The 115343-nt window shown below is 46.1% G+C and carries 89 protein-coding genes, 3 tRNA genes and 1 pseudogene (2 of these 93 cut by a window edge); 63 read left to right on the forward strand and 30 right to left on the reverse strand.

What is annotated here, in order from left to right:
- The 18 genes from DWW90_RS02715 to DWW90_RS02800 form a co-directional block, all read left to right on the forward strand.
- On the forward strand, positions 1-418 hold the end of the coding sequence (locus DWW90_RS02715) for a hypothetical protein (RefSeq protein WP_122343904.1). The gene continues 833 nt to the left of window position 1, outside the view; only the last 418 of its 1251 coding nucleotides appear in the window; its start codon lies off the left edge, out of view; it ends in the stop codon at positions 416-418.
- A 159-nt stretch (positions 419-577) separates the two neighbouring features.
- A complete protein-coding gene (locus DWW90_RS02720; protein WP_122332445.1) occupies positions 578-1177 on the forward strand; it encodes an RNA polymerase sigma-70 factor in 600 nt (199 codons plus the stop codon).
- Between the two features lie 76 nt (positions 1178-1253).
- Positions 1254-1808 (forward strand): FecR domain-containing protein, encoded by a 555-nt coding sequence (locus DWW90_RS02725; protein ID WP_122343905.1) that lies wholly within the window; start codon positions 1254-1256, stop codon positions 1806-1808.
- On the forward strand, positions 1754-2278 hold the full coding sequence (locus DWW90_RS20925; RefSeq protein ID WP_255418834.1) for a FecR family protein: 525 nt from the start codon (positions 1754-1756) through the stop codon (positions 2276-2278). The genes DWW90_RS02725 and DWW90_RS20925 overlap by 55 nt, the downstream gene beginning before the upstream one ends.
- A 143-nt stretch (positions 2279-2421) precedes the next feature.
- Positions 2422-5766, forward strand: coding sequence for a TonB-dependent receptor (locus DWW90_RS02735; RefSeq protein WP_122343906.1), 3345 nt, complete (start codon positions 2422-2424; stop codon positions 5764-5766).
- 11 nt (positions 5767-5777) lie between these two features.
- Positions 5778-7472 (forward strand): RagB/SusD family nutrient uptake outer membrane protein, encoded by a 1695-nt coding sequence (locus DWW90_RS02740; protein ID WP_122343907.1) that lies wholly within the window; start codon positions 5778-5780, stop codon positions 7470-7472.
- 23 nt (positions 7473-7495) lie between these two features.
- Positions 7496-8671 carry an FN3 domain-containing metallophosphoesterase family protein gene (locus DWW90_RS02745; RefSeq protein ID WP_122343908.1) on the forward strand — a complete coding sequence of 392 codons (1176 nt, stop codon included), beginning with the start codon at positions 7496-7498 and terminating at the stop codon, positions 8669-8671.
- Positions 8672-9482: 811 nt separating this feature from the next.
- A complete protein-coding gene (locus DWW90_RS21000) occupies positions 9483-9692 on the forward strand; it encodes a 6-bladed beta-propeller (RefSeq protein ID WP_122343909.1) in 210 nt (69 codons plus the stop codon).
- Positions 9682-10557 (forward strand): 6-bladed beta-propeller, encoded by an 876-nt coding sequence (locus DWW90_RS02755; RefSeq protein WP_255418837.1) that lies wholly within the window; start codon positions 9682-9684, stop codon positions 10555-10557. The genes DWW90_RS21000 and DWW90_RS02755 overlap by 11 nt, the downstream gene beginning before the upstream one ends.
- 204 nt (positions 10558-10761) lie before the next feature.
- A complete protein-coding gene (locus tag DWW90_RS20370) occupies positions 10762-11076 on the forward strand; it encodes a hypothetical protein (protein ID WP_147382393.1) in 315 nt (104 codons plus the stop codon).
- 13 nt (positions 11077-11089) lie between these two features.
- Positions 11090-12250 carry a 6-bladed beta-propeller gene (locus DWW90_RS02765; RefSeq protein ID WP_158582804.1) on the forward strand — a complete coding sequence of 387 codons (1161 nt, stop codon included), beginning with the start codon at positions 11090-11092 and terminating at the stop codon, positions 12248-12250.
- Positions 12251-12317: 67 nt separating this feature from the next.
- A complete protein-coding gene (locus DWW90_RS02770) occupies positions 12318-13283 on the forward strand; it encodes a FecR family protein (RefSeq protein WP_122344018.1) in 966 nt (321 codons plus the stop codon).
- A 110-nt stretch (positions 13284-13393) separates the two neighbouring features.
- On the forward strand, positions 13394-16921 hold the full coding sequence (locus DWW90_RS02775) for a TonB-dependent receptor (protein ID WP_199662163.1): 3528 nt from the start codon (positions 13394-13396) through the stop codon (positions 16919-16921).
- 18 nt (positions 16922-16939) lie between these two features.
- Positions 16940-18733 carry a RagB/SusD family nutrient uptake outer membrane protein gene (locus DWW90_RS02780; RefSeq protein ID WP_115499148.1) on the forward strand — a complete coding sequence of 598 codons (1794 nt, stop codon included), beginning with the start codon at positions 16940-16942 and terminating at the stop codon, positions 18731-18733.
- 107 nt (positions 18734-18840) lie between these two features.
- A complete protein-coding gene (locus DWW90_RS02785; protein WP_122343913.1) occupies positions 18841-19731 on the forward strand; it encodes a sugar phosphate isomerase/epimerase in 891 nt (296 codons plus the stop codon).
- A 68-nt stretch (positions 19732-19799) separates the two neighbouring features.
- Complete coding sequence (locus DWW90_RS02790; RefSeq protein ID WP_115499146.1) at positions 19800-21056, forward strand: Gfo/Idh/MocA family oxidoreductase; 1257 nt, start codon at positions 19800-19802, stop codon at positions 21054-21056.
- A gap of 22 nt (positions 21057-21078) precedes the next feature.
- Positions 21079-24579 (forward strand): DUF1080 domain-containing protein, encoded by a 3501-nt coding sequence (locus tag DWW90_RS02795; protein WP_122343914.1) that lies wholly within the window; start codon positions 21079-21081, stop codon positions 24577-24579.
- 140 nt (positions 24580-24719) lie between these two features.
- The gene (locus tag DWW90_RS02800; RefSeq protein ID WP_233547636.1) at positions 24720-27116 is read left to right on the forward strand and encodes an ATP-binding protein; all 2397 of its coding nucleotides are present in this window, start codon (positions 24720-24722) and stop codon (positions 27114-27116) included.
- A gap of 9 nt (positions 27117-27125) precedes the next feature.
- Here DWW90_RS02800 and upp read toward each other — a convergent pair whose 3' ends face one another.
- Together upp and DWW90_RS02810 are read right to left on the reverse strand one after the other, a co-directional pair.
- The gene (upp, locus tag DWW90_RS02805) at positions 27126-27779 is read right to left on the reverse strand and encodes a uracil phosphoribosyltransferase (protein ID WP_115499144.1); all 654 of its coding nucleotides are present in this window, start codon (positions 27777-27779) and stop codon (positions 27126-27128) included.
- 109 nt (positions 27780-27888) lie between these two features.
- A complete protein-coding gene (locus DWW90_RS02810; RefSeq protein ID WP_115499143.1) occupies positions 27889-28179 on the reverse strand; it encodes an HU family DNA-binding protein in 291 nt (96 codons plus the stop codon).
- Between the two features lie 229 nt (positions 28180-28408).
- Between DWW90_RS02810 and murB the strand changes: the two genes are divergently transcribed.
- Positions 28409-29446 (forward strand): UDP-N-acetylmuramate dehydrogenase, encoded by a 1038-nt coding sequence (murB, locus tag DWW90_RS02815; protein ID WP_255418835.1) that lies wholly within the window; start codon positions 28409-28411, stop codon positions 29444-29446.
- Positions 29447-30202 (forward strand): MBL fold metallo-hydrolase, encoded by a 756-nt coding sequence (locus DWW90_RS02820; protein ID WP_122343916.1) that lies wholly within the window; start codon positions 29447-29449, stop codon positions 30200-30202.
- 158 nt (positions 30203-30360) lie between these two features.
- On the opposite strand, the gene DWW90_RS02825 is transcribed toward DWW90_RS02820, so the two are convergent.
- Positions 30361-32097: an SGNH/GDSL hydrolase family protein gene (locus tag DWW90_RS02825; protein WP_122343917.1), complete on the reverse strand. Its 1737-nt coding sequence runs from the start codon at positions 32095-32097 to the stop codon at positions 30361-30363.
- 120 nt (positions 32098-32217) lie between these two features.
- Between DWW90_RS02825 and DWW90_RS02830 the strand changes: the two genes are divergently transcribed.
- The 3 genes from DWW90_RS02830 to DWW90_RS02840 are packed head-to-tail and all read left to right on the forward strand — an operon-like array spanning position 32218 to position 34863.
- Positions 32218-34206 carry a glycoside hydrolase family 97 protein gene (locus DWW90_RS02830; RefSeq protein ID WP_122343918.1) on the forward strand — a complete coding sequence of 663 codons (1989 nt, stop codon included), beginning with the start codon at positions 32218-32220 and terminating at the stop codon, positions 34204-34206.
- Positions 34207-34247: 41 nt separating this feature from the next.
- Complete coding sequence (locus DWW90_RS02835) at positions 34248-34589, forward strand: type II toxin-antitoxin system RelE/ParE family toxin (RefSeq protein ID WP_122332427.1); 342 nt, start codon at positions 34248-34250, stop codon at positions 34587-34589.
- The gene (locus tag DWW90_RS02840) at positions 34561-34863 is read left to right on the forward strand and encodes a helix-turn-helix domain-containing protein (protein WP_122332426.1); all 303 of its coding nucleotides are present in this window, start codon (positions 34561-34563) and stop codon (positions 34861-34863) included. Before DWW90_RS02835 ends, DWW90_RS02840 begins: the two co-directional genes overlap by 29 nt.
- 116 nt (positions 34864-34979) lie before the next feature.
- Here DWW90_RS02840 and DWW90_RS02845 read toward each other — a convergent pair.
- Positions 34980-35051, reverse strand: a tRNA-Cys gene (locus DWW90_RS02845).
- A 25-nt stretch (positions 35052-35076) separates the two neighbouring features.
- A tRNA-Cys gene (locus DWW90_RS02850) sits at positions 35077-35148 on the reverse strand.
- A 159-nt stretch (positions 35149-35307) separates the two neighbouring features.
- Here DWW90_RS02850 and rfbC point away from each other — a divergent pair.
- Entirely contained in the window at positions 35308-35865 is a 558-nt protein-coding gene (gene rfbC / locus DWW90_RS02855; protein WP_122332459.1) for a dTDP-4-dehydrorhamnose 3,5-epimerase, read from the forward strand.
- 22 nt (positions 35866-35887) lie between these two features.
- On the forward strand, positions 35888-37027 hold the full coding sequence (gene rfbB / locus DWW90_RS02860; protein WP_122344021.1) for a dTDP-glucose 4,6-dehydratase: 1140 nt from the start codon (positions 35888-35890) through the stop codon (positions 37025-37027).
- A gap of 4 nt (positions 37028-37031) precedes the next feature.
- Here rfbB and DWW90_RS02865 read toward each other — a convergent pair whose 3' ends face one another.
- Positions 37032-40358 carry an AsmA-like C-terminal region-containing protein gene (locus DWW90_RS02865; RefSeq protein WP_122343919.1) on the reverse strand — a complete coding sequence of 1109 codons (3327 nt, stop codon included), beginning with the start codon at positions 40356-40358 and terminating at the stop codon, positions 37032-37034.
- A gap of 793 nt (positions 40359-41151) precedes the next feature.
- Here DWW90_RS02865 and DWW90_RS02875 point away from each other — a divergent pair.
- The 10 genes from DWW90_RS02875 to DWW90_RS02920 all read left to right on the forward strand — a co-directional run bounded on the left by DWW90_RS02875 (position 41152) and on the right by DWW90_RS02920 (position 57087).
- The gene (locus tag DWW90_RS02875) at positions 41152-42699 is read left to right on the forward strand and encodes an ATP-binding protein (RefSeq protein WP_122343921.1); all 1548 of its coding nucleotides are present in this window, start codon (positions 41152-41154) and stop codon (positions 42697-42699) included.
- A gap of 51 nt (positions 42700-42750) precedes the next feature.
- Positions 42751-44301, forward strand: coding sequence for an ATP-binding protein (locus DWW90_RS02880; RefSeq protein WP_122343922.1), 1551 nt, complete (start codon positions 42751-42753; stop codon positions 44299-44301).
- A gap of 67 nt (positions 44302-44368) precedes the next feature.
- Complete coding sequence (locus DWW90_RS02885; RefSeq protein WP_115499126.1) at positions 44369-45253, forward strand: LysR family transcriptional regulator; 885 nt, start codon at positions 44369-44371, stop codon at positions 45251-45253.
- A gap of 106 nt (positions 45254-45359) precedes the next feature.
- On the forward strand, positions 45360-46400 hold the full coding sequence (locus DWW90_RS02890) for a YeiH family protein (protein ID WP_122344022.1): 1041 nt from the start codon (positions 45360-45362) through the stop codon (positions 46398-46400).
- Between the two features lie 152 nt (positions 46401-46552).
- Positions 46553-48898: a transglycosylase domain-containing protein gene (locus DWW90_RS02895; protein ID WP_122332417.1), complete on the forward strand. Its 2346-nt coding sequence runs from the start codon at positions 46553-46555 to the stop codon at positions 48896-48898.
- Positions 48899-49080: 182 nt separating this feature from the next.
- Positions 49081-50643, forward strand: a complete 1563-nt coding sequence (locus tag DWW90_RS02900; protein ID WP_122344023.1) for a glycerol-3-phosphate dehydrogenase/oxidase — start codon at positions 49081-49083, stop codon at positions 50641-50643.
- A gap of 21 nt (positions 50644-50664) precedes the next feature.
- Positions 50665-52164 (forward strand): glycerol kinase GlpK, encoded by a 1500-nt coding sequence (gene glpK / locus DWW90_RS02905; protein WP_122343923.1) that lies wholly within the window; start codon positions 50665-50667, stop codon positions 52162-52164.
- 18 nt (positions 52165-52182) lie between these two features.
- A complete protein-coding gene (locus DWW90_RS02910) occupies positions 52183-52920 on the forward strand; it encodes an MIP/aquaporin family protein (RefSeq protein ID WP_115499122.1) in 738 nt (245 codons plus the stop codon).
- A gap of 9 nt (positions 52921-52929) precedes the next feature.
- The gene (locus tag DWW90_RS02915) at positions 52930-55701 is read left to right on the forward strand and encodes a polysaccharide lyase family 8 super-sandwich domain-containing protein (RefSeq protein ID WP_122343924.1); all 2772 of its coding nucleotides are present in this window, start codon (positions 52930-52932) and stop codon (positions 55699-55701) included.
- A gap of 42 nt (positions 55702-55743) precedes the next feature.
- Positions 55744-57087, forward strand: a complete 1344-nt coding sequence (locus tag DWW90_RS02920; RefSeq protein WP_122343925.1) for a dihydroorotase — start codon at positions 55744-55746, stop codon at positions 57085-57087.
- Here the strand turns inward: DWW90_RS02920 and DWW90_RS02925 are convergent.
- The 6 genes from DWW90_RS02925 to DWW90_RS02950 form a co-directional block, all read right to left on the reverse strand.
- The gene (locus tag DWW90_RS02925) at positions 57080-57622 is read right to left on the reverse strand and encodes a radical SAM protein (RefSeq protein ID WP_122343926.1); all 543 of its coding nucleotides are present in this window, start codon (positions 57620-57622) and stop codon (positions 57080-57082) included. The two genes, DWW90_RS02920 and DWW90_RS02925, sit on opposite strands and share 8 nt — an antisense overlap.
- Positions 57609-57863, reverse strand: coding sequence for a 6-carboxytetrahydropterin synthase (locus DWW90_RS02930; RefSeq protein WP_233547639.1), 255 nt, complete (start codon positions 57861-57863; stop codon positions 57609-57611). The genes DWW90_RS02925 and DWW90_RS02930 overlap by 14 nt, the downstream gene beginning before the upstream one ends.
- 567 nt (positions 57864-58430) lie before the next feature.
- Positions 58431-59996, reverse strand: coding sequence for an STN and carboxypeptidase regulatory-like domain-containing protein (locus DWW90_RS02935; RefSeq protein WP_122343927.1), 1566 nt, complete (start codon positions 59994-59996; stop codon positions 58431-58433).
- A 28-nt stretch (positions 59997-60024) separates the two neighbouring features.
- Complete coding sequence (locus DWW90_RS02940; RefSeq protein ID WP_122343928.1) at positions 60025-60870, reverse strand: FecR family protein; 846 nt, start codon at positions 60868-60870, stop codon at positions 60025-60027.
- A complete protein-coding gene (locus DWW90_RS02945) occupies positions 60863-61417 on the reverse strand; it encodes an RNA polymerase sigma-70 factor (RefSeq protein ID WP_167451650.1) in 555 nt (184 codons plus the stop codon). The genes DWW90_RS02940 and DWW90_RS02945 overlap by 8 nt, the downstream gene beginning before the upstream one ends.
- Positions 61418-61542: 125 nt before the next feature.
- Positions 61543-62811 (reverse strand): carboxypeptidase-like regulatory domain-containing protein, encoded by a 1269-nt coding sequence (locus DWW90_RS02950; protein ID WP_122343929.1) that lies wholly within the window; start codon positions 62809-62811, stop codon positions 61543-61545.
- 153 nt (positions 62812-62964) lie between these two features.
- On the opposite strand from DWW90_RS02950, the gene DWW90_RS02955 reads away from it, so the two are divergent.
- The 10 genes from DWW90_RS02955 to glmM all read left to right on the forward strand — a co-directional run bounded on the left by DWW90_RS02955 (position 62965) and on the right by glmM (position 75222).
- Positions 62965-63528, forward strand: coding sequence for an RNA polymerase sigma-70 factor (locus DWW90_RS02955; protein ID WP_122343930.1), 564 nt, complete (start codon positions 62965-62967; stop codon positions 63526-63528).
- 30 nt (positions 63529-63558) lie between these two features.
- On the forward strand, positions 63559-64122 hold the full coding sequence (locus DWW90_RS02960; protein WP_122343931.1) for a Crp/Fnr family transcriptional regulator: 564 nt from the start codon (positions 63559-63561) through the stop codon (positions 64120-64122).
- Between the two features lie 1660 nt (positions 64123-65782).
- Positions 65783-67171, forward strand: coding sequence for a hypothetical protein (locus DWW90_RS02970; RefSeq protein ID WP_122344024.1), 1389 nt, complete (start codon positions 65783-65785; stop codon positions 67169-67171).
- A gap of 82 nt (positions 67172-67253) precedes the next feature.
- A complete protein-coding gene (locus DWW90_RS02975; protein ID WP_122333718.1) occupies positions 67254-68930 on the forward strand; it encodes an OmpP1/FadL family transporter in 1677 nt (558 codons plus the stop codon).
- Between the two features lie 214 nt (positions 68931-69144).
- Entirely contained in the window at positions 69145-69738 is a 594-nt protein-coding gene (locus DWW90_RS02980) for an RNA polymerase sigma factor (RefSeq protein ID WP_115501225.1), read from the forward strand.
- Positions 69739-70092: 354 nt separating this feature from the next.
- Positions 70093-70743 (forward strand): ribulose-phosphate 3-epimerase, encoded by a 651-nt coding sequence (gene rpe, locus DWW90_RS02985; protein ID WP_122344025.1) that lies wholly within the window; start codon positions 70093-70095, stop codon positions 70741-70743.
- Positions 70744-70816: 73 nt separating this feature from the next.
- On the forward strand, positions 70817-72097 hold the full coding sequence (locus DWW90_RS02990; protein ID WP_122343933.1) for a ComEC/Rec2 family competence protein: 1281 nt from the start codon (positions 70817-70819) through the stop codon (positions 72095-72097).
- A 40-nt stretch (positions 72098-72137) separates the two neighbouring features.
- Positions 72138-73187: a bifunctional oligoribonuclease/PAP phosphatase NrnA gene (locus DWW90_RS02995; RefSeq protein ID WP_122333719.1), complete on the forward strand. Its 1050-nt coding sequence runs from the start codon at positions 72138-72140 to the stop codon at positions 73185-73187.
- Positions 73188-73241: 54 nt separating this feature from the next.
- A complete protein-coding gene (locus tag DWW90_RS03000) occupies positions 73242-73823 on the forward strand; it encodes a DUF4827 family protein (protein WP_122333720.1) in 582 nt (193 codons plus the stop codon).
- A 10-nt stretch (positions 73824-73833) separates the two neighbouring features.
- Positions 73834-75222 (forward strand): phosphoglucosamine mutase, encoded by a 1389-nt coding sequence (gene glmM, locus DWW90_RS03005; protein ID WP_122343934.1) that lies wholly within the window; start codon positions 73834-73836, stop codon positions 75220-75222.
- A gap of 64 nt (positions 75223-75286) precedes the next feature.
- On the opposite strand, the gene DWW90_RS03010 is transcribed toward glmM, so the two are convergent.
- Both DWW90_RS03010 and DWW90_RS03015 read right to left on the reverse strand, forming a co-directional pair.
- Positions 75287-76468 (reverse strand): phosphoribosylaminoimidazolecarboxamide formyltransferase, encoded by a 1182-nt coding sequence (locus DWW90_RS03010; RefSeq protein WP_255418838.1) that lies wholly within the window; start codon positions 76466-76468, stop codon positions 75287-75289.
- 20 nt (positions 76469-76488) lie between these two features.
- On the reverse strand, positions 76489-76980 hold the full coding sequence (locus DWW90_RS03015; RefSeq protein ID WP_122343936.1) for an NUDIX domain-containing protein: 492 nt from the start codon (positions 76978-76980) through the stop codon (positions 76489-76491).
- Between the two features lie 64 nt (positions 76981-77044).
- Here DWW90_RS03015 and DWW90_RS20490 point away from each other — a divergent pair, with 64 nt between their 5' ends.
- The gene (locus tag DWW90_RS20490) at positions 77045-77218 is read left to right on the forward strand and encodes a hypothetical protein (protein WP_158582806.1); all 174 of its coding nucleotides are present in this window, start codon (positions 77045-77047) and stop codon (positions 77216-77218) included.
- A gap of 10 nt (positions 77219-77228) precedes the next feature.
- On the opposite strand, the gene DWW90_RS03025 is transcribed toward DWW90_RS20490, so the two are convergent.
- On the reverse strand, positions 77229-79307 hold the full coding sequence (locus DWW90_RS03025) for a DNA topoisomerase 3 (RefSeq protein ID WP_122343938.1): 2079 nt from the start codon (positions 79305-79307) through the stop codon (positions 77229-77231).
- Between the two features lie 144 nt (positions 79308-79451).
- Here DWW90_RS03025 and DWW90_RS03030 point away from each other — a divergent pair, with 144 nt between their 5' ends.
- From DWW90_RS03030 to DWW90_RS03050, 4 genes are all read left to right on the forward strand, one after another.
- Positions 79452-80861: a sulfatase gene (locus tag DWW90_RS03030; RefSeq protein ID WP_122344026.1), complete on the forward strand. Its 1410-nt coding sequence runs from the start codon at positions 79452-79454 to the stop codon at positions 80859-80861.
- A 305-nt stretch (positions 80862-81166) separates the two neighbouring features.
- Positions 81167-81559, forward strand: coding sequence for a hypothetical protein (locus DWW90_RS03035; protein WP_115501215.1), 393 nt, complete (start codon positions 81167-81169; stop codon positions 81557-81559).
- A 727-nt stretch (positions 81560-82286) separates the two neighbouring features.
- Positions 82287-83279, forward strand: a complete 993-nt coding sequence (gene mgrA, locus DWW90_RS03045; RefSeq protein WP_122343941.1) for an L-glyceraldehyde 3-phosphate reductase — start codon at positions 82287-82289, stop codon at positions 83277-83279.
- An 11-nt stretch (positions 83280-83290) separates the two neighbouring features.
- Positions 83291-86218, forward strand: a complete 2928-nt coding sequence (locus tag DWW90_RS03050) for a PD-(D/E)XK nuclease family protein (RefSeq protein ID WP_122343942.1) — start codon at positions 83291-83293, stop codon at positions 86216-86218.
- A 7-nt stretch (positions 86219-86225) separates the two neighbouring features.
- Here DWW90_RS03050 and DWW90_RS03055 read toward each other — a convergent pair whose 3' ends face one another.
- The 3 genes from DWW90_RS03055 to DWW90_RS03065 all read right to left on the reverse strand — a co-directional run bounded on the left by DWW90_RS03055 (position 86226) and on the right by DWW90_RS03065 (position 89135).
- Positions 86226-87086 (reverse strand): esterase family protein, encoded by an 861-nt coding sequence (locus DWW90_RS03055; RefSeq protein ID WP_122343943.1) that lies wholly within the window; start codon positions 87084-87086, stop codon positions 86226-86228.
- 203 nt (positions 87087-87289) lie between these two features.
- Positions 87290-88228 carry a ketopantoate reductase family protein gene (locus DWW90_RS03060; RefSeq protein ID WP_122343944.1) on the reverse strand — a complete coding sequence of 313 codons (939 nt, stop codon included), beginning with the start codon at positions 88226-88228 and terminating at the stop codon, positions 87290-87292.
- A 46-nt stretch (positions 88229-88274) separates the two neighbouring features.
- Positions 88275-89135 (reverse strand): pyridoxamine kinase, encoded by an 861-nt coding sequence (locus DWW90_RS03065; protein ID WP_122343945.1) that lies wholly within the window; start codon positions 89133-89135, stop codon positions 88275-88277.
- 153 nt (positions 89136-89288) lie between these two features.
- On the opposite strand from DWW90_RS03065, the pseudogene msrA reads away from it, so the two are divergent.
- Positions 89289-89801 (forward strand): annotated as a pseudogene (gene msrA, locus DWW90_RS03070) (peptide-methionine (S)-S-oxide reductase MsrA); the annotation flags it as partial.
- 225 nt (positions 89802-90026) lie between these two features.
- Here msrA and DWW90_RS03075 read toward each other — a convergent pair.
- Entirely contained in the window at positions 90027-93953 is a 3927-nt protein-coding gene (locus DWW90_RS03075; protein ID WP_122343947.1) for a TIM-barrel domain-containing protein, read from the reverse strand.
- Between the two features lie 228 nt (positions 93954-94181).
- Here DWW90_RS03075 and DWW90_RS03080 point away from each other — a divergent pair, with 228 nt between their 5' ends.
- The 8 genes from DWW90_RS03080 (at position 94182) to DWW90_RS03115 (ending at position 102444) form a co-directional block, all read left to right on the forward strand.
- Complete coding sequence (locus DWW90_RS03080; RefSeq protein WP_122343948.1) at positions 94182-94418, forward strand: hypothetical protein; 237 nt, start codon at positions 94182-94184, stop codon at positions 94416-94418.
- A gap of 402 nt (positions 94419-94820) precedes the next feature.
- Positions 94821-95918, forward strand: a complete 1098-nt coding sequence (locus DWW90_RS03085) for a tyrosine-protein phosphatase (RefSeq protein WP_122343949.1) — start codon at positions 94821-94823, stop codon at positions 95916-95918.
- 149 nt (positions 95919-96067) lie between these two features.
- Positions 96068-97612, forward strand: a complete 1545-nt coding sequence (locus DWW90_RS03090) for an acyl-CoA carboxylase subunit beta (protein WP_122333061.1) — start codon at positions 96068-96070, stop codon at positions 97610-97612.
- A gap of 13 nt (positions 97613-97625) precedes the next feature.
- Entirely contained in the window at positions 97626-99137 is a 1512-nt protein-coding gene (accC, locus tag DWW90_RS03095; RefSeq protein WP_115500492.1) for an acetyl-CoA carboxylase biotin carboxylase subunit, read from the forward strand.
- A 12-nt stretch (positions 99138-99149) separates the two neighbouring features.
- Positions 99150-99677, forward strand: a complete 528-nt coding sequence (locus tag DWW90_RS03100; protein ID WP_122343950.1) for an acetyl-CoA carboxylase biotin carboxyl carrier protein subunit — start codon at positions 99150-99152, stop codon at positions 99675-99677.
- Between the two features lie 270 nt (positions 99678-99947).
- Positions 99948-101615, forward strand: a complete 1668-nt coding sequence (locus tag DWW90_RS03105; protein ID WP_122343951.1) for a T9SS type A sorting domain-containing protein — start codon at positions 99948-99950, stop codon at positions 101613-101615.
- 171 nt (positions 101616-101786) lie between these two features.
- Positions 101787-102080, forward strand: a complete 294-nt coding sequence (locus DWW90_RS03110; protein ID WP_115500495.1) for a nucleotidyltransferase family protein — start codon at positions 101787-101789, stop codon at positions 102078-102080.
- Complete coding sequence (locus DWW90_RS03115; RefSeq protein WP_122343952.1) at positions 102064-102444, forward strand: DUF86 domain-containing protein; 381 nt, start codon at positions 102064-102066, stop codon at positions 102442-102444. The genes DWW90_RS03110 and DWW90_RS03115 overlap by 17 nt, the downstream gene beginning before the upstream one ends.
- Before the next feature lie 40 nt (positions 102445-102484).
- Here the strand turns inward: DWW90_RS03115 and DWW90_RS03120 are convergent, their stop codons facing one another.
- From DWW90_RS03120 to DWW90_RS03140, 5 genes are all read right to left on the reverse strand, one after another.
- A complete protein-coding gene (locus tag DWW90_RS03120; protein WP_122343953.1) occupies positions 102485-103570 on the reverse strand; it encodes an LptF/LptG family permease in 1086 nt (361 codons plus the stop codon).
- 12 nt (positions 103571-103582) lie between these two features.
- Positions 103583-104713: a tRNA guanosine(34) transglycosylase Tgt gene (tgt, locus tag DWW90_RS03125; RefSeq protein ID WP_122333056.1), complete on the reverse strand. Its 1131-nt coding sequence runs from the start codon at positions 104711-104713 to the stop codon at positions 103583-103585.
- Between the two features lie 59 nt (positions 104714-104772).
- Positions 104773-105624 (reverse strand): hypothetical protein, encoded by an 852-nt coding sequence (locus DWW90_RS03130; protein ID WP_147382394.1) that lies wholly within the window; start codon positions 105622-105624, stop codon positions 104773-104775.
- A gap of 111 nt (positions 105625-105735) precedes the next feature.
- Entirely contained in the window at positions 105736-107331 is a 1596-nt protein-coding gene (locus DWW90_RS03135) for a 4Fe-4S dicluster domain-containing protein (RefSeq protein WP_122343955.1), read from the reverse strand.
- A complete protein-coding gene (locus DWW90_RS03140; RefSeq protein ID WP_115500501.1) occupies positions 107331-108263 on the reverse strand; it encodes a DUF362 domain-containing protein in 933 nt (310 codons plus the stop codon). The genes DWW90_RS03135 and DWW90_RS03140 overlap by 1 nt, the downstream gene beginning before the upstream one ends.
- 98 nt (positions 108264-108361) lie before the next feature.
- On the opposite strand from DWW90_RS03140, the gene DWW90_RS03145 reads away from it, so the two are divergent.
- The gene (locus DWW90_RS03145) at positions 108362-109156 is read left to right on the forward strand and encodes a hypothetical protein (RefSeq protein WP_115500502.1); all 795 of its coding nucleotides are present in this window, start codon (positions 108362-108364) and stop codon (positions 109154-109156) included.
- A 3-nt stretch (positions 109157-109159) separates the two neighbouring features.
- On the opposite strand, the gene DWW90_RS03150 is transcribed toward DWW90_RS03145, so the two are convergent.
- Positions 109160-109384: a (4Fe-4S)-binding protein gene (locus DWW90_RS03150; RefSeq protein ID WP_115500503.1), complete on the reverse strand. Its 225-nt coding sequence runs from the start codon at positions 109382-109384 to the stop codon at positions 109160-109162.
- A gap of 13 nt (positions 109385-109397) precedes the next feature.
- On the reverse strand, positions 109398-109700 hold the full coding sequence (locus tag DWW90_RS03155; protein ID WP_167451700.1) for a GNAT family N-acetyltransferase: 303 nt from the start codon (positions 109698-109700) through the stop codon (positions 109398-109400).
- A 230-nt stretch (positions 109701-109930) separates the two neighbouring features.
- Between DWW90_RS03155 and DWW90_RS03160 the strand changes: the two genes are divergently transcribed.
- Positions 109931-110155, forward strand: coding sequence for a winged helix-turn-helix domain-containing protein (locus DWW90_RS03160; RefSeq protein WP_115500505.1), 225 nt, complete (start codon positions 109931-109933; stop codon positions 110153-110155).
- Positions 110156-110243: 88 nt separating this feature from the next.
- On the opposite strand, the gene DWW90_RS03165 is transcribed toward DWW90_RS03160, so the two are convergent.
- Positions 110244-110328, reverse strand: a tRNA-Ser gene (locus tag DWW90_RS03165).
- Between the two features lie 196 nt (positions 110329-110524).
- On the opposite strand from DWW90_RS03165, the gene trxA reads away from it, so the two are divergent.
- Positions 110525-110995: a thioredoxin gene (gene trxA, locus DWW90_RS03170; RefSeq protein WP_115500514.1), complete on the forward strand. Its 471-nt coding sequence runs from the start codon at positions 110525-110527 to the stop codon at positions 110993-110995.
- 142 nt (positions 110996-111137) lie between these two features.
- On the opposite strand, the gene DWW90_RS03175 is transcribed toward trxA, so the two are convergent.
- A complete protein-coding gene (locus DWW90_RS03175; protein ID WP_115500515.1) occupies positions 111138-111689 on the reverse strand; it encodes a 30S ribosomal protein S16 in 552 nt (183 codons plus the stop codon).
- A 151-nt stretch (positions 111690-111840) separates the two neighbouring features.
- Here DWW90_RS03175 and DWW90_RS03180 point away from each other — a divergent pair, with 151 nt between their 5' ends.
- A complete protein-coding gene (locus DWW90_RS03180; protein WP_122343956.1) occupies positions 111841-112782 on the forward strand; it encodes a glycoside hydrolase family 43 protein in 942 nt (313 codons plus the stop codon).
- A 9-nt stretch (positions 112783-112791) separates the two neighbouring features.
- Here the strand turns inward: DWW90_RS03180 and DWW90_RS03185 are convergent, their stop codons facing one another.
- Together DWW90_RS03185 and DWW90_RS03190 are read right to left on the reverse strand one after the other, a co-directional pair.
- Entirely contained in the window at positions 112792-114051 is a 1260-nt protein-coding gene (locus tag DWW90_RS03185; RefSeq protein WP_122343957.1) for a serine hydrolase, read from the reverse strand.
- 848 nt (positions 114052-114899) lie between these two features.
- Positions 114900-115343, reverse strand: the final stretch of a protein-coding gene (locus tag DWW90_RS03190) for a RagB/SusD family nutrient uptake outer membrane protein (protein ID WP_122343958.1). The gene runs 1545 nt beyond the window's last position; only the last 444 of its 1989 coding nucleotides appear in the window; the start codon falls outside the window, past its right edge; it ends in the stop codon at positions 114900-114902.

Here is a 115343-nt window from a genome sequence, read left to right on the forward strand (position 1 = left end):
AAATTTAGAATTGGATGCGACCGGTTATTATCAGCAGGCGGGTAAACTGTGGCCTTTCGATAACGGTTATGGCGTCTATGCGCGTGCCTCGGCTGATATATATGACTTCCGTGTAAAGACTTCCTATTGGAAATGCCACAAATTCATATCCATGTTCGGCAGTCCGTTCTATGGTGCGGTTTCGACTTCTGATGAGGGTTTGACCTTTGATAATCCTTCCATGCTCTACTTTGGGGCGGAGTATTCGCGCGTCTTGGCAAAAGGCTTTTCGCTCGGTATAGATTTGGATATTTATGCCCATTTGCCTGCAACGTTGAGAGGTACGGAACAAGATGGATATAAGACATTTACAAAAACAAGTTTCTCTGCCGGTATCTACTTACGTGTAAACCCATCTTTCCTGATAAAGAAATTCTGAACATTGTTTTTGGCTGGGAACTGTTGTTTAATATTCTCCGGAACGTTAACAACTATTAGATACAAAGCGAATATATAGAGCTAAATGGTTAGTAATTGTAAATGTTTTATTATTTTTGTAGGCGAGATGACGATTGGGAGGTCTTAAAATCGCTATAGTATGTTCGACGTTTCTTTACTATATGAATTGAAAAAAGGGAATCGGGAAGCCTTTAACGGCGTCTTTCGATATTATTATCCCCGGGTGATGGCTTACGTGGCTTCTATGGTTGAAGAGAAAGTGGCGGAAGATATTGTCCAGGATATCTTTTTATATGTATGGGAGAATCGCGCGAAGTTGTATGTCAGCGATGGTTTCCATTCGTATCTTTTCCAATCCGCTTACACTCGTTGCCTGGATTATTTCAAGAAAAATCTCTCCGTAGAAAAATACCACTCCCACACATATGAGAAATATCTGGAAGATTATCAAAACCTGTTGGAAGGAGACAATCCCGTCATCGAAGAACTTAGCATGAAAGATTTTTACCGGCGTTTGTATGAATTGCTGGAATTGCTGCCCGAACAGCGTCGTGAGGTCTTTGTTCTTGCTTATATAAAAGGCTTGACAGCCAAAGAGGTTTCCGAACAGATTCAGATGCCGCAGCGTACGGTGGAAAGCCATCTTTATTTAGCTCTCAAATTCCTGAAGAAACACATGTCTAAGAATGACTACTACCTACTTTGTTTTTTTCTTCTTTCACGCGGGATATATGCTTGACGCAAATAAAAAAGTTTAGTCTTTGCTCAGTAGTTTTTAGTTGTTGATCGTTTAGCTTATATATTAAAGAGAGAAAATGGAGTTTGATTACGCACTTTTAGCAAAATACTTGATTAATGAACTTTCTCAGGAAGAACTGGAAGAGGTCATGAAATGGCGTAGTTTGTCGGATGAGAATGAATCTGTTTTTTCTGAAGTGTTCCGGTTGCGCCTTTCATGGAATGCTGCAAAATATGCAGATAATGAACGGATCGATATCGCTTTGAAAAAGATAAATGCGCGGATTAATCAAACAAAACGTTTTCATGTTTTGGGTCCGTTGCTAAAGTATGCGGCTGTTCTTTTGTTGCTTGTTTCGCTATCATATTCCGGATGGGAGTATTTTAAACCGGAAACTTATGTGACTATCGCATTAAGAAACAAGGAAGAGGTGAAGAAAATTGCATTGGAAGATGGTTCTACAGTTTGGCTAAGAGGAAATTCTGCTTTAAAAATACCGGAGTCGTTCAGTGCGGCTAACCGAACGGTCTCCTTGCAAGGAGAAGCATTCTTTGACATCGCAAAGAATGCTTCTCCTTGCAAGGAGAAGCATTCTTTGACATCGCAAAGAATGCTCAATCACTATTTATAGTTTCTACGGATTATGTAAAGATAGAAGTACATGGGACTTCTTTCAGTGTCAATGTTAACGCCAAAAGTAAATCTGTTGAAACAGTTTTAGTAAGAGGCAGTATCGATTTACAAAACCTGAAGGGTAAGAGAATTTTGGAAATGAATCCAGGGGAGAAAGTGACTTATGCCTGGAACGACAATACCTATATTACGGACCGCGTAGATGTGAATGTTTGTGCTGCGTGGCGTTTTAACCAATTGATTTTTGATAATATAACTCTTCGTGAAATTGCCAATCAATTATCAGCTAAATATAACGTAAGTGTGAACATTGAGTCTTTAAAACTGGCCCAACGCAAATTTCGTTGTGTGATTAATGAAGATGAACATTTGTCGGATGTTCTGGAACAACTATGCTATTTGGCGCCGATTACTTACCGAATAGAAAATTCTGAGATCTATATATTTGAAAAACAAACAAAAAAATGAATGTCTATGGGAAATTAAAATGTAATTGAATGTAAATACTCCTTTAATATAAGGGATATTCCTTTGCAGCGGTTAATAAAAATGCTGCTTGGTAAAACAAGTTAACTAATTTTTATAGTACTAACAAAAATGAATCACATGATATGAATAAAAAAGTATCTATTGCTACATTATCAATGCTTTTAGTCGCAGCATCGCCGATCATGGCGGTGAATGACGCAAATACTTTGTATGTGAATTTGGAATTGTCTTTAAACAAGACAACAGTAGGCACGGTCATACAAAGTATCAGTCAACAAACAGGTTATGAATTTTCTTATGATGAGTCGATCTTGAGTAAGGAAATATCCAATGTCTCTGTTCGTGTAAAAAATGAACGTATTGAATCGGTATTAAAGAAAGTTTTTAAAAACACGGGGATTTCTTTCCGGATTGTTGATAATCGGATATTTCTGCAAGATAATGTAGAGACAAAGAACAGCCTTTTTGAAAACAGGTCTTTAGCGGTTGTCCAACAAGAAAAGAAGACAATCAAAGGTACGGTTATAGATAATACCGGTTTTCCCGTTATCGGGGCGAATGTTGTTATTAAAGGGAGTGCCGGAGTCGGTACGGTGACGAATGTCGATGGCGATTTTACACTGGATGGTGTTGAAGACGGCGCCATATTATTGATTTCTTATATCGGCTATGTAGACCAGGAGGTGGCTGTAACGAAAGGAAATAACGATTACAAAATTACAATTCATGAAGATACGCAGAATCTGGATGAAGTCGTTGTTGTCGGCTATGGTACACAAACCAAAGTAAATCTGACAGGGGCGGTGAGTACGATTGGCAAAGACGAATTGATCGACCGTCCGGTGACGAATGTCTCTTCCGCTCTTCAGGGATTGACTCCGGGTGTTACGGTAACGTCCGGCACGGGAAGGCCGGGGGATGACGGTTCGACTATCCGTGTTCGTGGAGTTGGTACGCTGAATAATGCTAATCCTTATATTCTGGTAGATGGGATCGAAACCGGGACTTTTGATTCGATTGACCCTAATGATATCGAGTCTATTTCGGTTCTAAAGGATGCGGCTTCGGCTGCCATTTATGGTTCTAAAGCTGCCAATGGTGTAATCTTGGTTACGACCAAGCGGGGGAAAACCGGTAAAGCAACAGTCTCTTATAATGGTAATGTCAGTTTTTCGAATGTGTCGACTTTGATTGACCGTCTGAGTTCTTACGATTATGCCCGTTTATATAACCAGTTGTTGACGCAAGATGGAGCCTCTCCTCGTTTTACAGACGACGATCTTCGTCTATTCAAGGATGGGACGGATCCTTACGCTCACCCGAATACAGTTTGGACAGATTATATTTTCCGGACAGGCTTTATGCATAAACACAATCTCAATGTCAGCGGGGGATCCGATGATGTGAAGTATATGGCATCTGCCGGGTTTTTAGGTCAGGAGGGAACAATGAAAAACTCCGATCGTCAGCAGTTTAATCTACGTACGAACCTGGATATTAAGTTGTCCGATAAGTTTACGATGCGGACTAATATGGCTTTTATCCATAATCAATATTCCGAGCCGAATGCTTCCTATGGAGGTGGTTCGAACCAACTTATATGGCAGGCTAATCGTATCGCTCCTTGGGTTCCCTATAAAAAAGAAGACGGTTCTTACGGTTCGATATCGGATGGTAATCCGGCAGCTTGGATAGACATCAATAGCCGGAAGAATCATTTGCAGCAAAATTTCTCCGGATTGTTAGCGTTTGATTATCATATTATGGACGGGTTGACATTTACGCTGCAGGGCGCTTATGTGACGAATATAAAAGAAACAAAGGATTACCGTAAAGAATGCTGGTATGACGACGTTAATTACCACGGGCCGGACCAGTTGACGGAAACGATTTCGAGATGGAGCCGTTATACATTGGATGCGTTGTTGAATTATGACAAGACTTTTAACCAGGACCATCATATCAAAGCGCTGGCAGGTTATAAGATCGAGAAGTATGATTATCGGGAGCTGGTTGCTTTCCGGAAAAGTTTTCCGAACAGCGAAGTAACTGATTTGAACGGTGGCGATTCATCCACACAGACAAACAGTGGCTATTCCCGTGAACTGGCATTGTTGTCCTATTTCGGACGTATCAATTACGACTACAAAGGCAAATATTTACTGGAAGCTAATTTCCGTGCTGATGCTTCTTCCCGTTTTGCAAAAGGGTATCGTTGGGGATATTTCCCCTCTTTCTCCGCCGGATGGCGTATTTCGGAAGAAGATTTTATGGAAAACACAAGAGGTTGGTTACAGTCTCTGAAGTTCAGAGGATCTTGGGGGTTGCTTGGAAACCAGGATGCGGTGAAGGACGAGTATTATCCTTATTTGCCGACTTTGTATATCGGTAAAAACTTCCCGTTTGCGGGAACGGTTCACCAAGGTATCACAGTTGTGAGCCATAAGGTTACAACTATTTCGTGGGAAAACTCGACGAACTGGGGCTTTGGGTTTGATGCTAATTTCTTGAATGAGTTTATGCTGAGTGCCGAATATTATAACCGCAAGACATCCGATATTATTATGGATATTCCTGTTTCCGATACATTTGGTATATCAGGAACCTATCAGGACAACAAAGGTTCATTGCGTAACAGCGGTGTGGAAGCGAGTCTTGCCTGGAATCATTCCTTTAATAAAGATTGGCGAATGGGAGTAAATGCAAACTTCTCCTATAACAAGAATAAACTGATTGATTTGGCTGGTGTTAATGAGATCATCGATGATTATAGCATCAACCGTGTGGGTGAGGCTTACCAGTCGTTCTATGTTTATGAGGTAGATGGTTTGTTCAAGAGTGACGAAGAAGCTGCCGCTTATGAAAAGCAATACGGCAATCCTTGGTCTGCTCCTTTCAAGGGTGGTGATTTCCGTATTAAAGATGTGGACGGAGATGGGAAACTGACGTCGAAAGACCGCGTGGTGAAAGGTTCGCAACAGCCGAAAACAACTTATGGCGTCACACTGAGTGGCGGATGGAAAAATTTTGATCTTTCTGTCTTTTTCCAGGGTGTGACAGGTACAAGCCGTTATTTCGCACGTGATGTGGTCGGTTCGTTCATTGGTGATACATCTCACCCCAGTAGCAACTGGCTGGATGCCTGGACTCCCGAGAATCCGAATGCTGAATGGCCGCGTCTTTTCCTCGAAGAAAGCTCAGTCAGTGCCCCTAACAAATGTCGTTCTTCTTTCTGGTGTATGAATACCAACTATCTGCGTATTAAGAATATCAATTTCGGATATACACTACCGAAGTCGATTACGAATAAATTGGGTATAGCCAATGTGAAGGTTTACTACACGGGTGAGAATCTCTTCACGTTTGATAGTCTGCCCTTTAACGCAGATCCGGAGTCTGCTTCCGGAAACTTGGATATTTATCCGATCAATAAAAGCCATTCTTTCGGTATTAACGTAACATTTTAAATGATTGAAATATGAAACTGAAACAAATATTAAGTCTTGTTCTCTGTCTTACCGGAGCAGGAGCCTTTACTTCGTGTGATGATTTCTTTGATCTGAATCCGAAAGATCAGTTGACAACAAACACATTTTGGAATACTTCCAATGATGTCGATGCGGCTGTAACTGCAGCATACAATTGGTGGGTTAATAATTATGTCGGATCGAAGTTTATTTTTTATGAAGACAGCTATTCGGATATCGGCTTCAATTATACGAATGCCTCTAATATGAGGAATATGGGGAGAGGCAGCGTTTCTCCTACGTCAGCTCCGAATTATTGGAGACAGTATGAGACGATACGCCGTTGTAATTTTGTCATCGAAAATATAGATTTGGTGCCGGCTTCGGCAATGACGGAAACGCAAAAGAATGATTTCCTGGCACAAGTACGTGCAATTCGAGGTTATAGCCATGCTTATCTGGCAACTTGGTATGGGGATGCTGTTATTATGGATTTTGTTCCCGCGACGGCAGATGATGCCAAACTGCCGCGTGAGCCGGAAGCGAAAGTGAAAGAACATGCTATGAATGATCTGGTGTGGAGTGCCGAACATATCGCGGAGAAACCGGCAGAGAAAGGACGTATTGCCAAAGGTACGGTTCTTTCGATGATTGCCCGTTTCAATTTGCTGTGGGGCAATTATTCGGAGGCATTGGATGCGGCTAATCAAGTGATTGCGCTGAACCAATATGAACTGGATCCGGATTTCCTGAATATGTTTTCCATGGCCGGGCAAAACTCTAAGGAAATTATTTGTACGTATGAGCATGTCCAAACTACTTATGCCTATAGTGATGTAATCCGTTTCTATAATAATTCGGATGGTGGTTGGGCTTCATTTGTCCCGACTCAAAACATGGTCGATATGTTTGAAATGGCGGACGGCAAGATGATTGACGAAGCAGGCTCCGGGTATGATCCTGTCCATCCGTTTTATAATCGTGATCCTCGATTGAAAAATACGGTTATCTATTCCGGATTGGATTGGGTGGGACGTAATAATGTGCCGCGCATATTCAATACTCTTGATAAGACTTTGCCGAACGGTTCTTCGAATAAAGATTATTATACTGCGGCTGACAATGCCTCCCATACCGGTATGTTGTGGGCTAAATATTTGTATCCAAACCAGGGGCAATATTCCACTTCCATGAATGACGATGCCTTGTGCCCGATTATCTTCCGGTATGCGGAAATACTGCTGACAAAAGCCGAATGTTTGGTCGAGTTGAATCAGGATTTGCAAGAAGCAATGAATATTGTTGACCGGTTGCGTGTACGCGGAGGACATATTGCTGTCGATCGTTCCAAATACAACACGCAAGCAAAAGTGCGGGAACTGGTAAGAAGGGAACGTACGATAGAGCTGGCAGGCGAAGGGTTCCGCTATGAAGATATTGTTCGCTGGGACGAATATGACAAAAGCGGGGCCAAGACCGGAAGAAAAGTGGCGGAAGCTGTTATGCCAGGTGACTTGTATCGTTTGTGCGGTACTGTCAACTATGACGAACCGGATCCGGATCGTCGTGCCGTGATCGATGTGAACGCTACTCCTGAAGACCGCTTGATTGAAGTCCGTTATTTCGACAAGAAGCAATTTCATTTGCCGATATTACAAGCCGAGATGGATGCGAACCCTCAATTAGTTCAGAATGATGGCTATTAATAGATCAATCAATTTTATTTACAATGAAGTACATTAGAAATTTAGTATATGCACTTTTACTCACAGTTGCCACTCAGGTGGCAACTGCGCAGATAAAAATCCTTTACGGACCTTATTTGCAGAATGTAAAAGAGAATGAAGCAACCATTGTCTGGGAGGCAGATAAGCCTTCTGTCGGTTGGGTAGAGTTGGCTCCTGATGATGGGACTCACTATTACGGTGAGGAAAGACCCAAATATTTCGATACGACTAACGGGGTAAAGAACACCTCTTTACTTCATACTGTAAAAGTCAAAGGATTGGCTCCCGGTACGACATACCGGTATCGCATCTATGCACAGGAAGTATTGTCGCACGAAGGTATTTCTGTTATATACGGACGCGTAGCTGCTTCAGATGTCTACAAAAAGAAAGCATTGACATTTACGACTTGTGATTCGCAGAAGAAAGAGACAAGTTTTGCGATGATCAACGATATTCATGGGCGTGAAGGTATTATTACAAAACTACTGAATGCTGCCGGCTACAAAGATAAGGACTTGATTATTTTCAATGGTGATATGGTTTCCGTATTTCAGGATCGGGAAACAATCTTCAACGGGTTTATGAAGGAAAGCATCGACTTGTTTGCATCTGAAAAACCGATGTATTATGCACGTGGAAACCATGAAACTCGCGGCGAATTTGCTACGTCTTTCCAGAAATATTTTTCACCGGAAGAACCTTTCCTGTATTATATTTTCAGACAGGGGCCTGTTTGTTTTATCATGTTGGATACAGGAGAAGATAAGCCGGATTCCGATATCGAGTATAGTGGTATTACCGACTATGACGGCTATCGGACGGACCAGATGGAATGGATGAAAGGACTTTATAAAAATGAGGATTTCAAACAAGCTAAATTTAAAGTGGTGATTGCGCATATGCCTCCTTCTGCTGACCTCAATATCTGGCATGGTCAGAAAGATGTGTTGAAGAAATTTGTCCCTATTCTGAATGATCTCGGAGTTGACCTGATGTTATGCGGACATCTGCATAGAAATAAATATGAAGAGCCGAGTACTGGGATCAAATTCCCTGTGTTGGTAAATTCCAATAACAGTGTGGTTTCTGTGTCTACTGATGGCAATCAGATGAATCTGGTCGTACTTGATTTGGATGGTAAAGTCGTTACCAAAAAATCATATATGGCTAAATAATATCGAATGGTTTATTTTTTTATTCTCGATTTTCAAAGGGGGCTTATTGTATAAAACGCTTTTTTTAGGCTTGGAAGATATCCGAGAGTGAACAAATGTTAATCCTCTTTTCTGACGTCAAAAAGAGGTTTTTCCGCCTTTTTTGAGCGTTTCCGGCCATTACGACCGTCCTCTTTTCCATTACGACCGTTCTAATAGGTAGTGCACTCGGCACCTCGCGAAGATTAGGACGGTCGTAATGGCAATTAGAACGGTCGTAATTGGAAAGAGGACCGTTTTCATGGCAAAAAAGCCCCTAAATTTCCTTGGGATATTTGGAACGCCGTCCGTTTTATTTTCAAATATTCGATTCTCCAGGAGTTAAGGTTTATCACTTTGCCGGCGTTTCCGGCTTTCGGCAATCAAATTGCATACTTTTCGGGACGGTCTCGGCTCCTCATTTCGTCTGTTGTCAGAAAAGAAGGCTTAAACCGCAAAAAGAGTCAATCCAAAATGAATCAACTTTTCGGTCGAAATAGAAAAATAGTCGAAAAGGGGGTTATTGTATTATTTGAACATATATCCTCTGGTGTGGTGGATTGGTATTGGACACTTTAAAATCAAGCAGAACAAACTAAAAAAACTATGATATTAGCTCCGTATTTTTTCCAATCTATTCGTTTTGCTTATATGGGGGCAGAAAACAGGACAAAGATATGTTTGTTATCAGCCTGGTTAAAAAGTTCATGTACCCCACATGCTTGTAAATAGTTTGTAATACAGAGAGTACGCTCAATGCACTCTCTTGTTTAATATTAAATAATGTTAGAATATGAAATATTGTATACTTATAGCTGTATTTCTTTTTTGTTCTTGTTCTGATTTCAATGAATGTAATGTTTGTGAAATTGAGATATCAACTAATCGTAAACAAGAAGAACTATTGCTTTCTTCTTTTATTAAGAATTATATAGTTATACCATTGGAAACAAAGGACGAATGCTTAATAGCTCAGATTGATAAAATAAAAAATATCAAATAATGAAGTTTATATATTAGATAATATGAATAATGCAATATATGTATATGGTATGGATGGAATACATCATCGTACTTTATTTAAGGTAGGAAATGGACCAGGAGAATATTTGCAATTAATGGATTTTGATATACGGAATAATATCTTGTTTGTATTAGATTTTGGAGGACGTCGTATTTTGAAATATGATTGTGAACTAAATTATTTAGGCCAAATTCAGTATGAAACTTACTCTACTCAAATTTCAGCATATAAAGATCTGATATATTTATATAATTTGAAATCAAAGAAAGGAAATGATTATAAATGTTCGGTTTTTAATGAAAAAGGAGAGAAAATTATAGATAAATTGATAAGGCCGGAAAATGAAAATCTATTTAATTATAATGAATCTAATGTCTTTTCTTTAAATGGTGATGATCTGTATATATCTCCTGTATATGACAATTATATCTATAAGGGAGAAGATTTACAACCTGTGTATCATATAAGATTTAAAAGGAAAGGGTTTCCGGATGACATAAATATCGAAGAGCAAGATGTTAATAGTCCAGATTTTCAATTTATAGTTAAGAATAATTATTATGTATCAGATCACTTCTTGATATTTGATTATTTTGTTGAAGGTGAACGTGCTTTTTGTGTTTTTGACAAATTGAATAATAAGAAAGAAATAGGATTTGTAAGTAATGATCTAATACCGGATTTTCGTTTTTTTCCACGTTGGGGAGATGGCAGATATTTAATAGAAGAAATAAATGCAGGAATATTATATGAGTATTTTCCATCTTTATTGAAACATTCAAGATTACGGAATTTATCTCTGGAAGATAATCCAGTAATAATTTTATATGAGATAAAGAAATAAAGTTGGATTTATACAAAAAAATAGTTTCTGGACATGAATATATTGGCCATATCAGATACCGTTTGTATAATGAAAGACCGATTTTGATAAGTCTGTTAAAACTTATTACTGTATGTGTAATCTCAAAGATGAAAAGGTTTATGTTGATACAACTCCTTTTATCAATTTTGGTATATAGCTTGGTTACAATAAAAATAGAATGGAATGAAAAAGCTTGTATTAATATCGGGTTTGACGATGTTACTTTTGGGCATGGGATTAAATCTTCAGTATGCATTGGACGATTATGGTTGGGCTGATAATTTGGTTATACAGATATTGGCTACGACTGGTGACATCAATACTTCGTGGCCGGATCCAAATAAACCGGTGGAACCGGGAACGATTGCGGTGACAAAAAGTTGTATGTATATTTATCCCGATGGTTCCTTCACGGGAAGCGTACAACGTGTATGTGAAAAGCAATATGTTTGTCCGACATGTAATTGTACTCCTGTACCGTGTGGTGGTGAATTTTAGTAAATGGAAGATTATGGTTCGATATTTTTTTAGTTTGCTGATAATTTTTAGTTTGTTTGCTTGTCATCCAAAACAACAGGTTGCAATTTCGGATGATATGTCTGTTGTTGATACTGTGAGCCCTCGGGTTATTCCCATTTCTATTTCGGATACTACTTACCGGCATGTTGATCAAACATTCGAGCAAGTCTCTTATGTGATTTTGTCAGATGATGTTTTGATAGGAGAAATAGTTCGTACCCTTGTTGTTGATGACCGTATTTTTATATTGGACAACCAAAATAAAATTTTCTGTTATAATATGGAGGGTGGAGTCGAATATGTGATAGACGACTATGGTTCGGGACCGGGTGAATATGGGCGTATATTGGATTTTGCGCTAAATCCTCCATTGAAGGTTTTATGGATGTACGATTCTTCAAGAAGACAGTTGTTGTGTTATGATATGTTTACTGGTAAACGTTGTCAATCCATCTCTGCTGCATATATGGCACCTGAACGTATGGCAATTTGGAACGGATCCTTTTTCTTTTTTATGGGGAACCATTATAACTATCCGGATAATTCGAATATGCATTATTCTTTATTTTATTCCATATCCGGTGCCAAAATAGACAAGTCTTTTTTCCCTCATGACCAAATGTCAGAGTTCCTGTTTTCTTATGGTTGGGAACATCCGTTCTATTATAATGATGATAAGCTTTATTTTATAAATAATTATGGGACTGTTGTCTATCAGTTGACGTCGGAATCCATTCGGCCATTGTACAAAGTAGAGTTGCCTGATTCTTTACCGTCGGATGTATTGATGGAAGTAACGCCATCGTTGAAATTGATGCAAACCCGCTACTCTTGGCTGTTGAGTAATGCCTATGAAACGGATGGTATTTTAAACTTATGGTTTCAAAAACAAGGTTATTATTATGCTGTATACTATGATTTATCGAATAATAAAATCATATATGCCGGCAAACAGGTTAATAACATTCCGGTTAAGGATTTATTATTTATTTCACAAATCAATGGAGTGTATAAGAATACATTCTTTTCGGTGGTTCCTTCTTTTATAATCAAATACAAAATTGATGAAAACCCGGATATTTTTCCGGAGGATTTAAAGAGTTTGACGGAAGAAAGTAATCCGGTTATCGCTTTTTATAAAGTAAAAAGGTGAAAAAATACTTTTTTTGCTCCGTATTTTTCCCGAGTTGTTCGTTTTGCTATAGATGAAAGGAAATAAAATGGATTTTGATTATAGACTTTTAGTAAAATATTTGGTCGGCACACTTTCTCCGGAAGAAATGGAGGCGGTGAAGGAGTGGCGCGCACGGTCGATTGAGAATGAAGATATTTATTCCAAATTGATAAACCTTCGTGTTTCATGGAAGTTTATGCGATATAATACACCAGGGCATATTGAAAGCGCTTTGAATGAAGTGAATGGCAAGATAAATCGTAGAAGGCGGTTTGACATTGTCCGCTCTGTAATGAAATATGCGGCTGTGATCTTGTTGCTTGTCTCTTTTTCTTATGTGGGATGGGAATATCTGAAACCTGAAAATTATGTGACGATTACGGTTAAGCAAGGGGAAGATGTGAAAAAAATTATGCTTGCAGATGGGTCGACTGTCTGGTTGAAGGAAGGGGCTTCCTTGAAGATGCCCGAAACTTTTGCCAAAAACAATCGTCAACTCTCCTTGCAAGGAGAAGCATTCTTTGACGTTGCAAAGAATGCGCAATTTCCACTATATGTTTCAACGAATTATGTAAATATCAAAGTTCTCGGAACGGCTTTCAATGTAAAAACAGACGAGAAGCATAAAAATGTAGAAACCGTTTTAGCAAGGGGTAAAGTAGCTCTGCTCGATAAGCAGGGAAATGCCGTTTTAGACATGTCGCCGGGAGAAAAGGTGACATATAATAGCTATAAGAACGAATATTCCACAGAGATTGTGGATGTAAATATAAGTACAGCGTGGCGGCTGAACCAGTTTGTCTTTGAAAATGTCACGCTTAGGGAAATCGTCAATCAACTCTCCGTAAAATTTAATGTGAACATAAATCTGGAATCATCGAAGCTTGCCCAGCGTAAGTTCCGGTGTGTGATCAATGAGGATGAGAGCTTGCCTGACATTCTGAACCTCTTGAAGTATTTAGCCCCGATCCGGTATAGGATAGAGGGGAAAGAAATATTTATATATGAATAATAAAAATGGAATGCCTATGAAGAAATAACAGACAGGAAAAAGAAAACACACACAACAAAAGAAAACTGTAACTTAAAAAAACTTAGTACTAACATTATTGAATCACATGTATGATTAAAAAAGCATCAATTGCGACATTAGCAATGTTTTTGACAGCTGCATCGCCCGCAATGGCGGAAGGGGATGCACATTCTTTGTATGTGAATCTGGAACTGGCGTTGAATAGTACAACTGTCGGTGCAGTGATACAAAGTATTAGTGAACAAACCGGATACGAATTTTCTTACGACGAAGCCTTGTTGAATAAGAAAATATCCAGAGTTTCCGTTAGCCTTAAAAATGAACGTATTGAAAAAGTTCTGAAAGAGGTCTTTAAGAATACCGGTATCTCTTACAAGATTGTTCATAACCGCGTATTTCTGAAAGATAATAGTGTAAAACAATATGTCCAACCCGAGCCGGTTGTGGCTATGGCCCAGCAACAGAAAAAAGCGATATCCGGTGTCGTTATCGACGATACGGGATTGCCGGTTATCGGGGCGAATATTATCCTTAAAGGCGGTGCCGGTGTCGGAACGGTGACGGATGCCGACGGTAAATTTACATTGGATGGAATTCCTGACGGAGCGACTTTACTTGTTTCTTATATCGGATATTTGGATCAAACGATACAGGTGACAGGTGATAAAAGCTCGTTTCAGATTACCTTACATGAAGATACCCAGAAACTGGACGAAGTTGTCGTTGTCGGATACGGTGTGCAAAAGAAGGTCAATATGACAGGTTCTATTTCGAATGTAAAAGCAGAAGAACTTTCGGTTATTCCGAACACTAACTTGTCGAACTCTTTGGCCGGACGTGCTCCCGGTGCAACTATTACAGGTAATTCCGGTTTGATGGGAGCTTCTTCCGAAATCCGTATGCGTGGTGGTTTTGGCGATCCGTTGTTCGTTATAGACGGTGTTATCCGCGATAAAGAAGCGTTTGATAACCTGGAACCGTACGAAATCGACCAGATGAGTTTCCTGAAAGATGCCGCATCGGCCTCTATCTATGGATCAGCTGCCGGTAATGGTGTCGTGTTGGTGACGACCAAAGGGGGTGTCAAGAACCAAAAACCTGTGTTTAACTACCAGGGTTCCTATGCTTTCAGCAAGTCTACCCAGGAATTGTTCGCAGACAGATGGACAGCTATCGATGATTTGGATTATCAAAATGCGGTTGCACGTTTCCAAGGGACGAAAGAACCTAACGGTGAAGCTGAATATGCTTATTTCCGCGATAATAATATTAACTATAATGTAAACGATTACATTTGGCAGAATCCTTGGAATACGAAACATTCTCTGAGTGTGACAGGCGGTAGTGAAAAGGTTCAATATTATGTAATGGGATCTTTCCTGGCGGAAGAGGGTTCTTATGTCTCTTTGGAAAATAAGAAATTTTCTTTGCGTTCGAACCTGACGATGGAATTGAGCAAATATATCAAGATGAATGTAAACCTGGATGCAAACCAATCGAACGACAAACGTTTCTATTGGCCGTTCTCGGATGATGATGACCAGGCTGTTTACGACTTGTATCGTTGTACGTTCAATGCGATGAAGACAACGCCTTTTTATTCTAACCTGGATGGAACTCCATCTGCTACTATTACGGATTATCCGATCTATCAGGACTATGGTTCATGGCAGGGATGGAACCCGGTAGACCAAGTTGTGGGTGACCGTTATTTGAAGACTCGCCGTCGTAATATGAATGGTATTGTTTCATTTGATTTCAATCTTGACTTTATCACGAAAGGTTTGAGTACGAAGATTATGGGAAGTTATATCGGCCATGACTATTCTCGTAAGAGATTCATGACTTTTCAAAAAAATTACAAATTCCAACAGGCTGATCCGGAAGGAAACCGTTTTTTGCCGGCTCCGTTGAATTTGAATGAATATAATACATTCAACTTTTCCCAGAATTATGAAAACCTGGATTATCGTGCCAAGCAGTTATGGACAGAGCAGTTCAACTGGTTCGTAAACTATGCAAATACGTTCGGCAAACATGACGTCGGCGGTATGATCGTTTTTGAACAGGCTGCCAACGGTGGTGAATGGGTACAGGCTAAGGGTGAACAACCGCTTGCCAATATCGATCAGATGTTTAATTATTCAAAAGATGCGGAACGCCGTTGGGGAGATGCGGAAGAATATACCGGTGGACGTCTTTCCTGGATAGGCCGTTTCAATTATACGTTCGATCAGAAGTATATTGCCGAGTTCTCTTTCCGTTATGATGGCAATACCTTGTTCCCGGACGGACACCGTTGGGGATTCTTCCCGTCTGTATCTGCTGCATGGCGTATCAGTCAGGAGCCGTTTATGGAAAAGACATCCGATTGGTTGAGCAATTTGAAATTGCGTGCATCTTATGGAACGACCGGTAATGACTTGGATTTGAGTAAGGACCCGATCGATAAGATTACAGCATTTTCTTATTTGCAGAAATATAATACGGGTGGCACATATATATTCGGCAGTAATTTAGCCAATACAATTACAGCTGGTGCGACTCCTAACCCGACATTGACTTGGGCCACTTCCACGACTTATAATGGTGGTTTGGATTTCGGTTTCTTTAATAATCGTTTGTCCGGTACGTTCGATGCTTTCTATCGTAAGGAGGTCGATATTTTGGGCCCACGTACAGTGACGCTCCCGAATACGTATGGCCAAAGCTTGGCTCCGGAAAACTATGCTGAGCGTTCATGGAGAGGTGGTGAACTGTCTTTAACCTGGATGGATAAGGCTGCTAACGGGGCAATCGATTATTCTGCCTATGTGAATTTGGGTTTTGCCCGTGACAAATGGGACGTATTGGATGTTTCTGCTACTTATCAGGAAGGTGGAAATCTTCATGCCCTATCACCTGTAGGGAAAGCCGATGGTATCTTGATCGGTTTGATTGCCGATCACTTGCTGACAGACCAGGCTGAAGTCGACGCTTTGAAAGCGAAAGGTTTCAAACAATATGGACGTGATCCGTATTTGGGCGGTATCTTGTATAAAGATACACGCGGTGACGGATATACGGAAGGACCTGATGGCCGTATCGATGGCAATGACGCATATAACTTGTTGAGTGAAAACGGAACGCCACGTATTAACTACGGTTTTGGTGGTAATATTAAGTGGAAAGGTATTACTCTGGATGTCCACTTCCAAGGTGTCGGCAAGTATGATCGTTTTGTCGGTGGTGTCGATGGTGGTTTCTACCAGCATGGTGGTGCTGTCCGTCCTTATTTCCCGATTTGGACAAGCGACAAAGTATATGATCCGGAGCGTAACCCGAATGGTGTTTATCCGCGTATCGTAGGTTCTGGTTGGTATGAGTCCGGAGCCGGAAACACCAGTTACTGGATGCGTAACGGCGCTTATCTTCGTTTGAAGAACTTGAACATCGGCTATGATTTGCCAATGGGCATTCTTCGTCCGTTAGGTATTTCGCGTGCTCAGGTGTTTGCCAATGCGACCAATTTGTTCTGTATTTCAGCAGTAACAGAGTTCTTGGATCCTGAACAGAAATATTATGATTCATATCCATTGATGAAAACTTTTTCCTTTGGCCTTAATTTCTCGTTCTAATTTTAAATCAGAAAGAATATGAAAATGAAAAAAATTAAATATGCAATAATAAGTGCCGTTCTCGTTTTAGGCGGAATGACAACCGGTTGTGATACGCTGGATATCGATAACTTGAATAGTTATGATGAATCTATGGTCTGGGACGATGCCAGCTTGGCAACCGCTTATGTGAATAATCTTTATTCGGAGTGTTTTGGCAACTGGAATGCCGGAGCGGATAATAATTCGGAACAAGTGACCGGTATGCCCTGGTATTTAGGCACTATTACTGAAACAGGCGGTGCCTATAAAAAATGGGATTACACGACGATCCGTCATATCAATGAAGCCATCAAGCGCTTGGAAGAGGGATTATTGGATAGCAAAACGGCTAATGGGTTGTTAGGCCAGGCCTATTTTATGCGTGCTTATACCTATTATTGGATGGTTATACATCATGGTGGTGTCCCTTATATTAAAATTCCTCAGGATAAAGATAAGGATGATTTGTATGTGAAACGTAATTCCACACCGGAATGTTTCCAGTTCATGGTGGAAGATTTGGATCATGCCATATCATTACTGCCTGAAAAGATTGCAAGCAGTTCTGCAGATTATGGTCGTATCGACCAATGTTTTGCGAAAGCCTGGAAAGCAAAGACTTTGTTGTTGAAGGCATCTCCTCAGTTCAATCCGAGTAACTCCTATGGTAATCCTTATTGGGAAGAGGCTTATACGGCAGCAAAAGAGGCTTATGATTTTTGCGTGGCTAAAGGTATTTCATTAACTCCTGAATACGCAAATATTTGGATACAGGAGCAGGGACCGGAAGTGGTGTTCCCCGTAGTAAATTCTAATCCGAACAAAATTTCATCTTGGGAATATACGACTCGTCCGGCATCGGTCAGTCGTGATAAGTCTTATAGTAATCCGACTTGGGAATTTGTGAAAAGTTTCCCGATGATGGATGGCAAGCGCTATGATGATCCGACAAGTAAATATTATGTGGGTGATGAACAGGCTTTGCTGAAATCTTTCTGGGTGAATAGGGATCCCCGTTTTAATAATGTGTGCTTATATAATGGTCGTGAATATCCGGTGGCAGGAAAACCTTCTGATTACCGGCAATATAACGCACTGGGTGTGAGTAGCCCGGACGACCAGTATGGCGTGAATCCTGCTGCGCATACCAATGCTGTGAATAACGATATTTTTTCAGGTTTCTATATTTACAAAGCTGCGGATTTGACGTTGACTCAAGATAAGGTAATGACATATGATATCGATTACATCTTGATGCGCTTTGCAGAAGTAATGTTTATTTATGCTGAGGCAGCCAATGAAACCGGACATTCGGATGTGGCAGTCGAAATGTTGAAACAAATTCGTAAACGTGCCGGAATTGAAGCAGGAAGCGATGGCCTTTACGGTCTGAATGTCGGCAACCGCGAAGAAATCCGCCAGGCTATTCTGGATGAACGTAATATCGAGTTGTGTTTTGAAGGTCATCGTTTTTGGGATTTGCGCCGTACGCGTAACATGATGAAGCTGGCCGGTTGGACTAAACACGGTCTTGAGGCGATTGCTATCAATCCGGATGGAACTGATATGAGTTTGAATACGGCAAGAACAAAGATAAACAACAACGAATTGACCACAGGCGATTTTCGCTATGTGATTCATCAGGTTCCTTATACGGAAGCTGCAGAAAGAGAATTTGTGATTGAAGAATCTTTCTATTTCTTCCCGATTCAAAAGAGTAATATCGATCAGAATCCGAATCTCGAACAAAATAATAATTGGGGCGGAACTTTCAATCCGACAATGGAATAAATTATTACTTTTGTTTTTCATACTCAAAGGAGGGAGACCAAAAGACTTACAACCCTTTGGTTGTCCCTCTTTTTCATTTTATTTATAAACTTAATCTGTATCAGGCGATGAAAACTAAACTTTCTTTATTGATTTTTGCTTTGTTATTTGTGTTCTCCGGAACAAAGGCTCAGAATAATATCACGATCGGTGTTATTCAGTATGATTTGAGCAATATAGATAAAAGCTTTAAGGATTTGCATGACCAGGGATTCGGATCTTGCGAACTGAGTTACCGGAACAATACACTGACCAAAGAGTTTGCTGAAAAAGTGAAGGCGGCGTCGAAGAAACATAATATTAAGGTCACTACAGTTGTCGGTGTGCCGGGAAGCCGTAGTGTCTGGAATTTCCGTCAGGGACCGGCAACGATAGGCCTGGTGCCGAAAGAAGAGCGGGCTGAAAAAATCAAGGTGTATCATGAAATGATCGATTTCTGCGCAATGGCTGAAGTGCCGGCCATGCATTCTCATTTCGGTTTTATTCCGGAAGATCCCTCTTCCGAACAATATAAGGATTTTATCCGGGTTATGCAGGATTTGGCCAATTATGCGAAAGAGCGGAATGTCATGATCTATTTTGAAACAGGGCAGGAAACCCCGACAACTTTGATCCGTGCAATTAAAGATATAGGTACGGGTAATGTGTTTATTAATTGCGATTTGGCTAATTTACTGATGTATGGAAAGGCCAATTCTCTGGATGCCGTGAAACAGTTCGGAAATCTGATTAAGGAATTTCATGCAAAAGACGGTAAATATCCGGATCCTAATAATCCGTATGAATTAGGCGCAGAAGTGCCGATCCCAACAGGAGAAGTCGATTTTCCCGCTGTTATAGCAGAACTGAAGAAACAAGGTTTCCAGGGAGCACTGACCATTGAATGTGAATTGAACGGTGCACGGCATGATTATGTTATTAAAACTCGTGAATATCTGCAGGGACTATTGGATAATTAGTATCTTTGTCTGATATTGTTTATATTTTTAAAGAAATAGTTGCTAATCTATATAAATTATTTTCTACTATGAGAACAAGCAGAAGAGGTTTTCTGAAAACCCTTGGAGGTGTAGCTCTTTTCTCAATTGTGCCGCGTAACGTATTGGGAAACGGGTATATAGCTCCGAGTGATCAATTGACTAAAGGTATCATTGGTACCGGAGGTATGGGAAGAGGCCATGTGAATTACGGCGGTACGCGTTTGGTTGCCGTTTGTGATGTAGACAAGAAACACCTGGAGTTAGGGAAAAACCTGGTGAAGGATAAAATAGCCGCTTATCATGATTTCCGCGATTTGATTCTGGATCCGAATGTCGATATCGTCCATATCGCGACGCCTCCCCACTGGCATGGAATTATGTCGGTCGAGGCTGCTAAAGCCGGTAAGGATATCTGGTGCGAAAAACCGATGACACGTACGATCGGAGAGGGCAAGCGGGTGATGGAAGCAATGAAGCAATACGGGCGTATGTTCCGTTTGAACACCTGGTTCCGCTTTACCGACCAGTTCTATGGGTTGGGTACGCCGGTCAAGCCGTTGAAGAAATTGGTGCAGAGCGGTATGCTGGGCTGGCCGTTGAAGGTGACGATCAGTAAACATACCGGTTTCGACTGGAAATTCTATTGGGTAGGCAAAGAGTATCTCGAACCGCAATCCGTTCCGTCGGAACTGGATTATGACATGTGGCTCGGCCCGGCTCCTTACAAGCCTTATAATCCGCACCGTGTACACCAGACTTTCCGTGGCTACTGGGATTATGATGGTGGTGGACTGGGCGATATGGGACAACACTATATCGACCCTGTGCAATATATATTGGGCAAAGACGAAACCAGCCCGGTAAAGGTGGAAGTAGATGCCCCGCAACAGCACCCGGATGCTGTCGGTACATGGCGCTCGATCACATATACCTATGACGATGGTTGCCAGATCGTGCTTTGGGGAGGCGATTTCGGAGATCCGAATACGCCGTATATTGCCGGTCCGAAAGGTAATGTTTATAAGAATTTTGTATGCGATATTCCTGATTGGGAGAAGAAACTTGCCGATTATCCCGAACCGGAACCACAGGTTACGGATTTTATCGAATGTGTGAAAACCCGTCAGCCGTTTGCTCTGAACGAACGCAACGGATTCCGTTCGGCTACAATTGTCAATATGGGTGCAACGGCGCTCCGCTTGAACCGGACATTGAATTTCGATCCTGTGAAACTTGAATTTATTGATGATGAGGCTGCGAATCGTTTGTTGGATCAGCCGATGAGAGCTCCCTGGAATATTTAATTCATTCAAAATTCAAAAACATATGAGAAAAGCATATATATCAATAGCTGCCTTATTGCTATGCGGAAGCATGCTGATGGCGCAGACACCGGCCAACCGTACGGCCAAAACGACCGCTGCCGATGTGTTGGCTCAAATGCCTGCGGCACAGCAAGCGGAGTATAATAAACTGATAAGTGATCTGAGTTCTACCGGCGAAGAAGGTGTCTTGATGCTGGTTAATATGATCAATGCACCGGGCAAAGGCAGCAATGCGAATGTGGATTACGCCTTGAGCGGCCTGACGCATTATGTCATGGCGAAAGGGGAGGAAAGTGCCCGCCTGACAACAGCTAATGCTTATCTGAAAGCATTGGAAATGGTGAATGAGCGCGAAACAAAAGCGTTTATCATCCGTCAACTACAGATTTTAGGACAAGATGAATGTGTGGACGCACTGGCATCCTGTCTGAATGATGAATCGTTAAGCGGACCTGCTGCACGTGCCTTGGCTGCTATCGGTAGTGAAAAGTCCGGACAGGCTTTAGTGGCTGCATTGAAGAGCCGTTCCGGTTCTCCGAAAACGCAGAAAGACGTGATCCGTGCGATTGCAGATGCACAGGTGAAAGAAGCCGAGACGGTCTTGAAAGCTTTGCTGGGTGCTTCCGATCCGAATATGCAGAAGGCTGTACTCTATGCACTGAGCCGTGCCGGAAGCCGCGAATCGCTGGATGCATTGGCGGATGTAGCTGCAAATGCCGGGTACACGATGGAAAAAACCGGTGCGAACGAAGCTTATATAGCCTTGATCAAGCGAGTGATTGCACAGGGAAATTATACGGATGCTCTAAAGGCTGCAAAGAAGTTGCAGAAAGATGCCGCTAAAGCTGGGCAGGAGCAGACACGTGAAGCTGCTTTGCAAGCTATGATTTCGGCAGAGTTGGCAATCGGACAGCAAAAAGAACAAGCAAAAGGGAAAGATGCCGATAAAACTGGAGCTTCCAAAATCGTAGTGGCGGCCATGAAGGACCCGAGCAAGAATTACCGGAATGCCGCATTGGATTATGCTTCTTGTTTTGCGGATAAGGATTTGTATATCGAACTGGTGAAGATGCTGCCGAAGGCTAAACCGGAACTGAAAGTCGATATCCTGAACTGGATCGGACGTGAGGCTAAAAAGCCCGCCAAGCATGATATTATCCGGGATCTGGAAATCCGTTTTGATCTTCCTGCCAGACAAGTGTTGCTGGAACAACTTCGCGATGCCGACTTTAATGTGAAGCAGGCTGCTACTTGGACATTGGTTAAGATTGGCGATAAGGCCTATATCCCTTCGCTGGCCGAATTGCTGAAGAATGACGACAAGCAGATCGTATTGCTGGGCCAGGATGCTTTGGCAGCCTTCCCGGGGGATATCGACGGAGCTGTGGCAAAAGCGGTTTCTTCTGCCGCCAATGCCGGTAAGATTGCCGGGTTGGAGTTGTTAGCTATGCGTAAGGCGACTGCTAATATTAATACAGTATTAGAACAGATACAGTCCGGTTCTCCGGAGGTAAAAGCTGCGGCATATGTGGCGCTGAAAGATGTGGTGGGCGAACGTGATATCACAAATATGTGCGGTATGCTGGAAACGGCTGATGCTTTGGCTGTTCCTCCTATGCAGCGTGCGGTGATTTCAGCCTTATCATCATTGTCACCCGCTGGGCAGGTGGAAACGGTAACACGTCGTATGTTGCAGGCCGGTGATAAAGGATATTTGTATTATTTTGTCTTGGCTTCGACTGGTGAGCAGAGTGCGCTTGACTTAATCATCGAAGGATGTGAAAAGGGGAATGGTGCAGTAAAAGACGCTGCAGTAGGTGCCTTGTTAATATGGAAAGACTTGCGTGCTGCCGACTATCTGTATGAAATTGCCAAATTGGGCGATTCACAAATTAGAACGGCTGCATTGAATCGTTTTGTCGAATTGGTATCTTCTCCGGAACGGACCGGTGAAAACCGCTTGTTGAGCCTGCGTAAGGCAATGGAAATTGCACAGACAGATGCACAGAAGATCGCAATCTTGCGGCAGGTTGAAAAGACCGGCACATTCCTCGGCTTGTTATACGCCGGTGAATTTCTGGATCAGAAGCCTGTACAGCAAGCTGCTGCCAATGCCGTCATGAACATTGCTTTGGGCAACAAGGAGTATATGGGCACCAATGTCCGTGCTTTGTTGAATAAGGTAATGGAAGTGCTCGATAACCCGGACGCTGGCTATCAGAAGGAAGCCATCAAGAAGCATCTGGCTGAAATGCCGCAGGGAGAAGGGTTCGTCTCTCTCTTCAATGGCAAGGACCTGACTGGCTGGAAAGGGCTTGTCGAGAACCCGATCGCCCGTGCGAAGATGAAACCGGCCCAATTGGCGAAAGCACAGGAAAAGGCGGATGAGAACATGCGCAGGGACTGGAAAGTCGAAGATGGTTTGTTGGTATTCGAAGGCTCCGGTTATGATAACTTGTGTACGGAGAAGCAATATGGTGATTTCGAAATGTATGTAGACTGGATGCTTGATCCGGCTGGTCCCGAAGCGGATGCCGGTATTTACCTGCGTGGCACTCCACAGGTTCAGATCTGGGATACTTCCCGTGTGAATGTAGGCGCACAGGTCGGTTCCGGTGGTTTGTATAACAACCAGGTGAACGAAAGCAAGCCGTCGAAAGTGGCGGACAATAAATTAGGCGAATGGAACAGTTTCTATATTAAAATGGTGGGTGACCGCGTAACGGTTGTCCTGAACGGAGAAAAAGTGGTGGACGATGTGATCCTTGAAAACTACTGGGATCGTAAGCTTCCGATCTTCCCCGTTGAACAGATCGAATTGCAGGCTCACGGCAGTAAAGTCTATTACCGTAATATTTACGTAAAGGAATTGGAACGCAAGGAACCGTTCAAACTTTCCGCCGAAGAGGAGAAAGAAGGTTTCAAGATTTTGTTTGACGGAACGAATATGCATGAATGGACAGGCAATACGGTCGACTATACATTGGAAGACGGTACCATCTCCATGATTCCGAGCAAGAGCTACGGTGGCAACTTATATACGAAGAATGAATACGGCAACTTTATTTACCGTTTCGAATTCCAGTTGACTCCGGGTGCCAATAACGGTGTCGGAATCCGTACTCCGATGGAAGGAGATGCCGCTTATGTCGGAATGGAAATCCAGATTCTGGATTGCGAACATCCGATCTACAAAGATATAACTCCTTTGCAGCATCATGGCTCCGTATATGGTATTATCCCGGCTAAAGCGGATCATCATAGCGCCTTCAAACCTGTGGGCGAATGGAATTATGAGGAGATTGTTGCCGATGGCGATAATATCCGTGTGACGGTAAACGGTGTTGTCATCCTGGATGGTAATATCCGTGAGGCGACCAAGAACGGAACACCCGACCATAAGGAGCATCCGGGACTTTTCAATAAGAAGGGACATATCGGCTTCTTAGGACATGGCTCTCCGGTTAAATTCCGTAACATCCGTATTAAAGAACTGAAGTAAGAGTTCTGTATCACATTGTTAAATTGCAGTATAAGCATTTATTTGTTTATACTGCAATTTTTTTTGCGGGCTGTTTGTCTGAAAAGCCTTGAATATTAACATGAATAAATTTGTAGATCTGGTTTATAATGACGAATTTTGTGTCATATTTAACTAATGAAGTGCTCATGGAAACAGACCAGTATCGATTATTATTAGATAATGCCCAGGTTGGTTGGTGGGAAGCTGATTTTGAACGCGGATGTTATATCTGCTCGGACTTTTTGATTAGTCTGTTAGAATTGGATGGTCCACAACTGCCTATTCGTGATTTCCTTGCTTTAATCCGTGAAGATTACCGAGACCGTATTGCCAATGAATTTGCTTTCTTTAAAGAAATAGGTATATATGAACAAATATTTCCGCTTAAGACCTGTTTTGGAGTCAAGTTTGTCCGTACTAAGATCTGTAAGCGTGAAAAAGATGTAAACGGAAAAATAACGGTATTGGGGATTTTGCAGCTGATTCCGTTTAGTGAAGTCGAAGAAAACAAACCGATTGTAAACAGCCAGATCGATGGTATTCTCCGGCATTTGGGAAGTCTTTCGCGCGCCTTGCACTCCTTCATACAGACAAATGATTTGCATAAATCGATTCATCTGGCTTTGACGGAGATTCTGTTTTCGATAGACACGAGAGGGCGTGTTTATATTATGGAATATGACGACGAACAGAGTATTAGTTGCACATATGAGGTTTGTAGCGAAGGGGTTACGCCTGTCCGTCTTTCCCTGCAAAAGATTCCGATTTCCACATTACCCTGGTCCACACGGAAAATACAGAGCTTATATCCGGTTCTGATTAATAATTTAGATGAACTGCCGGCCGAAGCATCGGAGGAAAAGCGTTATCTGGAGAAGCGATGTGTTCGTTCATCGATTTTGATTCCCTTGATAATCAAGGGTGAACCTTGGGGGTATATGGGAGTCGATATTGTAGATAAACACCGATTGTGGAGCTTGGAAGATTATCAATGGCTCTCGTCCCTTTCCAATATAATCAGTATCATCACAAAGATGGCACGAATCAACGAAGCGTTGGATCATAGTGAAAAACTGCTCCGTAATATCTATACAAATATCCCTGTCGGTATCGAATTGTATGATAAAGACGGCTATCTGGTGGATATGAATAATCTGAATGCCGAGATATTCGGTATTCCTGCCAAAGAGGTGGCTTTTGGGGTTAATATTTTTGACAATCCGATGATCCCTGTTGAGATACGGGAAAAGCTGCATTCCCGTGAACCTGTTTCCTTCCGCCAATCTTATTCTTTTAATGAAATCCGGAAAGACGATTATTACCCGACAGAGAAAAGTGGAACGATCGACCTTTTTACAAAGGTCAGCATGCTTTATGATGCGCATGGCAGTCTTATAAATTACCTGTTCATCAATCTTGATAACACCGATAAGGCGGTGGCTTATAGCCGTATCGAAGAGTTCGAGCATTTTTTCAGCTTAGTCAGCCGTTTTGCAAAAGTCGGATATGCGAAGTTCGATTTGCTTTCGCGTGACGGTTATGCCATTAATCAATGGTATCAGAACCTGGGAGAAAAAGAGGGAACGCCTTTGTCGAAGATAATCGGCGTTTATAATCATGTTCATCCGGAAGACCGGAAAGTGATGCTTAATTTCTTTGAGCGTGTAAAACAGGGAAAGGTAAACAGCCTCCGGAAGGAATTGAGAATCAAAAATGGCGATGGATGGAAATGGACCCGTGTGAATGTTATGCGTAATATGCAGTCCGTCGATGCGAATAAGCTGGAAATGATTTGTGTGAACTACGACATCACCGAACTGAAAGAAACACAAAAACAACGCGAAAAGGCAGAGGAACTGGATCGCCTGAAATCAGCTTTTCTTGCTAATATGAGCCATGAGATCCGGACGCCCCTTAACGCCATTGTCGGTTTTTCTACTTTGCTGGTGGATACGGATGATGCGGAAGAAAAGAAACAGTTCGTGGATATCATCCAAAAAAATAACGAACTGTTGCTGCAACTCATTTCTGATGTGTTGGACCTGGCCAAGATCGAATCCGGCACAATCGAATTGAAGGCAACCGATATTGATTTGCAGGAACTGTATAACGAATTGGTTGTGTCGATGAAGATTAAGGTGCCGGTAGGTGTTACGCTTTGCGCGGCTCCGGATCTGCCTCCTTATGTCTACCATTGCGACAAAGTGCGGTTGACACAGGTCTTGTCTAATTTTGTTAATAATGCGATCAAACATACCGATGCGGGAGTGATTACGCTTGATTACCGTTTACGCCAGAATTGCGTGGAATTTTCTGTGACGGATACGGGAGAAGGGATGCCGCTCGAGATACAGCAACACGTGTTTGACCGTTTTTATAAAGGAAACAGCTTTAAGCAGGGCACCGGTCTGGGACTGTCCATCTGCAAAAGTTTCGTAGAGCAGATGGGAGGACATATCGGAGTAAAGTCCGAAGAAGGCAAGGGCTCTTGCTTCTGGTTTACTTTACCCCGCTAAGACAATCTCTTATTCTTTTTCACCATAGGCAAGGTCTCCGGCGTCGCCTAATCCGGGAACGATATAGGAATGGTCGTCCAGCTTGTCGTCGACGGCTGCGACCCATATGGTTGTGATATCGTCCGGCATTTTGCGTTGGATGTATTCGATGGCCTGCTTACTGGCGATGATGGAAGCGACATGGATATGGGCCGGATGTCCCTTTGTACGCAAGGCTTCGTAAGCTAATTCCATCGAACTGCCGGTTGCCAGCATCGGGTCTGTTATGATCAGGGTTTTGTCTGTTAACCGGGGGGAGGCGATATATTCGATGTGGATGTCGAAATTCAAGCGGTCTTTGTATTTGCGGTAGGCGGAAACAAAAGCATTTTCCGCATTGTCCAGATAGCTGAGGAATCCCTGGTGATAGGGGAGTCCGGCACGCAGGATGGTACTGATAACGACTCGGTCGTCCGGTGTGTTCATCGGGGCTATTCCTAAAGGTGACTGAATGCCTTTTAAGCTGTAAGTAAAATCTTTACTGATCTCATAAGCCATAATTTCGCCGATCCGTTCGACGTTCCGGCGGAAACGCATACTGTCTTTCTGTATATTCACATCGCGCAGTTCGGCGACAAACCGGTTTAAAACCGAGTTCGATTCTCCAAGATTAACTATTTTCATTATTAAATTGTTATTTTCCGGTGCCGAATTTAGTTATAATTTGCACAGATCGCAAAAAAGAAGGCAACCTTTTTTAGGCTGCCTTCTTTGATAGTGCAAAAAGTCTTTTTTACTTCTTTTCTCCGGGTTTGTTGATTGCATCCAACAAATATTTTCCCGGTTTAAATTTCACGGTTGTTCTGGCCGGAATCATAACTGGAGTACCAGTTTTTGGGTTACGGGCCAGACGGCTGGTCTGCGGACGCGGTATCAATGTACCGAAACCAATTAATACAATCTCTTCGTCGTGAGACATCGCTTCTGTAACAATCTCAATGTAAGCGTCCAACATTTTTTTTGCTTTCTGCTTCTGTAATCCCGATCTCTGGGCCAGGGCCTCGATCAATTCTGCTTTGTTCATGAATGTTTCTATTTAATTATGATTTTCAAGGCAAATGTACGCTTTTTGTCTATATGTTGTGTTGCTTTTTGCATATAAAGAAAACGTCGTTCATTTCTTATTTAACAACGCTTGCGTGCGTTTGTTACGTTTTGCGAAACAAAAAATGTTAATGGTCTCTCGGTTTCGATATTTGAAAGGCTTTTTAGTGGATGTACTGATGAATTTGATATTTATAGTTATTTTTGTCATGAAAAATAATACAGAACGTAAAATGAGAATAGAAGAGAATTATTCGTTGGAAAAACATAATACTTTCCATCTCCCGGTAAAGACCCGCTGGTTCATGGAATATGCAAGTGAAGAAGAGTTGGGACGTATCCTCCGGGATGAATATTTCCAGGAATGCCTGTCGCTTCATATCGGTGGCGGGAGCAATTTGCTGTTCATAAACGATTTCAACGGGATTATCCTGCATTCGCAGATAAAAGGCATTTCCGTGGCGGAGGAGACAGACGATTCCGTCCTGCTTCGTATCGGTGCCGCCGAAAAATGGGATGACGTGGTGGCTTATGCCGTATCCAGAGGTTGGGGCGGCATTGAAAACCTCTCGCTTATTCCCGGAGAAGCCGGTGCTGCCGCTATCCAGAACATCGGGGCATACGGGGCGGAGATCAAAGATGTGATCGAGGCGGTGGAGGCTTATAACCAGCTTTCGTTCGAAAAGCGTACGTTTACAAACGAAGAATGTCTCTATGGTTACCGAAGCAGTTACTTTAAAAATGAGCATAATGATCCGTATATTGTTACATATATATATATACGTCTCAGCAAAAAGCCTCAATTCTCTGTCGGTTATGGCAATTTGAAGGAAGAACTGGCAAAATACCCGGAGGTGACATTGCAGGCAGTGCGCGACGCCGTGATCTCGATCCGCCGTCAGAAATTGCCCGATCCGGATGAGTTGGGAAATGCAGGCAGTTTCTTCATGAATCCAGTCGTCCCGGCTGCGCAGTATGAGAAGCTGAAAGAACAGTATCCGGAGATGCCGTCTTATCCGGCAGGCGAGGGGAAGGTGAAAGTCCCGGCCGGCTGGCTGATCGAGCAATGCGGCTTCAAAGGCAAATCGCACGGCCCGGTCGGAGTCTATGAGAAGCAGGCGTTGATATTGGTTAATTTAGGAGATGCAAGAGGGCATGAAATCGCACTGGTCGCCGAAAGCATCCGTACGGCAGTCAATGACCGGTTCGGTATCGAGATCATGCCAGAAGTTAAATATGTCGGTTAAATGGAAATTACGTTTTTAGGGACGGGGACTTCTACGGGTGTCCCCGAGATTGGTTGCCAGTGCGAGGTGTGTACAAGCACGGATAAGCGCGACTGGCGTTTGCGTACGTCGGTATTGGTTGAAACCGACGGGAAACGGATTCTGCTGGACTGTGGTCCGGACTTCCGTTGGCAGGTGATTAAGAACCGGACCTATCAGCTGGATGCGGTCCTGATTTCGCACGAACATTATGACCATGTCGGCGGACTGGACGATCTTCGTCCTTTTTGCCGGGAAAAAGGGGTCGATATCTTTGCCGAAGACTATGTGGCGGAAGCGATCGAAACGCGTATGCCTTATGCCTTTCGTGCCCACCGCTATCCCGGCGTTCCGAACCTGGAGCTGCACCGGATAACAGACCAGCCCTTTATGGCAGCCGGCTTGCCGGTTACGCCTATCCGGGTGATGCACGGCAAACTGCCTATCTTCGGCTATCGTATCGGCAATATGGCTTATATCACGGACGTAAAATATCTGCCGGAAGATGAATATGCCAAATTGGAAGGTTTGGACCTGCTGATCCTGACCGCTCTTCGGAAAGGCGCTCACCCGACGCATGAATCCCTGGAAGAAGCACTCGCCAATATCGAGCGCATCCGTCCGAAAGAATCCTATCTGATCCACATGAGCCACCGCATCGGCCTCCATGCCGAGGTCGAGAAGGAACTGCCGCCGCATGTCCATTTGGCTTATGATGGGTTGCATGTGACTGTATGAAAAAAAGTTTCACGCTGCTTGTATAGTTGAAACTAAAGTTTCAGAAGTTTTGTGATGTTGAAACTAAAGTTTCGCCGTCATGAAACTTTAGTTTCATCGAGACGGAACAAAAGTTTCTTCGGGAGAAACTTTTTCTCTTACTTCTGCTGCGTTTGGTTTCAGTCAGCAATCCTTCCGGCAATTCTCCTGTATCCCTCCTCGTTCGGGTGCAACCCGTCGCCGATAAACAAGCTTTCGTTTATTTTGCCATCTTGTTGCAGCAGGGCTGTTCCCGGGTTGGCAAATTCGAAACCTTCCGTTTCCACCATTTCTTTGATATCGATGTTGATGTTTTTCACCCATTGCTCCTGATTGCGGCGGGGAAGGATTCCGATGACTTTGATGGAGGCGTTCGGCTGACGTTGGCGGATGGCGGAGAGCAGGAAGCGGAGGCCTTCGACGACCTCATTGTCGCTGTTCAGTCCGCAGTTGTTCGTGCCGATCATCAGGACTACTTTGCCGGCGTCATAGTCATCCAATTCGCCGTGGTACACGCGCCAAAGCACATTCTCTATCCGGTCCCAGCCATAGCCCAGGTTTTGGAAGCCGGCGGGGCGCATCACCTTCTCCCATGTCTCCCGTCCGTTCTTGTTCCGGTGTTCCGGTTCGCCTCCCCAATAATGGGTGATCGAGTTGCCTATGATGACGGCTTTGGGCGGATGGTTGCGTACCTGCTCCAGGATAGCGCGGTGGCGGGCGTGCCATTCGTACATATGCGGTTCGCGGCGTTGGGTGACGGGGATGGTCGTTGCGAAAGAACCGAGAGGGATATGCAGGATTTCGCGTATCTTCTTTTCTACAACCGTAGCCTGCTGCTGTGCGCCCAAGTCGGACGGATGCACGCTGTCTACCCAGCCGTCGGCAGGGATGTTCAGCTCTTCGCGGGTGAGATAGAAGACGCCCGGAATCCCTTCGGTCTGTATCTGCTCGTAGGCTTTACGGGAAGCCCGGTTCACTTTCATAAGCCGTTTGTATTCGGTGGAGTCAGTCTGCATATTGCTGTATCCGGCATGTTCGATCAGCAGGATGGGAGCCGAATGCTTCTCCCGGATCTGCTTGACGGCGGCGATAGCAAGGGCTGTCACCTCTTCTTCCTCCTGGTTGGGCAGATTGGGCATACAGTCCAGAATGTACAGACGCGCGTCCATCTCATTGATAAATTGCAACACCTCTTTTGCCAGCCTGCCGTTGCCGGAGAATCCCAGGTTTATCAACGGGTAGTCGAGTGAGCGTTGCAGGATCGTGCTCCACGCCATCGCCGGACGGGAGGCGCAAGCTCCCTGCGCAATGGAAGTCCCGTAGAGGACAATCGGCTTTTCGGGAGAAAGCGGGATAAATTCCAGATGGCTGTCTTCGGGCGTACCGATCTCCAGCCATTTCACCCCGTTGTACAGCGGGAGATAGAGCCGGTATTCAAACCCTTGTTTATGATAGCGGTCTTTACCTATATTATTATATGTATAGGTAATCGTATCTTGAAACGAATAGCCGCCGAAACAGAAGTGCCATTTTCCGTCGCTGTCGATGCTGTAGAGGTCGACGCCGGAAACGCCGGTCGAGGGCATATGTGGCATGTTCAGGCTGCCTGTTACGGTATAGCGGACTTTAATCTGTGGCGCATCGCTGTAGAAATGGATGGCAAGTCCGGCCGAATGGCGCGACAGGTTCCAGACCGGTTCGCTCACCACACCATTGGCACGTTCCGGCAAGCGGGTGTAAGTGTTTCCGATTTCCTTTGTGAATCCCTGGTTTTGGATAACCGGAAAACCGGCTTCCATCGGATTATGCCATTTCCATTGGGCGGCAGCCGGAAGGAAAAGAAGGCTGCAAAACAGTAAACAAATAAGCTTTTTCATACAAATAGTCCCTTTTATAGCTGTATTATGATACAATATCAACAAAGATAAGACAATTTTGCAAAAGCTTTTCCTGTTTATTCCCGTATATTTGCCGTCAGTTAATTAAATTTGAAAACCATGAAACTAAAAGCTCTTATTATGCTCTTCCTGATGGGGAGCGTATCGTTGATGGCTCAGAAAAGCTATCAGTTGCAATCGCCGGACAAAAAACTGCAAGTAGTCGTTACTGTGGGTGATGATATCCGTTTTTCCCTGACACATGACGGGACAGAGGTTCTGGCGGCTTCGCCAATTTCCATGACACTGCAGGATGGCTCCGTCTTGGGTGTCAATTCGAAAGTATCGAAGGTCTTGAAGGCGGCAGTGGATAAAACCATTCCTTCTCCTTTCTATAAAAAGACGGAAATAGAGGATACGTATAACGAGATGACATTCGCGTTCCGCGGTAATTACGGTCTTGTTTTCCGTCTGTATAATGATGGAATGGCTTATCGCTTTACCACAAAGATGAAAAATGATATCATCGTGGTGAACGAAGAAGCCGGCTATAATTTCTCTTCCGACCATAAGACGTTCGCTCCTTATGTGAACAGCCAAAAGGCGACTTTTGAGGAACAGTTCATGAACTCTTTCGAGCAGCCTTATGTACACGAGCCGATCACGAAACTGGATAGCAAACGGCTGATGATTCTTCCGCTTCTGGTCGAACTGGACGGCGGTAAGAAACTCTGCATCACGGAAGCCGACCTGGAAGATTATCCGGGTATGTTCCTGAATAACTCGACCGATAAACCGGCCTTGAAGCCTGTTTTTGCCCCTTATCCTAAGGTGAAGAAACAGGGCGGCCATAACAACCTCCAGATGTTGGTCGAAGAACGTGAAGGCTACATCGCCAAGACGAAGGGGACGCGTGCTTTCCCGTGGCGTGTGTTTGTCGTGTCGGAAGATGATAAGCAATTGGCCGATTGCGATATGGTCTATCGTTTGGCTTCTCCCTGCCGCGTGCAGGATTTCTCCTGGATCAAGCCGGGTAAGGTTGCCTGGGATTGGTGGAATGACTGGAATATTTACGGGGTGGATTTCCGCGCAGGCATCAATAACGAGACTTATAAATATTATATCGATTTTGCCTCCGAACATGGCATCGAATATGTAATCCTGGATGAAGGCTGGTCTGTCAACCTGGCTGCCGACTTGATGCAGGTGATTCCGGAAATCAATATTCCGGAGCTGGTCAACTATGGCAAATCCAAGAATGTCGGCATTATCCTTTGGGCCGGTTATCATGCTTTCGACCGCGATATGGAGAAAGTTGTGAAACATTATTCGGATATGGGTGTGAAAGGTTTCAAGGTCGACTTTATGGACCGTGACGACCAGGAGATCATCGACTTCCTTTACCGGGGCGCTGAAACCTGTGCCCGATATAAGATGATGGTGGATTATCATGGCATATGCAAACCGACAGGCCTGCAACGCACGTATCCGAACGTAATCAATTATGAAGGCGTGCATGGTCTGGAAAATATGAAATGGGCGGCTAATACATATGATATGCCGTTGTACGACGTGACGATCCCGTTTGTCCGTATGGTGGCCGGCCCGATGGATTATACGCAGGGTGCCATGCGCAATGCGATTCGTAAAAACTACGCCCCGATCAATACCGAGCCGATGAGCCAGGGTACACGTTGCCATCAATTGGCCACTTATGTGATCTTTGAATCTCCGCTGAACATGCTGTGCGATAATCCTTCCAACTACAGACGCGAGGCCGAATGTACGGAATTTATCGCCGATATCCCGACCGTATGGGACAAGACGGTTGCATTGGACGGTAAGATAGGAGAGTATGTTGCCATTGCCCGCCATCATGGCGATAACTGGTATGTCGGTGCATTGACAAACTGGGATGCCCGCGAAGTGGAGCTCGACCTCTCTTTCCTGGGCGACGGCAACTATAAGATGGAATTGTTCCGCGACGGTATCAATGCCGATCGTGCCGCCCGTGACTATAAGAAGGAAATCATCCCGGTTCCTGCCGACCGCAAAGTGAAAGTCAAGATGGCCCCGGGTGGCGGCTGGGCTGCGAAGATTTACAGATAGGAATTGTTGCATAATTGTGTAACTTTTCATATATTTGCCGTATGAAACGCAAGATTACCACCTACGGAGGATACTTTGAAAGGTTTTTAGCGACCCTCTCAAGTAAAGAGGTGATCAAGTTGAACTATATCATCTCGTTACTTGAAACAGAAGAACGAATGCCGGTCAAGTTCATAAAATTCATCCGTGACGGTCTGTATGAGCTTCGTATGGAATATAACGGCAATATTTACCGTGTCTTCTTTATTTTCGATGATGGCCAGATTGTGGTTCTATTTAATGGGTTTCAGAAGAAAACACAGAAAACACCATCAGGTGAAGTAGAGAAGGCACTAAAAATAAAGGAGGCATATTATGGAGACAAACAATCACAAAATAGTTGATTATAGCGCAGTTCTGAATGTACAATACGGCGCACCGGGCACACCGGAAAGAGCAAAGTTTGATGAGGAGGCTTACGCTTTCTATACAAGTCAAATATTACTTGATGCACGTAAGAATGCCCGTTTAACACAAGAAGAACTCGCTAAGAGGATCGGGGCCAACAAATCCTATATCTCCCGGATTGAAAAAGGACTTACTGTTCCGAGTGTAGCCACCTTTTACAGGATCGTTAATGCTTTGGGGTTGACAGTTGAGTTAACTCCAGCCATATAGGATAGAGTGTACCGCAAGGTGAAAGTCAAGATGGCTCGGGTGGCGGTTGGGCTGCGAAGATTTACAGATAGGAGTAATAAAAAAGCTTGTAGTCTAATGATTACAAGCTTTTTTTGAGGTTCCTGGCGGATTCGAACCGCCGTACACGGTTTTGCAGACCGCTGACTAAGCCACTCATCCAAGGAACCAAAATAAAACGGTAAAGTTACCAAGAGGTTCCTGGCGGATTCGAACCGCCGTGGACGGTTTTGCAGACCGCTGACTAAGCCACTCATCCAAGGAACCAATATGTTTTCAAAAGAACCATTCCGGTTTTGCGAGTGCAAAGAAATAGAATATATTTGGAATATGCAAATCTTTTCTTCCCTTTTTGTTTTCCTGGAGGCTTGGAGAACTAAGGAAAAAGAAGTTACTTTGCCTTCTGTTAGCATAAACAATAAGATAATGACATATATTGAAACAGAAATCCCCGGCGTGTGGATCATTGAACCGAAAGTGTTTAAGGATGCGCGTGGCTATTTTATGGAAGCCTGGAAAAAGGCGGAGTTTGAAGAACATATCGGTAAAGTGGAATTTGTGCAGGATAACGAATCCTGTTCCTCGAAAGGCGTATTGAGAGGCTTGCATTACCAGCTGGCGCCCTATTCACAGGCCAAGCTGGTGCGTGTGATTAAAGGATGCGTGCTGGATGTGGCTGTCGATTTGCGTAAAGGTTCTCCTACGTTCGGGAAATATGTGGCTGTCGAATTGTCCGGCGAAAACAAACGCCAGTTCTTTGTCCCGCAGGGGTTCGCCCATGGTTTCCATGTGTTGAGCGAGGAAGCGGTCTTCACTTATAAAGTCGATAATCCTTATATGCCGACGCATGAACGCGGTTTGCGTTTTGACGATCCTGCGGTTGCGGTGGAATGGAGGATTACGGACCCTTCCATCCTTAATTTATCGGATAAGGACCGGAATGCTCCTTTATTGGGGGAAGCGGAGATTAATTTTGAATTATGAATTTATAATTACACATACAGATATGAAGACTTACCTGGTTACCGGAGCGGCCGGTTTTATCGGCGCCAATTTCGTTAAGTATATGTTGGCAAAGTATCCTGAAATAAAGATCGTTGTCCTGGACCTGCTGACCTATGCCGGCAATCTCGGAACGATTGCCGGAGATATCGACGGAGATCGTTGCGAGTTTGTGAAAGGGGATATCTGCGATCGTGCCCTGACGGACGAGTTGTTTGCGAAATATCAGTTCGATTATGTCGTTAACTTTGCAGCCGAAAGCCATGTTGACCGCAGCATCGAGAATCCGCAGCTTTTCCTGGTTACGAATATATTGGGTACGCAGAACCTGCTCGATTCCGCCCGCAAGGCTTGGGTGACAGGCAAGGCGGAGACCGGCTATCCCCAGTGGCGCGAAGGAGTCCGTTTCCATCAGGTATCGACGGATGAAGTGTATGGCAGCCTGGGCGCCGAGGGTTATTTCCATGAAACGACCCCGTTGGACCCGCGCAGCCCGTACAGTGCATCCAAAACGAGCGCCGACCTGTTTGTGCAGGCATATTCCGAAACGTATAAAATGCCGGTCAGCATCACCCGTTGTTCCAATAACTACGGTCCGTATCATTTCCCGGAAAAGCTGATTCCGCTGATTATCAAAAATATCCTTGAAGGCAAGTCACTCCCTGTTTATGGTGACGGTACGAATGTGCGCGACTGGTTGTATGTCGAAGACCATTGCAAGGCTATCGATATGGTGATCCATGAGGGACGGGCAGGAGAGGTCTACAATGTTGGCGGTCATAACGAAAAGCAGAATATCGAAATCGTGAAATTAACAATCAGCACGATCCGCAACCTGATGACCGAACAACCGGAATACCGCCAAATCCTGAAGAAAAAGGAAATTGGCGCCGACGGACAGATTTCCATCGACTGGATTAACGAAAGCTTGATAACCTTTGTCAAAGACCGCCTCGGGCATGACCAGCGGTACGCGATCGATCCGACGAAGATCACAAACGAATTAGGCTGGACGCCCGAAACTTCTTTTGAGGTCGGAATCGTCAAGACCATCCGCTGGTATCTGGATAACCAGAAATGGGTGGAAGATATTACCGGTGGTGACTATATGAAGTACTACGAAGAAATGTACGGGAACAGGTAATCACCTAATTCCCTTCTTGGAAGGAGGCCGGGGATTCTTGAATTTCTCCTGCCTCCTTTTTTGTTTCCGTTCTTGCCATTGCCAGATTCTTCCCTAACTCCGGTGCCGCTTCTTCGATCTGTTTGCGGATGGCGTCGCGGATATCTTTCCGGATATTCTTGCGTGTGCTGTCGAGTTCCGCCTGTTTGGCCGGTTTGAAGATGTCTTTGTATTTACATTTCGTGATCTTGTATTTGAAGTCGTCCAGATTGCCGGTAATATCGATTCCTAACTTGAAGGGAACAGGTGATTTCAGTACGGACACATGGTAATTGAACGTCATGTCCAGATTATGCGTCCCCCCGACAGCTACCCGGTAACGGTCCATCTCTACCAGGAAAGGAAAGACTTCGATCTTATTATCTTTGATCGCAAGGTCAACCGCAATGCTGTCGATCACATTCCGTTTCTTGTTCTTAAACATCAGCGTTTTGGATATTTCGGCAAAAGTCTCGCCATCCAGCAATACCATATTATTCCCGTGCAGATAGCAGGATGAATTGATCGATGGCATGACGAGCGACATAGTCGAGTCAATCTTGCAGGTAGCCGTGACCTCGCAGCCCAGCACGCCTTCAAACGAACGGAGCATCGGGACCAGTGTGTCGATGGACGGGAAGAGTGCGATCAGCCTTTCTACCTGTACGTTTTCCATATCGAGGTCGAATCCGGCAGTCGCTTCCTCTTCGTTCCTTGCCGTGTAGACCATCGTCAGGTTTCCGTGTCCCATATTGGACTCCATATTGAGTTTGCTCAAATTTATACTCTGGTCGCGCAGGACAATTTCTCCTGTCACGTTTTCCAGTTCCAGATCTTTGAAATCGATTCGTTTCGCATCGGTATGGAGCGCCATGTCGAGGAAAGCAGGAAGGACGAACAGTTGCCCGGTAGTGTCGATCTCTGCTTGCGAGATGCTGTCCTGCATCGTTGTTGCGTCGAGCCCCGCTATGCTTTCGTCACTGAGGAGCGCCAGGTCTGAATTACCTGCGGCATATTGCATACCGCTGTTGATCGCCTGCATTAACTGGTTGCAGTCGATATAATCCGAACTCAGTTTAAAGTTTCCTTTTAGTTTGCCGCCTCGGAGCATTGCCCGCCGGATCTGGCTGACCTCTCCGTTGAGGGTAAGATCGCTCTTTCCTAAGTGCAAGCGGGCATCCGTCAATGTGATGTCGTTGGTGTTAAACTTCATCGTCGTCTGCTCCATCCACATGGGAAGAGGGAACAGGCGGCTGAAACCGCGCATTTGTTTAAACGAGATACTGCCTCGTGCCTCCCATTTGCGGAGAAGCTGGTCGCTGATATCCGTGCTGTCGTTTGCAGTTTTTCTATCGGTTAAGTCTCTCCTTCTTACTGTCTGTTGTCCGCGCTGCCTGCCGGTTGGAATGCGCTGTTGCCGGTTTGCCATTTGCTGGCGCCGTGCGTCCCGGTAGGGGAGCGCTTCGATTGTAAACCTGCTCTCTGTCAGCGCAAGGCCTGTACGAAGCGGGACACTGATATATTTCAGTGTGTCGACCGAGATAACAGCTGCTGCCGTCGGTATTTGTTTGTCGGAAGCCGACGATTTGATGCCGCCCTTCAGCTCGGTACGCCCTGCCACCATCCAGACGGAATCGGGCATACGTGTCCGGAGGTGCTCGAACGCCAAGCGTCCCGTCATCGGTATGACTGCGGTCGTGTCGATCACAGGCGATGTCTGTGCCAGCATTTCCAGTTTGCTGATATTCGTACTGATTTCATCCTTGTATTTGATGTTCAGGCTGTCGATGCCCATCGTCATTCGCATCAGCTCCTGTGCTTCCAGGTAGCGGCTTTTCTGGTGTGTCGTATCGATTGCCAGATAAGCGTCAGAGATGAAAATATCCATGCCGAGCGGCTGGCTGAATGCTTTCAGTTTATCAATACTCAGTTTGCCGGAACCGTGTATTTTCCCGAAACGGCTCTCCAGGAGGTCGTCTACGGTGAATGTAGCCGAGAAGTCGGCATCCATAACTCCTTCCACCAGCAAAGTGTCCGGGTTCAGGAATTCCTGTCCCATCTTGGTGAAATCCACCTGTCCTTTCATCTTGGCATTGACGGCCGGATTGCGGAACAGGTTGGTCACATTTGCCTGTATGTCCAGCGCGGTATTAAGCCCTTTCATGTTAAGTTGTTCGAGCGAGATGAAAGAAGAATCCGGATAAGGCCCGTTCAAGTGGATATCCAGATCCATCGCCAACGTGTCTATACCCTGTTTCACGCCTTTAACATGATAAGAACCGTTTTCTATCTTGCAACAAAGGTTTATGTTCGGTATGATACTGTCAGCTAAGAAACCGTGAATGTTCCCTTCCAGAATAACCGAGCCTTCTGCCAATATCTTGTCACGGTCCTGGAAATAAGCATCAGGAATGAATTTCAGCAGGTCATTCATGTCAGATATCTTCAGTCCCATATCCATGTCGATGCGTGTACGCCGGTCTTCCGGGAAGTTGCGGATAGCCCCGTCCGCCGTAAAAGGCAGGTTGTTCACCATCAGTTCGGCGTCTTTCAGCATAATCGAATTGTAATGGTCGGCAAGCACCAGGCGGCTTTTGAGCCGGAGCGCCAGGTCATTCTTTAATGTATAAGCCGGATTGCTGAACAATATGGAAGAACAGCCCGTTTCAAAATCCAACGTATTGGCCCCTCCGGCAAGCGAACCGTCGAGACGCATGAAGAAACCGTTTACTTCGGCGAAGAGGTCTGCCTGGCGATCGTCGTACGTGAAATGCCCTCCGCGTATGCGTACCCGCTGCAGGTCGATGGGTGGGAGCGGCTTTTTATCTGCATCCGTTTCCGCCGAATCGGCTTCACTCTGGTAGATATCCCAGTTTGCCCGTCCATCCTTATTGACAAAACCGTAGAAACGCGGGTGGTCGAGCGAGAAATTCTTGATGGTGATCTTGCCCCCGAACAGATAGTCGAGCGGTTGCAGGGAGACAGTCGCACGGTTGAACGACAGCAATGAGTCGGAAGAGACCGCCAACTCTTCCTCATGGGCGGTCGAGTCTTCGGCGGCATGCGAAATCAGGTGCCCGTTAGTCAGCTTTACCCCCAGATAGGGATATGTCTCGAAAAAAGTCAGTTCCACCCGTTCGCAATCCAGATGCGCATCGAGAAACTTGTTGGTTTGCTCGACAACCAGCGGTGTCAGCTTCTCTGGCGGCAGCACGCCCCAGTTCAATATGCTGAATCCGATAGCCGGAAGTATGAATATCAGTGTAACTGCAATTATGGCGATAATTGTCAGTATTTTCTTTTTTCTTTTCATTGTTGTCTCTCGTGTAAGTAAAAAAATAAATCCTTGTACAAAAGTAGGAAAAAAGTAGATTCTTCATCTGTTTTTTTATGCGATAAACCATTCTAATCTGAAGGTCTGTACTTAAGAGCACTCTTCTAACTTTCGATTTTTAACTCTCAACTTTCAACTTCCTTGGGGACCTTATTGTATAAAACGTATTTTTCAGGTTTAGAAGAGACCTGAAAGCGAATAAATGTTAATCCGCTTTTTTGACCTCAAAAAGGCACTTTTTTCTCTTTTTTGAGCGTTTTCCGCTATTACGACCGTCCTCTTTGCCACCGTGACCGTGCTAATGTGTAGTGCACTCGGCACCTCGCGAAGATTAGAACGGTCGTAATGGCGATTAGGACGGTCATAATTGGAAAGAGGACCGTCTAAAGGGCAAAAAAGGCCCTAAATTTCCCTGGGATATTTGGGACGCCGCCCGTTTTGTTTTGCTACAGGCGATTCTCCGGGAGTTAAGCTTTATCACTTTGCCGGTGTTTCCGTCTTTCGGTAATCAAATTGCACGCTTTCCGGAACGACCTCGGCACCTCATTTCATCCGGTGTCAAACAAAAAGGCTTAAACCGTGAAAAGAGTCAATCCAAAATGGACCAAGATTTCGGACGAAATAGAAAAATGGCGAAAAATGGGGTTATTGTAAATTTTCGAGAATAAAACATTTAAACTGTTGAGGTGTAAAAAACATCCTTGTGAGTGTGCTGCTGTAAAAACAATTTGTACTTTTGTATAGATCATCATTCGGCAAAAACAAAAGCATTATGAGCAACAAGATTTACCCCATCGGCATACAGAACTTTGAGAGCCTTCGCAAAGACGGTTATTTCTATATAGATAAAACAGCGTTGATCTATCAGCTCGTGAAAACCGGACGTTACTATTTCCTAAGCCGTCCGCGCCGTTTCGGCAAAAGCCTCTTGCTTTCTACTCTTGAGGCTTACTTCCAGGGAAAGAAGGAACTGTTCGAAGGATTGGCAATGGAGAAGCTGGAAAAAGATTGGATAAAGTATCCTATCTTGCATCTGGACCTGAATATCGGCAAGTATGATGCTCCCGACAGCCTCGACAAAATACTGAACGAAGCGCTGCTGGGTTGGGAAGCTCTTTATGGTTCCCGAGAAGGAGAATCAACTCTTGCCCTGCGTTTCAAAGGGGTTGTAGACCGTGCCTGCAAGTTGACTGGCCAGCGTGTCGTCATCCTTGTAGACGAATATGACAAGCCGTTGCTGCAAGCTATCGGCAATGAGGCTTTGCAGACCGAATACCGTAACACGTTGAAACCTTTTTACGGTGTGCTCAAGACGATGGACGGCAGTATCAAGTTCGGTATGTTGACTGGTGTCACGAAGTTTGGCAAGGTAAGTGTATTCAGTGACCTGAATAATCTGGACGATATCTCAATGCGTGAACCTTATGTCGGTATCTGTGGCATGACTGAAAAGGAGATACATGATAATCTTGATCTTGAATTGCACGAACTCGCTGCAGCCCGGAAGATAACCTATGAAGAGGTATGTGCAAAATTGAAAGAATATTATGATGGTTATCACTTCGTAGAAAACACGGAAGGTATTTATAATCCTTTCAGCCTGTTGAATACTTTCAAATACAATAAATTCGGTAGTTACTGGTTTGAAACAGGTACCCCTACTTACCTGGTCGAACTCTTGAAGCGTAATCATTACGATTTGGAACGTATGGCGCATGAAGAAACGGATGCTGACGTCTTGAATAGTATTTATGGAGATGATCAGCCTATTCCTGTTATTTTCCAGAGCGGTTATCTGACGATAAAAGGGTATGATGAACGTTTCGGCCTTTATCGCTTAGGCTATCCTAACCGTGAAGTGGAGGAAGGTTTTATTAAGTTCCTGATGCCATTTTATACCCGTTTCAATAAACAAGAATCAGCTTTTGAGATACAGAAGTTTGTCCGTGAAATAGAAATCGGAGAGGTCGACGCCTTTTTCCGTCGCCTGCAAAGTTTCTTTGCCGATACGCCTTACGAGCTGATAAAAGATCTTGAGTTGCATTATCAGAATGTGCTCTTTATCGTCTTTAAGCTGGTGGGTTTCTATGTGAAAGCGGAATATCATACGAGCGAAGGTCGTGTAGACCTGGTTCTGCAAACGGATAAGTTTATTTATGTGATGGAGTTCAAACTGGATGGTACGGCGGAAGAGGCCTTACAGCAGATAGACGAAAGACATTATGCACGGCCTTTCCTCTCAGACATCCGTAAACTGTTTAAGATAGGAGTGAACTTCAGCGCCAAAACCCGTAATATCGAACGGTGGATTGTGCAATAAAAATAATTTGTACTTTTGTATAGATCATCATTCGGCAAAAACAAAAGCATTATGAGCAACAAGATTTACCCCATCGGCATACAGAACTTTGAGAAGATTCGCAAAGACGGCTATTTTTATATAGATAAAACAGCTTTGATCTATCAGCTCGTGAAAACCGGGAGTTACTATTTTCTGAGCCGTCCGCGCCGTTTCGGTAAAAGCTTGATGCTTTCTACTCTTGAAGCCTATTTTCAGGGAAAGAAGGAACTGTTCGAAGGATTGGCAATGGAGAAGCTGGAAAAAGACTGGATAAAACATCCTATCTTGCATCTGGACCTGAATATCGGCAAGTATGATGCTCCCGACAGCCTCGACAAAATACTGAACGAAGCGCTGCTGGGTTGGGAAGCTCTTTATGGTTCCCGAGAAGGAGAATCAACTCTTGCCCTGCGTTTCAAAGGGGTTGTAGACCGTGCCTGCAAGCTGACTGGCCAGCGTGTCGTTATCCTTGTAGACGAATACGACAAGCCGTTGCTGCAAGCTATCGGCAATGAGGCTTTGCAGACCGAATACCGTAACACGTTGAAACCTTTTTACGGCGTGCTCAAGACGATGGACGGCTGTATCAGATTTGCTATGCTGACAGGTGTCACGAAGTTTGGCAAGGTAAGCGTATTCAGTGACCTGAACAACTTGGACGATATTTCGATGCGGAAAGAATATGTTGAAATCTGTGGCGTTAGTGATAAAGAAATCCATGGCAATCTGGAGATTGAGCTTCACGAATTTGCAGAAGCCCAGGGTTTGACGTATGAGGAACTCTGTGTAGAACTGAAAAAGTATTATGATGGTTATCATTTTACTCACAATACCATTGGCATGTATAACCCGTTCAGTTTGCTTAATGCTTTTAAATATCGGGAGATCGATAATTATTGGTTCGAAACCGGTACCCCTACGTATCTGGTGGAATTGTTGAAAAAACATCATTACAATCTCGAACGGATCGCTTATGAGGAAACGAATGCAGCGGTGCTGAATAGCATAGATGCATCTTCCACCAATCCGATTCCTGTTATTTACCAGAGTGGATATCTTACTATTAAAGGCTATAACAAAGAATTTGGTATTTATCGTCTGGGATTCCCAAACCGGGAAGTGGAAGAGGGCTTTATCCAGTTCCTTCTGCCTTATTATGCCAATACGGATAAGGTTGAATCTCCCTTTGAGATACAGAAGTTTGTCTATGAGATACGTGCCGGAGAGGTCGACGCCTTTTTCCGTCGCCTGCAAAGTTTCTTTGCCGATACGCCTTACGAGTTGGTGAAAGACCTTGAGTTGCATTATCAGAATGTGCTCTTTATCGTCTTTAAGCTGGTGGGGTTCTATGTGAAAGCGGAATATCATACAAGTGAAGGCCGCGTAGACCTGGTTCTGCAAACGGATAAGTTTATTTATGTGATGGAGTTCAAACTGGATGGTACGGCGGAAGAGGCCTTACAGCAGATAGACGAAAGACATTATGCACAGCCTTTCCTTTCAGATGCCCGCAAGCTGTTTAAGATAGGAGTGAACTTCGGCGCTAAAACCCGTAATATCGAACGGTGGATTGTGATATAAAACTGCTTTTTTATTCCTTGTATATCCCCCGCCTAAACCGTATCTTTGCCTGAAAATTATACCATCTATGGATTTTCGTCTGAAAGTATTTCATAGCGTAGCCACGAATCTAAGCTTTACGAAGGCTTCAAAAGAGCTGTTTATCAGTCAACCGGCTATCAGTAAACATATCCACGAATTGGAGGTGCAATATAAAACGCCGTTGTTCGATCGGGTGGGCAGCCGTATCGCACTCACTCATGCCGGCGAACTGCTACTGTCGCATACGAAGCTGTTGCTTTCTGCTTACCGGCAGATGGATTTCGAGATGAACCTGCTGACGGATAATTTTAGCGGTGAGCTGCGGTTAGGGGCCAGTACGACCATCTCGCAATATGTGCTCCCGCCTGTCCTTTCCTCCTTTATCCAGAAATTTCCGGAGATTAAAATTTCTTTGCAGAACGGGAACAGCCGTGACATTGAACAAGCCTTGCGGGAAGGAAGGATCACACTCGGGCTGGTGGAAGGGACGGCACATCAGAGTACGCTTCATTATACACCTTTTATGAAAGACGAGCTGGTCGTCGTAGCACACACCGGCAGTTCGTTGGCTGTTTACGACGAGATTACGATTGAGCAGCTTTGCACCTTGCCGCTTGTCTTGCGCGAGAACGGTTCGGGTACGCTCGATGTGGTGGAGGCGGCTCTGGCAGAGCACCAAGTTAAGTTGTCGCAGTTGAACGTATTGTTACAGATGGGAAGTACGGAAAGTATTAAGTTGTTTTTGGAGAACTCTGACGCGTTGGGAATTGTTTCTATTCGTGCCGTGACCCGTGAACTGATGTCCGGACGGCTGAAGGTGATTGAAGTGGACGGTTTCCGGGCCGAGCGGATGTTTGCCTTTGCCGAACCGCAAGGACAGAACGGGGGAGTGGAAGAAAGCTTTATCCGCTATGCTTGCCAATGCTGGTAATAACCTTGCGTTATGCCCTATAAAAACATATTAGGAAAGGATACCGGGAAAAAGCCTTACTTTTGCCGCCGGTTATAAAAGTAATGGATTTTAAACTTAATTGATTATGTTTAGCGAAAAAAGGAGTAACGTACTTCATGGTATTCTGTTGATAGCTCTCTTCTCTTGTTCTGCATTCTATATAGCAGAATTTCCCTTTGTCAAGAATCTTTCTTTCAGCCCGCTGATTGTCGGTATCATATTGGGTATGATATATGCGAACAGCTTGCGCAACCATTTGCCGGAGACATGGGTGCCGGGAATCCTGTTCTGTACGAAACAGGTGTTGCGTGCCGGTATCGTGTTGTATGGTTTCCGGTTGACATTCCAGAGTGTGGTCGCAATCGGGCTTCCTGCCATCCTGATCGATACGATAATCGTGACGGCTACGATTTTTATCGGCCTGTTTGTCGGACGGCTGATGAAGATGGACCGGGATTTGGCTTTGCTGACCTCTACGGGTAGTGCCATTTGCGGTGCGGCAGCCGTATTGGGAGCTGAACCGGTGGTAAAAAGCGAACCACATAAAACTGCTGTTGCCGTCTCGACTGTCGTTATCTTCGGGACTTTGTCCATGTTTATCTATCCGGCGATGTACCGTTCCGGCATTCTGGATCTGACACCTGAACAGATGGGACTTTATACCGGGTCGACCCTGCATGAAGTGGCGCATGTAGTAGGTGCCGGCAATGCAATGGGAAAAGAGATTTCGGATACAGCCATTATCGTGAAGATGATCCGTGTCATGATGTTAGCTCCCGTATTGGTGATCATGAGTTTGGCTTTGGCACGTACCGCTGTGAAAGCTGTTTCCAATGGAGTGAAAGGAGCTGACGTTGCGAAACGTGGCAAGATAACGATTCCCTGGTTTGCATTCGGGTTCCTGGCCGTGATCGGCTTTAACTCTTTTGATTTGCTTCCCCATGCGGTTGTAGACGGGATTAATAATGTGGATACATTTATGTTAACGATGGCTATGACGGCGTTAGGTGCGGAAACCAGCATCGAGAAGTTTAAAAAGGCCGGTGCGAAACCTTTCATCCTGGCTGCGGTGTTGTATATCTGGTTGCTTGGAGGCGGTTATTTGTTGGCTAAATATTTGGTTTAATATACACTCGGAAAGGGCACTTTGAAAGGTTTGTTAATTGGGAATTGAAAATTATCCGTTTGTGTTCTATAAATTATTACCTTTGTGGCTCAATGCAATTTATTGAGAGTCGGATACTGTTATTCAATTCTCAATTTTTCAATTAACAAGAAATGGCTTCAAAGGTAACAAAAGGTATCATAATTTCATTTTGGGTGCTGTTTGCTGCAGCAGTAGGTGTCGTAGTTTTGCTGTTCTCGGCAATCGCCAATGGTTCGATAGGCTATATGCCTCCGGTCGAACAGCTTGAGAATCCGATTGATAAATATGCTTCACAGGTAATCTCTGCCGATGGAAAGACACTCAGCACCTATGCCCACAGTCAGGATAACCGTATTTTCGTCAACTATAACGATTTATCGCCTGATCTGGTGAAGGCGTTGATTGCCACCGAAGATGTTCGCTTTGCCGAACACAGCGGTATCGACGCGCAGGGATTGTTTCGCGCAGTCGTCAAACGCGGTCTTTTGATGCAGAAGAGTGGCGGTGGCGGTAGTACCATCACACAGCAGTTGGCGAAACAGTTGTTCTCGCCAAGTGCCGACAACGTGATGGAACGCTTGTTCCAGAAACCGATCGAGTGGGTGATCGCTGTCCAGCTGGAACGTTTCTATACGAAGGAAGAGATTATCAATATGTATCTGAATAAGTTCGACTTCCTTTATAATGCCGTCGGTATCCAGTCGGCCGCCCGTGTCTATTTCGGCAAGACTCCCAAAGATTTAAAGACGGAAGAGGCGGCAACGCTTGTCGGGATGTGTAAGAACCCGTCCTATTTTAATCCGAAGCGCCACAGTGAGCGGACGCGCGGACGTCGGAACACGGTGTTGGACCAGATGTTGAAAGCCGGCTATCTCTCGCAGGCCGAGTGCGATTCGTTGAAAGCCTTGCCGTTGACACTTCATTTCAGCCGTATGGACCATAAAGATGGCCTGGCTCCCTATTTCCGCGAATACCTGCGCCTGACGTTGACGGCAAAAAAGCCCGAACGCAAGAACTACCGGGGCTGGCAGATGCAGCAGTTCAGGGAAGATTCGCTTGCCTGGGAAACGAATCCTGCATATGGCTGGTGTAACAAGAACAAGAGACCGGACGGAGAGTTCTACAACCTGTACACCGACGGTCTGAAGATATATACAACTATCGATTCACGCATGCAGCAGTATGCCGAGGAGGCTGTCCGTGAACATATCGGAGGCTATTTGCAAGATGCTTTCTTCAAAGAGAAAAAAGGAAAGAACTACGCTCCGTTCTCCCGCGATTTGCGTCAGGGCGAGGTCGATACGATTTTTATGCGTGCCATGCACCAGACCGACCGTTACCGGTCGATGAAAAGTGCGGGAGCGAGCGAGAAAGAGATAAAGGCCGCTTTCAATGAGCCTGCCGAAATGCGCGTGTTCAGTTGGGGTGGCGAGATCGATACGGTCATGTCGCCGTTGGATTCGATCCGCTATTATAAAAGTTTCCTGCGTACCGGCTTTATGTCGATGGACCCGCGTACCGGCTATGTGAAAGCCTATGTCGGGGGAATCGATTATAACGATTTCCAGTATGATATGGTCAACGGCGGACGCCGCCAGATCGGTTCGACTATCAAACCCTTCCTCTATTCGCTGGCGATGATCGAAGGGATCAGCCCCTGCGACGAGATGCTGCACGTACAGCAACGTCTGACGGACGAGAACGGACGGCTTTGGGAACCGCGTAATGCGAATAAGAAACGTGTCGGCGAGATGGTTTCCGTACAGTGGGGGTTGCAGAACTCCGACAACTGGGTGACGGCCTGGCTGATGGGGCAGTTGTCTCCTTATACGTTTGTCCGCTTGTTGCATTCGTTCGGCTTGAAGAACGAGATGGACCCTGTGATCTCGATCTGTCTGGGTACGCCGGATGTGTCGGTTGGCGAGATGGTGAGCGCTTATACGACATTTGCCAATAAAGGTATCCGCGTCGAACCGCTGTATATCACTCGCATAGAAGATTCCTATGGAAATACGATTGCGAACTTCAACCCGCAGATGAGCGAAGTGTTGACGGAAGATGCTTCCTATAAGATGCTCCATATGTTGAAAAACGTAATAGACGGCGGTACCGGTAGCCGTGTCCGTTTCCGTTATGGCATTAAGGCGCCGATGGGAGGAAAGACCGGTACGACGCAGAACAACTCCGACGGTTGGTTTATGGGCTTCACACCGAGCTTGGTATCCGGAGTCTGGGTAGGCGGTGAGGACCGTTCCATCCACTTCGACCGTATGTCCGAAGGCCAGGGCGCCAGCATGGCGTTACCGATTTACGGACTTTATATGCAGAAAGTCTATGCCGACAAGACATTGGGCTACTCGCAGGAAGAAGACTTTGAAATCCCCGAACAATATCAGAATCCCTGCAAGATGACCACCGAAGAAGAGCGCAAACAAACGCCGACGGATGTCGGGGGCATAGATAAGATGTTCGAGTAAATTTTAATACTTGTCTGAGAAAAAATGGCTCCTGTCTGAAAAAAAACGGCTCCTGTCCGATATTTTTTCAGACAGGAGCCATTTTTTATAATCCCTTACTGTGTTAATTTAGTTTCTTATCCTGTCCGTTTCTGGAAAATATTTGTTAGATTTGTGAGTGTTAACTTCTAATGACGCGGGATATGAAACGTGAGACTATTATTTCTCAATTAAATGACAAGGACAATATCTTTGATTTTGTCGTGATTGGCGGCGGTGCTACCGGTCTGGGTGTGGCACTGGATGCTGCCACCCGCGGATACAGTGTCGCTTTGTTTGAACGCTCGGACTTCACGAAGGGAACTTCCAGCCGGAGTACGAAACTGGTGCATGGAGGTGTCCGTTATCTGGCACAAGGCGATGTCGCTTTGGTTCGTGAAGCGTTGCGCGAGCGGGGTTTGCTCCGCCGGAATGCTCCCCACCTGGTGAAAGACCAGCTCTTTCTGATCCCTTGCTACCGTTGGTGGGAAGGGCCTTTTTATACAATCGGACTGGTGCTCTATGATTTGATGGCGCGTGGCCTGAGCTTAGGACGCTCTGTCTGCATCGGGCCTAAGAGGGCTATCCGCACGATACCGATGCTTCGCCGTAAGGGGATGACAGCCGGGGTGCTCTATCATGACGGACAGTTCGATGATTCGCGGTTGGCGATCAACCTGGTTCGTACGGCTGTCGACACCGGAGCCTGTGTTTTGAATTATATGAATGTGATCTCCTTGCTGAAAGAAGAAGGGAAGATATCGGGTGTGCAGGTGCGCGATGAGGAAACCGGAACGGTCTATTCTGTTCAGGCCCGTTCCGTTATTAATGCGACAGGTGTGTTTGCCGATGAGATCCTGCAAATGGATAAACCGGGCAAGCGTCCGACCGTCCGCCCCAGCCAGGGAGTACACCTGATACTCGACGCTTCTTTCCTGGATAGCGATTGTGCGGTGATGATCCCCAAGACATCCGACGGACGCGTGCTCTTTGCTGTCCCCTGGCATAATAAGGTGGTGGTCGGAACGACCGATACGCTGATGGACCATGCCGAAACAGAGCCGGTCGCGCTCGAACAGGAAATACAATTTATACTCGATACCGCTGGAAAATACCTGACACGAGCTCCCCAGCGGAGTGATGTCCTGTCAGTGTTTGCCGGACTCCGTCCCCTTGCCGCTCCCCGCAACGAAGGTAAGAAAACGAAAGAGATTTCCCGGAGCCATAAACTTATCCGGGAGAAATCCGGTTTAATCACCATTATCGGAGGGAAATGGACTACCTACAGAAAGATGGCACAAGACACGTTGGATTATGCGATCCGTTATATGCATGTGCCGACAAAGGACTGTGTGACGGAACGTTACCCTGTGCACGGCTCGCGTCCGAACCCCGATTTCTCCGATCCTCTGTATGTCTACGGAACGGATGCCGATGAAATCCGGACGTTGGTCGCTTCTTCGCCGGAAATGGGGGAGAAGCTCCATCCCGCATATGCCTTTACCAGAGGGGAAGTGGTCTGGATTGTCCGCAATGAAATGGTGCGGACGCTGGAAGATGTGCTGGCCCGTCGCCTGCGTATTCTCTTTATGGATGCGCGTGCCGCGATGGAGATGGCCCCTGCCGTTGTGGCTATCCTGGCAAAAGAACGGGGAAAAGATGAAGTTTGGCAGGCAGCCCAGTTGGACGATTTCAACCGGGTGGCTTCCCATTATATATTGAATTGATAATCAAAAGAAACGGATGATATGAATTTCAGAAATAAATATGTGCTGGCTATCGACCAGGGAACAACCTCTTCAAGGGCGATCCTTTTCAACCACCAGGGGGCTATCATCACACTGGCGCAGAAAGCGTTTCAGCAGTATTTCCCTAAACCCGGCTGGGTGGAGCATGATCCGAACGAGATCTGGTACACGCAGTCGTCCGCCATCAAGGAAGCGATGGCAAAAGCGGATGTGACGGATACCCATATTGCTTGTATCGGTATTGCCAATCAACGTGAAACGACGATCATATGGGATCGCGAAACCGGTTTCCCGGTCTATAACGCCATCGTCTGGCAAGACCGGCGTACGGCCGATTATTGCGAGCAGTTGAAGGCACAGGGATATGCTTCGATGATCCAGCAAAAGACAGGCTTGGTGATCGATGCCTATTTTTCCGCAACCAAGATACGCTGGATTCTGGATCATGTGAAAGGTGTCCGCGAGCGGGCTGAACGTGGAGAGCTCTGTTTCGGAACGGTCGATTCCTGGCTGGTCTGGAAGCTGACGCGCGGGACGGAATTTATTACGGACATCACGAATGCTTCCCGCACAATGCTGTTCAATATTCATACGCAGGAGTGGGACAATGAACTGCTCGAGCTTTTCCATATTCCGGCCTCGATGATGCCCGAAGTGAAAAGCAGCAGCGAAGTCTATTGCGAGACTTCTACGCCTATTTTCAAGACCGGTATTCCGGTGTCCGGTATGGCGGGCGACCAGCAGGCCGCCTTGTTCGGACAGCTTTGTACGGATATCGGCATGATCAAGACAACTTACGGGACAGGCTGTTTCATGATCCTGAATACGGGAAGCCGCCCGGTTCTGTCGCAGAACAACCTGTTGACGACGATTGCCTGGAAGCTGGACGGCAAGGTGACGTATGCCCTGGAAGGCAGTGTCTTTGTCGGCGGAGCTGTCGTACAATGGTTGCGTGATGAGTTGGGTGTGATACAGAGTGCTGCCATAACAGAGCAATTGGCCAATTCCGTACCAGATAACGGAGGGGTTTATTTTGTCCCGGCATTGACCGGCTTGGGGGCTCCTTATTGGGATCAGTATGCCCGCGGTGCGATCATCGGCATTACGCGTGGGACGAGTGTCGCCCATCTGACCCGTGCCGCTCTCGAAGGTATTTGCTACCAAGTCTACGATGTCCTGATGGCCATGGAAAACGATATACATGCCAAGCCGAAAGAGATACGTGTGGACGGCGGTGCGATTGCCAATAATTTCCTGATGCAGTTCCAGGCGGATATCTGCCGTTGCCCGGTGGTGCGTCCGCGGGTGTTGGAGACGACAGCTTTGGGTGCCGCTTATCTGGCGGGGCTTGCCATCGATTACTGGAAAGATGTCGACGAGTTGAAGGATCAATGGTCGTTGGACAATATCTTCAGTGCCGAAATGCATGAAGAGACGGCCGAAGCCTTGCTTTCCGAATGGCATAAGGCGGTGGGAAGATCCTTAAACTGGGCAACATAATTCATAATTCAAATAACTGTGACTCCATTTATAGCAGAATTATTAGGAACCATGCTTCTGATCCTGATGGGAGGAGGCGTTGTAGCGAATGTATGCCTCGGTAAAACCAAAGGGCATGGCGCCGGCTGGATGGCGATAACGACAGCCTGGGCTTTGGGTGTGTTTATCGGAGTGGTGGTGGCCGGGCCGTATAGCGGGGCGCATCTCAATCCGGCGGTTTCCATCGGGTTGGCTATCGGTGGGACGTTTCCCTGGTGCGACGTTTGCCAGTATGTGATTGCCCAGATGTTGGGAGCGGCTTTAGGTGCGCTTTTAGTCTGGCTTGTTTATAAAGACCATTTTGAAGCGACGGACGATCCAGATGCCATATTGGGCGTGTTCTGTACCAGTCCGGCCATCCGCCATCCGGCGATTAATTTCCTGACGGAAGCTGTCGGGACTTTTGCCCTGATGTTTGTCGTGTTCTATATCACGGGCGGCGAGTTGGCGTTGAAGGATAGCAACAGTACGTTGCCGATCGGTTTGGGCTCCGTAGGGGCGTTGCCGGTGGCGTTTACGGTCTGGGTGATCGGGTTGTCGCTGGGCGGCCCGACAGGTTATGCGATTAATCCGGCCCGCGATTTGGCTCCCCGTTGCATGCATGCCCTTCTGCCGATAAAAGGGAAAGGTGGCAGCCAATGGGGATATGCCTGGATTCCGGTGTTGGGACCGATTGCCGGGGCGGCCGTAGCAGCTATGTTATACTATATTCTATAATTATATACCATGAATGTACGAAATAAAGTTTCCGTCTTTTTGTTCTCTCTTGTAGCGATCCCTTTGTTCGCACAAACACCGCAACAGGAGTTGGAGCGGCTTCAACAAAACTATATCCAGTCTTTGGTCTCGAACGATGACGGAACGGCCTCTTTGGTTGAGCTCCTGTCCGGCATCCAACCGGAAACAGAGATCGCGGACCAGGTAGTAGTCGAGCTCCACCAACGTTATCCATTTAACATAGAAAAGATAACGGCCTACATGGAAACGATCCGGGAGGACGGTTCTTGGCCGGATATCGATTATAACGACCAGAAGCGGTCGGGCTGGTCAGTCAAGGCACATGCCGACAGGGTATTGGAACTTGCCAAACTCTACAAGGCGGAAGACGGCGATTGCCATTGGGGGCCTAAACTCCAAACAGTCATTCATCAGGCCTTCGGTTATTGGTTTCGCGAGAAGCCGGTTTGCAAGAACTGGTGGTACAACGAGATCGGAATTCCCAAAACATTGGGTCCGGCTTTCCTCTTGATGAAAAACGAATTGGATGCGAAGGAAAAGGCGGCAGCCATCGAAGTGATGGAGAATGCCAAGTTCGGGATGACGGGGCAAAACAAAGTGTGGTTGGCCGGAAACGTACTGATACGCGGTCTGCTGCAGGACGATTTTGAACTGGTGAAGGCTGCCCGCGATACGATTGTTTCCGAGATTACGATCGGGACGCAGGAAGGGATCAGAAGTGACTGGAGTTTCCATCAGCACGGGCCACAGCAGCAGTTCGGCAATTACGGCTTGGCCTTCCTGACCGAGATGAGTTCCTTCTCCGGTCTGTTTGCCGGAACGGTTTTTGCCTTGAACAAGGAACAGCAGGATATCCTGAATTCTTTCCTGCTGAACGGCTATCGCTGGATTGTCTGGCGAGGCTACATGGATATCAATGCGCTTGACCGCCAACTTTTCCATAGCGGACAGATTCATAAGGCATTCAGTCTGGCGTTTGCGACAAATGCCCTCATGCGGGGAAGCGGGGCGGAAGATATCAGCCGGATGAACGATTTCCTTCAAGACAACTATGCTCCCGAAAAGGAGGGGAGCCGCTTCACCGGACATAAGCATTTCTGGGATTCGGACCAGACTATCCATCGCTCCCCGGCCTGGATGGCTTCCGTCAAGATGGCCTCCTGGCGGGTGATCGGGACGGAACTTATTAATGAAGATAACCTGAAAGGTTTCTATATGGCGGACGGTGCGCTCTATACCTATTGCCGGGGTGATGAGTATCTGAATATTTTCCCCTTCTGGGATTGGCGCAAGATACCGGGTATCACCTCCTATGAGAGCGATGCTCCCGTTCCCGCCTTTTTCCGTTATGGGGAGCATGTGCGGAATAAGACGGCTTTTGTCGGAGGCGTGACGGACGGGCATACGGGTATGACGGCTATGGTCCTGGACCGTGACGGATTGCAAGCCCGTAAGTCGTGGATCTTTACCGATGATTATGTTCTTTGTCTCGGTGCCGGTATCCATTCGGACAGTACATTGGCCGTCACAACCTCCATTGACCAGCGTGTCAAGCATGGCGATTTGCTTCGTTATGAGCATAAAAGCTGGGTTCCGGTAAACGGGACTTACACCTCTTCCCCGGAAAAGCAGCGGTTCTTCCATGACAATACAGGCTATATCGTGTTGCAGCCGTCTACCTGTGTGGCTGTTTCGGAAAAGCGCTCCGGCCGTTGGTGCGATTTTATGGGCTCGTATGCACCTGCTACCGTGGAGGGTGAGATCGTCGGTTTGCATATCGAGCATGGAAGGGCGGATAATGCCGGCTACCAATATCTGATCCTTCCTGCCTCTTCTGCTGAAAAGACGGCGGCTTTCTCCACACAGGATATAGAGGTGATCCGCAACGACCGGTCGGTTCAGGCTGTCGGCCTCGGCGGTTGTTTTTATGTGACGGCGTATGAACCGCAAAAGCTGGACTTGCGGTATGACCTGCAAGTGGATATCCTGACACCGGGCATTTATATGTTCCGCCGGGATCGTGGCGACTGGCATGTCGAGGCTGCCGATCCGACGCATAAACAAATTAGCTTATCACTTACAATCAACGGCCGGGATGTGAAAATCGTATTCCCTTCCAGTCATCCGCTGGGAAAGAGCATTTCTATTCATCCGTTTATCCGTGCTCCGTTTGTCAAAGGCATAAAAGTCGATGGAAAGGGCGACGACTGGAATATCCCATCTGCCGTACGCGGGCTTATCGCTCCCTGGGATGGAGCGGTGAAAGACAGCACGGCTTTTTATGTCTGCCACGATAAAAAGAACCTGTATTTCCTGTATGAAGTATCCGATACGACTTTGGTATATAATAACGAAAAGACGGAGGCTTCCGTCGGAAGCAGCGACCGCGTTGAATTTTTCTTTAGCAAAGATCCGGAAATGAAAACCTACTATTGTGCAGAGATCGACCCGCAGGGTAAGGTGATGGACTATGAAGCGCATCACTACCGGAAGTTTGATGGCAGTTGGAACTTTAAAGATTTGAAAGTGGCTACTTATATCGGTAAGGATTCTTACCGTGTGGAAGGTTCCCTTTCATTGAAATCATTAAAAGATTTAGGGCTGGTTTCTCCGGAGGGCGAGATTCGCATGGGCGTTTACCGGGCGGATTATTTCGGAAATAAGGATGACCAGGTGATCTGGTCTTCCTGGATTGTGCCCGAAGCGACCGAACCGGATTTCCATATCCCGTCTTCCTTGGGCATATTGAGGTTAGAATAGAAGATTTCCGTACCTTTGTCGTAACTAAAATAAAAAAAAGATATGAATAAGACACTGATAAAAAACGCCACTATCATCAATGAAGGCCGCACCTTTACCGGTTCGGTGCTGATCGAGGATGATAAGATTGCCGCTGTTTACGAAGGAACTGTTCCGGCTTCAGCCGAAGATGGTCAGGTGATCGATGCGACGGGTAAGCTTCTGCTTCCGGGTGCCATCGACGACCAGGTGCATTTCCGTGATCCCGGACTGACACATAAAGGCGATATCGCCAGCGAAAGCCGTGCCGCCGTAGCCGGTGGAGTGACTACCTTCATGGATATGCCGAACACGAAGCCGCAGACAACCACCCTTGCCGACTTGGAATGGAAATTCCGGCGGGGAGCGGAGGCTTCGGTAGCCAACTATTCTTTCTTCTTTGGCGGGACCAACGATAATATGGACGAGATCCGCAAGCTGGACCGGAGCCGTGTTCCTGGGCTGAAGCTTTTCCTGGGTTCTTCAACCGGCAATATGTTGGTCGACAAGAAGGAAAGCCTCGAACGTATCTTCGGTGAAGCCGGTATGCTGATTGCTATCCATGCCGAAAAGGAGGAGGTGATCAAACGGAACATAGCCCATTATACCGGCCTGTACGGGGAGGATCTGGATATCTCTTTCCACAGTAAAATCCGCAGCGAAGAAGCCTGCTATGCCTCTTCGTCCGAAGCGGTGGAGCTGGCGACCCGATTGAATTCCCGCCTGCATATCCTGCATCTCTCGACGGCAAAAGAGCTTACTTTGTTAAGCAATGAGCTTCCGCTGAGCGAAAAGAAGATTACGGGGGAAGTCTGTGTGCATCACCTTTGGTTCCATGATGGCGATTATGAATTGTTCGGTAACCGTATCAAATGGAATCCGTCTATCAAAACACTGGCGGACCGTACCGCATTGCGCGAAGCTGTCAATAATAACACGATCGATATTGTGGCGACCGACCATGCTCCCCATCTGCTTTCGGAGAAGGAGGGGAGTTGCCTGAAAGCCGCTTCCGGCGGACCGCTTATCCAACACTCGCTGATCGTGATGTTGGAATTGGCGATGGAAGGACGTTTCACCTACGAGAAGGTAGTGGAAAAAATGGCGCATATGCCTGCCGAACTGTTCCACGTCGACCGTCGCGGATATATCCGCCCCGGCTACTATGCCGACCTTGTCCTGGTCGACCCGAAAGAAACCTGGACGGTTGCCAAAGACAATATCTTATACAAATGCGGCTGGTCTCCTTTTGAAGGCTACACCTTCCATCATGCCGTTTGGAAGACATTCGTCAACGGACAACTGGCTTATACCGATGGTCGGGTGGATGACGCGGTCCGCGGAATGGAAGTGAAGTATATCAGTTGATATCAATCAGTTTGTGTGTTTGCAAGCTGAGACGCCAAAGGGGGTGGTGGAGGATGTACTCTACCACCTCTTTTGTGTTTTGGCAGGAACAAGGTTGAAGGAAATGCCAGGAGGCTTCCTGGTTGGCATAGGCTGTCAGGTCCTGTCCCGTATAGACCACTTTTATTTCGTCGATATGCGTCAGCCGCAACGGTGCGCCTTTCGGGGAGCAGGTCACCCAGTCGATGCCTTCGGGTAGCGGATTCGTTCCGTTTGTTTCGATGCATATATATTTCCCCGCCTGGTGCAACAGGTCGATAAAGGCCTGGTCGATCCATAGGGAAGGCTCGCCGCCTGTCAGTATGACAACGTTGGAAGGATAGGCCGAGACGGCTTGCAGGATTTCTTCGTCAGACATCAGCGTTCCGTCTTCATGGCGGGTATCACAGAAACTGCATTTCAGGTTACATCCGGAGAAACGGATGAATACGGCAGGCGTCCCCGTATGGAAGCCTTCACCCTGGAGGCTGTAGAATATCTCGTTAATCTTTCTCATAGATAGCCGTGTTTCCTTCTGATTCCTGAACTTCTACTTTATAACAGGTGGGGAGCTGGTCGCAGATCCATCTGGCGATATTCTCGGCTGTCGGGTTGAAAGGGAGTACCTCGTTGAGGTTCCGGTGGTCCAGCTGGTCTTTTACGATGCGTTTGATATGGCTGAAGTCGACCACCATGCCGTCCGGGTTCAATTCTTCGGAACGGCAATATACAGTGATAATCCAGTTGTGACCATGCAGATTCTCACATTTGCTCGGATAGGAAAGCTACAGACTATGTGCTGCCGAAATCTCCATTCGTTTGATAACGGTATACATACGATAAAACTGTTTTAGAATTTATGTCAGCCCCTAATGTCACCTCGGCGCAGGCTGCAAATTTACTCAAAAAATCCTGTTGGAGAGCTGTACTTAGTGTATTGAAATCTTAAAATATATATGTTCCGTTTGTATGTCATTAAAACTGTATGTCGAAGAAAATTTTTCGAAAAACAAGCCTTTTTGTTGCAAAATAAAAAATATATGCGTTAATTTGATTCAGAATCAAAGATATGAGGTGGTTTTGAACGCTCTGAACCGGTTTTCCGGCAGCAAGACCATATTGTTAAAAAATAGAAGAAGCTGCAAATAAGTTTCGATAATCTTAAAAATGTGTTTTATAATATCTTTTTTTATTTGTTCAGTAATTTAAAATGCCTCATCTTTGCATGCAGATAACCTAAACAATCTTTTTGCCTTAAAGACTAATACCTATTAAAACCTTAAAGAGGACCTTTGAGAAAAGGTCCTCTTTATGTTTTTAGAGGGTTACTCTTCCGTCTCTTCTATCTTTGACGATATTTTTCCGATCGCATCGTTCAGCCGTTCTTCCGGCGGGATGACATTGAAGTTCCCCCAGAATTTTTCATCGTATGTAAATTCGGTTTCGGCAAACACCGTTCGTGTCGGTAGCGCTTCGTTGCGGGTGAAGCGGCTTACCTGGTCGGTATCAACCTTGCAGGTTACCATCTCGAACCAGGTGTGGAGCGGGAATGTCCCGAACAGTTGCTTTCTTTTCTTGATCTTAAAATACAGGTCGCCCCGGACATGGTTGATATAGTACTGGCCGTTATACGGCTTATAGGTAACGGTGTAGGTTACCCTTTGCGGAGTGATTTTCAGGTTGCGGCTTTTCTTCTCCACCAGCATCCCGACTGTTTGTTTGATATATTTCGGATTGATCTCGAAACGGGCGCGGAGCAAGGCGTTGTTTTCGGAATCGATATACAGCTCTCCCCGGTACAAGGGCGAACGGACGTTTTCTTTCTGCTCGAAATAGACCACGTTGGCCAGCCGGTTGTCGATCACCGTGATGTCGGTCGAGGCATATGTATATTCTTCTATGTTTTCATTCGCCAACAGGAAGTCAGGCATCTCTTTTATCAAGTCAAGATGCAGGCTGGCCCCGATACCCGATTTCATCCGGGCGATGAGCGTATCTTTTTCCCGTTGGCTGATGATGCGGCGCATCTTGAGAAGCTTGACCTGGTCCGGTGACGGATTTTGCTTGTATCCGGACTTGTACACTTTGAAGACTGCTTCCGTAAGACCTACGAATTGACTTTTACGCTCGATTCCTTCCCGGTAGAACGTGGTCAGGTAGGCCGGCGACTGCGGGTAGTTCTTCCGGATGTTTTCCTGCATATCCCGAAGCAGGCGGAGCGGGTTGACAATGCGTACGACGACTTCCTGTATCGGGATCACCTTGGCTTCGAGGGCGATCGTGCTGTTTTGTTCAGTAAGCAGGGATGCCGCTACCTCACGCGGTTCGTAGCCCAGGTGGGAGAAATAGAGCGTGGATGTCCGGAGCGAGTCGGGGAGTGTGAGCCGGAACTCTCCGTTGGCGTTGGTGATGCTGCCGATGGAAGTATTCAGTACACCGACTGTACCGGCCTCGATCGGATCGTTCGTCTGCCTGTCGAGCAGGATGCCTTTCACGACAAAATGAACGTTTGTTTCTTCTCCGGGAATAGTGTCCGGTATGGCTACCTGTATTTTGTTCTGCGGTGGTGAAATCAGGATATGGTTGCCGATGACACGCAGGTTCAATTGCTCGTCCCCCGTGATCCGGTAGATAGCCTGCCGTATGGTATAGTCGCCGTCCGGAATGCGTACCGTTTTCTCGTTATCGATCAGCTTACTGTCGTAAATAAAGAGCAGGCCGGTTTGATCGGATACTTTGTCGAGCAGCCGGTAAACCGTGTTTTTTTCTTTGGATAAATGGATCATACGGCCCAGCACATCATCGCCATCCTGGCTTCGCAGGAAACCTGCCGGAAGCAAAAGCATCCAGAACAGCAGGAGCAGGCGGTATGTAGTGGTCGTATGTGTCATGATATAAAGGTATAACAATTATCCGGTTTTATTCGGACAGTGTTATCGTATTATTCTTTTCCGTTTTTTTCAGATTGAGCGCCAGGCAGATCAGTTCTGCCATATCTTCGGGCGTGTCGTTGGAGAACGTAACGGTAAGCGTCCGGTTTTGCAACTCAGGCGTTGTCTCCAACCGGATACCCGGATTTTGTGAATTGATAACCCGGAGGATATTACCGAGCATCTCGTCTTTGAACCGGATCCGTTCGGTGTAGCGGGCAAACTGTCCGGGGTCGGGTGTCGCGCTCAGTTGCAGTTTCCGGGAAAGAAGGGTTACGGTTTCTCCTGCTTTCACGTGTATATCCTGGCCGCTTTTCTTCAGTGTCACTTTCACTTCTCCCCGCTGAACGGACAGTTCGAAAGGAGAACTGCCGCTGCTTTTCACATTAAAAGCCGTGCCTAAGACCTCGATGCGGGTATCTTCCGTTTCGATCACGAAGGGGCGTGCGCGGTTGCCCGCCACGTCGAACAAGGCATTTCCCTGTAAGCTCACTTCCCGCCGGTCGGAAGAGAAATGTTGGGGATATTGCAACGAGGTGTTTTCCGCCAGATAAACGACGGAGCCGTCTTCGAGTGTCGTCACCAACGTAGTCGTTGTCTCGCTGTTCTGGCGGGTGAGCAGGTTCCGGTCGGCCTCCCGTTCCGTTCTGTTCAGATAAACGACGGATACGAGCAGGCAAAGCAAGGCGACGGCGGCAGCCATGCCCCCTTTCCATAGAATGCTTCTGAATGGCGAAGCCGGCCGGCCCGAAAGCAAGCCCTCTTCCTCCAGGCGTTGGTAGAGTGCATTCCATGCCCGGTCTGTTTTTTTCTTGTTTCTTTCTGTTTCAATCATATTTCAAATAAATCTCTAATTCATTGCGTAATGTGCGAAGTGCTTTTGTCATTTCGGCTTCCACTGTTTTAACCGATAGGGAGAGAGTGGAAGCGATCTCTGCATATTTCTTTCCTTCGAAGCGATGCATCCGGAATATGCGGAGACGGCGTTCGGGCAGCTTCCGGAGCGTACGCTCTATCAGGGCTTCCAGTTCCTTGTATTCTATCTGTTCCTGCGGGTCGTCCGGCATATCGTCTTTTTCCGGGCGGGAGAGGACGGCATCCCGGTAGCGGTTGCGTACGTCCTGATGTTCCCAATACTGAAGGGATTGGTTGCGAACGGCTCCATACAGATAACTTTTAATCGTATGGAACAGTTGCAACCTCTCTCTTTCTCTCCAGAACACTAAAAATAATTCCTGTACAATCTCTTCTGCTATATCCATTCTTCCTGTGATGCTCGCAGCATACAGACAAAGAGGCATATAGTATTGACGGAAAACTTGTTCAAAAGCCTTGACGTCTCCATCTTTGATCTTTGTCAGTATAAGCAGGTCGTTCAGCATAGGAATAATGTTTCAATATAATAATGTGCCAATGTGATAATTTGCCAATGTGCCAATTTTAAGAGAATGCTAATTTATACATTAATCTATTCATTGGCAAATCGGCACATTGATTAATCGGCAAATTATCTATGTTGCTTTTTCAGTCTGTCGACTGCATGTTCCAACGATTCTGTCGGCTCGATGATGTTATAGGAACCCCAGAAATTCGCGTCGGCAAAGTCGGCGACCTTGTCCGATAAGGACTGGTTCTGCTTGAATGCCATTTTGTACGGGATCGCGTTCGTCGTACTTTCTTTCCCGTCTGTCACGACCATTTCCGAAAGAATGGTGTAGTTGGTGGAGAACAATTTGCGTTTCCAGTCACATTTGAAGCGGACGCCGTTGCGGATGTAGCTCAGATAGGTCACACCGTCGCGATCCTGATAGTTGACGAGGAACGACACCTCGACCGGTTTGAAACGCAGTCCGAACGGTTTTTTCCGGAGGATTGCCTGTGTCGCCTTGTTGCGGTCGTTCATGTCGAGGAAGAACTCGGCGCGGGTGAAGGATAGCCGTTCCTTATCTATATATAGTTTACCGTAATAGAGCGCATACGGCAGGATGGCCTGCGGTTCGAAATTGATTACATACTGCGGACGGTCGTTGATCGTCGTCGACTCTTCCATACGGAACTTGTAGTAAGGCAGGCTTTCCAGCTCGAGTATGACATCCGGGTTTTTCACCACATCCACATAGATAGACATATTCGGTCCGCCCAGCAGCTTGACTGCCAACGTGTCGCTCGCCTTCTGGCTGAGCAGCTTGCGGCCTTTGAAAATCTGTACGCGATCGCGGTCTGCCGTCTCGTTGTAGGGTGTCTTATAGATGTCGATCACCGCTTCCGAGATGTTGATATACCGGCGTCCCTTCTGGGCCGTTTCCCTGTAAAATCCGGTCAGGAGGCTGTGCTTGGGATTATAGTTGGCCGGAATCTTTTTGATGGCCTCTTCCACCAGGTAGCGCGGGTCGCGGGCATGGATGATTACCTCTTCGAGCATATTCGTGTAAGGTGTCAGCCATACAGTCTCTTTTTCTATATTTTCTCCGTTCAGAGGAATTTTCGCATTGTAGTATCCGAGGTAAGATATCTCCACTTCCTTGGCCTGTATCGAGTCCTTGACCTTGAAGGAAAATTCACCGTCGGCATTCGTAACGGTACCGGTTGTCGTACCCGGAATCGAGATGTTCACATATTCCAGGCTCTTTTTGCTTTTCTTGTCTTTCACTACGCCGCTGACCGTGATGTAATCACTTTCGTCTGCCGAATCGGTCTGTGCCTGTAAAGGTGTGAATCCCGCCAGCAACAGTGTAATAAGCAAATATCCCCATAATTGTTTATGCATCGCTTTCATACTCCATATTGTTTAATAAGTTAATACTCTTGTTTGTATAACTAAGATGGTTCAGCCGGAAAATACCCTACACTTTTATGCTGTATTTTTTTCGGATGGTGGACATAATATGAAAATTTGACTATTTTTGCCCCGGTTATAGAAGATAAGAAGATGACGGAGCAGGAGGTAAGAAGATATTTGAGACAGATCGAAGAAGAGAGTTCCCAAGCGGCTCTGCGCGATTTTTACGACCTGTGTTTCGACCGTTTCTTCCGCATCGCCTACTACTATCTGCATACGGAAGAGTGGGCGCAGGAAGTCGTCCTGGATGTCTTTCTGAAAATATGGGAACGCCGGGATTCTTTGCACCGGATTGCCGACCTGGAAGATTATTTCTTTGTCACCGTAAAAAATGCCTCTTTGAATTATCTCGAAAAAGAACAGCGCCGGAAAGACCAGGCGGCGGAAGCTTGTGCCGACACTGCCGATACGGGTGAATCACCGGAAGATATATTAGTCAGCGAGGAACTTTTCGCCCATTATGTCAGGGCGCTCGACCGCCTGCCGGAGCGTTGCCGGGAGATTTTTATCCGCGTGCGTGAAGAAAAGCAACCGTATGCACAGGTGGCGGCAGATTTGGGTATAAGCGTCAATACCGTCGATGTGCAACTTCAAAAAGCCGTTGGCCGCCTGCGGGAGATGTTGGGCCGTTATATCGACGGGACAGAAATTTGAATATCTTTGTACCGGATATAATAGTATGGTATGAAAGATCTGGATCATTTTATCGCGCAACAACGTTTGATCTATCCGCTGTCGGATGAGGCGATACGGAAACTGACGGACGAGATGGAGGAAGTCTTTATCCCGAAAGGCAGTTTTTCGGTTTACGAAGGAGACCGCGACCCGTATGTCTGGTTTGTGAAGGACGGGTTGACGCGCTCGTTCGTGGAACGGGATATGCGCGACGTAACTTTGTGGTTTGCTTCGTCCGGTGAAATCGTGAATATGTCTTACCGTGAAATTGCCGCCTACAATCTGGAGATGGTGGAGGACACCGTCCTGTTGCGTATTCCGGCGCGGCGGCTGGAGGAGCTTTGCGAGCAGACGCTCGAACTGGCCAACTGGATGCGTAAATTGCTCGACTATTATCTTCGGGAATATGAAAACTATTTTATAAACGACAGTTGGAGCGATGCCCGCGAGCAATACGAAAACCTCCTCCGGACACGTCCGGACCTTTTTCAGCGGGTGCCCCTCAAACATATCGCCTCTTTTCTGCAGATCACTCCCCAATCGCTTAGCCGGATACGGTCATCGGTAAAATGAACTTATAAATCATCATTTACAGGTTAACTATTTCTTAGTTTTAAGCCTCCTGAAAATAACAAAATAGACAATAACCCCCTGTTTCGGCTATTTTTCTATTTCGTCCGAAATCCTGATCGGTTTTGGATTGACTCTTTTCATTATTTTAGCCCATTCGGATGACAACAGAGAGAATGAGGTGCCGAGCCCATATCGAAAAGCATACAATTTGATTGCTGAAAACCGGAAACAACAGCAAAGTGATAAACCTTAACTCCCGGAGAATCGAATATTTGCAGACGAAGGCGGACTGCGTTCCAAATATCCAAAGGAAATTTTAGGGACTTGTTGTTGTGAGGTGCGCAGAAAATAGCCGTGAAGTAACGCTTCATCGCTCTGAAGGTTGACTTCGTGCTATATGAAGTCCGACTTCAGAGCAACAATGTTGCGGGTCAGAGCGATAAAGTCCCTCTTCATGGCGATAAGGTGCCAGATCATAGGAAAAAGCTCCTTTTTGGTAGCTGAAAAGTGGATTAACATTTGTTCGGTTTCGGATGTCTTTTTACCCTGAACAATCCGTTTTATACAATAAGCCCCCTGCCGTAGGCTCTCTTTTGCCGTTTCGTTTCAACGAACGGTTTTAGTGCTTAGGGATGTGTCAAAACTGCCCTGTCCCCGCGCTTGACGCGGGGCCGCAATAAAACGGTCCTTATCAATCAGTTGTTTATACGGTCGGTTTTAATGCGATCCCGCGTCAAGCGCGGGAACAGGATCGTTTACGATCTCTTATAACTTTCAACTCTTAACTTTCAACTATCTTAAGGGGGCTTATTGTATAAAACGGATTTTTTAGTTCCAAAAGACATCCGAAACCTAACAAATGTTAATCTGCTTTTTGGGCCTCAAAAAGGGACTTTTTCGCCTTTTTTGAATGTTTTCCGCAATTATGACCGTCCTCTTTGCCATTGCGACCGTGCTAATGTGTAGTGCACTCGGCAGCTCGCGAAGATTAGGACGGTCGTAATGGCGATTTGAACGGTCGTAATTAGAAAGAGGACCGTTTTCATGGTAAAAAAGCCCCTGAATTTCCTTGCGATATTTGGGACGCCGTCCGTTTTATTTTCAAATAATCGATTCTCCGGGAGTTGAGCTTTATCACATTGTCGGCGTTTCTGGTTTTCGGTAATCAAATTGTACGCTTTTGGGAACGGACTGCGCACCTCGTTTTTCCTATTGTCAGAAAGGGGAGCTTAAACCGTGAAAAAAGTCAATCCAAAATCGATCAAGATTTCAGGCGAAATAGAAAAACGGACGAAAAGGGGGTTATTGTAATATTCATCAGATTTGCAAGAGGTTCAAAACTTGACAAAAGTGAGCTATAAATTATTTATCTGTGAGTTTTAGACAGAAGAACAAATGCCAAATATTGAACCTTTGTTTCCTCGTGCAGCGTTTTGTTTCCCGGGAGCATCTTGTATATAAATAAGGATTATCGGGCAATAGAGATGTCCGGATGGTTAAAGTATATATAAATGCTTGGAACTTATTTGGAAACAGCTATATTTGTAAATAAAATGGATAGTCTTTATTTAAGGCAGAGTGGAGGATTAAACCTATCCCTGCATTTTTAGTCTAAGTAGTAGAAATATTATAAAGTAGAGGAGAAACGAATATGAAACCCATGAAATTAACGTCTTTGATGGTGATGCTCCTGGTAGGCTTCAGTGCCGTAGCCCAGGAAGAGTTCTTTGATGATGTGTATTTCTCTTCCAGCAAAAAAGATAAAAAAGAAAAAACAGAAGAGAAGGTTATACAGCCTAAAGAAAAAGAGAATGCGGAACGCACGGTGATTTCGTCAACCTACAGCACAAGCAAGAGAAAAGCAGCTGTGTCTGACGAAGATCGTGCTATCGATGAATATAACCGCCGGTACTCTTCCGTCGATGTGGAAGAACCGTACGATGAGGATGCCGACGAATATACGGACGGTGAAGTTCTTGCCGAGTACAACGACGATATCGATAATGCCAAGTCGGTTGCTTCCGATACCAAAAAGGAACGCCGTTCAGATACGGAGTATACCGAACGTATCATCCGCTATCATTCCCCCAGTAAGATTACAGTCGCAGGAGCAGACCAGGTGAACCTGTATCTGAGCGACGGTTATTATGCTTACGGATATGATACAGACTATTCCGACGGACAAACGAATGTGAATGTCAACATCAATATGGGCTACGGTGGCTATGGCGGTTACTATGACCCCTGGTACAGCGGCTGGTATGGTGGCTGGTACGGTGGTTGGTATGATCCGTGGATCTACAGCCCTGCTCGTTATTGGGGTTACGGTCCGTCCTGGGGCTTCGGCTGGGGATGGGGTGGTTTCTATGCCGGCTTCTACGGCCCGTCTTGGGGCTGGGGTGGCTACTGGGGACCCGGTTATTGGGGCGGTGGTTACTGGGCTGGTTCCTGGGGACACCATCATCACTACAGATCCAATTACTATCATAGTAATGGTGGACGTTCTTCTTCCTATGCAAGTAGTTATAGAGGAAATGGAGGACGAACGGGTAGCTCAACTTATAGACAATCTTCTCGTGACCGCTATAATGGTTCAGCTTCTTCTTTGAGAGGGGATGGGAGCAGTAGTAGCATTACGTCGAATAGGAGTAATCGTTCCGGCCGTCCTTCACAGGGAACGTCTATCCGGAATGAAAACAGTAGCAGTATAACAACTCGTCCATCATCTGTAAACAGTACGACAAGAACTCGGGTAAACCGTCGGGATAATGCTAATGCAATTAGTTCATCTTCTTCGCGTACGCGTTCTTCGATTTCTTCAAGCTCTTCAAATCGCCAATATACGGCTCCTGCAAGAAGCAACAGAAGTAGCAGTAGTTTTGATAACAGTAGCACTCGTTCTTCTCAGTCAAGAAGTCAGAGTACCTATACTCCTTCAAGAAGTAGTAGTGGACGTAGTAGTTCTTATAGTTCATCATCTTCATACGGCGGTGGTGGCCGCTCCGGTGGTGGAGGCAGTAGTAGAAGCGGCGGCGGTGGCCGTCGGTAATGTCGATTCATAGATTGAAGTAATATTGGGGGACGGGTTTCTGTCCCCTTATCTATAAAGGTATTAGTAAAAGAGAAAAGTGATGAATAGAATAGCATGCTTATTAGTTTCAGCATTCCTATTAAGTGGTGGTGCTGCGTTTGCGCAAGGAGAATTAGATGCTTATAGGTATTCTCAGACCGATTTAAATGGGACTGCCCGTTATTTGAGTATGGGAGGCGCTTTTGGAGCACTGGGTGGAGATATTTCAGCAATGTCATCCAATCCGGCTGGTTTGGGGATTTATCGTAGTTCAGAAGTTGTTACAACGTTGAGTCTGTCATCGATTAAGACTAAATCGGACTGGAAAGGTTCGAAGGTTGACGCAAGCAAAACAAAGTTTAATTTTGACAATATTGCCTATGTCGGCTATTTTCCTACAGGAAATGATGAAGGGTTGGTTGGTTGGAACGTTGGGTTTTCTTATAACCGAATAAAAAATTTCAATCGTAATTATCGTTTGTCTGGTTTTCAAGATTATTCATTAGCTGATTATGCTGCCGCCAAGGCTTCTTATGTTGATACTGATAAGAATGGTGATTGGTTTGGTGTAGCGGAAAATGATATGCCCCCGTTCAATCAAATTAATAGTGAATCTAATTTAGCATATAATAATTTAGGTGGAGTTTGGCTTCCTGCTTTAGCTTATCAGTCTGGAATGATAGGTGCGAATAAAAAAGATGCAAATGATGATATGTATCATTCGACTTTTGCAGAATGGGATGAAGCAAATAATGCATGGTATCCTGACAGTCGTCCTGATTTATCCGATCTGGAAGTGAATGAAAGGGGTGCGATCGATCAGTATGACTTCTCGTTTGCGACCAATATTTCGAATTTAGTGTTTTTAGGTGCAACGGTTTCTGTAACGGATTTGAACTACCGGATGTCTTCCAGATATACGGAAGAATTTGATTATACGGATGGTACTACAGATCACATATTTTGGGACAATGAGTTAAAAACTGATGGTACAGGTTATTCTTTTAATTTAGGTGCAATTGTTCGTCCTTCGGATTATTTGCGTTTAGGCGTTGCTTATAATTCTCCTGTTTGGTATAAGTTGACAGATACCTATTTCGGCAGTGCAGAAACAGTTAATGGTAATTTTGATCCGGCTAAGGCTAACGGGGCAACTCCGAGTAACCCCAATCCTTATACTGATTATCGGTTGCGTACAGCCGATAAATGGATTTTTAGTGTAGCAGGCATTATTGGACAAACAGCGTTGATCAGTCTTGATTATGAATTGGGTAATTATAAATATATGAAGCTTTCTGATTGGGATGGATATGAATTTGAAGACCTTAATAAAAAGTTGATCCAGAAAGATTTTGGTTTGGCCCACACTATAAAACTCGGAGCGGAAGTGAAAGTTACTCCTCAGTTTGCAGTTCGTGCCGGCGCAAACTGGCGGATGAGTCCAATGAAAAAAGAATTTAGGGATGGTGCTTTTGAAATTTTCCCTGCAGGAACTGTTGCTCATTATACATTAGATAAGGGAACAACCTCTTACTCGGTAGGTTTAGGATATCGTTTTACTCCTAACTTCTATATGGATCTGGCTTGCGTATATCGTCAATATAAAGAAGATGCTTATACATTCTCTAAAGTTATTGTAGAAGACAATAATGGTTCTCGTATGCTTGTTGATTCAGAAGCAATCGGTTTGAAAACAAACACCACCCAGGTTGCCCTGACATTAGGTTATAAGTTCTAACAATATCATAGTTTGTTCGCAAAAGCCCCCTGTTCGTACAAAAATCGTACGGTCAGGGGGCTTTTTTGTGTAAAAAAAAAGGAAATGTTTGCCTATTTAAAATACTTTTTGTTCTTTTGCCTTTGTAAATATAAATAATATTATTGTCTAACAATTTAAACCGCATTGCCTATAGCATAAACATTACTCAAGAAAACTAAAAAATAGAGAAGTAATGAATACTTTAAGAATGAAGACCGACGAAGAGTTGGTGGTTCTTTATGCAGAAGGTAATAATGCTGCTTTCGATGTATTGTTGAATCGTTACAAGAGTAGCATACACTCCTACATTTACTTTATAGTTCGCAACAAAGATCTCACAGAAGATATCTTTCAGGAGACGTTTGTCAAGGTGATTATGACTATTAAACAAGGTCGTTATACGGAAAACGGCAAGTTTAAAGCCTGGATTACCCGCATCGCTCACAACCTGATTATCGATAACTTCCGTCAGGAACGCAGTGAAAACACGGTCTCTAACGATGAGGTGGAAGTGGATCTTTTCAATAATATCAAACTTTGTGACGGTACGATCGAGGATAATATCGTGCGCCGCCAAGTGTTGTCTGATGTAAAGAAGTTGGTGAAACATCTTCCCGACAGCCAACGCGAAGTGCTGGAAATGCGCTATTATCAGGATCTCAGCTTTAAAGAAATAGCCGATATCACAGGTGTGAGCATCAATACGGCTTTAGGACGTATGCGCTATGCTATCCTGAACATGCGTCGCATGGCGGAGGAGAACAGTATTGAGCTGTCGATGGCTTGATAATTGAAAATTGAGAATCGAAAATTATTCTTTCTTGTTCATACAATAAGGGGAGAAGTTGGCCGTTTTATAATCAAACAAGATTAAAAACACGAAGTGCCTATGAAGAGACTTTCTACTCAATGTATGAATGGAATAGAAAATAAAACAGACAGAAACCGGAAGGACAGGAAAAGTTCGCCGCGTCGGCAGACACTTGATTTCCTTACCCAATTCGCGAGGGTTTATCATTCAGAACCCGCTTTACGCACGGAACTCTGTGGTTTGGTAATGAACTAAGAAAAAAATGGAAAGAGGATACCTTTGCTGGTATTCTCTTTCTTTTTTCATACCTTTGCATAAAAGATGAAAGATATGAAACATAAGATAGCGCCTTCTCTGTTAGCTGCCGATTTTCTGAACTTGCAGCGGGATGTGGAGATGATAAACAAGAGTGATGCCGATTGGTTGCATCTGGATATTATGGACGGTGTATTTGTTCCTAATATATCTTTTGGTTTCCCGGTTTTGGAAGCGTTGAAACCGGTTTGCCGGAAACCGATGGATGTGCACCTGATGATCGTCGAGCCGCAAAAGTTTATACCGGAAGTGGCGGCTACGGGTGCTTATATGATGAATGTGCACTATGAGGCTTGTACACACCTGCACCGGACGGTGGGAGCTATTAAAGAGGCCGGGATGAAAGCGGCTGTTACGTTGAACCCGCATACGCCGATTTGCCTGTTGGAAGATATTTTGCAGGATTTGGATATGGTGTTGCTGATGTCGGTTAATCCGGGTTATGGCGGACAGAAGTTCATCGAACATTCGGTCGATAAGACGGCCCGCCTGAAAGATATGATACTGGCTAAAGGGCTGGACACCCTGATCGAAGTGGATGGCGGTGTGAATATGCAGACTGCGAAACGTCTGGTCGAGGTAGGCGCCGATGTACTGGTTGCAGGCAGCTTCGTCTTCCGTTCTCCTGATCCGTTGCAGACGATTCGGGAGTTGAAGGATTTATAATATAGGTAAATGATGATTTGCTGATATCCCGGCAAATCATCATTTACAATCAACAAATTCAAAGCCTTACATTATGATAAAAGAATTACAAATACGTCCTTTTTCCCGTCCGTTGCTTGTCTGGATTGCGGGAATCATCCTGCAAACAGCTTTCCCGCTTTATGCTTATTCCGTATTATTTCTGTTGTTTCCCCTTTTGGTCCTTATTCTTTCCTGTTTTGGAACGAAGGAGCGAGGGGTGTTTTGCTATGAAACGCGCTGGCTTTGGGGGGCGGTCTTTGTATCCCTGCTGCTTTTTCTTTCCATACAGAAGACGGCCTGTTCGCAGGTCGATTTATCTTTCGAGCATTCGGAATCGACTCTTTCCCGTTTGGCAAAAGAAGAACAACTGCGTCTGTTGGAACCTTTCGGCAGGTTGAACCTGACGGATGAGGAAAAGTCGGTGCTGGCGACTATTACCGTTGGCTACCGGGAGGCGATGGATCGGAATGTCCGGCAACGTTTTTCGGTCGCCGGTGTGGCTCATATCCTGGCGGTGAGCGGTTTCCATGTGGCTGTTGTTTGTGGCTTCCTGTCTTTTCTCCTGTCGTTCCTTCCCCGAAGCGAACCATGCCGGTGGGTCCGGTATCTGTTGACGGTTCTGTTGTTATGGCTTTTTGTCGCGGTGACTGGGTTGGCGGCATCGGCTGTCCGGGCGGCCTTGATGCTGACTTTGTTTCTGACCGGAGGGGTGTTGGGAAGGAGGGCGGAACGTTATAATATATTGGCGGCATCGGCTTTTTGCATGCTGGTTTATGAGCCTCTCTATCTGTTCGACATCGGTTTCCAGTTGAGCTATCTGGCTGTGCTCTCCATCCTTTATTTCCAACCCCGGTTGCAGCGGTTGATGAAAGTTCGTAATCCTTTGCTCCGGGCACCTTGGCAGTGGATTACCGTCACATTGGCGGCGCAGGTCGGAACGGTGTTTCTTTGCCTTTATTATTTCGGGCAGTTCTCGACTGTCTTTTTGCTGACTAATCTGCCGATGACTCTTTTGGCAACTTTGCTGATCCCTATGGGGTTGGCCTGGATGCTGCTACCGGCAGGATGTCCCGGTTATGAATGGTTGCAGGTCGGGGTGGAGGGGCTGACGCATGGATTGCTCCGTCTGGTCGATTCCTTCAGTCGCGTACCGGGGGCTGTCTTTTCTTTCCGGTTCGATCTCTTTACGATGTTGGTGGTGTATGGTATGCTCCTGTTTGTCTTGCTGTATGGCCGTTCCAAGCGTCCGGCATATCTGTTTGCGGCACTGGCTTTGTTGTTAATTATCTTGATTGTCCGGCTGATTGGAAATTTAATGCTGTGTGGAATATAAAAAAAGTCGTACCTTTGTCACTGAATATAAGAGAATATATATGATTACGAAAATCATTCAAGAAGAGAAAATACAGAAAGCTAAGAAATACGTTGAGAAAGGCGAAAGTTTTGTTATCGTGACACATGTTACCCCGGACGGGGACGCTATAGGTTCCGCTTTGGGACTCTACCATTTTCTGACAGCTTATGGAAAAGATAATGTGGCGGTAGTGGTACCCAACGATTTCCCCCAGTTCTATAAATGGATGCCGGGTAATAAGGAAGTCGTCATTCATGAGAAATATCCTGATTTTGCGGAGCAGCTGATCCGGGATGCGGATGTTATCTTCTGCCTGGATTTCAACGAACCGAAGCGCATCGAGAAGTTGGCTCCGGCAGTCGTGGCAGCTGACGGTCGCAAGGTGATGATCGACCATCACCTGAATCCTGCCGATTTTTGCCGCGTGACGATGTCATATCCGGAAATGTCGTCCACAAGCGAGATGGTTTTCCGTTTTATCTGCCGCATGGGGATGTTTGAGTTGATCAATAAAGACTGTGCCGCTTGTATCTATACCGGTATGATGACGGATACAGGTTCTTTTACCTATAACTCGAATAAGCCGGAGATTTATACAATTATAAGTGAATTGATTAAGAAGGGTATCGATAAGGATTTGATCTACCGGAAAGTAAACCAGGTGTATTCGGAAAGCCGCCTGCGTCTGATGGGCTATGTCCTGTATGAAAAGATGAAAGTTTATCCGGAGAAGCAAGCCGCTTTGATTACGCTTTCGCTGGACGAACTGAACCGTTTCCACTACGTAACGGGCGATACGGAGGGATTTGTCAATCTGCCGTTGAGTATCGAAGGGGTGACATTCAGTGTCTTTATCCGTGAAGACAAAGATTATGTAAAGGTTTCGCTACGCTCTGTCGGCGACTTCCCCTGTAACCGCTTTGCAAGCCAGTATTTTAATGGCGGGGGACATAAAAATGCTTCGGGTGGGGAATTTTACGGCTCGTTGGCCGATGCCGTTGCCGTATTTGAGAAAGGATTAAAAGAATTTAATCCTAATAAAACAGAAGAATTAGACAAACATGCCTGAGATATGGCAGAGATTATATACATTTGCCAGTCATTTACAATTAATACGTAACAGATGAAGAGAGGTTTTTATATCCTGTTGATTATGTGCGCTGCCATCATGGTAGTGTCGTGTGACAAGACAAAGTCATACACTGATATGTTGAAGGCCCAACAAAAGGCTATTGATCGTCTGGAGAAGGATAGCGGATTGGTCTTTTTAGATGATTTTCCTAAAGATAGTATTTTTAAGGAAAATGAATTCGTAAAGCTGGAAGATGGTGTTTATCTGAATATTATTGAAAAGGGGAACAGTGAACGTGCAGTGATGGGAAAGACTGATGTCCAGACTCGTTTTATGGCTACATTGTTCATGGAAAGCAGCAGTTTCGGTACTGGTACCGTTGACTTGCTCGGCCCGCATTCCAACGGTACGCATCCGGTTGAGTTCAAGTATGGTTATTATAGTGAAGGGCTTTACAGCTATTATTATAATATATTCATCAGCCCCGGTTTGGCGGCTGGCTTGCCTTATGTGGGAGACAGTGCATATGTAAAACTGATCGTTCCTTTTAAGCAGATGGGGACTCTTGGGGATTTCCAAAGCACAGGAACCCCTGTCTATTTTGAGAAAGTAAGATATATCTTTAAAAAATAAATCTAACTAAATGACACTGATTAAATCTATTTCCGGTATCCGTGGTACAATAGGCGGGAACCCTGAAGATGGGCTCAATCCGTTGGCTATTGTCAAGTTTGTGGCTGCATATGCTACATTCATTAAGAAAAACACGAAGGTGACAACAAACAAGATCGTCGTAGGTCGTGATGCACGTATCTCCGGTCCGATGGTGAAACAAGTCGTTCTCGGCACATTGACCGGGATGGGCTTTGATGTGGTAGACATCGACTTGGCTACAACTCCGACTACCGAACTGGCTGTTGCCTGGGAAAATGCTTGCGGTGGTATTATCCTGACCGCCAGTCATAATCCGAAACAGTGGAACGCACTGAAGTTGCTGAACGAACGTGGCGAATTTCTGGATGCTGCCGAAGGGGCCGAAGTGCTCAAGATCGCAGCTGAAGAAAGTTTCGTGTTTGCGGATGTCGATCAATTGGGAAAAGTGATTGTCAACAACAGTTACAATCAAAAACATATAGAAAGCGTCCTCAAGCTGGATCTGGTAGATGTGGAAGCGATCAAGGCTGCTAATTTCCGTGTCGCTATCGACTGCGTGAATTCGGTAGGCGGTATCGTTATTCCGGAATTGCTTTCAGCTTTAGGTGTGAAGGAAATCTTCAAGTTGCATTGTGCGCCTCACGGTAACTTTGCGCATAATCCGGAACCGATCCCTGAAAACCTGACGGAGATCTCCGACTTGATGAAGCATGCCAAAGCGGATGTCGGCTTTGTAGTAGACCCGGACGTGGACCGTTTGGCTATCATCTGCGAAGACGGCGAAATGTTTGGCGAAGAATATACACTGGTGGCTGTCAGCGACTATGTCCTGACGCATACTCCGGGTAACACGGTCAGCAACCTGAGTTCCAGCCGCGCATTGCGCGACGTAACCCGTGCTCACGGCGGCGAATATAATGCAGCGGCAGTAGGCGAGGTGAATGTTGTCACAAAGATGAAAGCGACCAACGCTATCATCGGTGGTGAAGGTAACGGCGGTGTGATCTATCCGGCAAGCCATTATGGTCGCGATGCTTTGGTGGGTATCGCACTGTTCCTGACGCATCTGGCAAAGAAACAGATGAAGACCAGCGAGTTGCGCGCTTCTTATCCTCCGTATTTCATCTCTAAGAAGAAGGTGGAACTGACTCCGGATATCGATGTGGATGCTATCTTAGCTAAGGTGAAAGAGAAGTTTGCCCAATATGATATCACCGATATCGACGGCGTGAAGATCGACTTCCCTGAAAAATGGGTGCACCTGCGCAAGAGCAACACGGAACCGATCATCCGTATCTATTCCGAAGCCCACACGATGCAGGAAGCGGAAGAAATCGGCGATGAGCTGATCCAGATTATCCGTGATATGTGTAAGTAATCTATTATCGAGATAAAAAAAGAAAAGAGGTTGTGCTTGATTGCATAACCTCTTTTTTTTGCGTTTAATGATGGAACAGACGAACGCCGGTGAACGCCATTGCGATACCATATTTGTCGCAGGTCTCGATCACATGGTCGTCGCGAACGGAGCCGCCGGCCTGTGCGATATAGTCGACACCGCTTTTATGCGCCCGTTCGATGTTGTCGCCGAAGGGGAAGAAGGCGTCGGAACCTAACGAAACACCTTTCAGCGTATCGAGCCAGGCACGTTTTTCCTCGCGGGTCAGGACTTCTGGCTTTTCGGTGAAGAACTGTTGCCAGATGCCGTCGGCGAGTACATCCTCATGGTCGTCGCTGATGTAGACGTCGATCGTATTGTCGCGGTCTGCACGGCGTATCTTTTCGATCCAGGGCAGGTTCATCACTTTCGGATGCTGGCGCAGGTACCAGATGTCGGCTTTGTTTCCGGCCAGGCGGGTACAGTGGATGCGGCTCTGCTGTCCGGCGCCGATGCCGATTGCCTGTCCGTCTTTGACGTAGCAGACAGAGTTGCTTTGTGTATATTTCAGCGTGATCAAAGCGATGATCAGGTCGCGTTTGGCTTCGTCCGGGAAGTGTTGGTTCTTCGTCGGGATATTAGTCAATAGGTTTTCGTCCAGCTTGATTTCGTTGCGTCCCTGTTCGAACGTGATGCCGAATACATCCTTGTGTTCGATAGGGGCAGGGCGGTAGGCGGGGTCGATCTTGATGACGTTGTACGTCCCTTTCCGTTTGTTCTTCAGTATTGCTAAGGCTTCCGGCGTATAGTCGGGAGCGATTACGCCGTCCGACACTTCGCGGTTGATGAGGCGGGCGGTCGCTTCGTCGCAGGTGTCGCTCAGTGCGATGAAATCACCATAAGAAGACATGCGGTCTGCTCCACGGGCACGGGCGTAAGCGGTAGCAAGCGGGGTGAGCTGAAGATCGTCTACGAAATAAATCTTTTTCAGCGTGTCGCTCATTTCAATCCCTACGGCAGCCCCGGCGGGACTAACATGTTTGAAAGAAGCAGCGGCAGGCAGCCCGGTTGCTTCTTTCAGTTCTTTGACTAATTGCCAGCTGTTGAAGGCATCCAGGAAATTGATATATCCCGGGCGGCCGTTCAGTACTTCGATCGGCAATTCCCCTTGCTGCATGAAGATGCGTGACGGCTTCTGGTTGGGGTTGCAGCCGTACTTGAGTTCTAATTCTTTTGCCATATTCAGAATGCTTTTATGCTTTGTAGTTACATGAATAGTCGTTTGTATTCTCCTTCGAAATTAGGCGTAAAGACGCCTTTGCCCATATTGGCGAGTATCTCGGCTTTCGGCCAGAAACGTCCTTCGTCCAGTTCGGAAGGGTCGGGGGTGAACGGGCCGTCGTAGGTGGTGCGGAAGGTGTTGACCAGTTCCTTTTCGATGGCCGATTCAAAGACGTAGCGGGTGATAAACTGAGGCGCAAAATCGGTTATCCCCAGTTCCTCGCGTACTTCCCGGCGGAGCGCTTCTTCTACCGTTTCGCCATAATCGATATGGCCGCCCACGGCAGTGTCCCATTTGCCGGGCTGGATATCTTTTGTCATCGAACGTTTTTGCAGATAAAGGTCGCCTGCTTCATTGAAGATATGCAGGTGTACGACCGGATGCAGCATCTTCGAGCCGCTGTGGCATTCTTTACGGGTTGCCTTTCCTATTGTCTCTCCCTCTTCATTCACTAAGGGAAACCATTCTTCGTTCATTAATTTCTGATTTAGAGAACAAAGATAAGGAAATAAGGTTATCTTTGCCAATAATATGGAATATATGAAAGAAGAAGAACATCAAGAATATAATCGCTTGCGTGAACCGATGGTTGAATATAAAGCAAAGCAACCTTTGATGCCTTCTTATGTTTATGAAGATATCAAGGTTGGTATTGAACAGGCTGATCAAGGGTTGTTAATTCCTTTTGAAGGAGTAATGTCTCGTTATCGGTAATGTACGTCTATTATTTCCCAATCCTGCTAATCGCCTTGATCAACTCCTCATCTGATAAACCTTCGCCGTAAGTGGCATAATCCATGCGGAATGTACAGCCGTTTTTGTATTCGGAGCAGCCATAAGCTGTTTTTCCGCGCAGGATGCTACCCTTTTGGCAGACAGGGCATACCGGTTTTTTGGCAGGAATGGCTTCCTCCGGTTGTTGAGCGGTGGCGGGTTCCTTTTTGGCGCGTGGTTTGCGCGGCTTCTTTTCCTTTGGCTCTTTTTCTGCTTGCGGCTTTTCCGGCGCAGCCTGTTCGATGGTTATCGTACGGCCGGTCTGGTCGGAGAGGACGTTGAGCACGACCTGGTGGACAAGCTGTTTCAGCTCTTCCAGGAAAGTACGCGCTTCGTATGTGCCCCGTTCGATCTGGCGCAGTTTCTTTTCCCATAGACCGGTCAGTTCGGCGCTTTTCAGCAGTTCCTCCTGGATCGTACCGATCAGTTCCACACCGGTGGCGGTGGGATAGAGGTTCTTGCGTTCCTTGCGGATATAATTGCGTTTGAACAATGTCTCGATGATGGCGGCGCGGGTGGAAGGACGGCCGATTCCGTTCTCCTTCAAGGCGTCGCGCAGTTCGTCGTTGTCGACCAGTTTGCCAGCCGTTTCCATGGCGCGTAGCAAAGTCGCTTCCGTGTAAGGCTTGAGCGGCTGTGTCCATTTCTCACCTAATGTCGGCTTGTGCGGTCCGCTTTCTCCTTTCACGAAGTCCGGCAGTACACCTTCCTCTTCGGCCGGCTCGGCATCCGGGTCTTTTTGCTCGGCGCCGAAGACAACACGCCATCCCGGTTTGAGAATCTGCTTCCCCGTTACTTTGAAGTCCACCTTGCCGACTTTGCCGAGAACCGTGGTTGTCGAGATTTCACAATCCGGATAGAAGGCAGCAATGAAACGGCGGGCGACCAGGTCGTAGACCTTCCGTTCGTTCTCCGTCAGGTTGCGGGCATGCACGCCGGTCGGGATGATCGCATGGTGGTCCGTCACCTTCGAATTGTCGAACACGCGCTTGTCCTTCCTGATTTTCGCTTTCAGCAGCGGGGCGGTCAGTTCGGCGTAGTCGACCAGGCCGCTCAGCGTATTCGGCACCTTCGGATAAATGTCGTCACTCAGGTAAGTCGTGTCTACACGCGGATAGGTCGTCACTTTCTTTTCATAGAGCGACTGGATCAGTTTCAGCGTGTCGTCTGCCGTAAAGGCGAACTTCTTGTTACATTCCACCTGCAACGAGGTCAGGTCGAAGAGACGGGGCGCATATTCCTTCCCCTTCTTTTCGGATATGTCGGTGACGGTGAAATCTTCCTGCCGAGCAATCTCCAGGAAGGCTTCCCCTTCCTCCTTTTTGGTGAATTTGCCTTTGGTGGCGGAGAAAGTCGTATTGCGGTAAACCGTTTTCAGTTCCCAATAGGGCTCCGGCTTGAAGTTGTCTATCTCGGCCTGGCGGTTGACGATCAACGCTAAGGTAGGGGTTTGCACCCTTCCGATGGAGAGCACCTGCCGGTTTTGTCCGTAGCGGAGCGTGTAGAGGCGGGTCGCGTTCATCCCTAACAGCCAGTCGCCGATGGCGCGGGAAAGGCCGGCTTCGTATAACGAGGTAAATTCGGTCTGCTCTTTCAGGTGTTGGAAGCCCTCGCGGATTGCCTCTTCGGTCAGCGACGAGATCCACAGGCGGTAGACCGGGCATTTGCAGCCGGCCTTTTGCATCACCCAGCGTTGGATAAGTTCCCCTTCCTGCCCGGCATCCCCGCAGTTAATGACCATTTCGGCCTTTTGCATCAGCTCTTCGATGACCTTGAATTGCTGTTCGTATGTGGGATTGCTGATCAGCTTGATGCCGAAACGGGGCGGGATCATCGGCAGGGAGGCGAGGCTCCACCGTTTCCAGCTGTCTGAATAGTCGTTCGGTTCCTTGAGAGTGCACAGATGCCCGAAAGTCCAGGTAACCTGATAACCGTTTCCTTCGATATACCCGTTCATCCGATTGGTTGCCCCGAGCACTTCTGCTATTTCGCGTGCCACGCTGGGCTTTTCAGCTATACATACTTTCATCCGCAATACTCTCTTTTTTGAATCAACATACAAAAATACGCTTTCCCGACGACTTTCCGAAATCATCCGTGTGATTTTGGCTAATCTTCGTTATCTTTGGACTGTTGTCCGGGCTTCCGGATTAATGTAACCAGAAATGTAAATATCATGAATAAATTAATCTTATTGTCAGCTTTAGGCAGCTTGCCGTTGTGTTCGCAAGCGGCGGATTATACGAATTTTATCATCATAAACCTGGACGATGTCGGCTATGGTGACTTCTCCTTTAACGGGGCGTACGGCTATACGACGCCGAATATCGACAAGATGGCCGCCGAGGGTGTCCGTTTCACCCATTTCCTTGCCGGACAGCCGATCAGCGGTGCTTCGCGTGCCGGGCTGCTGACCGGGTGTTATCCGAACCGTATCGGTTTTGCCGGTGCCCCCGGTCCGGATTCCAATTACGGTATCCATCCGGAGGAGATGACAATGGGAGAATTGCTGAAACAAAAAGGATACAGCACAGCTGTTTTCGGGAAGTGGCATTTAGGCAGCCAGCGGCAGTTCCTTCCTTTACAGAACGGTTTCGACGAATATTACGGCTTGCCCTATTCCAATGATATGTGGCCTTTCCATCCCCAGCAGGGAGAAGTCTTTAATTTTCCTGACCTGCCGACATACGACGGGAATGAAGTGGCGGGCTATAACACGGACCAGTCCCGGTTTACGACCGACTATACCATACGTTCGGTCAATTTCATCAAAAAGAACAAAAACAAGCCGTTCCTGCTCTATCTGGCCCATTCCATGCCGCATGTGCCGTTGGCCGTTTCCGATAAGTTCAAGGGAAAGAGCGAGCAAGGCTTGTATGGAGATGTGATGATGGAGATCGACTGGAGCGTGGGCGAAGTCCTGAAAACGTTGCGCGAACTGGGGCTGGAAGAGAATACGCTGGTCGTGCTGACCTCCGACAACGGCCCGTGGGCAAACTACGGGAACCATGCCGGATCGGCCGGTGGCTTGCGTGAAGCGAAAGCCACTACGTTTGACGGCGGTAACCGTGTTCCCTGCGTGATGTACTGGAAAGGAAAGACACAGCCGGGGACAACCTGTAATAAGTTGGCCTCCAATATCGACCTCTTCCCGACACTGGCCGAGATAAGCGGAGCCCCGCTGCCGCAACGGAAGATCGACGGGGTGAGCATCCTGCCACTGATCAAGGGTGAGAAAGGGGCTAATCCGCGCGAGTCATTTGTCTATTATTATAATAAGAATGACCTGGAAGCCGTGACCGACGGACAGTTCAAGCTCGTTTTCCCTCATAAGTACGTGACATACGGCGCTTTCGTTCCCGGTAACGACGGGCAGCCCGGCCAATTGACAAACCTGCAACTCTATAAAGCGGAGATGTACGACCTGCGCCGCGATCCGGGAGAACGCTATGATGTCATTACCCAATATCCGGAGGATGCAGCCCGCCTGATGAAGATTGCCGACCGGATGCGTGAAGAATTAGGCGACAACCTCACCCGACAGAAAGGGAAGGAGCGTCGGGAACCGGCGTTTTTACAATAGTGATTTGCTGGAAAACTATGTTTTGTAGCATGTTTTAGTTAAATAGATTTAAAGAAATGAGATTTCCAAGCAAAAGTATATGCTACATAACATAAAGTCCTTATATTTGCACTGTGTTTTTCATGGTATTAGATTTAAGGTTAACAATGAAGATTGGCTGTCCGTGACGGATAGCCTTTTTTTTGCCCGTATGTGAAAAATTTCCCCTATTCTTATGTAAGCAAGGTGACTTGTATAATCATGATTTCCTATCTTTGTTCTATCATGGCAAAAGGTGACGCCGATGAAAAGTTTTAGGTACTGATATGGAAATAAATAGGATACAGACACTCTTTGATAAGTATAGGGATAATTATAGATTATCCTGTAAACCGGCGACTGAGAGCCAATTGCAAGAGTTCCGAAGAAATTGTATGGATTATGGCGTTCCGGCTGAAATAATGGATGAGCTTGTGGCATACTTCAGGATTAATAATAACTTCTTTGGATATTTTGAATGTGACGATATACTAATCTTTGAGTGGTATGAGCAGGGATGTTTATGGCTTGGGCAAAGGGATTTGTGGACTTTTCGCTGCCTTTTGGAAAAGCATAAATATGCGATTGGCGATGCTTCGGAGGATTCATTCGGTGAGGACTATGAATTTGACACCATAGAAGAAATGCTGCAAGCCTTTCTGTCCGGAGAAAAGATATAAAAAAGATACCTAAGTCCCTTTTGTTGTGTTTAATTTTCGCCTCAATTCCCGTAATGTATCACTATAAGATCGCTTTACAATATTGCCGTTGGAAACCTCCAAAAAGGATAAATCATAAATCGCAAATATTACAATAACCCCCTTTTTAGCCGTTTTTCTATTTCGCCCAAAATTCTGATCGATTTTGGATTGACTCTTTTCACGGTTTAAGCTCCCCTTTCTGATAATAGGAAAAACGAGGTGCGCAGTCCGTTCTGAAAAGCGTGCAATTTGATTATCGAAAACAGGAAACGCCGACAAAGTGATAAAGCTTAACTCCCGGAGAATCGAATATTTGAAAATAAAACGGACGGCGTTCCAAATATCCCAAGGAAATTCAGGTGCTTTTTTACCCTTAAGACGGTCCTTTTTTCAATTACGACCGTCCAAATCGCCATTACGACCGTGCTAATCTTCGCGAGGTGCCGAGTGCACTACACATTAGCACGGTCGTAATGGCAAAGAGGACGGTCGTAATGGCTGGAAACACTCAAAAAAGGCGAAAAAGTCCCTTTTTGAGGTCGAAAAAGTGGATTAACATTTGTTGGGTTTCGGGTCTCTTTCGGGCCTGAAAGATGCGTTTTATACAATAAGCCTCCCCTGTTTGGATAGTTTTATATTATATCGAGGCTTTTTGATTATATTTGTATCTCCTTAAAATAGATTCATTGTAACAATATATCATATTATGGAAATGTATAAAGCAAAAGAAAGCCGGTATGCCGATATGGTTTACAGGCGTTGTGGAAAGAGTGGATTACTGTTGCCCGCCGTTTCTTTGGAATTGTGGCATAACTTTGGCAGTGTGGACGTGTTCAGCAATTTTATCCAGATTGCACATGCTGCTTTCGACAATGGAATCACGCACTTTGATCTTGCCAATAACTACGGCCCTGCTTACGGATTGGCGGAAGAGAACTTCGGCCGTATATTAAAGAAAGGTTTGGGGCATTACCGCGATGAGCTTGTCATTTCCACAAAAGCCGGATATGATATGTGGCCCGGCCCGTACGGGAACTGGGGAAGCCGTAAGTACTTGATGGCGAGCCTGGACCAGAGCTTGAAACGGATGGGGTTGGATTATGTGGACATCTTCTATTCGCACCGCCCGGACCCGCAGACGCCTATCGAGGAAACGATGGGAGCACTCGTCGATATCGTGCGCCAGGGAAAAGCGCTCTACGTAGGTATCTCGAATTATAATGCCGAACAAACGGAAAAGGCGCTTGCCGTATTGAAGGAACACCGGGTGCCCTGCCTGATTCACCAATCACGTTATTCCATGTTGGACCGTTGGACAGAACCCGACCTGCTGCCTTTGCTGAAACAGGAGGGAGTCGGGATGATCGCTTTCTCTCCGTTGGCACAAGGGATGTTGACGGACAAATACCTGAACGGTATTCCTGAAAACTCCAGAGCTGCTAAATCCACGGGACATTTGCAACGGGAACAGGTGACGGACGAGGTGGTTGCCAAAATCCGTCAACTGAACGAACTTGCCGGAAAACGTGGTCAGACGTTGGCCGAGATGGCACTTGCCTGGTTGCTGAAGGATGAGCGGGTGACAAGCGTCCTGATCGGTGCCAGCTCCGTAGCCCAGTTGATGGACAACCTGAAAGCATTGGGGAATATCACTTTCTCAGAAGAAGAATTGCAAACGATAGAAAATATATTAGCTTAACACTCAGCTTAATGAAACCATTCTTATACCAGGTCGCCTCCCTGTTTTACTCTCAATACGGGGCGGAGATCAGCCGGTTGGCCTTTGTTTTTCCGAACCGCCGTACAGGACTTTTCTTCCAGAAATACCTGTCGGAGGTAGCCGGGAAGCCGCTTTTCTCACCGACTATCCTGACGATTAACGACCTTTTCGTGCAACTTAGCGGTAAGCAGACTGCCGACCGGATCAGTATGCTATTCAAATTGTATGGCATTTATCTGGAGCACAGCGGTTCATCCGAAACGTTCGACGAGTTCCTCTATTGGGGTGAGATGTTGTTGAACGACTTTGATGACATCGACAAGTATATGGCGGATGCCCGTATGCTGTTCACGAACGTGACGGACCTGCGCGAGATTGAGAATGATTTCAGTTTTTTGAGTCCGGAACAGATTGCTGCTATCCGGACGTTCTGGTCGTCCTTCTATCCGAAGGGAGATACCCCGAATCAGGAAGAGTTCCTGGCTGTCTGGCAAATCCTGTATGCTCTGTATGCAGACCTGCGGGAAGTATTGTCTACTGAAAATAAAGGCTATGAGGGGATGATTTTCCGGGAAGTGGTTGAGCGGATGGAGAAGGAGGAATGTTGTGACCTGCCTTATACGAAGATTGTATTTGTCGGTCTGAACGCCCTGTCTGTGGCTGAAGAGCGTTTCCTCGCCTTACTGCAAAAACAGGGTATCGCTGATTTCTATTGGGATTATGCCTCTCCGAAGGTGACCGATCCGGATAATAAGGCTTCCTATTTTGTGGAACGAAACTTGAAGCAGTTCCCCTCGCAATGGACAATTGACAATGAAGAGAGCGACGACAAATTGTCAATTGTCAATTCTCCATTGTCAATTGAAGTGATCGGTATCCCTTCCGGTATCGGGCAGGCCAAACAGGTGTATAGCATCCTGAGCGATCTTTGCAAGGAGGATGAAATGAGTGCCGAAGAGGCCTTGAAGACTGCTGTAATCCTGCCGGACGAACACCTTTTGATCCCGGTCCTGAATGCAATTCCTGAACAGATCAAGCGGATTAATGTGACGATGGGGTATCCGTTGGCAGGTACGCCGGTGGCTTCCCTGATGGAATATATTCTGGCTTTGCAAAAGAATGTGCGTTATGTGGACAGGCAACCGGTGTTTTATTTCCGGGATGTTTTGCCGATCCTGAACCACCGTTACATAATGACGACTTCCCCGGATGTTATTTCCAGGCTTGTGAAAGATATTTCAGAGAATAACAAGATATACATTTCGTATGCGGATTTGAATAAAACCGCTTTGCTATCCATCCTTTTTACTCCGGTAACGGCTGTAGATATGTTCTCTGATTACCTGATTAATGTTTTGCAGGAGTTGAACAAAGCAATTGATAATGGACAATTGACAATTGACAATGAAGAGAGCGACGACAAATTGTCCATTGTCCATTGTCCATTGTCAATTAAAGACGTGGAGCAAGAGTTTATCTTCCACTACTTTACGACAGTCAACCGAATGAAGGAAGTCATGCAGGAGGCCAACGTCGAGATGAAGATCGACACCTATTTCCGTCTGTTGAAACGGGTGACGGATACGATTACGATTCCTTTCCACGGTGAACCTCTTTCCGGATTGCAGATCATGGGTGTGTTGGAAACGCGTGCGCTCGACTTCGACCGCCTGATCATCCTTTCCATGAATGAAGGAATCTTCCCGTTGAAGAAAGCGGCTAACTCGTTTATTCCTTACAACCTGCGCCGCGGTTTCGGTCTGCCGACCTATGAGCATCAGGACAGTGTCTGGGCCTACCATTTCTATCGCCTGATCTACCGTGCCAGCCATGTCAGCCTGCTCTATGACACGCGGAGCAACGGATTACAGACAGGAGAGGTGAGCCGTTTTGTCCACCAGTTGCATTATCATTACGAGGAACCGATACAAAATAAGTTAGTTGTCTACAATGTCTCTTCCTCCAAGACCCCGGCTCTGCAGGTCGCCAAGACGGAAGAGGTCATGAACCGCCTGTCCGTCTTCCGTAAAGACGGGCCACGTGCGATTTCGGCCAGTGCGATCAATACGTATCTGGATTGTCCGTTGAAATTCTATTTCTCGGTTGTTGAAGGCATCCAGGAAGAAGAGGAGGTGAGCGAGACGATCGAAAGCAATGTCTTCGGGAGTATCCTGCATAAAGTGATGGAGGAATTGTACAAGCCTTTCTGCGGAAAGATGGTAACAGCTGATTTGCTGAAGGCGATCCGGAAAGATACGCCTGCCCTGACAGGAGTCGTTGCCCGCGCCTTCGCCGAAGTGTTCTTCAAGACAGATATTGTCCGTCCGCTTACCGGACAGAATTTCCTGATCGGCGAGATGATTCGCAAGTATGTGGAGAAGGTACTGGAGCGTGACGGCAAACTGACGCCTTTCCGGTATATCGAATCGGAAAAGAGGATTAACAGACTGTTCACGCTTACGGATAAGAGCGAGATACAACTCAAAGGCTTTATCGACCGTATAGACGAGGTGCGTGATGCTGTCCGTATCATCGATTATAAAAGTGGGAGCGGCACACCTCAGTTTACATCTGTCGACGCCCTTTTCGATAAAGAAGAAACGGACCGCTCCAAAGCTGTCATGCAGGTCTTTATGTATGCCTGGATGTACGGCATGGCTCCTGCCGGAAAGGTGATACAGCCAGGCATATATTATATGCGGACGCTCTTTTCTCCATCCTTCGATGCCGGCGTCTACCAACGCATCGACCGGAGCAAGACGGAGCAGGTTGTCGATTTCGCCAATTACTATACCGACTTCGAGAATGGCCTCCGGAAGTGTCTGGACGAGATATTCGGAACAGAAATACCGTTTGTGCAGACACCTAACGGAAAGGCATGTACGTATTGCCCGTTTAAAGATATTTGCGGGAAATAAGGCCGGGTTAGCTTCTGCTGAATGTCTGGCTGACAAACTTCAGGACTTCCGGCAGAGCTGTCCGCCAGTACGTCCAGGAGTGCCCGCCGCTGCGTACGCGAAATTCGTGTTTGATGTTCTTCTGTCGCATGATCTGGTGAACCTGGAAATTTCCTTCCAGCAACCCGTCTTTGTCACCGCAATCGATATAGTAACGGATGTTGGGCAGTTTGTTTTCGTCCCAGTCGGAAAGTATCTTTTCGACGCTGTTCTTATGCCAATGTTCGTCGCCCGGCCCGAACAGGCGGTTGAACAGGTCCTTGTGCGATTTGGCTTTCCGCGTATCCATGACCGAATCATCGAAGACTGCGGCGCTTAGCGGGGCGCATGCGCAAAACATATCCGGATGGTGCAGGCTGTAGAGGAATGATCCGTATCCGCCCATCGACAGGCCGGCTATGGCACGGCTTTCCTGGTTGCTGCGAACGCGATAGGTCTTTTCCATATAAGGGATCAGTTCTTCAAAAAACATATCTTCGTAAGGGACCTTTCCGTCATACTGGTTCACATACCAAGTATCCCATGCGTCCGGCATGACGATAATCATCGGGACTGCCTCTTCATTGGCTATTGCACGGTCGGCAATCGTTTTCATCTGACCCATATGTATCCAGTTTGTCTCATTGTCTGTGTAGCCATGCAGAAGGTAAAGGACCGGATAATTCCTCTTTGAGGTGTTGTAGTCGGAAGGCAGGTAAATGGAGTAAGAAACTTTCCTTCCTAATTTCTGACTGTCGAATGAGAGCGATTCGAATACGGCACTTTGTGAATATCCTGCAAGATTGACTAACAAGCACAGGATAAGAGATAAGCATACTTTGTTTTTCATATAATATTGATAATTAGATTTGCCAGTTGTTCACGTAGAGGGGATGCCAAAAGTCCCATTTATAGCGTCTGTGTCCTGGCGGGCTTGATCCGCCATCTTGTCCTAATCATTGTAAATCAATTTAGTATGAGATTGCGGGGCAAGCCCGCAATGACATGCTAAAGCGTTAGAATTTACATTTGACGCACCCTCACGGATTAAAATTAGTCGACAGGATAAGGGAACTGTGTCAGTCCTTTATACATGAACTGGTAAGTAGGCACTTCAACCCCCAATTCTTCAGCGGTCCGGACAACATAGCCCGTCAGTGTCTCCACCTCCGTACGGCTACCCCGTTTGAAATCGCTGTGCATGGAAGTGGTGGAATTGTTCGGCATGATCTTCTGTGCTTCAATAGAAGAAAACACAGGATTATCTTTAAACCGAATACCTTTTGCCTCTGCCACGCTTTTCAGTTCATAGCTTAATGTAATGTACAGATCGATATGACGGTCGAGCACTTCACTTATCGTTTCATTAAAATAAGATGTGGCGGTTGCGGCTGTCGAGATCATAAAGAACTTTTTCCATATCTCCAGATCGATGTCATCCGGCACGGTTGTCAGGATACGGGCGTTTGCCAATATCTCCTGCAATTCCTTCAAACGTGTTTTGTCTTCTTTGTTGTTCCCTAAAAAGACACGGTCTTTGATTGTGAATTTCTCGATTCTTCCCGGTCTGACTAAGCGGGAACCTATATATACGCATCCTTTCCAGACTTCGTTGTCCGGTAATATTTTCTGTATGCGCTCTGTTATGTCCGCCCCGTTCAGGAGAGGGATGATAACCGTATCAGGTCCGATTATCGGAGCCAGTTGGGCTATATTCTCGTCCAGGTCGTAACTCTTGGTACAACAGAACAGATAATCGACCGGACCGCCTATCTCGGCTGGCTTGTCAGTCGCAAGGGTAGGCCTGGCTTTGATCGTCAGGAATGTATTTTTGACTTCGATACCGTTTTCCCGGATTGCTTTCAGGTTTTCACCTCGGGAAATGAAATAAACATCTACATTGTCTGAATCTTTGTAACGGGCGGCCAATAATCCTCCGTAGTAACCGCCTACGGCTCCTATGCCGGAAATTGCTATTTTAGTTTTACTCATGTTTTATACTATTATTCTGCAAAGATGAAAAATAAAATTGGAATAACTATATCAGTTTGAGTTCTTTTAGAAAGTCAGGGATACATTGTTCAAAATTAACACCGAAACGATAATCCGTTTTCGCTTTATAGGTCCGCCGTATGCTGTCTGCCGTGAAATTTACGGCTATCTGTGCCGATTCGTTTAAGCTGAAATTATTCAGTAACCCGGATAGCAGGGCACTCGCAAAAATATCGCCTGTCCCATGATATGCCCCCGGTATCCTTTGGGTGAACAGGAAGCCGACCGCATCTTCTTTTCTGTCGTAGGTCGCAGCTCCTAACTCTTCTTCTTTGAAATAGACACCTGTCAGTACGACTTTTTCCGGTCCGAGCTTGCTTAATTTCTTTAAGATATTTTCGATATAGGCCTGGGTGTAAGGGCCGGGATGATAACTTTCTTCCAGCAATAAGGCGGCTTCAGTCAGGTTGGGGACGATGATGTCGGCTTTCTTGCACAGCGAACGCATACCTGCGGCAAACTCCGGTTGGAATATGCGGTATAGTTCGCCGTTGTCAGCCATGACCGGGTCTACCAGGATCAGATTGTCTTTGGACTTGAACAGGGTGAAGAACTCTTTGACAAGCTCCAGTTGGTCGAATGATCCTAAAAAACCGCTGTATGTGGCGTCGAATTTGATGTTCAAGGATTTCCAGTGCTGCATAAATGCCCGCATATCGCCTGTCAGGTCGCGATAGGTATATCCGCTGATACCGCCCGTATGGGTGGATAAGATGGCTGTCGGCATGGCGCATGCTTCTATGCCGGCTGCTGAAAGAATGGGTAAAGCTACTGTCAGCGAGCATTTTCCAAAACCGGACAGGTCATGGATGGCTGCTACACGTTTTTGATGTTCTTTATTTTTCATATCTGATACTGATTTATCCATATAACAGCCAATCGGGGGGAATCGTTCGCTGGTGGCAGGGGAAATGCCTGACTGTATGTCGAATAGTTATTTTTATTACTTTTGTGGCAGGCTTATGATTACTAATATGACTCATTAATAATAAAAGAGAATATGGAAAGAAAAGAAAATGCTGAAATATATCTGGCTGGCGGATGCTTCTGGGGAACGGAACATTTCCTGAAACAGATCAGAGGAGTGGAGAGTACGGAAGTGGGCTATGCGAACAGCCATGTTGCAAATCCGACCTATAAGGAAGTCTGTACCGGAAATACCGGGGCAGCCGAGACCGTCAAAGTTGTTTATAACCCGCAAATCGTCAAATTGCAGTTGCTGCTGGAGCTTTATTTCCAGACCATCGATCCGACCAGTGTCAACCGGCAGGGTGGGGATAGCGGCTTGCAGTATCGTACAGGCATTTATTATACGGATAAAGAAGATCTCCCGGTTATTGAAGCTGCCATACATGAATTGGCAAAAGAATATACCGATCCGATTGTGATTGAAATAGAACCGCTTGTTAATTTCTATGCGGCGGAAGATTACCACCAGGATTATTTAGATAAGAACGTAAACGGCTATTGCCATATCAACCCGAAACTGTTCGAGTTGGCACGCAAAGCGAATAATATTTAAAAGTCCTGTAAGGACGACAGATCATAGCCCAAGGCGTGAGCCTTGGGTATAACGGAGTTCCCAAAAATAGATAAAGCCCTGTAAGGGCGACACTCTGAATGCGTTGAAAAACATTGTGTCGCCCTTACAGGGCTTTAGTCTTAGAGGGGGAGCTCCTATGTCCCAGGGCTCACGCCCTGGGCTGGAATCTGTCGTCCTTACAGGACTTATGTCTGATCAGAACTTCTGCATATTCAGGTTCTTGTCCACCAGGATGCCGTCGATCGCTTTCAGGTTGAATTTAACCTTGCGTTTCGCTTTCAGCTTGATGGTGAAGAGATCCGTTGAGCCTTCGAGTGTCGCCTTGTCGCCCAGATTGACGAAAGTAGGATAGAGCGCTTTCTGACCGCTTGTGTGCAGGCGGTCGTACGTCAGGTTCTCCATTGCACCCAGACCGGCAGGTTCAATACCTGCGAAGTCATAGTCTTGCTGGTCGTACGGAAGGGCGAAGCTCAGTGCGTTGACAGCTTTGAGATCCTTACCTTTCACGAGGATTTCTATTGTTTCACCTGCGTTGTAAGTCTGCTTCGGAGTACTCAACTCGATTGTTCCGGCTACGCGGTCCGTGCCCGGATCTTCAATGCCGTCTTCCAGTTGGGTGGCAACAACCGAGATGTCATATGCGTCGATCAGGCCGTTGCGGTTGATGTCGCCGGCGCTGACGTAGTCGAAATCGCTGTCGCCACGGCGCAGACCCGTGTAGTTCATATACGAAGTCAGGTCGTTTGCGTCGATCTTCTTGTCGTTGTTGATATCGCCCGGCAGGTAGCTTTCGGTTCCCGGAACCTTGAATACATACAGTTCGCGGCCGGCACCGTAGTTGCCAACGCCTTCCGTGATGTGCAGCTTGATGTAACGGGCCTTCGGCTGTTCCTTGAATGTGAATGTCTTCACGTCGCCGGTGCGTTCCCAACGGAAGGAGTCGACAGCTGTCCAGCTTTCCTTGTCCATACTGTAGGACACAGAGCCGGCGAGGATCGTACCGTTGCCACCATCCTGGCGAGGCAGGTAGTCGAACTTATCTAACTGGTTAATCGTGCGCAGGTCGATAATCATGTCGAACGGCATTGCGTTCTTGCGGTATTTCGTATGGAACATATCGCCCAACTCGGCAAAGTCGAACAGACGGAAGATTTCGAAGCCTTCCTGTTCTTCGGCAGTCACTTCGCCACGAATACCCTTGATTGCAAATTCCAGCGGGTTGGACTTTGTCTTGACAGAGACGGAAGACCAGTCGGACTGGCCATCTTTGTTGACTGCACGGACTTTGAATGTATAATCTGTCTCGGCACTCAGGTCGTCAAACAGCAGTTCGGTGTTCTTGATCTGCGTGTACAGCATACCGTTGAACTCGATTTCGTAGAAGTCTGCACCGGAGACCTTGTTCCAAGTCGGTTTCAGCGTGTAGGCTTCGATGTTTTCATCCGCCACCTGTACTGTCGGTGCAGTCAGTGAACCGGTAGAAATGCGGTGGCTGTCGCCCATTTCGAATTTGTAGCCGTCGATGTTGACAATGGTTTCATTTTCGGTGATGTCCGTAGCAGCCAGCTTCACTAACAGCTGCGGGTTCTTGGTGATCGTAACCTTTTCAAATTCGCTTCCTTTGGTGGCGAACTTGTTCAGGTTCGGAGTTGCGTCGTAGAAGTAAACGTCTGTGCCGTTCAGGTATTCGGCCATCGAACGGGCTGCGGTCAGTTTCACTTTGGAAGAGCCGACTTTGGCTGTGATCTTCTTCGGCATTTCCGAAAGGTTGATGCGTAGTTCGGTAGCCTTTTCCTTCACGAAGCCGTCAAAGTTCCCTTTTGCCGGGTGTATCGTGATGGTAACTTTATCCGGATTATTTTTACCGTTTGAATCGATGATGGTCTTATTACCGATCACTACTTTCACTGCCGGATCATTGTTGTTACCGATCTCTATCAGTGTCGTAACACCTTCACCTTTCTGGTAAGCTTGTGTAATACCATCGTCGTCATATTCCGTGAACGAGCTGTAGCCCGACGGATAGAGTTCGTAGATACGCAGGTTCTTGTCGATTTCCTTTACATTATTATTCGGGTTCGTCATCGGGATGATCGCACCGGCTTTCACGAATACCGGAAGTTTCCAAAGCGGAGAGGCGAAGTTGTTGACAACGCAGCCGCCTGTATATTGTTCACCGGTGAAATAGTCGAACCATTCGCCTTTCGGCAGATAGATACCGTCGCGGATGTCGTTACCTTTCTCGTCTGCCTGTGTTTCCTGGTAGATCGGGGCAACGAGGAAATACGGGCCATACATAAATTGGTATTGCGTAGCCTTACCGTATGTATAAGGATTCGGATCTTCGAGGAACATGGCGCGGATCATCGGCTTGCCGTCAACTGCTTCGCGGGCGATGCTGTAGGCATACGGCATCAGTTCGGATTTCATTTTCAGATACCAGCGGTTGATGGAAGTTGCCGGTTCGCCTAAGGCGTGCGGGTATTTCTCATTCGATCCCCAGCCGTCCATATTCAGTTCCATCGGCGTCCAGGTCTTCCATTGGAAGTCGCGGGTGTTCATTGCCAGGTTCTTGCCACCGAAGATACCGTCCATGTCAGACGTGATGTTCGGCTGTCCGGAAAGTCCGGAACCGATATAAGTCGGGATGTGGAAACGGATATATTCCCATTGTCCGCCTGTCTGGTCACCCGACCAGACACCGGCATAACGCTGTGTACCGGCCCAACCGTCAAGGGAGATGATAAACGGACGCGCATCGTTTCCGTAATACGGCATGATATGTCCGACGTCGGACACACCGTTCAATCCGAACGAGTAGCCCCAGCCAACCCAAGCCACGTCTGTTTTCAGGACGCGTACACCTGCGTCGCGCACTTCTTTCACGATGTCGCGTTGCAGCAGGGCGCTGATACTGTCTTTTGGATGCAGGTCCGATTGAGTCCAGAGACCGATTTCGACACCGTTCTGATGTGCGTAATCTGTCAGGCTCTTCAGGTTCTGGATGTTGCCGTCCAGCGTTTCGGTCTGTCCATAGCCGGCTCCGTAGCCGTCGTTAGGCAGCAGCCAGCCGAGCGGCATATCGTGATTCTTATAGCGGTCGATCACGGCACGTGCGGAGAACTGGTAGTTGTTCTTTTCGCCGTTCAGCGATTCTTTGATACCGCCGTTGTCTTTCTGGCTTTCCTTGTAGCGTTTGCCGTCTTCAAAAAGGATACCTTTTTCGTCTTCCACCCAGTAGTCGCGGTTGTAGGCATTCAGGTGTCCCTGGTAGAAACCGAACTTAGGCAACAGCACCGGGTTACCGGTCAGCTGGTAGAAATCGTTCAGCAGGGCGACAGCGCCGTCGTTAACCATATAGAAGGCATCCAGATAGTCCGTGTCGTGTGACAGTTTCACCGTACCTTTCTCGGCTGCACCGAAATCATATTTTCCCTGTTTGAAGGTGTACCACATGAAGCCGTAACCGTTCGTTGACCAGTAATAGGGAGTAGGAGAGGCCACGCCTCCGTCTGTCCAACTGTTCTGGTTTTCGATGGCGATTGCTTTTCCCTTATGTGAGAAGCGTCCGTTTTGCACGCCGCCACCGTAGAAGTATTCGTCGGGATTTTCTTTCAATGTCAGGATTGTCTTTCCTTTTTCGTAAGCCACCGGTTTCACCTCTTCGAAGGCCACTGTGTTTGTGGCAAGGTTGGTGACTTTCAGCAGGGCGGTCGACTTGTCCAGTTGCAGCCGTACCTTTCCGGTTGTGATGGTCACTTGTCCGTTCTCGTCCTTGATATCCAGTGCTGACACCGGGCGGCGGGGATTGTTGACCAGGATTTGTGCTTCCGGTTTGGCTTCCGGATCGCGGATAATGCCGCCATTGTTGTCCTGGAACACGCGGAAGATGTTATCTCCGTAGAAGTCGAATGTCATTCGCTGGTTGTTGGAGAAGATTACGTCGACCGTTGTCGGGTTGATTCGCTGCACGCCGGTTATTGCTTGTCCCTGTTGGGTGATAGCCATCCCGTTTCCCGGGGTAACCATTGCCATTACTGGCGCAGAGGACAGCATGAACGGCACAGCTAAAGCGATCAGGATCGCCTTTTTCTGTTTACGATTAGCCATTAAGCGTTTCATGTTTAAATTAATTGATTTATTCAGGTTTTTATATCTGAAGACAAAAGTACGTAAAAATAATTTTACTTTCAATTTTCAACTCTTAACTCTCAACTATATTAGGGAACTTATTGTATAAAACGTATTTTTCCGACTTGAAAGACCTCCGAAACCAAACAAATGTTAATCCACTTTTCGGCCGTCAAAAAGGGACTTTTTCCTCTTTTTTGAGCGTTCTCCGCCACAAAGATGACCTTTATTTCATTTTTCTGGTACTTTATCGCCCTGAAGACGGTCGTTGTACCCTATGAAGACGGTCGCCATCCAGATGAAGACGGTCGCGAGGGCGATGAAGACGGTCGTCGTGGCGACAAGCTTCTGGAACTTCTTTTGGAATATTTGGAACGCCGTCCGTTTTGTTTTGAAATATTCGATTCTCCGGGAGTTAAGGTTTATCACTTTGACGGTGTTTCCGGTTTTCAGTAATCAAATTGCACGCTTTTTGGAGTGGACTTAGCACCTCATTTTATCTATTGTTATCCGATCAGGTTAAAATCATGAAAAGAGTCAATCCAAAATCGATCAAGATTTCGGACGAAATAGAAAAACGGTCGAAATGGGGGTTATTGTATATTATTCAAGTTTGCTTTTTCTTTTCATTGGTATATTGACATATTATCTAAATGATATTTAACATCTAAAAGAACGGAAACTGTGACGGAGGATAATGAAGCATTTGAATTTTAAATATTCAATCCTAAAAGCCTGGCAGATTGAGGAACGGGATATGCCTGTTTATTCATAATAATGTATAAGGACACCTTTTTTGAGGCTCACTTTTAATCCCTAACTTCACCCGCTATTAATGTTGAATTAAAAAAGATTTTTATGAAAAAAGGTGTATTTTGTTATGCTATGGCATCACTTTGTATTGTATCTGTTATGTCGTCCTGCGATGATGATGACGATAATAAACTGGCGCCCGGTTATTCCGGCAAGGATATAAGCGGACAGGTGGAGCTTGTGCGTGATGCTGAAACCAAGAAAGCGGTTTTGAATGTTTCTACCGATAATGCCTGGCAATTGTATGCGGGAACGGCTGAGGATGATATCGATTTAAGTGCACCTTATCTGGATGGAAGCGGGAAAGGAACTTTCGACGTGGACGCAGATACGAAGACGAGGTCCCTTTTCCTGTTTACGACCTCGGAAGGGCAGGGATTCGTGGCCGAAAAACACTTGCCGATGGAGGGCGGATATAACTTCCGTGATTTGGGAGGTATCAAGAACAGCGAAGGGCGGTTTGTGAAATGGGGAAAAATCTTCCGGACCGATGAAATGAATAAGTTGACCGATGAGGACTTGGCCTATTTGGCCAGCACCGGCCTGAAAACGGTTGTCGATTTTCGTACGGAAGCCGAAAAGAAAGGCGGTATGGGAGGTATGATACCGGAAGCATACGACAAGAATCCTTCGACTGTCGAAAAGACATATGAGTTGCCGATCAATGCCGGTAATATCTTTTCGGACGAAGTCATCGGCTATATAAGCGGTGGAGCGACAGCCGAACAACTGGAACCGATCATGGTCAGGACGTACGAGGAAATCGTGAGCGTGGATGAATATGTCGATATGCTGAAACAATTCTTTACGTATGTGCAGAATGAAAACTGCCTGCCGCTGAGCTACCATTGTTCCGCCGGAAAAGACCGTACGGGAGTGGCAACGATGCTTATCCTCTCCGCTCTTGGCGTGGACAAGGCGACGATTATGAATGACTATATGTTCAGCAAAGAATGTATTGCCGGGAAATATGACCGGTATGTCGCCATGCTTCCCGCTATCGCTCCGTTGGTGACGGTAAAAGAAAACTACCTGAATGCTGCTTATGATAAGATTACGGAGAAATATGGTTCGGTGGATAAGTTCCTGACCGAAACCTTGCAGATCGATATTCAAAAGATGAAAGATTTATATCTGTATTGATATAGGCATTTGCTCTTCTCTTTCCTGGGAAAAGGCGTGTTGTAATAAATATTACTTATCAGGTGATAGATAAATCCTATCCTTGCATCTGATAATAAGTAATATATAAATGATTACATTGCACAAAACACAATTAAACCGGAAATCCCATGAAAGAGAAAATTGATCAGTTAGAGGCTCTCAACCATCAGGCGGAATTAGGTGGCGGAGAAGACCGGATCGCGAAGCAACATGCGGCAGGAAAGCTGACTGCACGTGAACGTATTGAACTGCTCCTTGAAAAAGGCAGTTTCGTCGAAGTAGACAAGTTTGTCACCCATCGGTGCACCGAGTTCGGACTCGAGAAACAGCGTCCGCTGGGCGATGGGGTCGTGACAGGCTACGGGATGATAGGTAAGCGTACCGTCTTTGTCTTTGCCCAGGACTTCACGGTCTTTGGCGGTGCATTGTCGGAAACATATGCGCGTAAGATTTGCAAGATTATGGATATGGCCATGCAGTTGGGGGCCCCGGTGATCGGGCTGAACGACTCCGGCGGGGCGCGTATCCAGGAAGGAGTCCGTTCGTTGGCGGGGTATGCGGAGATATTCCTGCGTAATTCCCTTGCTTCGGGCGTGATCCCGCAGATCAGCGCTATCATGGGCCCGTGTGCCGGGGGAGCGGTCTATTCGCCCGCGCTGACTGATTTTATCTTTATGGTGAAAGATTCCAGCTATATGTTCATCACCGGACCGGAAGTGGTGAAGAGTGTGACGCAGGAAGAGGTGACAATGAACGATCTGGGAGGTTCGGAAGTGCACAGCACGAAATCCGGCGTGGCCCATTTCACGGCGGATAACGACATGGAGTGCGTCATGAAGATACGTGAACTGATGTCGTTCCTGCCGAACAATAATATGGAAGAACCTCCCTTCGTCCCGACGACCGACAGCGCCAACCGTATCGACGAACAGTTGAACAACCTGGTTCCTACCAATCCGAACCAGCCCTACGACATGAAAGACCTGATCGTGTCGGTGGCAGACGATAATAACTTTTTTGAAGTACAGGAAGAGTATGCCCGTAATATCCTGGTCGGCTATATCCGCCTGAACGGGAAGACGATCGGGGTGGTGGCTAACCAGCCGGCTGCCCTGGCAGGGACGCTCGATATCAATGCGTCGGTGAAGGCGGCCCGTTTCGTCCGTTTCTGCGATGCGTTCAATATCCCGCTGCTGACGTTTGTGGATGTACCCGGATTCCTGCCGGGCGTGAACCAGGAGTATGAGGGGATTATCCGTCATGGTGCCAAACTGCTGTATGCCTATTGCGAGGCGACTGTCCCGAAAGTGACCGTTATCACACGCAAAGCCTATGGAGGCGCCTACGATGTGATGAGCTCTAAACATATCCGGGGCGATATCAATTTTGCCTATCCGACAGCCGAGATTGCTGTGATGGGCCCCGACGGCGCCGTCAATATCCTGTTCCGCAAAGAACTAAAAAAGGCGGAAGACGTAGAGAAGAAACGTAAAGAATTGCAGGACGACTACCGCGAGAAATTCGCCAATCCTTACCGGGCGGCCGAGTTGGGATATGTGGACGAAATTATCGAACCTTCGGTGACCCGCCCGCGCCTGATCCGTAGCTTCGAGTTGTTAGCTAACAAACGGCAGTCCAATCCGCCGAAGAAACATTCCAATCTTCCACTTTAAAACGCAGCCAGTTATGATTAAGAAAGTATTAGTAGCCAACCGCGGCGAGATCGCCATGCGTATCTTTCGTACCTGCCGCGTGATGAATATCCCCACCGTCGCCATTTATACGCACGTCGACCGGGGTGCCCTGCATGTCCGCTATGCAGAAGAAGCCTACTGCATCTCCGAGGATGCAGCCGACACTTCTTACCTGAAGCCGGAACTGATCCTCTCGATAGCCAAAAAGACCGGCGCCGCTATCCATCCGGGTTACGGTTTCCTGTCGGAGAATGCCGATTTTGCCCGCCGTTGTGAGGAGGAAGGCGTCATTTTTATCGGGCCGAGCGCCGACGTGATCGCCCGTATGGGGGTCAAGACGGAAGCCCGTAAGATAATGGCCGCTGCCGGTGTCCCGATCGTTCCGGGGACGGAGGAACCTGTCGCCGGCCTGGAAGAAGCCCGCCGTGTGGCGCTCGAAGTCGGTTACCCGATCATGCTCAAGGCGCTTGCCGGAGGGGGTGGAAAGGGAATGCGCCTGGTCCGCGATGAAACGGGGTTAGATGAAGCCTTCCGTCTTTCCCGCTCGGAAGCCGCCAACTCGTTTGGCAATGACGCGATTTATATAGAGAAATACATCGAGCATCCGCATCACATCGAGGTGCAGGTGTTGGGTGACAAATACGGGAACGTGATCCACCTTTACGACCGCGAGTGCTCGATCCAGCGCCGTAACCAGAAGGTGATCGAAGAAGCTCCTTCGCCTTTCGTGAAAGACGAGACGCGGCAGAAAATGTTGGCCGTGGCTGTCGAAGCCTGCCGCAAGATCGGTTATTACAGTGCCGGGACGCTCGAGTTTATGATGGATAAGGACCAGAATTTCTATTTCTTAGAGATGAACACCCGCCTGCAGGTGGAACACTCCGTGACGGAAGAGTGTACCGGCGTCGACCTGGTGCGCGACATGATCCTGGTGGCATCCGGCAGCCCGCTTCCCTATAAGCAGGAAGACATCGAGTTTCGCGGGGCAGCCATCGAATGTCGTATCTATGCCGAAGACCCGGAGAACAATTTCATGCCTTCGCCCGGCATCATCAAGGTGCGCGAGGCTCCCGAGGGACGTAATGTCCGCCTGGACAGCGCCGCCTACGCCGGCTTCGAGGTATCCCTGCACTACGACCCGATGATCGCCAAGCTATGCGCCTGGGGGCGTAACCGCGAGTCGGCGATCTCCAACATGGTGCGCGCCCTCCGTGAATATAAGATTTTGGGAATCAAGACGACCATTCCGTTCCACCAGCGTGTGCTGCATAACGAGACATTCCTTTCCGGCAACTACGATACGACCTTCATCGACACCAAGTTCGATAAGGAAGACCTGAAACGCCGCCAGAACAATGACCCGCTTGTAGCCGTGATCGCTGCCGCTATCAAACATTTCGAGCAGGAGAAAGAGGCTGCTGCACGGGCAACAACTGTTCCTCTCGTAGGCGAATCTCTGTGGAAGTATTACGGCAAGTTACAGATGACTGCCAATAATTATTAAGGAGGATTTATTATGTCAGCAAAAGCATTAGCGACTTATTTCGCAACAGTAAACGATATACTCGATACCGAGTTTAAGGTGGAAATCCTGGAAGACGGTCCGGTTAAGAAAGTCTCCGTCAATGGAAAGATATACGAAGTGGATTACAATATGGGAGGCGACACGATCCATTCCATCATCCTGAACCATAAATCGCATGGCGTGCAGATCTCGAACATCGGCGTCGACACGTATGAAGTGAAGAATAAAGGCGACTTGTTCCAGGTCCAGGTAATCGACGAATTGAAGAAGATGCGCCAGTCCCGCATCCGCTCGCAGGCTGCCGGACGCCAGGTGATCACAGCCCAGATGCCGGGTGTCATCCTCCGCGTCCACGTCAAACCGGGCGAGGAGGTGACGGCAGGCACTCCGCTCTGTGTCCTCGTCGCCATGAAGATGGAGAATGAGATCCGCAGCCCGATCGACGGTGTCGTAAAAGAAGTCTACATCGCCGATGGCGACAAGGTTGCCGTAAACGATAAGATGTTGGTAGTAGAATAGTTTTTTGTTCATTTTGCAATTTTTCATGGTGGTAAAAGGGAGTTTCTGCGAAGATTCTCCCTTTTTTGAATTTAAGGGGCAGTAGCGCTTGATTGCTAATGAAATATTGTTTGGACAGAGTTGTCTATTTTTAAGATTGTACAGGCTGTTTTTGCGGAAATATTAAGATTAACTTTTTTATCGTTGCTTAAGTTGTAAGTATTCTTTAGTTTTGTCACCAATCCGAACCTTGAACACAAGGTTCTATGTTTAATTAAAAAAGATGACTTTATGAAGAAAATTTTTACTTCGATTAGTATGGCGCTATGCCTTGCTGCGTCTTCCTTTACTACCTCTGCGCAGACAGTGCAGTTGAGCGAAGCTCAGAAAAAACAGATACAGAAAGAAGTTCTGCCTGTCGTATTCGAACAGATCAAAGAACAAGCAGGTCTTGACATTTTAGGATTGGCACAGCCACAGTTGACATCCGATTTTATCGGAAGTTTGCCTATTTTTAATGCACAAAGCGGTTTACGGGCAGATGCGACTGATCCGTTCAAGTTGCAAGTGGACAGTATTATAATTAGTACTGCTGCTATTCCTGGCATTCCCGCCTTCATCGCTCCTATACTTGGGGAGAAACTGAAAGTGGAATTTTCGGACTTCAAGACCACCACGATTCCAATGGTAAGTATGTTCATAGGACGTGACTTAAAGATCGAGCTGCCGGGTACTATCAAAGCTGGGGCATTGGCAGAGATTAATATCACAACCACTGGTAAAGATGGCGATTTGGCTCCGTTCACAATGACTATGACAATGTCTTTGTTAGGAGGTGCTGCTACGCCGTTGTTGGAATACTCCATGATCCAGAATCCGACGACTTCTTTGCTTGAGGCATCGTTGGATATCCAGGAAGGAATGAGAGCCCTTATGGGAATGTTGTCACCGGCCGAGCCTGGACAGCCTGAGACGCCGGCTATGGATTTCCTGGTAACGATGAATCCTGCCGGCTTCTTTACCGGTGCAATCCCTATGTCGCTCTACGGTATCCTCGAGGCTGATCCTACTGCACAGAAAATCCCGATGGGAGATGCTGCCGTTGCTCTTGATTTCAGCAACCAGCAGATGCCGATTAAATCCATCGAGCTTACTTCCTACGAAAACGCACAGGCTAAAGGATGGCGCGATCTTATGTTCAAGATGGAACAGAAGGACCAGGATCTGGTGCTGACGATCGATAATATGGTATATAGCTCTGCTGATAGGAATGATGCTAAGTTGGCCAATTCAACAATCGTTACGATGACCGATAATACGAAGGATCTGACTTTGAAAGATACGAAGTCTGCCGTACGTTCTGTCATTAACCGTGTTGTTACCGAACTGGCGACAGAAGGCAAGGTTGCTCCCTACAGAATGCTTGTAGAGACTGCAATTGATGCAGATGGTGACGGCGTGATTGACGCTAACGACACAAAAATGCCGGTTATGGACGTCGAAGTGACCCCGAGCATCGTCGGAACAAACGCTGTTGCCGAAATGAATATCAAATCGTATGCATATGATGAAACAACACATGCTCAGACCGTCACGAATATGACTGTTAATGCAACAGCCGACATGACAAGCGAAATCATTAAAGTCGACGTGATTCCGGAAGGCTCACCAGTTTCGATTGCCAGTGCTTATTTCAAATCGAATGCTTTAGGAATTGTTACAAGTAATGATAATATCGCTGTAAGCGATCTGAAAGTAACACCTGTAGAAGGTGGCCTGTATATCGCCAACAACGGAAAAGCAACCTATCGCATTATCAATATGACGGGTGCTACTCTTGTTAACGGAACTGTTTCCGGTGATAACGCTTACATCTCTACCTCTTCTTTGGCAAAAGGTATTTATGTAATCGTCGTAACTGAAAATGGCGTTAGCCAGTCTGTGAAGTTTGTTCGTTGATCAGTATTTTGATCTGAAATATTTATTTTAATGACGCCGGCTGTCTCTTCGGACTCAGCCGGCGTTACTTTTTTTGCCTCACCCTTTGGAGAGAAATTAGAATCAGTAAAGGTTTTGTGTGTCAAAATAATCCATATATTTGCAATGTAGTATAGTAAAAATATATCGTATATGAAAACAACGCAAGAAATCATACAAATATTAAAGGACTTCAAAATACGCCATGCCAGCCAGTATGGTATTTTGAGGATGGGAATATTTGGGTCTGCCGCGAGAGAAGAGCAGGTAGAAGGTAGCGATGTCGATATATACTATGAAGGGGAATTATCCGGATTGTTTGCATTATCGCATCTGAAAAATGAATTGGAAGAACTATTAGGTTGTAAGGTGGATATTGTACGCTTGAGAGACCGCATGAATCATTTGCTTCGTAAAAGAATAGAACAAGATGGCGTATACATTTGATAAAGATTTAGCTGTTGATACTCTCGAATTAATAAAGGAAACTTTATTAACTGTTATGAGGCGAACATCCCATATCAATACAGTCGATGACTTTTATGCAAGTGAAGTAGGGATGATTCTTTTAGATAGTGTTTGCATGAAGTTGGTTGCTGTTGGGGAAAGTGTTAAAAACTTGGATAAGATAACAAATAAGAGTTTATTAGAAAACTATCCTGAAATCAATTGGAAAGATATCATGGGCATGAGAGATATTATTGTGCATCATTATTTTGATATTGATGCGACAATTGTAGTTGCAACTCTCCGAAATGAAATACCTAAGCTCTATAGAGTAATAGAGCTTATTATTGAGGATTTAATTTGAACTTCACCCAACAAGCATTCCTTTTTCTCTCCTGCCATCTTTACCTCGGCGCCTTCTGATACAAATAAATAGCGATGAACGTGTACAATATATTTGGAATCCAGGCTGCCATGGCAGGACTGAGGTTGCCGTTGATGGCGAAGGTCGAGGTGACAGTGGTAAAGAGGATATAGGAGAAGCTTAACGCCAGTCCGATACCGATATTCAACCCCATGCCGCCTTTGATCTTGCGCGAGGAAAGAGAGGCTCCTATGGAGGTCAGGATGAAAGCCGCCATAATCGCAGCATATCGTTTGTGATATTCGATTTGGAACGTCTGGATGTTTCCGATACCCCGCTTCTTTTGGCGGTCGATATAGGTGGCGAGTTCGGGTGAAGTCATCGTTTCGCAGTCATTCACGGAGATCAGGAAGTCAGAGGGAACGATCGTTAGTGTCGTATCCATACGGCTACCCTGGGTGATGTGTTCGCGCATGCCGTCGAAATCGCGGATCATGTAGTCGATCACTGTCCAGTTGTAAAGCGAATCGTATTTGATGGACTTTGCTGTCAAACGTGAAATCATCTTCTTATCCTCAAAATGCTCTAAGGAAAAACGGTAGCCCATACCCGAACGTGCGTCATAGCGGTCGAAATAGGCAATTACACCCGGCTCTATCTCCAACTGGGCGGAACGGACATAATCTACTTTTTTGTTTTTGATGTATGTGTTCTGGAAATCGATACGCGTTTCATTGGCCGGAGGGATGATATATGCATTCAGGACGAAGGTACTGAGCGCGATGATCCCTGCTGAAATCGCATACGGCAACATCAACCGCCGGAAACTCATCCCGCTTGCCAGCATTGCGATGATCTCCGAGTTGTCCGCCAGTTTCGACGTGAAAAAGATTACCGCGATGAAGGTGAACAGCGGACTGAACAGATTCGCGAAGTAGGGAATGAAGTTCATGTAATAGTCGAAGACGATTGCTTTCAGCGGTACGTCCGGACTCAGGAACTTGTCGATCTTCTCATTTATGTCGAACACAACCGAGATAGCGATAATCAGGGCAATAGCAAAGACGTATGTGCCCAGAAACTGCTTAATGATGTACCAGTCTATCCGTTTCAGTTTGAATTTCATGTGACAGCTTTCTTATAACCGGTTTGATAATTGGCGGACCATTTCACTTTTCCAAGTGGTGAAATCGCCGGCAATAATATGTTTACGCGCCTCTTTGACGAGCCACAAGTAAAACGCAAGATTATGGATGGAAGCCAGTTGCAGCCCCAACATCTCGTTCACCTTGATCAGGTGATGCAGGTAAGCTTTGCTGTAGCGTGTGTCGATTGCCGAATGTGCATCTGGGTCGATAGGAGAGAAGTCGTTCTCCCATTTCTTATTACGCATGTTGATCGTGCCGAAACGGGTAAACAGCTGCCCGTTGCGTCCGTTGCGTGTCGGCATGATGCAGTCGAACATATCGACACCTCGTTCGATCGATTCGAGGATGTTGATCGGTGTACCGACACCCATCAGGTAGCGGGGTTTGTCTTTCGGTAGGATTTCGTTGACAACCTCGATCATCTCATACATCTTTTCAGTCGGTTCACCCACTGCCAGTCCGCCGATCGCATTGCCGTCGGCTTCTTTGCGGGCAACGTTTTCGGCTGCTTCCCGGCGCAAATCCGGATAGACACAGCCCTGTACGATCGGGAAGAGGCTCTGCCGGTAACCGTATTTCGGTTCTGTCGAGTTGAAACGCTCGAAGCAACGATCCAGCCAGCGTTCCGTCAGGCCGAGCGATTTCTTTGCATAATCATAGTCTGCATCGCCGGGGCAACACTCGTCAAAAGCCATAATGATATCTGCTCCGATAATCCGTTGGATATCCATTACTTTCTCGGGTGTAAACATATGTTTGGAGCCGTCGATATGCGAACGGAACATTGCGCCTTCCTCGTGCAACTTACGGTTTTCGGATAGTGAGAACACCTGAAAACCTCCGCTGTCGGTCAGGATCGGGCGGTTCCATGTATTGAACTTATGCAAGCCGCCGGCTTGCTCCAGTATTTCCAACCCGGGGCGGAGATACAGATGGTATGTATTTCCTAAAATAATTTGTGCGTTGATATCTTCTTCCAACTCGGTCATATGCACCCCTTTAACAGTGCCTTGTGTCCCGACCGGCATAAAAATAGGCGTTTCAATTACTCCATGATCAGTGGTAATCAGACCCGCCCTTGCATTTGATTTTGTGTCGTTATGTTGTAATTCGAATTTCATGCTACAAAGAAACTCATAATTCTTCTAAGAAAAAAGAGTTTGCGGGAAAGATAATCCGATCATATATTCAGCGGGCCCGAATTGGAGACAGGTAGGGGGAAAGATGCTTCAATTGTGGGGTCCTGCTCCTGCGAGAATGTTTGATAGAGGTAGATTTCCTCTTTTCCTTCAAAAATCTGGTTTCGGATCGTATAGTACATTTCGAAATTCGTATTCTCCCCCAGATAGAAAGGACCGGCAGCAATGATATGGAGGTTATAGTGCCCCGGTTTATCCGTACTCTTCGTTTCGAACCGGTGTGAACGGACCTGCTCCCCTTTGGCATCACGAACGAGTCCGCTATTGACATAAGCGACATATCTCAATCTTTTCATATCCGAATATTCCCAATCCTTTTCCTTTCCGTTAACTGTACGCTTGCATTGGCACGTAAAAGGAATGAAAAATTCACCTCCTTCTTTGGGGATTATGAACGGGTTCTGTTCGGATTCGATTTTGTATGCATATGAGATTTCGGAGGCGGATTGTTTTAGCGCTATTTCTTCTGTTTTTGTCACAGCCCCGTCAAGGACGGAAACAAGAAGAGAGGCCTGCACCAGAGTGTCTGCTTGGTTTTCTTCTACACTGATGTCGAATAATGCGGCAGAAGAGGAGGTGAGTTTGAATTCATCCGACTTAATTGTAACGGATATTCCGGATTCCGAAACCGTGACCCACTGGTCGGTGGCAATCCCATCCGCATATTTCTGCTTTAATGCAGAGATGGTGAAGGTGCGTTTCTCTCCGATATTCTTGAAAGTCGTTGTGTCGCCTTCAAAGACAATTTTACAATCTGCATACGTGATTTCTTCATTGTCACAAGAGATACAGAAAAACAATAAGACAAATAAGGCAAAACTACATACTTTCATGACGGATGGAATTTATGGTTTACTATTCAATGTGTGGCAAACATAATGAAAAAGCCTCACTTTCGCAAGCGAGGCTTCGTAATATACTGATTTATGAAAAATATTCCATCGTCAGAACCCGAAATCGTCAATTTCGACCTCTTTTACCTCTTCTTCTTTCGGTTTTTCGACATATTTATGTTCCACATTCGACTTGACGATAATCGCACGCATCGGACGGACCGGACAAATCGATTCGCATCCGCCACATCCGATACAAAGATCCGGATTGATCTGCGGAATCGTCAACGTCCCTTTGTAGGGAACCATATGCACAGCCTGAGTCGGACAGTGTTCCGCACAGGCGCCACAGTCTTTTTCTTCCGTATTCACGACGCAACGGCCTTTGAAGAAGGTGGCAATGCCGACCTGAGTCGTGACTTTCTCTTCAACGGTCAGCGGTTTGATCGCACCTGTCGGGCATACATCGGAACATACCGTACATTCGTAGTTGCAATAACTGCTGATGTAGGCGAGGCGTGGTTTCAGCATATAATCCAAACCATATTCCAATCCTGTAGGACGGAGCACCTGGCTTGGACAGCGGACTACACATATCTGGCATCCCGTACATTTGTCTTTGAAACGTTCCAGGCTGATAGAACCCGGCGGGGTGAGGGGCGGCCATTTCTTTCCGCCTTTTCTGTGCTTTTTACCTTCTCCCGTTTCTTCGGCAATAGCCGATACGATAGGCAGGGAAGCGGCTATTGTCGCACCTGTCGCCAGGAATGTACGGCGGCTGTTGGCTGCCGAAGGCTGTTCGATAGGTGACGATTGTGCTGCCACGACGTCAGCGGTTGCTCCTTCCTGTTTCTTTCCTGGAAATTGCAGGCGATATTGCAACCCGCCTTTTGCGCAGGATGATACGCAGTTGAAACAGTCCACGCAACGGGATGTGTCGACCGTCAGGCTTTTGCTGTCGATCGCTTCCGCCTTGCAGGTATGTTCGCAGTTTCCGCAATGTGTACAGCTTCCTTTATCGAAAGAGATACGGAAAAGCGAGTAGCGTGAGAAGATGCTCAACAGTGCTCCCACAGGACAGATCGTGTTGCAGAACAGCCGTCCGCGAAAGACTGTCATCACAATAAATACGATTAGTGCGATACTTGCCGCTATCAGGGCGGATACCGTAACAGTGCTGATCGTCACATGGAACAAAGAATAGTTGTCCATTTTCATCAGCAGGTCGGCTGCAATATTGTTGCCCCACATCACGACGGGACGGAACAGGCTGGCTGCTATACGTCCGAAATTGCTATACGGATCCAGTAACAGGCATAATCCGCTGAAACCGAGTACCGCCATAATAGCTGTAATTGCTAACAGGATGTATCGGAGCCAGTTCATCGGTTTATGGTAGGCGAAACGGCGCTGGCCTTTCTTCTTCTTTTTCCCGATGCAGAACAGACGGTTGATGATGTCCTGCAATACTCCTGCCGGACATATCACAGAGCAATAAATACGTCCGAATACCAGCGCCAGCAGGAAATGGAATACGATGAGCCCGATCATTCCGCCCAACAGCGCCGGCATCAGTTGCAGATGCAGTAACTTGTGTATGTCGCCCGGTAAAACTCCAGAGAAATCGACAAAGAACAGAAGTATGGGTACGAAAAACAGGATTGCGAGCAGTACCCTCAATCCTTTTAGATAATTCGGTTTCTTCATCAGATCTTAATACGTTTGATGTTTATTTTTTTCAGATCGGTAGAACCTAATTTCAACTCTTCACCTTTGCCCAAGTGCCCAACTGCATCCATATCTAACTTTTTCACCTGGTTGAACAACGCGAGGGCAGCCGTATCAGCAGCAACAATGTTAGGAGATACGATCATTGATTTCAGGGTAGCCACGTCGGCTGCGCTTTTTCCTTGCGGACCGTTCTGGTGCATCATGCGGTAAGCGTCTACGATGTGCAGAACCGGTTTTTTCTGCCAGGTACAGATATCGGCGATACATTGCTGCAAATCGTTCTGGTGGAAGAAACGACGGTCCCATACGATACCCATCATGTTTTTCATCGCGCATGAGAGTTTGGCCCCTCCGTGATTTTTCAAGATAGGAACGTTGATCCAAGCGTCTGCTTCGATCAGTGATTCATGTATCTTGGCATTTTTCAGTGTTACACCGCCGGGGATGGCCACTTCTTTGAAGTACTTTTCGTCGTTACCCGGCATGATGATACCGCCGGCTTCTTTTACGGCTGCGGCGATACCGCTTGTTTCGTAGCATTTCTGCCAGTTGTCGCAGGTATGATCGAATACGGTTACCTTTTCCGCTCCCGCTTCGAAACATTTCTTTACGAGCGCTTTTATCAGTTTCGGATTTGTATTTCCTGCCAATTCAGGTGTACGGTCCCATCCGATATTTGGTTTGATAACTACTTTTTGTCCTTTTTTGATATATTTATTAATGCCACCAAGAGCTTCTAATGCTTTGTCGAGCATTACTTCTGGCTCTCCACCCATCACTGCGACCAAGTCCGGGGCCTGTTCTACTGCAACAGTATTAGACGAAAGGGCAGCCTGTAGTCCTTCAAAATTCAAAGATAAAGCAGCACCTGCTACAACACTGGTCTTTAAGAAATCACGACGTTTCATTTTGTTCAATTGGTTTTATGTAGTTTATAAATGTTTAAACAAAGATAGATAATCTCTTATATAATCCGTATATTTGACCTCGAAAAAAAATATAAAAGATGGATTTATATTCCTATGTTTCAGTAGAATCCTTTGTCCGGGGATGCCAACTTTCCCAGACACCCTGTTCTTTCAGCCTTCGGGTTCCTAATTTGATGTATCGTTTGCCGGAGCAGGAAATAGGCTATGGCCTGTCTCTTCTTCGTCGTGCAATCGTTTTGTATGAAGAGCAAAAAGGAATCGGCGCGGAGCATAGTAAGCGTGAAATTCCTTTTTTCAGGACAAACCGCCGGATGCTGATCGGGCCGGAAATGGAAATGTATGCCCTTCCTGTATATCAGAGTCCGGAAATACCTTCAGGGTTGAAACAGGGAAAGAGTCCGTATCTGCGGTTGACTTTCGATTATGGTGCGATAGGAGAATATAGTTTGTCTGACGACAAATATTTGCTTCAGTGTAAATATAATGAGGAAGAGAATTTGAAGACTTTTGTCTCGCAGATGGAACGGGAGTACGATAAATTTTTTTACGACGAAGAACATACCGGGTTTACGCGGGATTCCCGCCTCTTTTCGATGCTTTGTAATGCCTGTCTCGAAGTACGGGAACCTTGTTTTGCTTCCGAACAGGAGTGGCGGATCGTGCAGTTTTGCGATCCGGTTAATGCCGGATATGATTTTACGGATGGCGATCTGGTCCCTTATGTCGACTATACGATACCATTCGATTGTCTCCGTCAGATTGCTTTGCAGAACCGGGCGGAGAACAATTTGACATACAGTGCCCTGGCTGGTTTTCTCCAGCGCATGGGGCTGGCTCCCGAGCGTTATCTGGAAGGGATGCAGGAGGAGTAATTGCTACTCCTCTTTTTTATCCAGTTTGTAGCTTAATGCGCCCGAAGGGCATTTGCCGATCTGGTTGATCAGCTCTTCGGTTGTCGCATTTTCTATTTTGATCCAGGGACGTTCTTTGGGGTTATACACTTTCGGTAACATCTTAACGCAGATCCCGGCGTGCTGGCAAAGGTCAGGCTGCCAGACAATGGTGAGTTCACCATTTGAATACTCATGAATTTTTCCCATACTCTTTTTCTTATTACCCTATATTAATACCTCTCATAATTAAACTTTTCCATTCCGGGTGTTTTTGTATGTACCCGGCTACAAAAGGACACATCGGAACCAGACGGAGTTTCCGTTTCTCTATTTCCGTGAGTACTTTTTTTACCAATTGGCTACCGACACCTTTCCCTTCCAGTTCTACCGGAACTTCCGTGTGGGTCAAGTAGATCTCGCCGTTTTTCGATATGATATATTCGATCAGCGGTTTGTACTTGCCGATATGAAACTCGAATTGTTTCTCTTCGGTGTTGTCTATAAGTTCATAATCTTCCATCATGTATTTGTTTTAATTGATGTCTGGTTTTATTTAGAACAACAGATACAAAGATTTTGTTTTATGGAGACGAAGATTTGTAAGGCGTTAATCCTTTTTTCTTCATTTTAATGTTGATTTACACAGTTTTATAGAACTATTTTGGGTGTAGAATTGTTCAATTTTTAAAGCGAAAAGTATTTGGCTTTCTTAAGAAATGGTGAGGAATAATTTACATTTAAAAGCAAAGTATTATGAACAAGAACGATGTTGTTTCAGAGGCCGGTCAGATCTGGTCTTTGTTATCGGAAAGAAAGACTCTCTCTGTTGAAAAGATAGGTGAGATGACTCATCGTCAAGAGTCTTTGGTTTGTTTGGCTTTAGGATGGTTAGTCAAGGAAAAGAAAGTGCGCTTGGTAGAAAAAAGCGGTGTGCTGCATGCTGAATTGAATATTTCGATTCCAGAAATGTATTACTAAAATTGAACAGCAGTCTTTTTGATAAGATTCCTGAAAAATAGAAAAGCCTGCAAACGATTAATCTGCAGGCCTTCCGATTTTTGTTTTGCGGAGAAAGAGGGATTCGAACCCCCGGAACCTCTCGGTTCAACGGTTTTCAAGACCGCCGCAATCGACCACTCTGCCATCTCTCCAATTATATTTTGCAACAGTATTTTTTTCTCTATTGCGGTGCAAAGGTAGTGATTATTTTGGAATATCCTATTTTTTGTGCTGATATTTTTTATTTATGAGCTCATACTTTTCTTTTAACCACAGGGATTGAACGTTTGTGGTTTTTTATTGTTATTTTTGTAGGTAGTAATAATTAAATATAGTAACGAGGTTTATATGAGAAATTTGAAAAGTCTATTGATGGTGGCTATGGCGCTGATTTTGGTTAGTTGTTCCATGTCTGCAAAACCTGAAAAGAATGAAACAGAAAAGGCGGCTGCATCGGGGGAAGTGGTTGTCTTAAATAAGGCGGACTTTCTGACGAAAGTATATAATTACGAAAAGAATCAGACGCAATGGGTGTATGAGGGAAACAAACCTGCAATTATAGATTTCTATGCAGACTGGTGTGGGCCTTGCAAGCGTGTGTCTCCGATCCTGAAAGAACTGGCAGCGCAGTATAAGGACGACATTATTATCTATAAGATTAATGTGGATAATGAAAAAGAATTGGCGGCTGCATTCGGCATCCAGAGTATACCGACTTTGCTGTTTATCCCCAAGAATGGTAAGCCGCAGCTTGCTCAGGGAGCTTTGTCGAAAGAGCAGTTTGTGGAACAAATCGACAATTTCTTGTTGAAGAAGTAAAGTATATCTCTTTGAAGATAATTGCATAGCGCCTGGTTCTCTTTGTAGGGTCAGGCGTTTTTTTTGTGTAGGAGAGAGGCGGCGGGCAATAAAAAAGAGGGCACCCTCAAGGTGTCCTCTTTTTATTTTGGCTCGGCACGAATTATTCAGCGCTTTCTGCTGCTGCAGGAGCTTCTTCTGCCGGAGCGGCAGCAGCTGCTTCTTCAGCTTGCTTAGCAGCTTCAGCGGCTGCCAATTCTGCTTTCTTTTTAGCAACGATTTCTGCTTTTGCCTTGTTTGCTTCTTTTTCGGCTTCCAGACGAGCTTTTTCTGCAGCTTTTGCAGCCTCGCTGTCTTTCTCTTTTATAGCCTGAGTAGAAGCTTGTTTGTTCTTCAACCAAGCCTGAAACTTAGTTTCAGCTGTTGCTTCGTCGAATGCACCTTTCTTAACGCCTTCCAGTAAGTGCTTTTTCATGCAAACGCCTTCACGGGAAAGGATATTACGAGTGGTGTCTGTAGGTTGTGCACCTACCTGTAACCAATACAAAGCTCTTTCGAAGTTCAAATCTACTGTAGCAGGATTAGTGTTCGGATTATAAGAACCTATCCTTTCAATAAACTTTCCATCACGTGGAGCCCTGCTGTCTGCGACTACGATCTGATAAAAAGCGTAGCTTTTGCGACCGTGTCTCTGCAATCTAATTTTTGTTGCCATGTTTGAAATAATTAATTTAAGCTGTTTGTATTAGCGGGTGCAAAGATATGAATTTCCGAATAGAAAACAAATAGATCGGGAAAGAAAATAATTGATTACTTTTGTAGCGGATGCAAAAATACACAATTGCCTAATAATAAACGAATACATTATGAATACAAATATACTGAAAAAGATAATCTTTACATTGCTGTGGACTCTGTATGTGAGTGTTTCCGCCTTAGGGGAAGAAACGGTTTCTACAGTCCTGCCGATTGCCGATCCTTATATCTTGTGTTATAAAGATATGTATTATGCCTACGGAACTTCAAGGGGGGACGGTTTCGAGGTCTATTGTTCGAACGATCTGAAATCATGGAAGCGGTCTGCAAACCTGGCTTTGAGCAAGGATGATTCGTATGGAGACAAGTGGTTCTGGGCGCCGGAGGTTTACTATGTCGAGAAATACAAGAAATTTTATATGTATTACTCGGTGGAAGAACATGTTTGTGTCGCGACGTCCGATTCCCCTTTAGGTCCCTTCGTGCAGGACGAAAAACGACCTATCCGTGAAGAGAAGGGGATCGATACTTCTGTCTTGTTCGATGAAGACGGGAAGGCTTACCTTTATTTCGTCCGTTTTACGAATGGCAATGTGATCTGGTGCGCGGAGCTGAAAGACAACCTGAAAGAAATAAAGGAAGAGACACTGACGCAATGCATCGAGGCGACCGAGCCATGGGAAACAGTGTTCGGAAAGGTTGCAGAAGGACCTTCACCACTTAAACTAAACGGTGTTTATTACTTGCTCTATTCAGCCAATGATTTCAGAAGCCTGGATTATGCGGTCGGTTATGCCACTTCCGCATCGCCCTTCGGCCCGTGGAAGAAATACACGGGAAATCCCTTGTTGCACAAAGTGGAAAACCTTGTCGGCACAGGGCACGGCGCTCCGTTTGTGGACGGAAATGGGAAATATCGTTATGTCTTTCACGCGCATAAAAGCCAGACGGAGGTCAATCAGCGGAATACATATATTATCGATATGTCTTTTTCTGACAAAAACGGAGTCTCGATCGGCGGCAATCTGATTCGACCGGTAGTCGTGGAATAAGCTTCCGCCTTATAGTTTATTGACTAACTCATCTGCAATAAAACCGAGCTCTACATCTCCGATTTCTCCTATTCGTACGACTACAACTTTTTTGTCAGGATCTACGTATAAGACTTGCTTCATATATCCCATGGCATAAAAGGCATTTGTATATGCGAGGACGCACCATTTCCCATTTCTCTGCTTTTTTATGTCGTAATAGTCGTATTTTGTTTGCTGCATAGCTTTTTCTGCACTGATTGAATCCGGAAAATAGGGCCCGTCTTTGGTGTAATACCATTCATCCATGCTATACCATTGATATTGATAGCCTTCATTGTTGACATTAGGCGTGGTGGATTTCTTTATCCAATCGGGATTGATAATTTGTTTTTCGTTCCATTTTCCTTTGTTCAGGTAAAGTTGTCCGATCTTGGCCAGGTCGATAGCCGTCAGGTTTAGTCCTTGATAGGCTTTGGCCGAACGATGTTTCTCGTCGTCGAGGCTCCAGGTGGCATCATGCTCCATGCCTAATGGAATCCATATTTTCTCTTCCAGGTATTTACCCAATTCTTTACCTGTTGCCTTTTCCAGGACGATACCTAATAGGGCGGTGGTTACACTTTGATATTCATATACGCTCCCCGGTTCGTGGGCGAATTTCATTTTCTTTATTTGTCCCAATTGGTTTTTACCGTAATATAACTTTGCCATTTTGGAAAAACGGCTGCCATAATTTTCATTGAACTTCAGTCCGGAACGCATATTCAGTAAGTCTTCAATCGTCAACCTCTGAAATTTGGCATCACCACTCAACAGTTCGGGTACATATTTCGTAACAGGGTCCGTAACACTTTGTATATAACCGTCTTCAATGGCTAATCCGGTCAATAGGGATGTTACTGATTTTGAGATGGAGAAGACATTCATCAGCTGGTTGCGGTTGTAACCGTTATAGTATTTTTCAAATAAGACGGAGTCATTTCTTATAACGACAAAAGCGGCTGTCCGGGTCGATTGCAAGTAGGTGTCTAAAGGTAAATCGACTGTATCTCTGTCTCTGCCTTGACCTCTTACTAATAGCTGGCTAATGTCGTTATTGCCGCATGGTTTAAAATGATAGATGGAATCCCCATGATGGATTGCGGTATAAGGAAATTGGGTATAATCGTTGATAGTCGGGTATTTATAGAATATCCCGCATGATGAAAGCAGGGCAACGGCAAGGCCGATAGAGCCAAGAGCGCAGATTGTCCTTTGTTTGGATTTAATGTAACTGTTGAATTTCATGTTGTCGTGTTTAGTAGTTCTTTGTTTATATAAATGCAAAAAATGTGCCAATGTGTTTAAGACGTTGGTTATCAATTGGAATAGGTCTGTCGGTGTGGTGGCTAACTGTCAAATTTTTAGACAACGGTGTCTAAAAATTTGACATATTTGAAGCAAGAAATAATGATTTACTGTTTTATTTTTGGCCTGTTTTGAACCTCCTGCAAATCTGAAAAATATACATTAACCCCCCTTTTCGACCGTTTTTCTATTTCGTCCGAAATCTTGATCCATTTTGGATTGACTTTTTTTGCAGTTTAAGCTCCCCTTTATGACAATTGGAAAAACGAGGTGCGCAGTCCGTTCTGAAAAGCATTCTTTTTGATTGCCGGAAGGCATAAACGCCGACAAAGTGATAAAGCTTAACTCCCGGAGAATCGAATATTTGAAAATAAAACGGACGGCGTTCCAAATATCCCAAGGAAATTCAGGTGCTTTTTTGCCTTAAAGACGGTCCTCTTTTCAATTACGACCGTCCAAATCGCCATTACGACCGTGCTAATCTTCGCGAGGTGCCGAGTGCACTACACATTAGCACGGTCGTAATGGCAAAGAGGACGGTCGTAATTGTTGAAAACGCTCCAAAAAGAGGAAAAAGTCCCTTTTTGAGGTCAAAAAAGCGGATTAACATTTGTTTGATTTCGGATGCCTTTCGAGCCTGAAAAATGCGTTTTATACAATAAGCCCCCCGGGGGATAGTTGAAAGTTAAGAGTTGAAAATTGAAAGTTAGAAGGTAAAAAAAATACCCGGAGAGAAACTGTAAACGTTCTCTCCGGGTATGAATTAACTTATTCTAAGTCCGTCTATATTATTCGACTTCTGTCGCGCCCATGCTGGCTTGATAGCCCCAGCCTGGATTCTGATAAACGACAGCGCTTGAGAAATCGTTTTTGTCTACGGCTGTCTGGCGGAATACGTCGACACTGATCGGTTCCAGATAGTGAGCCGGAGTGAATTTGAATCCTCCTTGTTTGGCGATATCGCCGTTAGCTGTTTTTTCGTAAGGAACGATGTAGTTGCTTAATTCTGGAGAAGACATATTGCCTTTTGCCGGATCGACAACGCAAAGGTCTGCCAATTCCTTTTCATACACGCTACCCCAATACAGCATACCTTCGGTACGATAGGGCGTAGTCTTCATCTGGTCTAATGCGCGCCAACGTTTCAGGTCTGTCCAACGGTATGCTTCGGCACAAAGCTCGTTGCGGCGTTCACGGCGGATATTATACAAAGTAGGATCGATCAACTGGCC

This window comes from Parabacteroides sp. AF17-28, from assembly GCF_003479205.1.
Lineage (GTDB): Bacteria > Bacteroidota > Bacteroidia > Bacteroidales > Tannerellaceae > Parabacteroides > Parabacteroides acidifaciens.

Excerpts from the sequence above, each read along its gene's own strand:
- DWW90_RS02720 (WP_122332445.1), top strand. The coding sequence starts at position 578 with ATGTTCGACGTTTCTTTACTATATGAATTGAAAAAAGGGAATCGGGAA.
- DWW90_RS02725 (WP_122343905.1), top strand. The coding sequence starts at position 1,254 with ATGGAGTTTGATTACGCACTTTTAGCAAAATACTTGATTAATGAACTT.
- DWW90_RS02735 (WP_122343906.1), top strand. The coding sequence starts at position 2,422 with ATGAATAAAAAAGTATCTATTGCTACATTATCAATGCTTTTAGTCGCA.
- DWW90_RS02740 (WP_122343907.1), top strand. The coding sequence starts at position 5,778 with ATGAAACTGAAACAAATATTAAGTCTTGTTCTCTGTCTTACCGGAGCA.
- DWW90_RS02745 (WP_122343908.1), top strand. The coding sequence starts at position 7,496 with ATGAAGTACATTAGAAATTTAGTATATGCACTTTTACTCACAGTTGCC.
- DWW90_RS21000 (WP_122343909.1), top strand. The coding sequence starts at position 9,483 with ATGAAATATTGTATACTTATAGCTGTATTTCTTTTTTGTTCTTGTTCT.
- DWW90_RS20370 (WP_147382393.1), top strand. The coding sequence starts at position 10,762 with ATGAAAAAGCTTGTATTAATATCGGGTTTGACGATGTTACTTTTGGGC.
- DWW90_RS02765 (WP_158582804.1), top strand. The coding sequence starts at position 11,090 with ATGGTTCGATATTTTTTTAGTTTGCTGATAATTTTTAGTTTGTTTGCT.
- DWW90_RS02770 (WP_122344018.1), top strand. The coding sequence starts at position 12,318 with ATGGATTTTGATTATAGACTTTTAGTAAAATATTTGGTCGGCACACTT.
- DWW90_RS02775 (WP_199662163.1), top strand. The coding sequence starts at position 13,394 with ATGATTAAAAAAGCATCAATTGCGACATTAGCAATGTTTTTGACAGCT.
- DWW90_RS02780 (WP_115499148.1), top strand. The coding sequence starts at position 16,940 with ATGAAAATGAAAAAAATTAAATATGCAATAATAAGTGCCGTTCTCGTT.
- DWW90_RS02785 (WP_122343913.1), top strand. The coding sequence starts at position 18,841 with ATGAAAACTAAACTTTCTTTATTGATTTTTGCTTTGTTATTTGTGTTC.
- DWW90_RS02790 (WP_115499146.1), top strand. The coding sequence starts at position 19,800 with ATGAGAACAAGCAGAAGAGGTTTTCTGAAAACCCTTGGAGGTGTAGCT.
- DWW90_RS02795 (WP_122343914.1), top strand. The coding sequence starts at position 21,079 with ATGAGAAAAGCATATATATCAATAGCTGCCTTATTGCTATGCGGAAGC.
- upp (WP_115499144.1), bottom strand. The coding sequence starts at position 27,779 with ATGAAAATAGTTAATCTTGGAGAATCGAACTCGGTTTTAAACCGGTTT.
- DWW90_RS02810 (WP_115499143.1), bottom strand. The coding sequence starts at position 28,179 with ATGAACAAAGCAGAATTGATCGAGGCCCTGGCCCAGAGATCGGGATTA.
- murB (WP_255418835.1), top strand. The coding sequence starts at position 28,409 with ATGAAAAATAATACAGAACGTAAAATGAGAATAGAAGAGAATTATTCG.
- DWW90_RS02820 (WP_122343916.1), top strand. The coding sequence starts at position 29,447 with ATGGAAATTACGTTTTTAGGGACGGGGACTTCTACGGGTGTCCCCGAG.
- DWW90_RS02825 (WP_122343917.1), bottom strand. The coding sequence starts at position 32,097 with ATGAAAAAGCTTATTTGTTTACTGTTTTGCAGCCTTCTTTTCCTTCCG.
- DWW90_RS02830 (WP_122343918.1), top strand. The coding sequence starts at position 32,218 with ATGAAACTAAAAGCTCTTATTATGCTCTTCCTGATGGGGAGCGTATCG.
- DWW90_RS02835 (WP_122332427.1), top strand. The coding sequence starts at position 34,248 with ATGAAACGCAAGATTACCACCTACGGAGGATACTTTGAAAGGTTTTTA.
- DWW90_RS02840 (WP_122332426.1), top strand. The coding sequence starts at position 34,561 with ATGGAGACAAACAATCACAAAATAGTTGATTATAGCGCAGTTCTGAAT.
- rfbC (WP_122332459.1), top strand. The coding sequence starts at position 35,308 with ATGACATATATTGAAACAGAAATCCCCGGCGTGTGGATCATTGAACCG.
- rfbB (WP_122344021.1), top strand. The coding sequence starts at position 35,888 with ATGAAGACTTACCTGGTTACCGGAGCGGCCGGTTTTATCGGCGCCAAT.
- DWW90_RS02865 (WP_122343919.1), bottom strand. The coding sequence starts at position 40,358 with ATGAAAAGAAAAAAGAAAATACTGACAATTATCGCCATAATTGCAGTT.
- DWW90_RS02875 (WP_122343921.1), top strand. The coding sequence starts at position 41,152 with ATGAGCAACAAGATTTACCCCATCGGCATACAGAACTTTGAGAGCCTT.
- DWW90_RS02880 (WP_122343922.1), top strand. The coding sequence starts at position 42,751 with ATGAGCAACAAGATTTACCCCATCGGCATACAGAACTTTGAGAAGATT.
- DWW90_RS02885 (WP_115499126.1), top strand. The coding sequence starts at position 44,369 with ATGGATTTTCGTCTGAAAGTATTTCATAGCGTAGCCACGAATCTAAGC.
- DWW90_RS02890 (WP_122344022.1), top strand. The coding sequence starts at position 45,360 with ATGTTTAGCGAAAAAAGGAGTAACGTACTTCATGGTATTCTGTTGATA.
- DWW90_RS02895 (WP_122332417.1), top strand. The coding sequence starts at position 46,553 with ATGGCTTCAAAGGTAACAAAAGGTATCATAATTTCATTTTGGGTGCTG.
- DWW90_RS02900 (WP_122344023.1), top strand. The coding sequence starts at position 49,081 with ATGAAACGTGAGACTATTATTTCTCAATTAAATGACAAGGACAATATC.
- glpK (WP_122343923.1), top strand. The coding sequence starts at position 50,665 with ATGAATTTCAGAAATAAATATGTGCTGGCTATCGACCAGGGAACAACC.
- DWW90_RS02915 (WP_122343924.1), top strand. The coding sequence starts at position 52,930 with ATGAATGTACGAAATAAAGTTTCCGTCTTTTTGTTCTCTCTTGTAGCG.
- DWW90_RS02920 (WP_122343925.1), top strand. The coding sequence starts at position 55,744 with ATGAATAAGACACTGATAAAAAACGCCACTATCATCAATGAAGGCCGC.
- DWW90_RS02925 (WP_122343926.1), bottom strand. The coding sequence starts at position 57,622 with ATGAGAAAGATTAACGAGATATTCTACAGCCTCCAGGGTGAAGGCTTC.
- DWW90_RS02935 (WP_122343927.1), bottom strand. The coding sequence starts at position 59,996 with ATGACACATACGACCACTACATACCGCCTGCTCCTGCTGTTCTGGATG.
- DWW90_RS02940 (WP_122343928.1), bottom strand. The coding sequence starts at position 60,870 with ATGATTGAAACAGAAAGAAACAAGAAAAAAACAGACCGGGCATGGAAT.
- DWW90_RS02945 (WP_167451650.1), bottom strand. The coding sequence starts at position 61,417 with ATGCTGAACGACCTGCTTATACTGACAAAGATCAAAGATGGAGACGTC.
- DWW90_RS02950 (WP_122343929.1), bottom strand. The coding sequence starts at position 62,811 with ATGAAAGCGATGCATAAACAATTATGGGGATATTTGCTTATTACACTG.
- DWW90_RS02955 (WP_122343930.1), top strand. The coding sequence starts at position 62,965 with ATGACGGAGCAGGAGGTAAGAAGATATTTGAGACAGATCGAAGAAGAG.
- DWW90_RS02960 (WP_122343931.1), top strand. The coding sequence starts at position 63,559 with ATGAAAGATCTGGATCATTTTATCGCGCAACAACGTTTGATCTATCCG.
- DWW90_RS02970 (WP_122344024.1), top strand. The coding sequence starts at position 65,783 with ATGAAATTAACGTCTTTGATGGTGATGCTCCTGGTAGGCTTCAGTGCC.
- DWW90_RS02975 (WP_122333718.1), top strand. The coding sequence starts at position 67,254 with ATGAATAGAATAGCATGCTTATTAGTTTCAGCATTCCTATTAAGTGGT.
- DWW90_RS02980 (WP_115501225.1), top strand. The coding sequence starts at position 69,145 with ATGAATACTTTAAGAATGAAGACCGACGAAGAGTTGGTGGTTCTTTAT.
- rpe (WP_122344025.1), top strand. The coding sequence starts at position 70,093 with ATGAAACATAAGATAGCGCCTTCTCTGTTAGCTGCCGATTTTCTGAAC.
- DWW90_RS02990 (WP_122343933.1), top strand. The coding sequence starts at position 70,817 with ATGATAAAAGAATTACAAATACGTCCTTTTTCCCGTCCGTTGCTTGTC.
- DWW90_RS02995 (WP_122333719.1), top strand. The coding sequence starts at position 72,138 with ATGATTACGAAAATCATTCAAGAAGAGAAAATACAGAAAGCTAAGAAA.
- DWW90_RS03000 (WP_122333720.1), top strand. The coding sequence starts at position 73,242 with ATGAAGAGAGGTTTTTATATCCTGTTGATTATGTGCGCTGCCATCATG.
- glmM (WP_122343934.1), top strand. The coding sequence starts at position 73,834 with ATGACACTGATTAAATCTATTTCCGGTATCCGTGGTACAATAGGCGGG.
- DWW90_RS03015 (WP_122343936.1), bottom strand. The coding sequence starts at position 76,980 with ATGAACGAAGAATGGTTTCCCTTAGTGAATGAAGAGGGAGAGACAATA.
- DWW90_RS20490 (WP_158582806.1), top strand. The coding sequence starts at position 77,045 with ATGAAAGAAGAAGAACATCAAGAATATAATCGCTTGCGTGAACCGATG.
- DWW90_RS03025 (WP_122343938.1), bottom strand. The coding sequence starts at position 79,307 with ATGAAAGTATGTATAGCTGAAAAGCCCAGCGTGGCACGCGAAATAGCA.
- DWW90_RS03035 (WP_115501215.1), top strand. The coding sequence starts at position 81,167 with ATGGAAATAAATAGGATACAGACACTCTTTGATAAGTATAGGGATAAT.
- mgrA (WP_122343941.1), top strand. The coding sequence starts at position 82,287 with ATGGAAATGTATAAAGCAAAAGAAAGCCGGTATGCCGATATGGTTTAC.
- DWW90_RS03050 (WP_122343942.1), top strand. The coding sequence starts at position 83,291 with ATGAAACCATTCTTATACCAGGTCGCCTCCCTGTTTTACTCTCAATAC.
- DWW90_RS03055 (WP_122343943.1), bottom strand. The coding sequence starts at position 87,086 with ATGAAAAACAAAGTATGCTTATCTCTTATCCTGTGCTTGTTAGTCAAT.
- DWW90_RS03060 (WP_122343944.1), bottom strand. The coding sequence starts at position 88,228 with ATGAGTAAAACTAAAATAGCAATTTCCGGCATAGGAGCCGTAGGCGGT.
- DWW90_RS03065 (WP_122343945.1), bottom strand. The coding sequence starts at position 89,135 with ATGAAAAATAAAGAACATCAAAAACGTGTAGCAGCCATCCATGACCTG.
- DWW90_RS03075 (WP_122343947.1), bottom strand. The coding sequence starts at position 93,953 with ATGAAACGCTTAATGGCTAATCGTAAACAGAAAAAGGCGATCCTGATC.
- DWW90_RS03080 (WP_122343948.1), top strand. The coding sequence starts at position 94,182 with ATGACCTTTATTTCATTTTTCTGGTACTTTATCGCCCTGAAGACGGTC.
- DWW90_RS03085 (WP_122343949.1), top strand. The coding sequence starts at position 94,821 with ATGAAAAAAGGTGTATTTTGTTATGCTATGGCATCACTTTGTATTGTA.
- DWW90_RS03090 (WP_122333061.1), top strand. The coding sequence starts at position 96,068 with ATGAAAGAGAAAATTGATCAGTTAGAGGCTCTCAACCATCAGGCGGAA.
- accC (WP_115500492.1), top strand. The coding sequence starts at position 97,626 with ATGATTAAGAAAGTATTAGTAGCCAACCGCGGCGAGATCGCCATGCGT.
- DWW90_RS03100 (WP_122343950.1), top strand. The coding sequence starts at position 99,150 with ATGTCAGCAAAAGCATTAGCGACTTATTTCGCAACAGTAAACGATATA.
- DWW90_RS03105 (WP_122343951.1), top strand. The coding sequence starts at position 99,948 with ATGAAGAAAATTTTTACTTCGATTAGTATGGCGCTATGCCTTGCTGCG.
- DWW90_RS03110 (WP_115500495.1), top strand. The coding sequence starts at position 101,787 with ATGAAAACAACGCAAGAAATCATACAAATATTAAAGGACTTCAAAATA.
- DWW90_RS03115 (WP_122343952.1), top strand. The coding sequence starts at position 102,064 with ATGGCGTATACATTTGATAAAGATTTAGCTGTTGATACTCTCGAATTA.
- DWW90_RS03120 (WP_122343953.1), bottom strand. The coding sequence starts at position 103,570 with ATGAAATTCAAACTGAAACGGATAGACTGGTACATCATTAAGCAGTTT.
- tgt (WP_122333056.1), bottom strand. The coding sequence starts at position 104,713 with ATGAAATTCGAATTACAACATAACGACACAAAATCAAATGCAAGGGCG.
- DWW90_RS03130 (WP_147382394.1), bottom strand. The coding sequence starts at position 105,624 with ATGAAAGTATGTAGTTTTGCCTTATTTGTCTTATTGTTTTTCTGTATC.
- DWW90_RS03135 (WP_122343955.1), bottom strand. The coding sequence starts at position 107,331 with ATGAAGAAACCGAATTATCTAAAAGGATTGAGGGTACTGCTCGCAATC.
- DWW90_RS03140 (WP_115500501.1), bottom strand. The coding sequence starts at position 108,263 with ATGAAACGTCGTGATTTCTTAAAGACCAGTGTTGTAGCAGGTGCTGCT.
- DWW90_RS03145 (WP_115500502.1), top strand. The coding sequence starts at position 108,362 with ATGGATTTATATTCCTATGTTTCAGTAGAATCCTTTGTCCGGGGATGC.
- DWW90_RS03150 (WP_115500503.1), bottom strand. The coding sequence starts at position 109,384 with ATGGGAAAAATTCATGAGTATTCAAATGGTGAACTCACCATTGTCTGG.
- DWW90_RS03155 (WP_167451700.1), bottom strand. The coding sequence starts at position 109,700 with ATGATGGAAGATTATGAACTTATAGACAACACCGAAGAGAAACAATTC.
- DWW90_RS03160 (WP_115500505.1), top strand. The coding sequence starts at position 109,931 with ATGAACAAGAACGATGTTGTTTCAGAGGCCGGTCAGATCTGGTCTTTG.
- trxA (WP_115500514.1), top strand. The coding sequence starts at position 110,525 with ATGAGAAATTTGAAAAGTCTATTGATGGTGGCTATGGCGCTGATTTTG.
- DWW90_RS03175 (WP_115500515.1), bottom strand. The coding sequence starts at position 111,689 with ATGGCAACAAAAATTAGATTGCAGAGACACGGTCGCAAAAGCTACGCT.
- DWW90_RS03180 (WP_122343956.1), top strand. The coding sequence starts at position 111,841 with ATGAATACAAATATACTGAAAAAGATAATCTTTACATTGCTGTGGACT.
- DWW90_RS03185 (WP_122343957.1), bottom strand. The coding sequence starts at position 114,051 with ATGAAATTCAACAGTTACATTAAATCCAAACAAAGGACAATCTGCGCT.